The organism is Parvibaculum sp. MBR-TMA-1.3b-4.2, assembly GCF_053628815.1.
In genome coordinates, this window is sequence record NZ_JBRJHC010000001.1 from 723,196 (window position 1) to 838,538 (window position 115,343).

Sequence of the window (115,343 nt, forward strand, 5' to 3'; positions counted from 1 at the left end):
TGGGTGATCCCCGCGAGCGCGGGGGTCCACACCGCGCCCATCGGCCCTGAATAGACCGATCCATAAGCCTGCCCGCCCACCGAGGTGAAGACCGGACAGCCATTCAGGCAGGCCCCGCAGCGGATGCAGCGGAGCATGTCCTGGAACTCGCTCCCCAGCATGTCCGAGCGGCCATTGTCGACCAGCACGATATCGAAGGTTTCCGGCCCGTCCGGGTCGCTGTCGCGTTTCGGCCCGGTGTAGAGCGAGAGATAGTTCGCCGTGTCGAGGCCCAGCGCGGAACGCGGCAAAAGCCGCAGGAAAAGGCCGAGATCTTCAAGCGTCGGCACGATCTTCTCGATCCCCGTCACCGCGATGTGGTGCTTGGGCAGCGTGGCGGAGAGGTCTGCATTCCCCTCATTCGTGACGAGCGCGATGCTGCCCGTTTCCGCGACGAGGAAGTTCGCGCCGGTTATCCCCACATCGGCCTGCTTGAAACGCTCGCGCAGCACGATGCGCGCTTCGCGCACCAGCGCTTCCTTTTCCGTCACCTTTTCGGTGCGGCCATAGCGTTGATGCGCCTCGTAAAACGTGTCCGACACCTGTTCCTTGGTCAGGTGCAGGGCCGGGCCGACAATGTGGAACGGCTTTTCCTTGCGAAGCTGGATGATGTATTCGCCGAGATCGCTCTCGAACACTTCTATCCCCTGCTTTTCGAGATGGGGATTAAGTTCCAGCTCTTCGGTCACCATCGACTTCGATTTGACGACGGTTTTGGCGTTCACCTCCGCACAGAGGCGGCCAATGATCTCGTTGGCTTCCGATGCATTACGCGCCCAATGAACCCGGCCGCCATTGGCAACGACGCGTTCCTCGAACTGCTCGAGATAATCGCCGAGATTTTCCAGGACATGGTTTTTCACGTCCCGCGCCCGGTCGCGCATATCGCCGAATTCCGGCACTTGCGAGATGCCGATGTCGCGCAGCGCGGTGAACCCCTTGGCGAAGATGAAAAGCCCGCCCTGCAAAACCTTATCGTCGAGCGCATGCCGCGCATTCTCGGCAAAACGCTCGCTCGTCACATGCATTTCAGGCGCGTGTTGATCGTTTGGCGGCGTCATTTGGCGAGCCCTGCCAGCACTTCCGCCACATGCCAGACCTTGATATCGGAGCCTTTGCGGGCGAGCGCGCCTTCGATGTTCAGCATGCAACCCGCATCACCCATCGCGACGGCGCGCGCCTCCGTACCCTCGATATCGGCCAGCTTCTTGCGCACCATCTCGCCGGACACGTCCGGATATTTGACGCAGAAAAGCCCGCCGAACCCGCAACAAACCTCGGCATCGGGCAGATCCTTCAGCTCCAGCCCTTCCACGCTTTTCAGGAGCGTGCGCGGTTGCTGCTTCACCTTGAGTTCACGCAGGCCTGCGCAGCTATCGTGATAGGCAAGCGCGCCATCGAAACGCGCCTCGACTTCCTTCATGCCCGCCACATCGGTGAGGAAGGAGGTGAGTTCCCATGTCTTCGCCGCCAGCGCGCGTACAAGCTCCCCATCCGCGTCATTTTCATCGAAAAGGTCGGGATAATGCGTGCGGATCGTCCCCGCGCAGGACCCCGAGGGTACGACGACGTAATCATAGGGGGCATAAAGTTTTGCAAGACGCAGGGCGAAGTCCTTCGCGCCTGCCTTGTCGCCGCCATTCATGTTGGGCTGACCGCAGCAGGTCTGGTCGCGCGGGACCTCGGCCTCAAAGCCTGCCTGTTCCAGCAGTTTCAGACTCGCAAACCCGATTTCGGGCCGCATCGTATTGACGATGCAGGTGACGAAGAGCCCGACTTTTGCCATGGATGTTTCTCCCCTTGCCCGACACGCATGTCGAAGCGGTCTTTCGATCCAATCTAGACCCCGCCCCGGATGATTGCCAAATCGGCGTCCGAGTTTCCGGTCACGGTCAGTTCCTTGAAACGGCGGCGAACCGTCTCGCGGATGATCGCGGCGAGCTTGCGATAGGCGGTGGCCCGGCCGGCGCCCTTGCGCCAGGTCAGCGCCACGCGCCTTTCCAGCCTCTGCCCCTGCACCGGCAGGGCAACCACGTCGCTGCCCGACCTGATTTCGGAGAAGACATAAAGCGCAGGCAGAAAGCTCGCCCCCATGCCCATCCCGATCATCAGACGCAAGGCGTCGAGGCTGGTGCCTTCATAATCGGCCTGCATGCGGGCGCCGTAGCTCGCTGCCAGGCGCGAGACCTCGGCATGAAGCGGAAAGCGCATGCCGAGCGAGAGCATGGTTTCGTCCCTGATATCCTTCATCGTAACCCGGCCGCGCGCGGCAAGCGGATGATCCCGCGCCACCGCAAGATAAAGCGGCTCGTGAAAGAGCTCCTCATTGACGAAATCCTGCCCCGAAAAAGGAATTTGCGTGAGCAGCACGTCATGGCGCCCTTCGGACAACTCGCGCTTCTGCGCCTCAGGCTGACATTCGCGCACATAAAGGCTCAGCGAGGGATATTGCCTGTGCAGGCGCGCCACCACATGCGGCAGGAGATAGGGTCCGAGCGTGGAGAGCGAGCCGAGGCGGATCGTGCCCGCCAATCCGGTGCGCCCTTCGCGGGCAAAATCCAGTATCTCGCGCGCACCGGCCAGCACGGGACGGGCTTTCGCCACCACTTCTCTGCCGAGCGGCGTCAATGTGACGCCCGACCGGCTTCGTTCGACCAGATGCAGGCCCAGCGCCTCTTCCAGCACCTGAATCTGGGCGCTCAGGGTTGGCTGGCTGACCCCCAGCCGTTCCGCCGCCCGGCGGAAATGCGGCACCTCGTCCAGCGCGGCAAGATATTGGAGTTGCTTCAATGTCGGTTCGCTCGGATCCATCGCGAGACGCGCTCCTGATAGATTTTTTCTATCAAACTATCGCTTGAGTTTGCATTTTCTTCAACACCGCTTCGGCCTATTTGATTGATGTGTGTAATCAAACGGGAGAGCTTGAGAGTTGAGCGTCATCATCCAGCGTATCAGCGAGTTCCTGAAACTGGAGTCCGCCTCGGGGCTTATCCTCATGGGGGCGGCGCTTCTGGCGTTGCTGGCGAATAATTCGCCGCTAAGCCCTTGGTACGACACGCTTCTCTCTACTACCGTCGCCATTCAGATCGGCGAACTGGAAATCTCGAAAGCGCTGCTGCTCTGGATCAATGACGGCTTGATGGCCGTGTTCTTCTTTCTGGTCGGGCTGGAGATCAAGCGCGAGCTCATTCAGGGCGAGCTGTCGAGTTTCGACAAGGCCGCCCTTCCCGCCATCGCCGCGATCGGCGGCATGGCCGTCCCGGCCCTCATTTTCGTCGGTATCAACTGGGGATCGCCGGATACGCTCAATGGCTGGGCCATTCCCGCCGCCACCGACATCGCCTTCGCGCTCGGCATCCTTATGCTGCTCGGCAATCGCGTCCCCCTGGCGCTGAAGGTGATGTTGCTTGCCGTCGCCATTATCGACGACCTTGGCGCGATCCTCATTATCGCGCTCTTTTACACGAGCGACCTTTCTCTCGGTGTGCTGGGCCTTGCGGCCATCGGCTTCGCCGCGCTCGTTTCCCTCAACCTTTCAGGCGTCCGCCGCATCTCTCCCTATGTGCTTATCGGCATAGTGATCTGGGTGTGCGTCCTGAAATCCGGCATCCATGCCACGCTGGCCGGCGTGCTTATCGCACTCACCATCCCCCTCCGGACCGGCGATGGCGTGGATGCCGGAGTTGCGGGAGACCATCAGTCCCCGCTCCACAAGCTTGAGCATGACCTGCATCCGTGGATCGCCTATATGGTCCTGCCCCTCTTTGCCTTCGCCAATGCGGGTGTATCCTTCAGCGGCATGTCGCTTTCCGACATTACCGGCGTCTTGCCGCTCGGCATCGCCCTCGGCCTCATCATCGGCAAGCCGCTCGGCGTGTTCGGCTTCAGCTATCTCGCGGTGAAATCCGGGCTCGTGAAGCTCCCCGAGGGACTGAGCTGGGCGCATGTGGCGGGCCTGTCGGCGATCGCCGGTATCGGCTTCACCATGAGCCTCTTCATCGGCACGCTCGCCTTCAATTCCGGCGACCTTCTCAATGAGGTCCGTATCGGTGTGTTGCTCGGATCGACGGTCTCCGCGCTTGCAGGGTATTTCTTCCTGCGCGCGGTACTCGGGCAAGACAAGGGCGGCGAAACGGAAGACCGTCCGGTTTCCTCCTCCGGTCAGTCCGCTTCTGCGTCGCCGTCCTGATCCCGCGGAAAGAGGAGAATGTCTTCCGGCGCCACGCTCAACCAGACATCTGCGCCGGGTTCGACGTCCGACAAACGAGCAATATGGGCGGTCAGTGTCTGGCCGCCCATCTTCAGCTTCAGGTGAAGCCGGGTCGCGCGCCCCACAAAAACGCGAGACGTAACACCCGCCTCGGCGGCGTCCGTTCCTTCCGGCCTTTCGCGGGTCACTCTCACAGCCTCGGGCCGCATTAACGCCACGAGGTCGCCTGCAAGACCGCCTGACGGCACCGCGCCGAACGGCGTCACGGCCACCGTGCCGTCGCCGGCCACGGAAAAAGCGTTGGATTCGCCCAGAAACCGCATGGCGAAAGGCGTCTGCGGGCGCAGATAGAGCTCCTCAGGCGTTCCCTCCTGTTCGATCCGGCCTTCGCGCATGAGCGCGATGCGGTCGCCTAGGATCATCGCCTCTTCCGGATCATGCGTCACGACCACTGCGGCGACGCCGGTTTCACGCAGCACTTCACGCAATTCCTCATGCACGCGGCGGCGTAATACCGTGTCGAGCCCGGAGAAAGGTTCATCGAGCAGCAGGATGGAAGGATCCGGTGCCAGAGCGCGTGCCAGAGCGACCCGCTGCTGCTGACCGCCGGAGAGAACATGCGGATAGTCTCGCGCCTTCTCCGACAGGCCGAGCCTTTCAATCAGAGTGGCCGCCCGCTTTTCCGCATCGGCCGTCCCGCGCGGCATACCGAACAGGACGTTCTCCATCACCGTCAAATGAGGAAAAAGCGCAAAATCCTGAAAGACGAACCCGACATTGCGCCTTTCCGGCGGCAGGTGCAGCCCCTTCCCCTCGACCGCGCGTCCGTCCAGCTCGACCGTGCCGCTCCAGGGCGTTTCAAGACCCGAAACGATGCGCAGCAACGTCGTCTTGCCGCAGCCAGACGGCCCCAGCAGGCAGGTCACCCCCTGGCCGGCAACCGACAGCGACACGCCGTCGATCACGGCGCGCCCCTCATAGCCGTGCTTCACATCCTCGACCCGCAGCGCGGCCATAGCGTTCACATCAACACCTCTGTTTCAGGGCTCGCGCCGAAGTCCCGCGCTTTCGTGATCGCCCGGCTGATGATGAGGACAGGCAGTAGACCTGCCAGCGCAATGGCGAGCGAAGGAAGAGCGGCCTCGGCAAAACGCTCGTCGGCCGCCAGAGAATAAGCCGTCGTGGCCAGCGTGTCGAAGTTGAAAGGCCGAAGCACAAGCGTTGCAGGCAACTCCTTTATCACATCGACGAAGACCAGAAGGATCGCGGTCAACAGGCTGCCGCGAATGAGCGGCAGGTGGACATCGCGCAGCGTTCCCGTTGCGCCCCGCCCCAGCGTTCGCGCCGCCATGTCGAGCGACGGCCGCAAGCGGCTCAGCCCGCTTTCCACGGTGCCATGCGCCAGGGTCAGGAAACGCACCAGATAGGCAAAGAGAAGCGCCGCCACCGTGCCGGACAGGATAAGCCCGACCGACACGCCGAAAGCGCTCTCCATGAAACCGTTGACCGTACGGTCGAAAAAACCGAAGGGCACGAGAACGCCGATCGCCAGGACCGCACCGGGGACTGCATAGCCGAAACTCGCCGCGCGCGCGGCCAGCGCAGCGGGGCGGGAAACGCCGAGCCGTGTCGAATAGGCCAGCCCCACCGCAACCGCGACGCAGAGAAGCGCCGCTGCGCCGCCCAACGTCACGGAGCGCAACACCAGGGCCGCGAAATCCAGCGACAAGGCTGTTGAAAGCCTGGCACCCGACAGCCTTGCGAGGATGATCGCCGGTAACAGGAAACCGAAGAAGAAAGGCAGAAAACACAACAGGGATGCGCCCGCTCCGCGCCATCCGTACAGCCTTTGCCGTGGCGGCGACTTCATCCGGGATGTCTGAACGTAATAGGCGCGGCGTATGCGGCCCCTGCGCTCCAGCCAGACAAGGCCTGCAATGAAGACCAGCAGCACCAGCGCAATCTGCGCGCCGCCCGCCGCATCGCCCATCACCAGCCAGACGTTGAAAAGACCGGTTGTGAGCGTTTGAACCGAAAAAAGATCGACCACACCGAAATCACTCAGCGTTTCCATCAGACAGAGCATTATCCCCACCATGATGGAAGGCCAGGCAAGCGGGAGCGCCACGCGCCGGAACGCATCCCATTTCGTGCAGCCCAGCGTGCGCGACACTTCCAGCGCGCAAAGCGACTGCTCCAGGAACGCGGTGCGCGCCAGAAGGTAGACATAGGGAAAGAAGCTCATCGTCATCACGAAACCCGCTCCCTCGAGGGAGCGTATCTCGGGAAACCAATAGTCGCGGGGTGTCTGCCAGCCGAACAGATCGCGCAACGCCCCCTGAACGGGCCCTGCATATTCCAGAAGATCGGTATAGACGAAGGCAACCACATAGGCGGGCATGGCGAGCGGGAGAAGTAATGCCCATTCGAGAAATCGCGCGCCTGGAAAATCGTGCATGGTGACAAGCCATGCGCAGGCGGTACCGGCGAGGAAAACGCCGATCCCGACAAGCACCGCCAGCTTGATGGAGTTCAGAACATAGCCGGACAGCACTGTCTCCCAGAGATGCTGCCAATTGTCGCCGATGCCGCCGGTGAGCGCGATCCAGGCCACCGCCGCGACCGGAAACGCAACCAGAAGCGCCACAAGCAATGTGAGACCGGAGCGGGCACGCTCGGAAAAGAGAGGCGGACCGGCATCCATCCGCCCCGCTTTCCGCCCGGCACCCCGCCACCGAGGCGCCAGTTTCGCCATGTCAATCAAGCATCAGGACCCTGCGTTGAAGTCCACTTCGTTGACGAGCCTCAGCGCCTCGTCATGCAAGTCGGCGATCACGGCAAGGTCGACCGTATCGGCCTTGAACTCGCCCCAGCTCGCTACCGTATCGGACCATGGAACGCCTGGTTTCACCGGATATTCGTAGTTGGACTGCGCATAGATTTCCTGGGCCTTGTCCCCGGAGAGGAATTCCAGCAGCGCCACGGCCTCTTCACGGTTGTCGGCACCCTCAAGTACCGTCGCTCCGGAAATATTCACATGCGCGCCCGCGCCATTCTGGTCGGGAAAGATAATGTAGGCGGCTTCGGCCCATTTCCTCTGTTCGGGATCGGCCAGCATCTTGCCCATGTAGTAGGTGTTGCCGATCGCCAGATCGCACTGGCCTTCATAGATGGCTTTCACCTGGGCACGGTCATTGCCCTGGGGCTTGCGTGCGAGATTGGCCTTCACACCCCGCAGCCATTCTTTCGTCCGCTCCTCGCCATGTCGCGCAATCATGGCGGCGATCAGGCCCAGATTATAGGGATGATCGCCGGGACGGATGCAGATCCGTCCTTTCCATTTTTCGTCGGCAAGCCCCTGATAGGTCGTCAGCTCCCCCTCCGGCACACGATCCCTGGACGCATAAACGACACGAGCGCGCTGGGTAAGTCCCCACCATTTGCCGTCTTCCTGACGATACTGCGCCGGAATATTGGCCGCGAGCGTGTCCGTCATGACGGGGGCCGCAAATCCCGCTTCCTGCACCTCCACAAGGCGCGGCAGATCCGAGGTGAGGAACATGTCGGCGGGACCGGCCTCGCCTTCCGCCTTCAGCCGTTCGAGAAGCCCTGCCTTCGCGTAGACCATGTTGACCTCGATACCGGTCTGCTCGGTAAAGGCCTCGAAGAGAGGTTCCATCAAATAGGGTTGGCGGTAGGAATAGACATCGACCTGCCCGGCTTCCTCCGCGGAGACGGAGCGAATTTCGCCCAGGAGAAAGCCCGCAGCCATTGCGGCTGTTCCGATCAGCAGAACGGCGAGACGGCGTTTGCGGCGGTGACTTTTCATGTCGGCGTTCATGGCATCCTCGGAAGCTATGCAATTGCATCCTTTCTATTGCGGATCATTCTTAGTAACAAGAACAAAGGCAACATTCGGCCCGCTTCCGGGCCAGTTCCGACGGTGATACCCAAAAACAACAGTCAGATTTCTATTATCGGGTAATAACGCTGTTACCCTTTTCTGAGACATATATCGGACCTAAATAGGTCGCATATATCGAAACAATATACGTGACCGGCCATTCCACGGCCGGTTCCGCAAGGGAACAAGGCGATTTCTCCCCGATGCAGGTATCCACGCTTTGCCTGGGAGCGCTCATGCTGGGCGACTCCACCGGATATGAGATCAACAAGCTGTTCGAGGACGGCCTGTTCAGCCATTTCCTGGATGCGAGCTATGGCTCCATCTATCCGGCCCTTACGCGCCTGACCGAGCAAGGCATGCTCACCTGCACCGCCGAAGCCCAGGACGGCAGACCCGACAAAAAGGTCTATTCGCTCACCGACCGCGGGAAGGAAGCGCTTCGCGAGGCGCTGATGTCCCCTGTGTCCCCCGACAAGCACCGCTCCGAGTTCATCTTTGCCTCCATCTTTGCCGCGATGCTTCCCGGCCAACGCGTCACGGAACTGGTCGATGCGCAGCTTGCCAATTGCCGTGAAGACCTTGCCCGTATCGAAGACGCCCTCGCGTCCGATATCGATTGTTCATCCAAGCGCTTCGTCCTCGGCTACGGACAAGTCGTGATGAAGGCATCCATCGAATATCTCGAAAAACATCGACAAGACATCGAGGCAGCCGCCTCCCCCGAAACAGCGCCGGACGGTGCGGGCATTCCGGCCTGAACCGGATAAGACATTCAGAAATCGGTTGGTTACATGAAACGCTCATACCTTATCGCCCTCATCATCGGCGCCGTCTTCATCGTCTGGATCGGTCTCGGCCTGATTTTCGGCAATGACGACTCGCAGACTGCGCAAAAAGATGGCTCCGCGGGCGCACAGGAAGAACTGGTCGGTGTGCGCGTTATCAAACTGACGGCGCAACCCAAACGCACCTCGATCGTCATTCGCGGCCGGACGGAAGCAAAACGCGCCGTGAAGGTGCGCGCGGAAACGGCAGGCAACATTGCCGATCTGCCCGTTGAAAAAGGTCAGTTCGTGAAGAAAGGCGACACGCTCTGCAAAATCAGCGTGAACGCCCGTCAGGCCCGGCTCGATGAAGCCAGGGCGCTCGTGCAGCAGCGCCGCCTCGAATATGACGCCGCCCGCAAGCTCGCTGCCAAGGGCTATCGCTCGGAGACTCAGGCCGCAGGTACAAAGGCTGCCTATGACGCCTCCAAGGCACAGCTCAAACAGATGGAAGTCGAACTCGGCAATACCAATATCGTCGCGCCCTTCGACGGCATTTTCGACGACCGGGACGTGGAAATCGGCGACTTTCTCGCCGTCGGCCAGCCCTGCGGCCTTATGGTCCAGCTCGATCCCCTGAAAGTGACCGGACAGGTCGCGGAAGACAAGGTGAGCAATCTCCAGGTCGGAACGACGGGCATGGCGCGCCTTGTCACCGGTGAGAAGGTGGAAGGTAAGATCATCTTCGTCGCCAAGACGGCGGACGAGGCCACGCGTACCTTCCGGGTCGAAATGGAAGTGCCCAACCCCGACCGCAAGATGCGCTCCGGCGTAACGGCGGAGATCGTGGTTCCGAGCCAGCCCGTCATGGCGCATCTCGTTCCGAGTTCGGTGATTTCACTGAACGATCAGGGTGTCATCGGCGTGCGTACCGTGGATAACGACGACCGGGTGCAGTTCTACGAGGCCAAGCTGGTGGACGACACACCGGAAGGTCTGTGGGTTTCCGGCCTGCCGGAAACGGTGCGGCTCATCACCGTCGGGCAGGACTATGTCACCAAGGGTCAGAAGGTCCGGGTGGAACTCGATAGCAAGAGCGGAGCTTCATCGTGAACCAGTTCATCGACGCGGCGCTCAATCGCTCGCGCACCGTCATCACGACGCTTGTTCTGCTGATCCTCGCAGGCACGCTTGCCTATGTGACGATCCCCAAGGAAGCGGACCCGGATATTCCCATTCCGGTGTTCTTCGTTTCCATCATCCACCAAGGCATTTCACCGGAAGATTCCGAACGCCTGCTCGTCCGCCCCATGGAGACCGAGCTACGCTCGCTGGAGGGACTGGATGAAATGGTGTCGACGTCCGCCCAGGGATATGGCGGAATCCTGCTCAAGTTCGACGTGGACTTCGACAAGGAAGCCGCGTTGCAGGATGTGCGCGACAAGGTCGACCTCGCCAAGGCAAAGCTTCCCGACGACACGGAAGAGCCCGTCATCAACGAATTCAACACATCGTTGTTTCCGGTTCTGATCGTCACCCTGTCGGGCGATGTGCCCGAACGCACGCTCTACAATGCTGCGCGCAGCCTGAAAGATGAGATCGAAGGCGTGCCGACCGTGCTCTCCGCCGACCTGGTGGGCAACCGCGAGGAATTACTCGAGGTCGTTATCGACCCCGCAAAACTCGAGTCCTACAACATCTCGCAGCAAGAGCTCATCAATGCGGTGACTCTCAACAACCGACTCGTCGCGGCCGGTAACATCGATACCGGTCAGGGCCGTTTCTCTGTGAAGGTGCCCGGCCTCTTCGAAACACGTAAAGACGTGCTGAACCTGCCGATCAAGGTGTCGGGCGAGGGTGTGGTAACGCTGTCTGACGTGGCCGATATCAGGCGGACCTTCAAGGATCCGGACAGTTATGCCCGGTTCAACGGCAAGCAGGCTATCGCGCTACAGATTACCAAGCGCATCGGCACCAACATCATCGACAACAACCAGCAGGTGCGGGACGTTGTCGCCAAGTTCACGAAGAACTGGCCCGGCGCCATCAAGGTGAATTTCTCGCTCGATGCGTCGGACTGGATCAATCGGTCCATCAGTTCGCTGCAGGCCTCGATTCTGCTTGCCATCGTGCTGGTGATGATCGTGGTGGTGGCCGCGCTCGGCTTGCGTTCCGGCCTGCTGGTCGGCTTTGCCATCCCGACCTCTTTCATGATCGGTTTCTTTTTCCTGCAAACAGCCGGTTACACCGTCAACATGATGGTGATGTTCGGGCTGCTGCTGGCGGTGGGCATGCTGGTCGACGGCGCCATCGTGGTCGTCGAATATGCCGACCGTAAAATGGCCGAGGGTATGCACCGGCAGGAGGCCTATGGCCTGGCCGCCAAGCGCATGTTCTGGCCGATTGCTTCTTCCACCGCGACAACGCTCGCGGCTTTCCTTCCGCTTCTGCTCTGGCCGGGCGTCAGCGGCAAATTCATGTCCTACTTGCCGATTACGCTGATCGTCGTGTTGTCGGCCTCTCTTCTAACGGCCCTCATCTTTCTGCCCGTCGTCGGGTCGATTTTCGGCAAAGCCGATGATGCGGACAGCGATACGCTGAAGATGTTGGCGGGGGCGGAGACCGGCGATATCCGAGGCCTGCCCGGCCTTACCGGTAAATATGTCCGGCTTCTGGACCGGCTGCTGCCGCATCCCGGCAAGGTCCTGCTTGCCACGATGTGCGTGCTGGTGGGGACAATCGTGCTCTACAGCATCTTCAATCACGGCGTCGAGTTCTTCGTCGACACCGAGCCCGAACAGGCCACCGTGATGGTGAGCGCCCGCGGCAACCTCTCAGCGAAGGAAACGCTGCGGTTGTCGCAGGGGGTAGAAAAGATCGTTCGTGATACGGACGGTGTGGACACGGTATTCACGACCGCAGGCCCGGGGCTTGGCGCGGGTGGACGACGCCCGGGAAGCGGCGGCGGCGGCGAAACGCCGAAAGACCTCATTGCCCAGTTGTTCGTCGAGTTGAAGCCCTATGAGCAAAGGCGCAAGGGCGCGATCATTCTGCAGGAAATCCGCGACAAGACCGCGAAGCTTGCCGGCATCAAGGTCGAGGTCCGCAAGCAGGAAAACGGCCCGCCGACCGGCAAGGACGTTCAGGTTCAGCTGACCGGGTCGAATTATGCCGACCTTGTCGAGGCTGCCGGAAAGGTACGCAAGCTGCTCGAAAACGATGTCGAAGGGCTGATCGACTTCGAAGACAGCCGTCCGCTGCCCGGTATCGAATGGGTTATGTCGGTGGACCGCGAGATGGCTGGCCGCTTCGGCACGGATGTAACTTCGGTCGGTTCTGTCATTCAGCTTGTTACCAACGGCATCCTCGTCGGGAAATACCGCCCGGACGATGCGCAGGATGAAGTCGACATCCGCGCACGCTTCCCGGAGCAATACCGGGTGATCGACCAGCTCGACCAGCTTCGCGTGCAAACACCGCAAGGTCAGGTGCCGCTCTCCAACTTCGTGAATCGCGAGGCGGAACCGCAGGTGACGACGATCGAACGCGTGGACGCTATGCGCCGCATCATGGTGAAGGCGAACACCGCCACGAACCCTGAAACGGGCGAGAAGGTTAACGTCAACGCCAAGGTTCTGGAAATCAGCCAGAAACTGGAAGGGGTCGATTTGCCGCCCAGCGTACGTGTGGTTTTCCGCGGCGCAAACGAAGAGCAGCAGAAGTCGGCGGCGTTCCTTGGAAAGGCGATGATCGGTGCGCTGTTCCTGATGTTCATCATCCTGCTGACGCAGTTCAACAGCTTCTACCACTCATTCCTGACGCTCTCGACGGTTGTCCTGTCGACCGTGGGTGTGCTGCTCGGCATGCTTGTCACCGGGCAGCCCTTCTCCGTCATCATGACGGGCACGGGCATTCTCGCGCTGGCAGGTATCGTGGTGAACAATTCCATCGTGCTGATCGATACCTACCAGCGCTTGCTGCATGACGGCATGGAGCCCGTTGAAGCGACACTGCGCACGGCAGGACAGCGCCTTCGGCCGATCATGCTGACGACGATCACGACGATGTTCGGCCTGCTGCCCATGGCATTGCAGATCAACATCAACTTCTTCGGGGCCCATGGGTTGCCGGAAATCGAACTTGGCGGCCCGGTGGCAGCCTGGTGGGTGCAGCTTTCGACTGCCGTTATTTTCGGCCTCGGTTTTTCCACGCTCCTCACACTTGTGCTGATTCCGATCCTTCTGGTGGCGCCCGATCACTGGCGTCAGCACCCGATTTGGCTCTGGCGGAAGATGAAGGAGCTCATCCACAGGCTGATGGCGCGCATCCGGCCTGCAGGCGGGTCGCATCAGCCGGCGGATTAGGGAAGTCAGGCCAACACACACGAAAAGGCGGGTCTTGACCCGCCTTTTCTCGCTTTTAGGATCATATCGGAGCGGGTGGGCGCCGAAATAAGGACAGAGAAGCCCTTTTGACTTGCAAGACCGTCCTGGCAGCCGCGGCCGGCATTGTGACATGCGCCATTGCCGGGGCAGTCCATGCCAGTTCCATCCAGCCCTCCAGCGAAGGCGACAATCCGGGCATTTCACCGGAAGCGCGAGCGCCTGCTATGTCTCAGCCAGACAGCACGGAACCGGGCACCTCATTTCACCTTGGCGGCGCCATCAGGGTGAATGCCTTTCGCAAGAGCTGGGAGAGTGCGCAGAAGCGCCGAAAACTCTCCAGGAATGTGCGGCTGGACGCGGTCATGCTCGACCTCGACTTCCAGTCGGGGCGATGGGACGGCTCGGCGCAATATCGCGTCTATTACTATAGTGATACCGGCAGGACGACCCATTTCCCTCATCATGCATGGGTGGGATACTGGCTGGACGACCGACAGAAAATTCAGGCGGGTATCCAGAAAGTGCCTTTCGGCCTGCTTCCCTTCGCCTCCAACAACTTCTTTTTCTCCCTCGCCTTCTACGCAGGCCTTGAAGACGACTACGACGCGGGCATCAGCTACCGACGACGACAAGCCGGATGGGTTTTCGACGCCTCCTATTTTCCGGCCGACGAAGGAAGCTGGGGCGGCAACAGCAACGACAGTGCGCGCTATTCCTACGATATCGTCTCCGATGGTGTCCGAGAGAACCGCGAACGACATCAGATCAATCTGCGGCTCGCCCGAGAGTTCGCATTCGACAATGGCATCCATGGCGAAGCCGGTCTGTCGTTGCAATACGGCCTGTTGCCGAATGGTATTACCGGGCGGAACGGGCATCAGGACGCGGAAGCCGTTCACACCAATCTTCGCTATGGAAACTGGAACCTTAAAGCGGAGGCCATCCGCTACCGCTATGACGTAGAAAATCCGGCATACCAGGATGACAGATATGTCGTGATGGGCGCCTACGACTTCCCCTATCACGTCGCGGCAAGCGGCCAGATATATGTCGCCAGCCTCAGCCATAGCTGGGACATCCCGGGAAGTCTGCTCGACAGCATCACCGTCTATAGCGACTACAGCTATTTTCTGAAGACCGAAAGCGGCTATTCGGACAGCCAGCAACAGGTGTTCGGCGCCGGGTTCGACTTCGATGGCCCGCTCTATGTCACAACCGACATCGCGCTCGGTCAGAACAACGCCTATATCGGTCCCGATTTCACCAATGCCCTGGCCGCGGGCAATCGGGACAGCGGCTGGTCGAGCCGCCTCAATCTCAATGTTGCGCTTTACTTCTAAAACCCGCCGCCGGCCGGCCCCGGTGCATTCATCACGGTACGAAAGCCGAGATGGCTCGTGGGCAGATCCACTTCCTGAGGCTGACGTGCTGCGGCGCGGTAACGCATGCAATAGTTCGGCGCGCAAAGATAGGAGCCGCCCTTGATGACGTAACGCGCGACCGGCGCAGCGTCACCCCGTGCCCCGCCGCCGTTGAAATCGTCGGCAGGCGTATAGTCGTGGCGCGAGGCGTAGCGGCTCGACGTCCATTCCCAGGCATTGCCAATCATGTCGTACAGCCCCAATGCATTGGGCTTGTAGCAGCCCACAGGCGCCAACCCGACGAACCCGTCATCGGCCTTGTTGATGACGGGGAAGATGCCCTGCCATGTGTTCGCCTCGACGGGCTGGCGGGAGGGATGCTGGTCGGGATGGCTGTCGGGATCCGCGGCACGCGCAGCCCATTCCCATTGTTCTTCGGTGGGGAGGCTCCTCCCCTTCCAATCGGCATAGGCCAGAGCATCCTCATAAGCGAGATTCATGACCGGAAAGGAACCCCGCCCCTTAATATCGGTATCGGGGCCGCCCGGATGGCGCCAGTTCGCACCCGGCACGAATTGCCACCATTGGGAGATATCCCCCAGGCCATTCACATCGTTGGGCATGATGAAGACGACGGCGCCGGGCATGCGCATTTTCGGCGGCAGGTCGGGATGCATACGGGGGTCCGCGCCCCGCTCCGCCCTTGTGACATACCTCGTCGCGGCGACGAATTCGGCAAACTCGTCGTTTGTCACTTCGGTACGGTCCATCCAGAAGCCGGAAACGACGACGGATGTCGGCGGCCCTTCTTCCGGGTAAACCATTCCGCCCATGCGATACTCGCCTGCGGGCACATATGCAATCCCGGGATGAGAGCTGTCGGCGCCATTTTCATGCGGGCAGGACAAGGGACCGCGCGCCGCCATCTGCGCCGTGCTCCATGCGCTCCCGAACCAGAGCGCGGCCAGGAGAAGCAACACGAGAGCCGCTCCTCCCGCCAGCCAGCCAAGCATCGCTGTCCTTGTCATCTTCGCTCCGGAAATTTCAGTTCGACCAGTAGATATATTCATCCGTCGGCTTGTCCGGTTCTCCCAGAGGGTGATCGATGGGGATCGGTCCCTCCAGCAGCGACGGCCAGAGCGGCTTTGCCTGATTGCTGTCGATCTCCGCAAGCATCGCCTTCATTTCGGCGAGTTTTTCCGTCTCGCTACCGGCCATGTTGACCTGCTCCGTCGGATCGTTTCGCAGGTTGAAAAGCCAGTCCTTTTTCGGTTTCTCGGAAACTTGGAGTTTCCAGTCGCCGGACAGCAGAACCTTGTAGTCACCGGAGCGCCAGAAAAGCGATTTATGCGGATTACCCGCACTTTCTCCGTCGACATATTGCAGCAGGTTGCGGCCATCCATGACGCGGTCCTCGGGCTCGGCGGCCCCGGCGGCAGCTGCGGCGGTTCCGAAAATATCCACATGCGCCACCGGTTCGTCATAACGGGTACCGGCGGAGAGCTGCGCCGGCCAGCGCATGAAGAAGGGAACGCGGATGCCGCCCTGAAAGAAAGTCGCCTTCCAGCCGCGATAGGGTTTGTTGATATCATCGAGGCCGATGTAGTGGGCGCCGCCATTGTCGCTGGTGAAAATCACCAGCGTGTTTTCGTCCAGCCCGTCCTTCTTCAACTGCTCAAGCACTTTGCCGACACCACGGTCGAGCGCGCGGATCATTGCCGCATAGACACGCAGGCGATGGTTCTCGATCCCCGACAAGGCATCATAGTCCGACTTCAGGGCCTGAAGCGGCGTATGCGCCGCGTTAAACGAGAGATACATGAAAAAGGGCCGGTTCCGGTTTGCATGGATCGCTTTCGCGGCTTCGTCGGCCAGATAGTCGGTCATGTATTGCGCCGGCTTGAAGCGGGGCCCGGTATCCTTGCGGACCGCGAAAGGCAGGTTGGCCCAGAGGAACCGATCGATGGGGTCGAAATCCTGACGAGAATTGACGACGCGGGGGTCGTCCGGATCCAGAAACATCGAGGCGCCGGGGAGGAAGCCCAGAAACTCGTCGAAGCCTTGCGATTGCGGCCGCGATGTGGGCGTTCCGCCCAGATGCCATTTGCCGAGTAAAAGCGTGCGGTAGCCTCTTGTCTTGAGAAGCTCGGCAATTGTGATTTCTTCAGCCGGAACACCAAGCTTGTTGGGATCGTCCGGCCACTCGGCCACGCGTTCTTCGTGAAAGACCGGTTTCCTGATCTGCTGATCGTTGGAGAAGGTGCCGACAAGACGCTCGAACGCCACCGGCGCGGGCGTGAATTCGAAGCCGAAACGGGTGGCGTAACGCCCCGTCATGATCGCCGCGCGGGACGGCGCACAGGTGGCGTTACCCGCATAACCTTGCGTGAAATCCACGCCGTCACGTCCGATGGAATCGATATTCGGCGTGGGAACAGCCCCGCCTGCGACCCCGCCTCCATTGAAGGTGATGTCGTTATATCCGAGATCATCCGCGAGGATTACGACAATGTTCGGCGCGCGCTTTTGTGCCGGTACGCTCGCGGTCTCCGGCCCCTCTTCCCAGGCCACCGTCTGCGTCGGCCCGATGGGGTCGCGCCATTCAGCCAGGAGGCCCGGCACATAGATCCAGTATTTCGAGGCCACGACCCAGCCGACGATCAATATGGCGACCGTCGCACCAGTCCAGATAGCGACACGCTTGCTCATCCCTGCTCCTCCTCCAGCCGGCGTTTCCGCCAAATTAATGCATTACATTAATTTATGGATGCGGATAGGGCAACAGAAAAGCCCCGACCGTTTCCCGGCCGGGGCTTCACTTGTGAAAACCTGACGCTTTACGCGATCGTCAGAAGGAATAGGACGCAGACATGCTCACAAAATCCTTGTCATAGGAGGCATTGCGATAGTCGGCGCCGAAATTGGCGGTGTAGTCCATGCCAAGCTTGTAGGTGTCCTGATAGTTGGCCGTGACACCCGCCGTGACCGCCATCTTGCCCTGCACGAAGCCCGGACCGATGGGGCCCGCGGAATAGCCCTGCACATCATGGCTCCAGACGATCTGGGGAGAGAGCGTCCAGGCGCTCCCGAAGGCGGAGTTGTAGTCCAGCCGTGCCAACAGCCGATAGCCCCAGGAGAACTGGCTGGCATATTGCGGCGAAAGGGAGCAGGTGCCCTGGCGGTTGCAATCATCGCCGAAGGTTTTCGCTATGCCTGCGGCGGGATGGGATTCGCCGGAGCGGGGAATCGCGAAGCGGTTCCCCTCCGCATCGGGCAGCCACTGCACCCCCGCATTCGCGACAAGAATGAGGAGATCGGCGTTAGTGAACTTCACAACCGGATTGGACGGCGTCAACGTGCTGAGCGTATAGAGCTGAGCATGAAGCGCCTTGGTCCGGCGATAACCCTGGATCACGTCGCCGGGAGCGACGGGCGGCCCGGTATAGTAATCGGGCTGGCCGGGGCCTGCCGTGTAGCCGAAATTCTCGGCGTCGACACCCATCAACTCTGTCGTGTCCAGCTGGAACGGCATGTTGGGGTAAAAGGCGATATCACCCGAAAGAGCCGTACCGTTCAGAATGTTCATGGTGGTGTTGAAACTCGCCCCGAACATCTTGATGTCTTCGGGGTACTGCGCGAGCAGCTTCTTGTTGGCACCGGCGGCCTCGGCGAACATGGCCTGCGACACCGACACCGGACGGTTCGCATCATCCTGCACAGGACCGTTCGCCGTGCAGCCAGGACCGTTCAACGTCCCGGCGCCCGGCGGACATGCCACCTGAAAGACTGTCGTCGCGGTGGTCGGGGTCGACGCCGTGAAGGTGCCGATCGGCAGCTTCGAATGGAAATTGACGAAATAGCCGGCGAGTTCCGTGCCGTAGTTCAGCCAGTCAGCATAGTAGCGCAGCGCGAGACCGTACTGGCCCTGCTGGCGGGCTTCCTGCGAGGCAATCCTTTCGATGGTCGCCGTCGGCGAATAGGACGTGCCATCACCATTGTTGTAGACCTCGCCGCCACTCAATGCATAGGCACAGCCATCCGCCAGAGCATCGCTCGGCGAGAAGAAACTGCCGCAAGCGGGAAGCTTGCTCTTGTTCCACTGGAAGGCGTACCAGCCTTCGAAGGTGAAGCCGGCCGGCAACCCGATGCTGGTGAAAGCCGTCGCCTGAGGCAGGAAAATTTCCTTCAGCTCCACACCCGGCTTCACATACGCCGAAACATCCAGCGGCAGATAGGACGACACGCCACCCGGGATCAGCAGACTTTCGCCCCAGTTTGTCGCCTGACGACCGATGCGAACCGTGGCCGGCATGTCGAACAAATCGAAATTCGAATAGACGAACGCATCGAGCAATTTGAAGTCCGTGGCCTGGAGATTACGCGCATCGTCGCCCCGGAACTCATCTTCGAGCGGACGACGCTGGTTAGGCGACTTAACCGGACCGTATTTACCGCCGCCATTTCCAAGGACGTTGTCGCCGACATAATCGTAAGCAGCCTTGCCGCGCACGAAGGCACCGAAATTCCGCCATGTCACCTCCATCTCGGAAATGCCTTTGACCGGCGCCGAAATGAAGTCCCACTGCTCGACGTTCACATTGCCATCGTCGGAATTCACGTCATAGTCGGTATTACCCGAACCGTAGCAGCCACCATTGAAGACGGAGATATAGGCACAATTCTGCTTGCTCGTACGTATACTGGCACTAGCGGACAAGGTCGTGGAGAGGTTCACATTGAACTCTCCAAACTTGTATTGCAGTGCCTGGGCCGAGTTCGGTAAGGCCATCGCCAGCAACATCGGCAGCAGGCTGATTTTCCACATGTACTTCATTACCAAAATTCCTGTAATTCTGGAGTTTCGCTCAGGAGCCATGCTGCTCAGGGCAGGACCGCAAGGGATTTGCTGATGTCCTCGAGCGGCAGAGTGTTGCCGACCACGCCCAAGCCGGAACCCAATACGACGGGGAACACAATGTCGCCTGCCGTCTGACCACCCGGAAGGGGCGTATTTGTCAGCTGATTCACGAGCGAGACCGCCGGAACGAGGACCGGCTGAAGCTGATCGAGCGGCAGCGCATCCAGAGGCAGCGCAGAGAGCGGGCTGTCGCCGCTACCGCCCGCGCCAAGCGCTGTGAGAAGAAGCGGCTGGAGCAGCGGAGCGGTGTCGCTGAAATTGCCTGCGGTCGGATTGGTCTGCAGGCCGTCCACAACGCCTGCCAGCAGATCTCCCACCGGCTGCAACGGCGCATTGCCGTCCGGCAAGACACTACCCAATGGCGCGCTTTCGCCGCCGCCCAGAAGCGCAGGGACAACGCCGCCATCAGTGCCGACCAGGTCGCCCACGAGATCATACCCCAGCAGGTCCTGGCCAAGACCGCCGTCGCCCGACACGCCGAGCGGCGGAACGGATTCGGATACCTGCGTCAGAGCGCCGTCAAGAGCCGACAATCCTCCTGACGGCAATGGCGAGCTGCCTCCGCCTGCTCCGGCGACAGCGCTGCCTACGAGGCCATCTGACCCGCCGGCCAGTGTCGCCCCCAGCAGACCGCCCTCACCCAGAAGCGGCGAGACCACATCGGCACCGGCTGTGCTCAGCACACCGCCTTCGCCTGTCACGCCGAGCTGCGTACCGCCGGCAACACTTTGCGAAGCCGAGGATGATGCCCCGGATGTCGGCGACGTTGCAGTCGGCAATCCAGCGGACGAACACCCGGCGAGGCCGAGTGCAGCGAAAAGAGTGATGGTAGACAGATGTTTCAACATGATGACGTCCTCCCGTGTGACTTTAGCTATCAAACCCAACGGGTGGATGGTGTAGAGAAATGTGCCGATGTGTTTGGAATGCCCGCGATCCGTAAGGCCTTTGCCGAAGCACAATGAGCACCCCTCCTTGCACGGAGTTTTTCGCTCCGGCTGATGACACACGCCTCCCACCGACTGTAATTGTTTGTAAAACCCATGGACGCCCTGCCCTGTGGCGGGAGAATGCCGCCGTTGGGCAAAGGGCCGATCAGCACCGCTATGCTATTCGTAACGCCGACCTCCTCGGCCTCGATGCAGCATCCCTCACAAGCCGGTGCGTCGATTCTCCACCCAATGAGAGGCGCCCGCATATGGAAGCATGCGGACGCCTCATTCATTTGCAGACAACCATTTTCCTCAACGAAAAGGGGCGGCCCAAAGACCGCCCCTCATTCTCGTATCTTGCCGCCGGCTCAGAGGCCGAGCGCACCTGTGACAGGCGCAAGCGCGTCGGTGACCGGCGCCAGCGGAGTGCCGTCGAGCGCACCCGTTACAGGCGCAAGCGGGCTGTCGCCGCCGCCAGGCAGACCGCCACCGAGAAGGTCGGTCACCGGAGCGAGCGGATCGGAACCGCCGCCACCCGGAAGCGTACCGGCCGGAATGACGTTGCCGAGGACACCGCTATCTCCGCCACCGAGAAGATCGGCCACGGGGCCAAGCGGCTCCAGGTTGGAACCGAGCGGATCGGAACCTATAAGATCGGCAACCAGGCCATTCTCCCCCGTTACGCCGAGGGACGGTGTGCTGCCCAGATCTCCACCACCGAGAAGATCGGTTACCGGTGCGAGCGGATTGTCGCCACCGCCCGGCAGACCGCCGCCGAGAAGGTCAGTCACAGGGGCAAGCGGGTTGTCGCCGCCGCCGGGCAGGCCACCGCCGAGAAGATCGGTCACCGGCGCAAGCGGATTGTCGCCGCCACCGGGAAGACCGCCGCCAAGAAGATCGGTTATCGGCGCAAGCGGATTATCGCCGCCGCCCCCCGGAACGCCGGGAAGGCCGCCACCGGTCAGGTCACCAAGTGCACCATCATTACCGCCGCCGAGCAGCGCGACAACCGTACCATCATTGCCGAGAAGCGGACCGACGGGGTCCTGCCCCAGCACGTCGCTCAGCAAGCCGCCATCCTGCGTCACACCGAGTGCCGGAATCTGTCCGAGGACTTCATCGAGAGGCAGCGAGGACGCCAACGTATCGACTACAGGAGACAGACCCTCCGCGATCGGTGTCGTTACCTCCGCGGGGAGTAGCTGCCCGAGCGCACCACCTTCGCCGCCGCCCAGAAGGCCGGTCGTGCCCAGAAGCGGATCGGTCAGGGAAGCAAGCCCCAGATCGGTCGTCGTGCCGCCATCGCCGGTTGCCCCCAGCGAAACGGGCGACGTTGTGGTGGTGCTACCGCCGCCGCCACCGCCGCCGCCGCTCCCCAGAATCGGGGTGCTTGTATCGACGCAGGCCGCCAGCAGGGATACAGCCCCTGCAACCGCGGCGAGTCTCATTGCCTTCTTCATTTCGTCCTCCTCCTCAAATCAGAGAGTTTTCAGAACCCGGAAATTGGAGGACAGACTAGGCGGCAATTATGGTTTGGAGTGTTGAAGCATGTGCGATTGCGTGTGCGTGTGTTTACTTAGCCGCTCACACAGCCACATAGACACCAGGTTCACACGGTGGAGGACGCTGTCTCTCGATATTTCTGCGGCGCGAGGCCCGTCCAGCGCCGGAAAGCGCGGCGGAAATTGGCCACATCCTCAAATCCGAGAAGCGAAGCAATGTCGACAACGGTCAACGGTGTGTCACGCAAATATTCCCGCGCCAGGTGACTTCTGACCTCGTCCAGCAAGTCCCGATAGCTGGTTTCCTCCTCCGCAAGGCGCCTTCGAAGCGTTCTTTCGCTCATATTATGCGTGTTCGCCAGCTCTTCCATATCCGGGAAATGGCCTCGCGCGGAGAGAAGCTCCTTGCGTATTTCGGCGGCAAGCCCCTCCGCATGCGCCATGTCACGAAGCAGCGCCTCGCATTGCCGGCGGTATAGATTCGAAAGCGGGATCGACGCGGCCGGCAGGGGCTCATCCACCTCCCGCAGAGGACCGACAAAGCGATTTGCGCTATGTCCGAAAGAGACGGGCACCCCGAGATAGGTCTCATAAGTCATTTCCGGCATCGTCGGATGACCGGCAATCTCGACGGAACACTCAAACAGCGTACCGCCAACGACTTGCCGCAGCCCTGTCGTCAGACCGCCAAAGAACAGATCGGTCATGAAGCAAGGCGCGCCCTTGACCTCGAACGGCGGGACGAAGGTCAGAATCGCCTTGTCGCCTCCGAAAGACAGCCTGATATTGCCGCGCGCGCCGGCAATCGGATTGTACTGGGCCAGCAATTCCGCTGCCTGTCGCAGGTTCCGGCTACTCAAAATCGCATGACCGAGCAAGCCATGCGTGCCGATATGCATCTTCGTGCCGATGCGCAAGGCGAGCGTCGGCTCCTTTGTTTCCGCCACCAGAAATTCAGTCATCGACAGGAATTCCGGCTCCGACAATCTCCCATGTGTCTCCACGCCGAATGCTGCGGGATCGTGCCCCAAATCTCTCAGCACCTCGGAGACAATTTCGAGATAGCCGGGTTCAATGCGCATAGCCTGTCCTTTTCGAACCCCCATGTTGGCCGAAAACGACCTCCCGGTTGGCTCTCCATTTCCTATTTATGACGCAACACGGTGGCCTTGCCACATTCACCACGGCGGCATTTCGAGGAGAGTATTTCATGACGCATTCCAGCCTGTCGCGTACACCCGAGGACGTCGATATCGTCACTCGTAACCGTCAATTCGATATCGAGGAAGTCCTCGCCACAAATTGGCACAGTGACGACGTATTCAAGACCGCATTCTTCAATGCGCTGTCCATTCTGTTCCCGCTGGGCGAACAGTTTTTCATCGATAGTGTGAAAGCCTATCGCAGTGAAATCGATGACCCTGTCCTTCAGGAGCGCGTCAAAGGTTTCATGGGTCAGGAGTCGGTGCATCGTCGCGAGCATCAGAAATACAATGAAGCGCTCTGCGAAGCGCACGGGCTCGACCTGGAAGAACTCGAAGCGCTCGTCGCCAAGCGCAAGGCCTTTGCGCAGAAGCATCTTCCGGCGTTGCGGCAGCTGGCGGGCACCGTTGCCCTCGAGCACCTCACCGCGATCATGGCCGATGCGACTTTCCGCAACCCGGCGACTCTTGAGGGCGCACACCCGAAAATGAAAGAACTTTGGCACTGGCACGCGCTGGAAGAAACCGAGCACAAAGCCGTTGCGTTCGACGTCTTCGAAGCCGTAGGCGGCGGCACAGGCATGCGCCGCTCCGCCATGATCCTTACGACGATCGAGTTCACACATCACGTGATCCGCAACATGCGGCTTCTGCTGCGCGACTACAAAGGCTCGCGTATCAAGCTGTGGTTCGGCGGCATGAAGTTCCTGTTCGGCAAGAACGGGGCGCTCAGGGGCCTGTTGCGTCCCTATCTCGACTTCTACCGCAAGGACTTTCATCCCTGGGATCATGACAATCGCGAGCTTGTCGGTTCCGTTATGAAGGAATTCGGCGGCGGCACGGTTCAGCCGATCTGACTGCCACGCGCAGTCCACAAAAATATGGGAGGTGAGAATGTCGGCGGTCGAAGATTTCGGACCAGATGTTCCCGGGAGGACCGTCGTTCCAGCGAGACCGACCCCACCCCGCCATCAGGTGGGTCTCGCCAGGGCCTTGATCCAGCCTGCCATTCTCACCAACCTCATCGCCTCCTTCCCGGAAGCCTGGTACCGGGAGCGCTTCAGCCGGTTCCGCATCGGTGTTTCTGCTTCCGGTCGGGGCATCGTCATCAACGACGCCGACGCCATTCGGCACATCCTTGTGACGGCTGCGGACAATTTCCCCAAGGAGGACAATCAGCTCGCTGTGTTGCGCCCACTTCTCGGCAGAGGTTTGCTGACGGATGAGGGCGAGAGCTGGCGGCGCAAACGGCAGCTGGCCGCTCCCATTTTCCAGCATGCCGCGCTCAAGGAGTTCGCTCCGCTTTTCGTGCGAGCGGCGGAACGGTCGGCCCATCGGGCCCTGTCGCAAAAGAATGCCTTCCCCATCGACGCGGAAATGACCCGCGTGACGCTGGACATTATCGGAGAAGCCATACTGGGCTGCGATCTGGAATCCGATGTTGAAGACATTTCGAATACGGTGGGCGGCACGCTGGACAAGTTTCCGGGCATGTTTCTCGCGGGCGTTCTCCTTCCGCCCTATGGCCGGGATCGCGTCATCGAAGCGCTGGTCGCGCCGGGGCGGAGAAGCCTTACCAAGTTCGCCAGCAAGATCATCAAGCACGCGCGCGACAACCAGATCCGCTCCTCGCTGATCGGCAAGCTTATGGACGCCTCCAAGGCCGATAGCGGCGAGGACATGACCCTCGACAATGTCCGCGACGAAATCGCAACCTTCCTGCTGGCGGGGCACGAGACCACGGCAACCACGCTGAGCTGGGTATGGTACCTGCTCTCCCTCTACCCCGACGCGATGGTCCGCATTCAGGACGAAGTGGATCAGGTAGCGGAAGGGCGTGCTTTGACGGCGGACGATTTATCGTCACTGCCCTATACGCGGGCGGTTGTAGATGAAGCCCTGCGGCTCTATCCGCCGGTGGCCAATCTCCTGCGAAAAGCCAACGAGACGACGGAGGTGGCCCCCGGTATCACTGTAAAAGCGGGGGAAAGAGTGCTCATTTCGCCCTGGCTGCTGCACCGGCACGAAACCTATTGGAGCGAACCTGAGGAGTTCAGGCCGGAACGCTTTCTCGGCGAGGCCGGCAAAGAGCGCCCGCGCCACGCCTACCTGCCCTTTGGCGGCGGTCCTCGCATATGTATCGGGTCCAGCTTTTCCCTTATGGAGGCTGTGCTCATTCTGGGAACCTATGCCCAGAAGATGGGGGTTCAGGTGCTCAATACCGCAGAGGTAATGCCGCAGGCGCGCATCGTCATGCGGCCCTCCGTCAGGCTCAGGGCCGTAACGTTTCCCCGTGTACAGCCCGATGCGTGACCGGGCTTTCTATACAAAGATCACTCAGCTCGACACATACACACACAAATCAGACAGACTGGTTGAGTCAGCTTGATAGCATCCGGATCGAGATTGCGCGGCGACGCGTACCCCAAACGACTGACCGGGAGGAATGGAATGCGTATCAAATTGGCTATTTCGGCGGGACTTATGGCCGGGCTCATGATGGGCCTGGCACCGGGCGCGCACGCAGCAGCGGAGCTGAGTTCGCTTCAGACCGGAAGCGACGTGGCGGAGGCCTGTGCCAACCCCGCTGACGCAAAAGCCATGACCGATGGAGAGCGTCAGCGGCTCCAGGTCTGTGGCGCCTATATCAACGGTTTTCTTGCGCATTACAGTTTCGTGCGCCGTCAGATCGAAAAGCCGTCCTTTTGCCTGCCGGAAAGCGGCGTGAACGGCGAAAGGGTCCGGCGTGTCTATCTGGCCCTGTTGAAGCAAAAGCCGGAATTGCGCGATATGCCGGCGAGCCTCGACATGGCGACGAGCCTCGCATGGGCCTATCCCTGCAAGGGAAAGACGCCCAAACAGCAATAATGCATGGCGCCCCCGGTTAGCGACCTAGCTGTACCGGGGTGCCGCCTCCTCGCATCGGGCACGCCATTCCCGAAGCAAGGCATCGAGAAGCTCCCTCAGCTCTTGATCGCTCAGACTACTGACGGCACTTGAGAGATCTGCCAGCCCATCATCTATGGGGTGCAATGGCGGTTCACTCACCCGGGTTCTGCGTTCATGTTCCATATTTGCGCCCTGCTCTCGTCACCTGACAGTTTCAAATTGGGGCTAGCTTGAAATGATTTCGAGGCTTGAGGTGTAGAAATCTGTGGCGAAAGGTGAATCGGACCTACTATTCCCGATAACCTCGAATCCGTATGATCCAACTGACGAAAATTCGGCGCTTTCCTTTGCGTGAATCAGCACCAACGGGTTTCAAGCGGCCACAGTGTTTCGTAAACTTTTAGGGCGTTATGTTTGTCTGTGGAAGCCATCCTTGGGGGACGCTTCCAGAAGGCATCCGCACCGGTGGGAGGACTGCGAAATGACCAATGTGTCAATACGCGATGATGAATCGCAAGGGACTGCCATGTCGAAACCGTCCCTGCTGCTTGTCGACGACGATCCGGATATTCTGGAGGAACTCGGGAGCTATCTGTCCGCCAACGGAATGGCCGTATCTCAGGCGTCCGATGCGCGGACCGCGCTGCAGATGTTCCGCGACAATACATTCGACCTGATCGTCCTCGATCTCTGGCTCGGGAATGAGAACGGGTTCGACCTTCTCCGGGAAATCCGGCAGACCCATATGACCCCGTGCATCATGTGCACCGCCCAGGACGAAGCGACCGACAAGGTCGTAGGACTCGAACTCGGGGCCGATGATTATGTGGTGAAGCCCGTTAATCTGCGCGAGCTTCTGGCCCGTATTCGCGCCCTGCTCCGGCGGTCTCAGACCAGCGGCGGGGGCGGCGGTGCCCAAGAGGAACAGAGCGTATTGATGGACGAGGTTGGCAGCCGTTGGATTTTCGATCCGATGCGCAGAAAGCTCTCCTCCCCGGATGGTAATCTTGTACCTCTGACCACGGCCGAATGCGACTTGCTGATCGAGCTCGTAGCGCATGAAGGGCGGCCGCAGACACGCGAAGAGCTTTGCAGGCGTGTCTTCAACCGCCAATGGCAACCCTACGATCGCAGCCTAGACAGCATCGTGGTGAAACTTCGCCGCAAGCTGGAACCCAATCCCGACCATCCGATGGTGATCAAAACCATTCGAGGAAAAGGCTACCTGTTCACCGGGTTTCCAACGGAAAGCTGAGTGAAATAGCCCCGGTTCCGCGCTTCAATTGTGCGTGGGAAAGACAAGCGTTACGCGCCCGCCCCCGTTATCGCAATTTCCGATGTCGAGGCGGCCGCCATGCTCGCGCAGTATTGCGTCGCAGATGGCGAGCCCCAGCCCCGTTCCTTCATTCGACGGCTTGGTCGTGAAGAAGGGTTCTGCAGCCCGATCCAGGATCTTGTCGGGAAAACCGGGGCCTGTATCGAGAACGTCGAGACATATCTCACCGGGCTGACGACGCGACGAGATCGTAATTCTCTTCTCCCCGTCACGAGCATCCGCCCCGACGCCCGACATGGCATCGGTCGCGTTCTGCACGAGATTTGTAAGCACCTGTTCGATCTGCAACGGGTCGACGGAGACAGCTAGCGCCTCCGGCACATCGATCTCGATGCGCACGCCCTTCTGCATCAATACGTGCCCCATGATCGCGCTTACGTTTTCCGCCAGCGTGGCAAGCGCGATTTCTTCTTCCGATCCCGTTCCCTTGCGGCCGAAACGGCGAAGGCGGGTGACGACATCATTGGCGCGCTCCACCTGGGCAAGAATGCGCTGCGCTTTCTTGAGGATGAAATCCGGCGGCACGTCCGGCGATTCGAGCATGGCCTCCAGGTTCTGCGCCGACATGGAAATCGTGTTGAGGGGCTGACGCAGTTCATGCGCAATGCTCGCCGACATCTGGCCGAGCGCTGCCATTTTGGCGGTCTGCGCCAATTGCGACTGTTCCTCTCGCAACTGAAAGGCCTGCTGGAGGAGAAGGTTGAACCGCGCAGCGAAATCGAGATCGGCGCTGTCGAACCCGTTCGGGCTGCGCGCGGCGCAAACCAGATATGCGGTCTCCGAGCGAAGCGGCAAGGCGATGATCGCAACCTCCCGTTCAGGCAGGTTGAAAGCAGATTGCATATCCGCCGCTTCATCGACCTTCTCACCGAGGACACGCACCCCCTTGCCGGCAAGCCAGCCATCGAACTGCCGCACCAGACGCTCCGCCCGGGCCGGGAGCATCCCGTCGCGTGGCACCAACAGACGGATAGACCTGTCCACCGCCTGCTCCACCAGAACGGCCTTATCGGCGCGGAGTGAGTCTTTCAGCAGTGCAACCAGTTTTTCCAGCCGTTCTCGCGACGTCGCATTGCCGAGAAGCAACCGAAGCCCCTCCAGCATGATCTCCGCTTCGCGACGGTGTCGCTCCTCCCGCTTGCGGGCGCGGCTGACGTCGTTCATCAGGGAAGCCGCTTCGCTGAGCGACCGGCGCTCATCGGAGGCAACTTCCGCCATCAGCGTACCGAAGAAGCCCCCCTCGGGATTGCTCATTCCGCTAAACCGCACGATCCGTCCCGCCCCGCCCTCGGCGTCCGGAATGCGCACGGCAAGCTGTCGGATTGTTTCGCCGCTCGCGAGACGATCTTTTACATTCCCCGCGCCGTCCCGTGGCACGAAGCTGGAAAGCGACAGACCTTCCACCCGTGCGGCGAGATCCGCCTTCCCGTTCAGCACACGCCGGCAATGCAGGACGCCATTTGCAGAGGCCTCCCAGAGGATATCCGCATCCAGCGCGAGCGCATTGTTCACATAGCTGAGCTGCGTTTCGCTGGCACGCCGTCCGGCCTCCTGCATGGCCTGCGCCCGGAGGCGCTCGAGCGTTGCCGCCGCAAGCTTTGCCACATCGATCATCAGGCCGCGCGCCGGTTCGCTTTCGCCCGCAGGGCCAGCAATGACCGCAAGCAGCGACGTCCCGGATGGCACGACAAGCGCCAGCGACTTCCCGTCCGGCCCCTGCATCGCCGTATTCGGGCGGCGCTCCGCGCGCATGGCCCATTCGGAAAGGCGCGGCGTGTCCAGTAGAGACGGCCCGTCGGAGGGTGCCTGCCAGTTCAGCCGCCATCCGCCGGAAGCCGCGGGGGCAATCTCGACAAATACGAAATTTTCCAGCAAAGCGCCTTCTGCGATTTGCCCCGCCAGCTCTGCAAGCGCGCCCCGAAACTCGCTTTCGCTTCGGATCGGCGCCAGCCGAAGGGCAACGTCGGAGGGTGTGACACCGCTTGGGGCCAACCCATTTTCCTGAGGGCGGTCATTCGTCCAGGGACGATCGGAAGCGGTCATGATCCGCCTCAACCTGACGGGTCGGCGACGACGAATGTCGTTTCGACGGGCGGCAGGTCTCCCAGAGAGGGTACAAACGGCATGGACGTGAAACGATTGTCGCTATAGGCAATCGTGATCTTCATAACGGAATTATTTGTGCCGCTCGTGTCGAAGGTAATCGATGCCTTGGCAGGATCCACCAAGGGCGAATAGGCGTTGAGCGCATCATTTATCGCGGTCGTGGCAAGCGTCTCTCGTTCACCTGTATTGAGCCCTGCCATGGCGGCGCGGCCACCTTCGGCCACCGCATAGGAAAGAGCTATGCGTGTGCCGAACATGAAGCCGAATGTGATGATGCCGAAGAGAATGGCAAAGAACACAACGGACACAAACGCAAACTCGATCGCGACGGAACCGCTTTCGTTTCGCCGGAAGGAAGCACGGGGCCGCACCCGCCTAACGCGGATACGACCCCCGGAGCTTGCAAATTTACCCAACCAATTGCTGTTCATGGGAACTATCCAGCAACTGGTTCAGCTTCCTGCCGCCGTTGAAAGGTTGGTCCCGACTTTGGTGTAGATCGATTGAAGATCGGTCCCCACACCAGACGCCGCCGTGTAAACGACGAGGGCGATGCCTGCTGCCAGCAGGCCGTACTCGACAGCGGAAATACCGCTTTCGTCCTGCGCAAACCTCTCACTGAACGCTTTGATCTTGCCAATCATGGTCATAGCAAGTTCCTCCATATATGGCCTTATGGCCTTCCTCACCAAGTACCTGAACCACTCAGGCACTCCTTACCCGGATCTTAAAATGCTATCGCCTGTCTATTGACAGTGCGTTTACCAGCTCAACTATCCTGCCACTCCAGACACCGGGTGTGTGTCAATTTGAGTGGATTTGTGTGAGCCAGCAAAAACATTTCGGCTACTTCCCGGCTCCTGTGCCGGATGTCGAAGCCGGCTTTTCCAGCTTCTTGCCGATATTCTTCAAATACTCCTCGTGAATGCGCTCCGCTTCATCCGCCTGCATCGGAACAGGCCTGGATTTGGCTGCATACTGAGCCGCCATCACATCTTCGGCAGTGGAAGATTTTTGCTGTGCGGCAGCCGCGCCTGCTCCCAGCAGGAATGAAATTCCCGCCAGTGCAATTGTCATATGCTTCATCACGCGTCTCTCCTTTGCCGACGTCATATCAATTCACGGCCTGCTTCTTTTCCTGGTCTTTCACCCAGCTCCGCGCAAAATCGCGAACGGCCAAACGCTCCTTGCGCGTCGCAATCCCATCGATCAGCCGCTGCGCTTCTCTTTTTTCGCCTCGCATCATCAGAACAAGAACCAGATTGTTGCGGATCGATGTCGAAGCCGGGCTCAGTTCGTAGGCCTGCCGCAGATTGAACTCAGCCTGCTTCAATGCCTCGGGCCCGAGATGAAGGCGCGCATAGCCGAGATTGTTGAGATATTCGGCACTGGCCGGACGTGCTCCAACGGCATTACCGAAATGCTCTGCCGCCTCACTCCAATTGCCCCGGGCGGCGGCGACCCTCCCCAGCCCGGCATAGCCATCCGCGGCGCGGCCCGTCCCGGCAAGCTCGGTAAATGTGTCGACCGCGGCATCGTATTGACCAGTGCCGAGCAACGCCTCACCCCGCAGCGAAAGATATTCCGCACCGCCCTTTTCGCTGACAGCATATTGATCGAGATAGGCCAGAGCGGCTTTGTAGCGCTTCTGATCGATCAATCCGCGCACAGCGTTCAGATAGAGTTTCCGCGTGGAGGAGGCATCTATCGGCTTGGCCGCTTCCGTCATCTCCTGCGGCGCCGGATGTTCCGGCTCCATCATGGCGTCATAAGCACGGTCCATGGATGCGCACCCGCCAAGGACGGGAGCCAAAAGAAAAGTCGCAGCGACTAAAAAAACCGATCTCATCTCTCCGCTCCTCTTTCCTGCATGTCATGAGCCACCGAACTTATGCCGCTAGACAATTGCACGGCTGCCGGGCCTGCCAGAACGATCAACAGGACAGGCATGAAAAACAGGATCATCACGATCGTGAGATGCGTCGCCTTCTTGCCCACGCTTTCGCGTGCCTGTGACATGCGAATATCGGAAAGATCGGCAGAGAACCGGCGCAGGGTCGACCCCAGCTCGCCACCGGAAAGAAGCGCCTGTTTGATGATATTGGCGAAGTCCTGACCTTCATCGACACCCATCCGGTGTCCCATGCGGTCCAGAGCCACATCGTACGGCACGCCCGACTCCACATCGGCGATCAGGCGTTTCAGGACATACCCCGTGACCGGCGCGGTTTTGGGGGCGACAACAGACAGATGTCTCAATGCCTGATCGACACTCACGCCCGCATCGAGCACCATCAGCATAATATCGAGTACCGGCGGCATTTCCCGGCGCACTTTGGCTGCGCGACGCTCGGCCAAGACTTTCACGGCGATCAGCGCATAGCGATAAACGAGGTATCCGAAGAAGGCGCCGATGACGATCTGGATCGGGCCCAGCCCTCGGGTCGCCTGCAGCCAGAAGAACATCACAATCGTAAGCAGCACAGCGAACGCAAGACGCAGTGCCAGAAAGATGTAGGGCGCAGCACCGGCAAAGAAGCCCGCCTGAACGATGAGGTCCCGGACCTCAGAGCTTACGCTTTCGCCTGCTATGCGACGGCCCAATTGTTCCAGAGACAAAAGAAGACGGTCGATGCCTGACCCTGCAAAGCCTTCCGTCTCGAACATTTCGCCGAACCGCATCGACACGGTCCGCTGTCGCAGCAGGATAACGGCCGACAAGACAAGCGCCAGCCCGCCCGTCAGGGCCGCGGCTATCGCAATAATCCATGTCAGTCCGTCGAGCATCGCTTCCCTCAGTAGGACGTTTTCACAACAGTGCGCATCAGGATGCCACCGATGATCTGAGACGATACGCAGTAAATCAGGAGCAAGCGGCCGGTGGGATCGTGCAAGAACCAGCCGACATAATCCTCATTGTCGATCATCACCAATGATGCAACTGCCATCGGCAACAGGGCCAGCACCCATGCGCTGGAGCGGATCTGCGCGGTATTCACACGCACTTCCCGTTCCACCGCCGAGCGACGACGAATGTTTTCGATCAGATTGGCAATGATCTGTGTGATGGAACCGCCGAAACGAAGATTGGTTTCAATCGCCGTTGCAAAGAGACGTATCTCATAGACTTCCAATTCATCGGCAAGTTGAGACATGCTTTCACCAACGCCTGCGCCATTGGCGATACGCCTCATGGTCGGCGTGAATACTTCAGCCAGGACCGGCGAAGAAGATGCCGTCGCACGGTTGAGGGCAACCGGCAGACTGTTGCCGACGATCAGCAGCTGCCGAACCCGATCAAAATATCCGAGCATGGCACCACTGACGGCATTCATTCGCTTGCGTGCAAGGTGGTCGACGACAGCGAGAGCAACCAGTATCGCAGTGAGCGTGATCAGTACCGTTATCGCAAAGCCGAACCAGCTCACGAGACCAAGTAGAATGGCCAGGCTGAAAAAACCGAGCACGCCCGTATTTATCGGTTCGATCTCAATACCGGCCTGGAAGAGACGACGCCTCAGCCAAACGGGCAGCCACCGCTCTATCGTGTCATCCTGTTCCTCATCGCGCGATGCGGCCATGGCGGCGGCCCGCTCCGTGCTGAGGAGACCGGTAAGCTTCCTTTCCACGGCCATATCGTCGCGCTGCCTGTACACGGCAAGCGCCAGCAACGCAGCAATCCCGATACATATCAGTGCGAAGATGAAGCCGATAAACGCCATATGCTAGACCACCCTCTTCCTGCCCCGGTCGGCGCCATTTGTGAACACCTCCCTGAGCGAATAGGTCGGACCTTCCATGCCGACCACCTCGCAAATCGATGCGATTTCGCGAACGCCGTCTGTACGGCGGGAAATATGAACAACGATGTCGATAGCACCCGAGATGAAGCGGCGAACGGCCTGCAAATCCGACGAGAAGCCGTAAAGGCCCATCAGCATCTCGAGCCGTTCCAGCGCATCGCGCGGCGCATTGGCATGGAGGGTCGCCATAGATCCATCATGCCCGGTGCCCATAGCCTGCAGCATTTCGATAGCTTCGCTAGACCGGACCTCGCCGAGAATGATGCGGTCGGGGCGCATACGCAGCGCGTTGCGCAGAAGATCCCGCGAGCTGACCTCCGAGCCGCCATCCGGCGTGGAGGGTCGCGTTTCCAGCCGCACCACATGCGCCTGCTGGAGCTGAAGCTCCGCGGCGTCTTCGATGGTCACAAGTCGTTCCTTCAGCCCGATGTAAGAGCTCAGGACGTTCAGCAGCGTTGTCTTACCCGAACCCGTGCCGCCGCAAATGAGGATGTTCTGCTTGTTGCGAACGGCACTGGTGAGGAAATCGAGCATTTCCCGCGTCAGGCTTCCCCCGCGCACGAGGTCGTCGCCGGTCAGCGGTACGCGCTTGAACTTGCGGATCGACACCACAGGCCCGTCAAGTGCGACGGGGGGAATGATGACATTGACGCGCGAGCCATCAGGCAGGCGGCCGTCGACATAGGGCGAGCCTTCGTCCACGCGCCGGCCGATCGGGCTCACGATGCGCTGAATGACATTCATCAAATGCGTGGTATCGCGGAAGCGCGTATTCACCGGCTCCAGCTCGCCCTTGCGCTCCACATAGATGCGATTGGGACCGTTGACGATCACGTCGTCGACTTCCGGATCGTTCAGCAGGGGCTGCAATGGCCCGAAGCCGGTGATCTCGTTCTGCACATCCTCGATGAGTTGAGCGCGCTCGCGCATATTGAGAGCGATGCCGCGCGACATCAGGACAACGGAGATGGCACGGGCGATCTCATCCTGCAGAACTGCTGTGGGCAGTGCCTCGCCTTCAACACCCTGCTGCTCGAGATATTCGAGCGTCAGATCGAATACGCGGAACTTGATTTCCTGGTACCGGTCGGAAACACCGATATCGTTCGATGAAGCTTCAGGCCCACGCAGATATGGCTGCATCCCGTACTTCATGTCTTATCCCAACAACTTCGAGGCCCAGGCCAGCAAGGGCTGGCTGGCGGTTCTTGCGTCTTCCCGCCCTGAAATCAGGGAAAGGGATTCAAGATAATCTTCCAGTTCCTCTGTATAGGAAGAGCGACCGGACACGGAGAGCGGCACACCGCTGTTCAACGCTTCCGTCATGCTGTCCCAGCTTGTGCGCAGCCGGATCGCGCGCTGCGCATTGGTCGCCTGACGGATCGCCTCGAACTGCGGCACCATCGTTCCAGAGTATTCGTGAACGGCGAGCATGGGCTCGGTGCCCGACGGCCGAACGGATTTCAGCAAGGCGATAATCTCCGCTGCCGCCTTGACCGAAGAGAACCGCTGATTGCAGGGCACGATCATCTCGGCATCCTCGCCGGGCAGCCGCAAAACATCTTCCCGCCGCGAGAAGGGTCCGAAGGCAATCACCACGACCTTATAGAGCGACCGCAGCACTTCCAGCGCCGCACCGAGGTCCTGAGCATCGAGGAACCATTCTTCCGTATCGCCATGAACAGCAAGCGGCAGAACGTAAAGCCCTGTCCTCGGGCACCGCGCCAGCGCGGAGTCGAGAAGTGTGCGGTCAAGCCGGGACATTTCCCTCACCGCGTCCTTGATGAGGAAAGGCAAATCCATATTGAGGGCAATGCCAACATCGCTGGCCGGGAGCGACAGATCGACCAGCAGGACACCGTCCTGCGGCTGCCTTTCGGCGATCAGGGAAGCCAAATTGACGGCCAGATCCCGGTCCTCGTCGCCAGAGCCTCCCGACATGACCGCAACAAAGCGGGCACTGGTATCGCGGCGCGCGCGAACATTCGCTGCGATATGGCGCTGGACGACACTCAACACCTCGTCGTCAGGCGCATCGCGGTCGATAAAATCACTCGCGCCTGCCCGCATGGCCGTAAGGATAAGCTGAGCGCCCGCCTCGTTTCCGATCACCAGATAGGGAAGGTCGGGGAACCATTGCCGCACGAAGGAGAGACGCTCGTAGGCCGTGCTTGCGCCCATGCGAAAATCGCTGTCGGCGATCACACAATCAGGTGCGAACTGAGCCGCCACATCCTGGACCGCATCGGTAGACGGATCGCTGCGCATGACGGTCGCAATCGACGTCAACGCCCGTCTCAGCTGCTCGCCAAGCTCACCCTCACCCGAAATCAACAATACACGGTACGTCACCCACTCACCTCATCAGCCCGTGCTTCACAATATGGTCGTCAAGCGTCGTCGTATTGAGCAGCCGCTGCTCAAGAGAAGGATCGTAAGGCGGCACGCCTTCGCCCGGCAGCTTCGGCACGGTTCCCGCCTCCATGGGCGAAACAAGCCGCGGCGTGGCGACGATGATCAGTTCCTGCCGTTCGCGCGAATTCTGCGTGGTGCGGAAAAACTGGCCGATAATCGGCAAGTCGCCCAATCCCGGTACCTTGTCTTCCACATTCGTCGAAGAGCTGTACATCAGTCCCGCGAGCACGAAGCTCTGCCCGTCGCCCAGTTCGATCGTCGTGCGCGTGGAGCGCGACCGGAGAGCCGGGATACGAAACCCCTGGATCTCAACGCCGTTGGAATAGTCGAGCTCGCTCACTTCCGGCGCGACCTTGAGCACGATGCGGTCATTGTCGAGAACCGTCGCGTTGACGCCAAGCTGCACACCGAAGCGCTTGTATTCGATCGTGACGGTGTTGTTGCCGGATCCGGACTGGGGAACCGGTATCGGAATTTCACCGCCAGCAAGGAAATCGGCCTCCTCTCCGCTTCGCACGAGAAGCGTAGGCTCAGCCAGCATCTGCGCGAGATTGGCGCTGTCCAGTGCACTGATGACACCGAAAAGGTCGCCGTTGCTTCCGGAAAGAAAAAGGTTGAAAGCCTGCGACAGAGGGAGCCCCGCCGTCACCGAAACGCCCCGCGTACCCACTGAATATGATTCGACCGTGTTGGGTACGGTCGAGGCAAACTGGAAATCATTGCCCAATGTCTGGAAATTGATTCCCAAAGCCTTCAGCGTATTCACCGACACGGCTGCAAAACGGATCTGCACCGCGACCATCCGGCGATCGGCCACTTGAATCTGGTTGTCCGCGTCCTTTCCCAGATAGGTTTTTGCAAGGCTAGCGGCGCGCTGACGATCGTCGAGGCTGTAAACCTGACCTTTCAGCGCCACCCCCTCGCCGCCCTGCACGACGCGCACACCGGAGAGACGCTTGTCCTTTTTCAGGGCGCCCTGCAGATCGCCGGTATCGGCTCCTACGCGAATGCTGTAAGCGCCGCTCTTCCCAGAGTCAGAATACCAGACCGTCAGATCGGTTTTGCCCGGCGCCTTGCCGAGCACGCGAAGCTGTTTGGAGGACAGGACCTGAACCTGCGCCACTTTCGGATTGCCGAGAGCGACACGTTCGACGCTTTGCGCGAGGTTGAGTATCTTCTGACCGCCCAGCGGCACATTCACCGGCGTCGCCGCATCGGCGTTTCCCGCGCCGACGAGCGCGAAGACGACGAGTGTCACCAACACACGCAACGCCCTGACGCCTTTCATTTCCGCAATCGCCCAATGCCGCATAATGGCCAGCACTCCCGCCTCACTTCTCTGTATAGATCGTGGTCTGCGCCGAGCCGGACAGGACTTCCACCCTGTGGCCGCTCTGGCGCTTCGTGGAATCGTCCCCCGCCAAACCCTCTCCCGAGGACGGCTGCATATCGCTCAGATCGATCAACCGGGCTTCCGCGACCTTGTCGTCGCCAGGTTTCCGGATAGCGAGCGACAGTTCGCCCAGGCGCTGCGCAAGCGCCAAGCGGGCGACCTGATCCGGACTTGCCGCAAGCGCTATGGTGCGCGCGCCAAGTTCCGCTTCTGCACCGGATGTACTGAGCTTCTGCCCAACGGCAAGCACCTGGATATTCTGAAGAAGAAGAGCCGCACGGCTCCTGTCTGCGGATTTCTCGCCGGCGACCTGCTGCTGCGCAAAGATATTGCCCGGCAAGGTGACATAGATGTCCGCCCGATCGCCGACTTTCAGAAAGCCGCCAAGAATGTCGTCCTCGGTCACGTTGATCGAATAGGCGCGAAAACCATCCGGCACGAGCGCAGCAAGCCCCGCGGCTGCAAGATCGTTCCCGAGCGCCTTGGACATCAAAATTTGTCCGGCGGCGATATCCGCCTGCGCGACATGACCGACAACATCTACATCGGCTGCAATCGCTCCCTCCGGCGCGGGTGCCTCGACACGCGTCGTCGATACATCTTCCGCAGCAAGCTTGTGCCCACGCCGAATATCACGGGCCGCGGTCTGAATTTCGACTGTCTTGATCTGTTCGGATTGCTGGGCGGGCTGCAAGGGCACACGCGCCGCCTGTTGCGCGTCGCGGCCGGTCAGGCTGATCCAGATGAGGACCAGCGCCGCGACAAGAAGTGCCGCGCCAACACCGAGCAACACAACCGGATTACGCAATACCCGCTGATCCAGCGCCATCGAACTCCCCTTCTGCAGTCCTTGCTGCAGCTCCCGTAACTACCGCCCGAAAAGCACGGATATTCCACCCTCCGCGCTCCGAACCCACCTGGCCGACTTTCTCCGTAACGCCCTGCAAGATCTTGCTGAGACAGTTCCGGTGAATCGATTTAACAACATCATTCGTTAATTCTAACTTGTATTCATCAACTAATTTTTCCCACACTAGTATTGCGGGTATTCCCTCCGGCAGAGGAACAACTGCACAGACCCTTTCGGCGTCATGGTTATTCTTCATATCTCCCCGAAAACAGGGTTCTTTTGCTCTGCACAAAGAGTAGTGTTTCAAGAACTCTACATTTCTGACTTTTTGTCGGCTCGACATAACCCTTACGCCGACATGGAGAACTTCTCCAGCAGTTGGACAAAGCGTATCACTTCACCGACATTTTTCGACGCTGCGAGAATCATTTCTACTAAGTACGCACACACGCTCGCGCAAAGGGGCGATCGCGCACATTACTCTTCTTAAACGGAAATCAGGTTCGACTACGGTTGTGGTACTCGTCGTCAATCGGACAAGTATCACGCCGGCACAGGACGGCAATATGGGGTGGAGGGACATGACAAATCGCAGTCGGGCTTTACTTATCGCGACATCGACGGTCGCACTGATTTCACATCCTGTTCTGGCTGCGGCCCCGAATGTCCAGACCGCTCCTTCTCCTGGAACGGTGCTGACACCGCCGGAGCCTGCCCCTGACCTTCCGAAGCGGGAAGTTCCCAAACTGCAGGAACAACTCAATCTTCCCGACGGGTCTTCCCGGGTGCTCAATTTCCGGTTCTCGGCCGTTCGTATCGCAGGCAACAAGGTCATCGACGCCAAGGAGATCGCCGCGAAATTCGACGGCCTGCTCGACAAGCAGATCACCTCCGCCGATCTGCGCGCCTCGCTCGATGCTGTCAACAAGCTCTATGCCGACAACGGGTATGCTCTCGGCCGCGCCTATATTCCTGTCCAGGTTGTGCGCGGCGGAACGCTCATCGTGCGTGTCGTCGAAGGCTATATCGGCAAGGTTTCGATCGACACGGACAATGACCGATTGCGCCACACCATCGAACGATTCAGCAACCGGATCACGGCGGAACGGCCTCTCACGGTCGATACGCTGCAGCGCTACCTTCTTCTCATAAGCGAAATACCGGGCCTGAAAATCGGCGGACGCCTGACGGCCATGAATGTCTATACCGGTTCGGCGACGCTGACGCTGACCACCGATTACGAACTCGTTTCGGCTTCCACCGCGCTCGACAATCGTTCCAATCTCGAAGACCTGCCTTTTGCGACCTATGTCACAGGCATGGTCAACAACGCGTTCGGCTCTGGCGATCAGCTGTCGGTGACGACGCTCGTTTCACCCGAGCTCGACAAACAGCAATATTATCGCGCCGCAGCGTCCACCTTTATCGGTACCGACGGGTTGCGCGCCACGCTCGGCGCGTCCTACGCGCGTTCGCTGTCTCCCGACATACCTGCGCCGAACAAACTCGTCAGCAAAAGCAACCAGTTTGACTTCCAGCTGAGCTACCCGCTGATCCGCGCGGTCAATCAAACGCTCAGGCTGGAGACCGGCGGTTACTACACGACGTCGAAGAATATCCTGAACGGCATTTCTTTCAGTGAGGATGCGATCCGCGCCGTCTATGCAGGCGCGCAATATACGGGACGCGTCGGTGAGAGCGTCACGGTCGGAGGTTCGTTCCGCATGACGCAAGGCCTGTCCATATTCGGCGCAGGCCCCGACAACAAGCTGCATTCGCGCCTGGGCGCCGTGCCGAACTTCACCAAATTCTATGGCAATGCGACGCTCATCTATGCTGCCACCGAAAAACTACTTCTTACGCTGAAGGCCGCGGGGCAATACAGTCCGGATTCACTCTACAGTTCCGAAGAGATCAGCTTCGGCGGCGCGCAGTTCGGCCGCGGCTATGACACATCCGAAGTCAGCGGCGACAGCGGCTACGGTCTTTCCGCCCAGGCGGGGTATCGTTTCGACGTCGACATGCTGGGCGGCTGGTCGCTGACGCCCTACACCTTCATCGACCATTCCCGCGTCTTCAACCAGAAGGTGGATCTGCAGGGCGACGCGAAGCTGCTCTCGACCGGCGTGGGGCTGAATGCCTCCAACAGGAAGTGGCTGTCTCTCGGCGTCGAAATGGACAAGCCCATCAACCGGAATGTCACATCCAAGGGCAACAAGGACCCGCGCCTCTTCGTGTCGGCCGAAGTCAGGTTCTGACCTCGACACTTAAGGTGCAGGGTTACGGTACCCGGAAAAAAAAGGGCCCCGGTATGCGGGGCCCTTTTCTTTTGGATCGTTGTTGCTGCCGTTCTCGACCGGGGCTTTTGCGACGGCGACTAGCCGCCGGTCCCCAATATACCGTTCAGCAGTCCCCCCACCGGCTCGCCCACCACGGGGAGCGAGGAGACCGCGTCGGTGACCGGAGAGAGCGCCCCCGTTACCGGCGACAGCGCGTTTGTCCCGGAGGTCGAGCCGCCGGTTACCGGCGAAAGCACATTGTTGATTGCGGATACCGGGTCACCCGATACGGGGAGCCCCGTACCGCCTTGCCCCGTGAGGCCGCCCAGAACATCGCCGATCACAGGCACGCTGCCCAGCGCATCGGACACCGGCGTCAGAACCGTGTTCAGACCATCGCCGACAGGGCTGGAGTTCCCGGCCACAGCGCCCAGAACGCCAGAGACGGTGTTCCCTACCGCGCCAAGCGGTGCCTGGCCTTCAGGCAACGCATTGCCAAGAACCCCGGCATCGCCACCGCCCAGAAGGCCGCCCACGACGCCGCCCGAGGGCAGAACGCCCGCCGTCAGATCGGACCCGAGAAGATCAGCGACCAAGCCGGACTGTCCGGTGATGCCAAGCGATGCCTGCCCGGCAAGGGCTGTCGTAAGCTGACCGAGCGGCAGGTTATCCGTCGCCGGAGCCAGAAGCCCCTTGGTCGGATTGTCCCCGAGGACGCTGCTGAGCAGCCCGTCATTGCCGCCCGCGATATTCGACGCGATCAGCCCCTGGCCGCCGAGAAGATCGCCCCCTACATCGCTACCGAGAAGATCGGCGACGACACCGCCTTCACCGGTGAGCCCGAGGCCGCCGGGCAGGATAACGCCGTCGCCCGTCCCGGCCAGCGCACCCGCGATTTCCGGCACGATGCCATCCGTCTCCGCACCAGGTTTCGTTCCCAGAATATCCGCAAGCTGGGGAAGCGTTTGCTCGATCACGCCACCTATGGGGTCCGATCCCGTCAGACCGTCAAGGACGCCGCCATCGCCTGTCACGCCGAGGCCATCGACGGGAACGCTACCCTCCGAAAGAGAACCTGTGGAAGCCGGCGTTACCGACCCACCGCTCTGATTGGTCGCATATCCGCTTCGCGCGGCGCCGCCGCCGCCGACCTCGGAGGACATCGAAATGCTGTCCGTACCGCAGGCCGCCAGCCCCGCGCAAAGAAGCGTCAGAGCCATTGTTCTGGTAAATTTCGGTGTCAACATAACGCCCTCCCTAAGCCCGTCGGCGAAATTCTTCCGCCTGCTGTCTGCTGACTTCCTTGATAGGACGGGAAAGCGCTCTTGCGTGTTGCGATCTGTGGCTTTGTGTGAGCGAAGTGACCATCTGCCATGCTCCGGCTACAGAGGATCACCTTTAAAGACAAAACACACGGCTCGCAGCCGGGCAGGATGCCTTAATCTGGCGCCTGGGCCATTCACCTTATGTCAATCATGGTTTATGAAACTGGCTTCAGGAGGAGTTCAGCATGAAGCGGTCGCTCATTTCGCTATGGGGCCGGTTCGCCGCCGATGAAAGGGGAGCCATCTCCATTCTTGCGGTCGGCGTGATCGTGGCGGCCATCGGGGTTTCGGTGATCGTGGTCGATGCCGGCTCCCTGCTCTATGCCAAACGCCAGCTTCAGGCGGCCACAGACGCCGCCGCCATGTCCGCGGTGCGTGACATCGGCAAAGCCGGCGGAAACCCGACGGTACGCGCCGAGGAAGCGCTGTCTGCCAATGGTTTCGATAGCCCCAAAAGCCTTCAGGTCGTGTCAGGCGGCTACGATGCGGATGAAAGCACCGCCGCGGCCGACCGCTTCGATGCGACGGCCGGCACGGACAACGCCGTGAAGGTCATGACGAGCATCGACTCGCCCACCTATTTCGCTCAATTTTTCGGCGTTCCCGGCACCTCGGAAGTCTATGCGGAATCGACCGCCGCAATGGTGAACCAGGCATCGATATCGGCTGGGACGGGTCTTGCGTCGCTCAATGATGGCATTGCGAACAATCTCCTGACCGCGCTGCTCGGGACAGCCATCAACCTCTCCGCCGCGAATTACCAGGGTTTGGTCGACACGAAAATCGATGCCCTCGCCTTTCTCGATGCGCTGGCGACGCAAATCGGTGTCAGCGGCACATATGGCGACCTGCTGAGCGCCGATGCGTCTGTCGGCGACATCGTGAATGCCGCGCTCGATGTGCTGACGTCCGGAGATACCAGCCAGTCCTCCGGCAATCCGGTGGCCGCGCAACAGGCCCTCAACGCGCTCCCGGAAAGCGCTCTCAATGCATTGAACCTTTCGGTCAGTGCCGTCGTCGATGCTTCGGAATTGCAGAACCGGAAGATCGGCAACATCATCAAGACAGGGACAAACGACCTCAAGGTGAATGTCTACGACCTGCTCATCGCGGCCGTTATGGGACAAGCAAACGGGCAAACGATCGATCTGGGGCCAACCGTCAGTGTCCCAATTACGGGGACTAGCATCAGCACGCGTATCGCCATAGGCGAACCGCAAGCCTCTTCGAAAGTCGGTCCGGTCGGCATTCAAGTCAAAACCGCGCAAGTTCGAATTGCTTTGGACGCCACTATTGCATCAGTCGACATCGGACTGATTTCTACAAATATTTCTCTCCCGATATATCTGGAATCCGCTTCGGGTACCGCAACGATCTCCGCAATTCCATGCAGCCGCAATGGCACGATGGTGAGCGTCACTGGCACGACAGGTGTAGCCAAAGCGAAGGTCGGCGCGATTGACGACGCAACCCTAAATGATTTCGGTAGCTCGCCCACCCTCAGCGATCCGGAAATTGCTCGATTGAAGGCAATCGGAATTACGTTAGCTGCTATCTCCGCATTGGCTGACGCCCAACTCGGCCAGGGGGGACCTTCGACTAAAGACTTCACTCAAAACGAAATCGACAATGGTACGTTGAAGACCGTCAGTTCAAGCGTCGGCCTTTCTACTTTGCTCTCCAGTCTGGTTAGCAATCTCAATCTGAGTGTGAATGTACTAAATTCAGGTCTGTTGAGTTCGCTCGTTGGCTTGTCTGCCAATGCGATTAAAACGACTGTCTCTCTTGCCGTAGTCCCTCTCATCAGCGCCCTAGAAAACCCTATCGACCAACTCCTCGCCACCCTCGGCGTACAGATCGGCACACTTGATATGGGTGTAAACGGGACGAGCTGCGGGGTGCCCAGGCTGGTGGGCTGACAGTGCATATTCACGCGCACTCATATGCAATAAGCTTCGAGACTGACTGTCTCGGTTAGGGCCGGAGTTCCCCATGGGCGACAAAACGGAAAATACGAATATGCAGGATGAAGTCGCCCTTAAGCGCATCATGATCTGCGACGACGATCTCGATTTCGCCGAAGAGTGCTCCGATGCACTGCGGGCACGCGGCTACGATGTCGTTCTTCGGACACCAAAGTCGGATTTCGAGGAAATCGTCAAGGCCTACAGGCCACAAATACTGCTTCTCGATCTCTATATGCCAGGGCTCGACGGATATGAAATCCTCAAGATAATTGCCGACCGCCCTTCCCTTCACGACATAAGCATCGTTGTGACCTCGGGCGCTGAAGAGCCGCTCATGCGCGGCATCGAAGCTCAATGCCAGGCTTACGGATTGCGGCTTCTGGGCATCTGCCCCAAACCTGTCGACCTGTCGGTACTCGACGGCATTCTGGCGCGAGACGATGCGCATGTCCGGAACTGAAGCTCTTCGTCCAGGCGCCTGTTTGTCTCAGATGTGTCAATTCCGAGCGAAACGATTCAGGCCCTTTTAACGACCTCTATGCCTAAATGGTGTGAAGCGTCCCCGGCTATCCACACAACAACTGTGACGCGGAACCGGGCCTTCAACCAGAACGGCATGACGAACAATGCAGTCTCCCATTCTCATCGCGGATGACGACCCTGAACAGCTTCAGGAGATCAGCGAATTCCTCGCGCGGCGTGGTTTCGATACCCTCACCGCGGGCGATGGTCATGAAGCTGTGGAGATGATCGTGCGGGAGCAGCCGCGCGTGCTGATCCTCGATGTGAATATGCCGGGATGGGATGGTGTGCGCGTGGCGCAGGCTGCGCGCGGGCTCGACCACCGGATCATCGTCATCCTGATGACGGGCGACAATGATGCGCATTTCCGCGCGAGCCTGGCCGATTGCGGGGCGGTGGAAGTATTCCACAAACCCGTCCAGATCCAGCATCTCGTGAAATTTCTGGAAGACTCGTTGGGTCAGCGCGCCTGCGCATAGCCACGCAGACGCGCTTCGATTTCATTCAATCCGCAGGACCGAAAGTTCAGCTCTCCGCGCCACGGCGAAGAATCGAATAGAGCTGATCATAGAGACGACGAGCCATATCGGGCTGTTCGTTCTCCATCGCGTCGAGACGCTCCAGCATGCTGCGCGCCGTGAGATATGCGACGGAGAGTTTGCGGCTGACCTGCGAATTGCTCAGCTGCTGGCCGCGAATACGCGTCAGATAATACAGCCGCACCCAGGCCGACACCGGCAGACGCGAGCGGTGAAGCTGCGTTCCCGACGTCACGCTGTACTGGCTCGCCCGGCAAGCCTTGCACGTCCAAAGCCCCGGCCGGGTTGTCAGGCGGGACGCCGCCTGCTCCGCACCGCAATTCGGACAAACCGGCCCGCCTGGCCAACGGGCCGCTTCAAGGATCGCGCGGCAATCCTCCTCCGACTCGAGAATGTCGCCAATCGTGCGATGGCGTTCCGTGTACCCATTGCCCGTCATGCCAGTGGAATTCGGCTGGTGGGGCACCTGAAAAGGCATGTAATCACTCTGCATTCGTCATCCGTCCCGGTTTGGCGAATTCAGGTCCCGGGGCCGTCACGCAACGGGTGAGAGATCGCTGCGATGACGGACCCCGGGCACAAGCTGTCTCAAATTCCTTGACCGGGGACCGTTCCCGCTTGCCGGATGCATCCGACGAACCGCGCTTGGTGAGTGGGGGGCTCTACTGGTTCGCCTCACCGGCCGGCAACAGGTGGTCCTGATCCGGTTTTGATGTGACAGCTTGTTCGAATTCCTTTCGACCTAAAGGTTCTCTATCCGCGATTGAGTTTGTTCACGGACCATGGACAGGTCATTGGGAATTCCGTCGAGTTATGTGACCCGCGTTGAGGCGGTCGACACACACGAATTCGTACAGTTTGCCCGGAAACCGCCATATGGGTTTCCGCCGAGAAACAGCCCGGGAAGCGCCTATCTACGCCCTGCGTGAGTTGTTGTAGGATGCGATTCCAAAGGATCAGACGAGGTCGCCTCACGGCATGCTCAAAACAAGTCACACACTCAAGGCGCGGCTCGAAACGCTCTATCTCGGGAATAGCCGGCAAGCCGTCGCCTTTCGCTATGCCCTGCTTGCGTTCGACGTGGTGACAATCGGATTTTTCGTCGTCTCTTCCTTCATGGAATACAACACATGGATGATCGCGGCGGACCTTCTGATCGGCGCGGTGCTGGCGGTCGACTTCGCCGCGCGCCTGGTCGTTGCACGCAACAAATGGCAATACCTAGTCGAACTGGAAACGCTGGCCGACATCATCGTGATCTTCAGCCTTCTCAGTGTTGCCATCGCCGGGAATTTCGCATTTCTCCGCGTATTGCGCGCGCTAAGGCTTCTGCGCTCCTATCACGTCTTGTCGGAGGTGAGGCAGCGCTATGCCGTGTTCGTACGCCACGAAGCCGTCATTCAGGCCATCATCAATCTTCTGGTCTTCATCTTCGTCGTGACGGCTGTGGTCTATGTCATCCAGAAACCCATCAACCCGGCCATCGGCAACTATATCGACGCGCTCTATTTCACCGTGACGACACTGACGACCACCGGGTTCGGCGACATCACCCTGACGGGAACGTCGGGGCGCCTGCTTGCCGTCATCATCATGGTTTTCGGCGTGGCCCTGTTCCTGCGGCTCGCACAAACCATATTCCGCCCCCAGAAGGTCAAATACACCTGTCCGGATTGCGGACTGAACCGCCACGACCCGGACGCCGTTCATTGTAAACATTGCGGCCGCGTTATCATGATCGAGACCGAAGGCGAGTAATCGCCGCCGCCCCTCTTTCGACACTGCCAGAAAGCATTCATGCCCGACAATCTCGACACCGGCCTTGTCATCGCCCTCATCGTCGCCATCGGCATCGCCGCCCAGTGGTTTTCCTGGTGGGTGAAACAACCGGCCATCCTCGTGCTCCTGCTGGCAGGCTTGCTGGCCGGGCCGGTACTCGGTCTTTTCGATCCCGATGCGCTTTTCGGCGATCTCCTCTTTCCCGCCGTTTCGCTGGGTGTCGCCGTCATCCTTTTCGAAGGGAGCCTGACACTCAAATTCAGGGAGATCCGGGGACACGGTCAGGTCGTTACACGGCTTGTCACGGTCGGCGCCCTTGTGTCGATGCTGCTGATTGCACTGGCCGCCTGGGCGCTCGGCATTTTCTCTTGGGAGGTCGCACTTCTTTTCGGCGCGCTCGCCTCCGTTACCGGACCGACCGTTATCGTTCCTATCCTCCGGACCGTTCGGCCCACCAGATCGCTCGCCAATATTCTGCGCTGGGAGGGCATCCTGATCGACCCGCTCGGTGCGCTGGCCGCGGTGGTCATCTTCCAGCTCGTTGCGCTCGGGACCAGACAGGTGGAGGACCTGTTGCTCGCGGTAGAGATTTTCGGTGCCGGAATCGGGCTTGGTGTGGCCGCCGCCTTCGGCCTCTCCTTCATCATGCGGCGTCATGTCCTGCCGGACTATCTGCACAATGTGACGACCCTGGCTGTGGTGCTACTGACCTTTTCCCTCGCCAACGCGCTGGCCCACGAGTCCGGACTGCTGGCCGTCACCGTGATGGGGGTTATCCTCGCCAATACGAAAGACGTAAATACGGACGATATTCTCGACTTCAAGGAAAGCCTGACCGTCCTGCTTACATCGGTTCTGTTTATCGTGCTGGCGGCGCGCGTTCCGGCTTCGGCCTTCGAGATGAACTGGACCACCACCGGTGCCCTTCTCGGCTTCATCATCTTCATTGCGCGTCCGGTGGCCGTGATGATTTCAACGATTGGAAGCGATCTGCCCTGGCCGGAACGGATCGTACTGTCATGGATCGCACCGCGCGGCATCGTGGCCGCCGCCGTGTCGGCCCTCTTCGCTATCGAACTGGAACGGGCCGGGGTCGAGGGGGCCGACATTCTCGTTCCCGTCACCTTCGCAGTGATCGTCGTCACCGTTTTCGTACAGGGTCTGACGGCCCGGCCCTTCGCCCGGTTGATGAAGGTCGCGGATCCGGAAGCCCGTGGCGTGTTGATCCTCGGCGGCAATCCGCTGGCCCAGGCTGTCGCCCTCAGCCTGAAGAAGCTCGACATCGACGTCATTCTTTCCGACACCTCATGGGATCAGATCAGGAAGGCCCGTATGGCCGGGCTTCGCACCTATTTCGGTACCGTCGTATCCGACGATGCCGACCGGCGTCTCGACCTCGTCGGCATTGGCGAGTTGCTTGCGCTGTCCCACCGGGCACCGCTCAACGCGCTGGCCTGCATGCGCTATGCGGGCGAATTCGGATCCGGCAATGTGTTCAATATTCGTCTGGCCGACCAGGCTGAAAGCGCCACCACGCCCGCGGGACGCGTTCTCTTCAAGGATGACGTGACGCTCGAAAGACTGGAGGGGCTGATCGTCAAGGAAGGCTTCGAAATACGGCACACAAAACTGACGGAGGAGTTCGGCTTCCAGCAAATGCTGGACTCTCAATCAGAAGACAGTGTGCTGCTCTATGGCGTCTCGAATGAAGGTGTCGTCTATCCCTTCGCCGAAGACCGGACCTTCCGCGCGACTGCCGGATGGCGCATCGCCTATCTGGGACATCCCGATCATTCGACCAGGGAAGACACGGAAAAGTCTGCCGCCGAGCGGGCGCGAGCGCATCTCGGCGAGGAACTCCCCAAGCCTCTTCCGGATTGAGCACCAATGGCCCGAGACGACGGACCGCATCTTCATGGTTAATTTCACGTTAATTTGCCGTTTTGCCGACACGCTTTCAGGGATATAAGGGTCACAGGGGTACGTCATTCGACGCGAAAGCGGCGGTTCGCCGGGTATGACCGGTAGAACAAACTGAGGCGTGAAATGACGAGACTTCCATTTCTGTTTTTTGCGGTCCTTCTGACAGGCCTGACCATGGCTACCGCCCCTTCCGAAGCGCGGCCTGCCTATCCGGATTCCTACGCGGACGCCGCATATTTCCATGACGAACTTTCTCCCTACGGCCGCTGGCACGAGCTGGGTGCCTATGGCCGTGTCTGGCAGCCCCGCAACATGCATAGCGGATGGCGGCCCTATACGCGCGGGCGATGGGTCTGGGACGACGACTACGGATGGACATGGACGTCTGACTTCAACTGGGGTTGGGCCGCCTTCCACTACGGCCGTTGGATATACGATTCCCATTATGGCTGGCTCTGGGTGCCGGGCCGTGTCTGGTCTCCGGCATGGGTCACATGGCGGTTCAGCAACGGCTATGTCGGTTGGTCGCCCATCGGCATTTTCATCAACTGGTCGAGCTGGGATCCCGGTTGGGACTATCCCGGATGGAACTATGTCTACCGGGACGATTTCGTCCGTAACGACGTCTATATTCACGTCATCGTACGGAGCAACTATCGAAACTATTATCGCCAAACGAAATGGCACCGGCACAAGCTGAGTCAGGGCCGGATCGTCAACCGTCCCTTCAACCGCCAATGGTACGTGTCGCGCAGTCGCCGCGATCCGGTTCGCGTCCGGGTTCAGCGCGACGCAGATTTGCGAAACCGAAGCCATCAATTCGACGGCAACCGTCTGCGAATAAGAGATTTCCGGGCCGACCGGCGCCCCTCCGTACAAAGGCCCCTGCGGGAGGAACGCAACCGCATGCGCCCGCAGGACAGGGATGAACAACGCCGGATCGAACAACAGCGCCAGAGGCAGCGCGACGAGCAATCGGTGCGACAGCGCCAACTACAGCAGCAGCGCGAACAGCAACAGCGTGACCGCCAATTGCAGCAGCAAAGGCAGCGCCAACAGGATGCCGAGCGTGAACGTGCCCGTCAGCAGCAGCTCGACCGGCAACGCCAGCTCCAGCAGCAGCAACAAAAGCGTGACCGTCAATTACAACAGCAAAGGCAGCGTCAGCAAGATGTCGAGCGCGAACGAGCCCGTCAGCAGCGGCTCGACCGGCAACGCCAGCTTCAGCAGCAGCAACAGCGCGACCGCCAGTTGCAGCAGCAAAGGCAGCGCCAGCAGGAAGACAATTGGCAACGGCAGCTCCAGCGCCAAAGGCAACAGCAGCAAGACGCAGACCGCATGCGTGCCCGCCAGCATGAGGTGGACAGGCAACGCCAGCAACGTCTCCAGCAGCAACGCCAACGCGATGCCGAACAACGCCAACGGCAGATGGAGCGGCAGCGGCAGATGCGCGAGCAGAGGGAACGCCAGGGCGCGGCCAGTCAGCGCTTCCGCGACACGCGCAATCCGGACCGGCGTGACGAGCGGCGTCGTCCCGACAACAGGTAGCTAGCCTTCCTTCAAGGCCCTTCTCAGACGGCGGATGATCACTTTTCGCGCCCGATCGTCCGCCGCCTGATCCAACTGGTCGGCGACATCCAGCCAGAGTTCCGACATTTCATTGTGCCAGTCGGGCTTGCCGACATCCTCCGGTTCCAGGCGCCGCGGCACCGGCCGCGTCCGGGGGCCCGGCGCTTCCGTGGTCAGATCGTACATATCGTCAAGCATCGGCTCGACGATACGCTCACCGTCCAGCCCCAATTCAGACAGGCGTTCATGCAGGCCGTTTATGGATTCTTCCTCACCATGCGTCAGGAAGATACCTCGCTTGATCGGCGCCCTTTCCTCCACCCAGCGCGCCAGCGCCGAGCCATCTGCGTGACCGGAATAGACGTCGAGTTGCCGGATGCTCGCGCGCACCTTCACCTCTTCGCCCTGGATGCGTACAGCCTTCACCCCGTCGAGCAGAATCTGCCCCAATGTGCCGCGCGCCTGGTAGCCGATGATGAGAACCGTCGAGTTTCGCCGCCAGAGATGATTTTTCAGGTGATGGCGAATGCGCCCTGCGTCGCACATGCCGCTTGCAGCCACGACAATATGGCTTCCCTTGAAGCGTTCAATCCCCATGCTCTCCTGCACGGTCTCCGTCGTGCGCAGGATCTCGGAATTCATGTACTTCCTGAAGGCGTGTCCGTCTTCCAGTTCGTCAGCATGATCGACGAAAACCTTCGTCGCCCGGATGGCAAGTGGCGAGTCGAGAAATATCGGGACATGCGGCACCTTCCCGCTACTGATGAGTTCGAACAGATCCGCGAGGAATTCCTGCGTCCGTTCCACCGCGAAGGCCGGCACGACCAGAACACCATCATCCGACAAGGCATCGTTGACTTCCTTGGCGAGCATTTCGCGCCGGTCATGCAATGAGACATCAGGCCGGTCCCGATTGCCGTAGGTCGACTCGCAAATGAGGAAGTCGAGATTCTCCGGCGCTTCCGGTTCGGTGTAGAAACTTTTTACCTCCGGTCCGATATCGCCGGAAAACAGCATGCGCAGCTGGCGCATTTCTTCATTGCCGGTGGCGATTTCCACCTCGATGGAAGCCGAGCCCAGAATATGCCCTGCATTCCAGAAGCGGGCACGAATGCCGGCGCAAGGGCTCACCCAGTCATCGTAGGAGACCGGGCTGAAACTTTTCATCGCCTCTTCGGCATCCTCCACGGTGTACATCGGCGTGACAGGCGGCCGCCCACGATGGGCATTGCGCCGATTGAGCTGCTGGACCTCGAATTCCTGGATATGTCCGGAGTCGGGCAGCATGCACGACAAAAGATCGATGGTGCCGTGCGTCGCAAAGATGGGGCCGGAAAAGCCGTGCTTGACGAGTTTCGGGATGAGCCCCGAATGGTCGATATGCGCATGTGTCAGCAGAACGAAATCGATGCTTTCCGGATCGAACGGAAAAGCCTCGTAGTTCAGCTGCTTTACGGTCTTTGCGCCCTGGAACATGCCGCAATCGACAAGAAAGCGCGTCTCGCCGGTATCGAGCAGATAGCACGACCCCGTCACCGTTTGCGCAGCGCCATGCACGCTCATCGTGATAGTCATGCCCGATCCTTCCCGTTCCTATTCACATTCACTCCTCAGACCGGCCGCCAGAAGCGGCGCCAGCGCGATGCAACTTGCCTCATGTCGCACGCTGTCGGTGGCCCAGATTTCATCAACACCGGCCTCGCTCAGGGCACCGCCCGTATCGTGCGTGAAGAGTGCATGGGTCACCGCCAGCGTGATATGCCCCGCACCTTTCGATTTCAGCTTCTGCGCCGCCTTGATGATGGTTCCACCGCTGGAAACGATATCGTCGACCAGAAGCACCTTTCGACCAGACAAATCGTCCACCGGAAACTCGATTTCCACCCGACGGTCGGAAAAGCGCGTCTTCTCGCCCACGAGAATGTCACCGCCAAGTCGGTCGGCCACACGCGCCACCCATTGGCGCGATTCCCGGTCGGGACCGACAACCAGAGCATCCCGGTCAAAGCCTTTCATGGCGGCATAATCGGCAATAAGCTCGGCAGCGATGAGGTTTTCCGCCTCGGCACCGGGAAACACATCCGATATTTCCGGCGTGCGGTGCAGATGCGCATCGACCGTCAGTATACGGTCGAACAGCCCAGAAAGAAATTTTCCAACCGCCTGCTGGCTCACCGCCTGACCTACCTCAAAGGCAATATCTTGCCGCATATAGCTCATATAAGGCGCCACAAGAACGATACGTGACGCGCCTGCGCGACGCAGTGCATCCGCGGCAAGCATCAAGGCGATCAACTTCTCGTTCGGCTCGAAAAGCGAGCAATAAAGAATGACCGCCGGAGGGGCGCTTTCCGGTCCGGTCACCAGTATCTCGCCGTCCGGATATCGATGAAGGTCAAATGGCCGATGCTCCAGATCCAGTTCGTTCGCCAGCCTTTGCGGCGCATCGCCATCCCAGGGAAATGACAGGATCAAGGGTTTCATGGCGCCGTGTGCGCTTTCTGTTCGAAGGGATGGGAGCCAACGGCAAAGCCGTTATCTTCTTCCGCAGCTGCCACGGCGAGATCGAAATGGGCACTCCCCGCCGAATAGATCCGGAACAGCGGATCGCCCTTGCGAACTTCGTCTCCCACGCGTTTCAAAATGTCGAGGCCCGCGCCCCGGTCGAGCGGCGCGCCGGAGATGCGCGCCAGCTGCGCAATTCTCAAACAATCGATCGATGCGACAAAACCATCCGCTTCCGCGCAAATGTCGACCTGCTTCGGTCCCGGCTCGGGCGGATTGTCGTTTCGACCTTGAGTCTCGATGATCTCTTCCATCACCTTCAGCGCGGCACCACTCTCCAGCAATTCGCGAGCCCGTTCTTCGCCCGTGCCACCACGCAGGTTCGGATCGAAATCCAGAATACGGCCGGACAACATGACCGACTTATCCCGAAGATCCTCAGGCGCCCCCGCTTCGTTCCTCAGCACCGCCATCACGTCACGCGCTTCCAGAACAGGGCCAACGCCTCTGCCAATAGGCTGGCTGCCATCCGTGATCACGACATCGATGACGAGACCGACCTGGTCGCCGACATATTCGAAGAGTTTGCGCAGCCTCATCGCTTCATTCGCATCACGCACTTTCGCACTCGGCCCGATGGGGATGTCGATCACAAGATGGGTGGATCCCGCGGCTATCTTCTTGGAAAGGATCGACGCGACCATCTGTTCGCGCGTGTCGAGATTGAGAGGCCGTTCCACGCTAATGAGAATATCGTCGGCGGGCGACAGATTTACGTGGCCGCCCCAGACGAGACAGCCATTGGTCTTTCCCACCACTTCACGCATTTCCGACATGGAGAGATCGACTGTGGCGAGTATCTCCATCGTATCCGCCGTTCCCGCCGGCGATGTGATCGCGCGGGACGATGTCTTGGGAATGGTCAGGCCATGGGCCGCCACGATGGGAACGACGATCATGGACGTCCGGTTGCCGGGAATACCGCCTATGCAATGCTTGTCCACGACCATGGGGGCAGGCCAGTCGAGCGTCGTGCCCGCTCCGGCCATGGCCCGCGTCATATCGAGGAGTTCCTGCGTGCTCATGAACCCCGCGCAGCCGACGAGGAAAGCGGCGATCTCCATATCGGAGTAGCGATAACCCACAATATCGTGGATCACTTCTTCGATCTGGTGCTGCGTCAGTGTCTGCCCATCGATCTTTTCACGGACATAGTTCAGGGAATGCGGGCTCGGCGCAGGTGCGATGTTCACGACCGTGCCTTCGGGCAGCCCCAGACGACTGAAGGCCGGTTCGGCCAACCCCAGTTCATCGGCCTTCACCATGTCGCCATCATGACAGACATCGAGCGTCGCGATGATGGACCGGTTCCCATCGATCACCTGCAAACGCTTGAATGCTTGAAAGGCTTCGGGACGAAGCGCCACGCAGTCATGCGCCAGAACAGCCACGTTCTCGCGCAGCGTATCGAGAGGAACCTTGCGGATCTTGAGCATGGCTTTGTCTTCATTCTTATTGCTCTACCCGGAGGTTATCAGAAATCCGGGTGCTGCGCGGCGCGTCCTATCGTCTCCCGCTACCGCTAGCGTCCGGTAAACTTGGGACTGCGCTTCTCGAGAAAGGCGGACACGGCCTCCCGGTGATCTTCGCTCGTCGAGGCCAGAGCGAACTGGTCGGCATCCATGAAAGTGGTCGCTGCGTTGAGCGCGGTGGCCGCCGCCGTGATGCCGCGCTTTGCCATACGCACAGCGACCGGCGGTAGAGCAGCCGCTTTCTCCGCCCATTTCCGTGCCATGGAAAAGGCCTCCCCATCATCGGCCAGGTCATCGGCGAGGCCCCAATCCAGCGCCTGCTCCGCGGAAACCTTTTCGCCGAAAATAGTGAGCTGCTTGGCGGGCGAAGGGCCGATCAGATTGACTAGGCGAGGCTGGGTGTGCCAGCTCATATTCATACCGAGCGGTATTTCGGGCAGCCGGAAATGAGCGCCCCGCCCTGCAATGCGAAAATCGCAGGCCGTTGCCAGCGCGACACCGCCGCCAATGCAGAACCCCTCTATGGCGGCCACCGTCACCTGGTCGATCGCCTCCCAGGCATCGCACATATCGGGTCCCGCACGGAGCATTTCCCGCCGTTCCAGCAGGCCCGCCTCCTGCCGCTCGCGGACCGCCGGGTCGGCAAGGTCGGCCCCCGCCGTGAAGACCTTCGGCCCGTGCAGTACCACCGCACTTGTCACCGTATCCTGCCGAAGCGCCCGGGCCGCGGCCGTGAGTTCATGCAGAAGCTGGACAGAGAGAGCGTTTATGCGGTCGCCCCTGTCGAAAGTGACGATTGCGAGTCTGCCCTCGCGCTCTATATTGACGAATTCGCCTATCCGCTGCGTTTCGCTCATCCCCTCGCCTTTCATTATCCGCTCTTCTTGATTCACGGAGAATGATGACGGCTGGAGGCATATTCGCCAAGGCCTGCCAATGAGATAGAGCACCTACCGGCGGGACGGAAACAGAACGGGCGACGGACCGAAAACAGGGTCCGCCGCCCGCCCCTTGCCGAATGTCCGAACTCAACCTGAAGTACAATGTGTCCGGCGCCCGGCAGTTGCGGCAGAGGCGCGGGGGTTGTCCCCTACCGCAAAGCCAGACTGGCGGTTTGCTGCTGAACGGAGCCGGAAGGACGCATTCACCCTCTATTCAAACTTTCAGGTTTCGATCGCACGACGCCGTGTCGCGCTCTTTCCGCTGTTGCCCTGCCCGCCAAATTCCATTCCAATCCGGCAAACAGAAATCGATAGCGGCGACGGTCCGGTTGGCCCGCAAAAACCGCACAGAGGAAACGGAACGAAAATGCCCAGCAAGACCAAGGCCCTAAGCACTTTCACAGAGGCTTTGGCTGCCGCGAGCGAACGACTCGGCTATAGCGACAGCATCCACAAGCTACTGACGCTCTCTGCCAGAGAGATTAAGGTCGCGATACCGATCGTTCGCGACAATGGAGAGCTTGCCGTTTTTTCGGGCTATCGCGTGCAGCATCACAATGCCCGCGGACCTTATAAGGGGGGCCTCCGCTACCACCCGGAGGTGAACCTGGGGGAGGTGCGCGATCTTGCCTCCCTCATGACCCTCAAAACGGCCCTGATGGACATTCCGCTGGGCGGCGCGAAAGGCGGCATCGACTGCGACCCGCATAGCCTGACGAGCCGCGAACTCGAAATGCTGACCCGCAAATTCGTCAAGCGGATGCACAGGCATATCGGGCCCGAGATGGACATCATGGCACCGGATATCGGCACAGATGCCAGCATTATGGGCTGGATCCACTCCGAATATTCCGCAATTTACGGCCATTCTCCTGCCGTGGTGACAGGCAAGCCCATCAATCTGGGCGGCTCGCAAGGACGAGAGAAAGCGACCGGATATGGCGTCTCCATCGTGGTGGACGCGGTCGCGCGCACGCGGGGCGGGCCCCTTTCAGGCGCCTCCGCTGTCATTCAGGGCTTCGGCAATGTGGGTATGCATGCTGCCTTCTGCCTGCGCGATCTCGGCGTCAAGGTCATCGCGGTTTCGGATTCCCGCACCGCTGTCTATGGAAAAGACGGCCTCGACCTCGACGGATTAGTCAAACACAAGCAGGAGCGCGGGACCCTCGAAGATGTGGATGGGCACCAAAACATTTCCCATGAGGAGTTGCTGGCGCTCGAATGCGACTATCTCATTCCGGCAGCCCTTGGCGGTGCGATTACCCGCAAGAACGTCGATACGCTCAATTGCCGCCATCTGGTGGAAGCCGCCAATGCACCGGTGACGCCGGAAGCCGAGAAAGTCCTTTTGAAACGGAATGTCGAAATCGTTCCCGATATTCTCGCCAATGCCGGCGGTGTCGTTGTGAGCTATTTCGAATGGGTTCAGAATCTACAGCGCCGGGCCTGGCCGCTCTTCAAGGTGGACAAGGAATTGAACCGTATCCTGCACAATGCCGCGCATGACGTTATGTCCCGTTCGCATGATGAGGGCATTACGCTACGTGCCGCAGCCTATGAAATCGCATCCATGCGGGTGAAGGATGCACTCGACGCCACAGGCTTCTAACCGGTAGGACCTGCTTTCCGTTTCACCGCCCGCTCCTTGTTGCTAGGCTGACCTCACCGAATTCTTGGCAGCCCTCCCATCCGAGTAATCTTCATGTTCGACCATACTTTCTGGCAGGCCATCATCCTTGGAATTGTGGAGGGGGTGACGGAGTTTCTGCCCGTTTCCTCGACAGGCCACCTGATCGTCGCAGGCGAACTTCTCGGCTTCGACGGCTCCCTCTCCAAGGTGTTCGAGGTCGTCATACAGCTCGGCGCAATCCTGGCGATCTGCGTTCTTTATTTTCGAAGGCTGTTAAACGTCCTTCTGGGGCTGACAGGCGATCCTGCCGCGCAGCGTTTCGCCATGGCGGTGATCGTCGCGTTTCTTCCCGCGGCCTTTATCGGGCTCGCGCTTCACGACTTCATCAAGCAGGTCCTGTTTTCGCCCTATGTCGTCTGCACGTCCCTGATACTCGGCGGTATCGCGATCATCTTGATCGAGCGCTACGACTATGATGGGCACATCAAATCGGTCGAAGAGCTGACCTTCAAGAAATCCCTCCAGATCGGGTTTTTCCAGTGCCTTGCGATGATCCCGGGCGTGTCGCGCTCGGGCGCGACCATTCTCGGCGCCCTGTTGATCGGCGTGGATCGCAAAACGGCAGCGGAGTTTTCCTTCTTTCTGGCCATCCCCACCATGCTCGGCGCCACGACGGTCGACCTTTGGAAGGTACGCGACAGCCTGAGCGCCGATCAGGCGTCCATCATCGCAGTCGGGTTCGTCGCTGCCTTCATTTCCGCCATCTTCGTGGTGAAGTGGCTCGTCTCCTTCATCAGCCGTCACGATTTCACCGTGTTCGGCTGGTATCGGATCGTCTTCGGCAGCCTGCTGCTGGTCTATTTCCTTACCGTCTGACGCTTACCCGAAGCGGCCCATGATGTAATCCTGGGTGCGCGGATCCGAGGGGTGGGTAAATATCTGCTCGGACGGCGCTACTTCCGCCAGTTCGCCCAGATACATGAAGGCCGTGTAATCCGCCGCGCGGGCCGCCTGCTGCATGTTGTGGGTCACGATGGCGATGCAATAGTCATCCCGAAGCTCGGCGATGAGCTGTTCGAGCTTGGCCGTCGAAATCGGGTCGAGTGCCGAAGCGGGCTCGTCCATCAGCAGGATTTCCGGCTTCACCGCCACAGCACGGGCAACGCAAAGACGTTGCTGCTGACCGCCCGAAAGCCCGGTGCCTTCCGCATTCAGCTTGTCCTTCACTTCGTCCCACAACGCTGCGCGAGAAAGCGCCCAATAGACACGTTCCTCAATTTCCGCTTTGGGCAGATTCTCGTAGAGGCGGATACCGAAGGCGACATTCTCATAGATCGACATCGGAAACGGCGTCGGCTTCTGAAAAACCATGCCCACCTTGGCGCGCAACTGCGTCAGGTCCCGCGCGGCAAGAATGTTTGTGCCGTCGATATTGACCTCTCCCTCGGCACGCTGCCCCGGATACATTTCATAAATCCGGTTGAGTGCACGCAGAAGCGTCGACTTTCCGCAACCGGACGGGCCGATAAACGCCGTCACGCGACGGTCCGGAATCGTCAGGTTGACATTTTTCAGAGCCTTGTAGTCGCCGTAGTAGAAATCGAGATTCTTGACCTCGATCTTCGTATCCATCACGCCGTCCATCTTCTCAGAAGACGTTTTCCGGGCTTCTTTGACTGTGCCGTCCATGTGCTCTGCCTTGTTCATACCAATCACGCCCTGCCCTTGTTACGCGTCAAAATGACCCTCGCGAAGATATTGAGGAGCAACACAGCCGTCGTAATCAAAAGCGCCCCGCCCCAAGCCAGGCGCTGCCAATCCTCGTAAGGGCTCATCGCGAACTGAAAGATGACAACAGGAAGATTTGCCATCGGGTCGTTGAGATTGGTGCTCCAGAACTGGTTGTTGAGCGCCGTAAAGAGAAGCGGCGCGGTTTCACCGCTGATCCGCGCTATCGCCAGCAGCACGCCTGTTAGCATGCCCGAAAAAGCAGCACGGTAACTGATCTGCGTGATGACCATCCAGCGCGGGGCACCGATCGCCGCGCCGGCCTCGCGCAGCGAGTCCGGAATCAGCGTCAGCATGTCCTCGGTTGTGCGCACGACGATGGGAAGAGCGATCACGGCGAGCGCTGCCGCGCCGGCCCAGCCGGAGAAATGCCCCATGGTGGTAACCACCACGCCGTAAATGAAAAGCCCCACAATGATGGACGGCGCACTCAACAGCACATCGTTGATGAAACGAACGATGCTCGCCACCCTCCCCTCTTTGCCGTATTCGGCAAGGTAGGTGCCCGCCATAATGCCGATCGGCGTTGCGATGAGGATCGCAATCACCGTCATCATCATACTGCCGACGATCGCGTTGGCCAAACCGCCTTCATTGCCAGGGGCGGGGGTACTCTCGGTAAACATGGCGGGTTCGATAGCGGAGATACCATTCCACAGAAGCGCCCAGAGAATGGCGCCCAATATGAACAAGACGATACCTGTCATGGCATAGGAGACCACCGCCATCAGGAAATCCCAGCGTTGGCGCTGGCGGACCCTTCTGTTCATGCCAACACCTCCCCTTCAGCGCCCTCTGCGCGGACGCCAAGCAGCAACTTCTTACCAAGAGCCAGAACAAGGAATGTCAGCACGAAGAGGACGAGCCCTAGCGCGACGAGTGCCGATGTGTAGATATCCCCGACCGCCTCGGTGAATTCATTGGCGAGCGTCGCGGAAATTGTCGTGCCCGGCGCGAGAAGAGACAGGCTTAGGCGATGCGCATTGCCGATGACGAAGGTCACCGCCATGGTTTCGCCCAGCGCGCGGCCCAGACCGAGCATCACAGCGCCGGCCACGCCGTTGCGACAATAAGGGAGCACCACACGCCAGACCACTTCCCAGCGCGTCGCGCCGAGGCCATAGGCCGACTCTCTCAGCACCGGCGGCACGCTCGCAAACACTTCGCGCATGACGGAGGTGATGAAGGGCAGCACCATCAGGCCCAGAATAAGGCCGGCCAGCAGAACGCCAATACCGATGGGCGGACCGGAAAACAGATTGCCGAGAAGAGGAATATTGCCAAGGGTGGTCTTCAGCGCCGGTTCAACATGGTGCTGGAAAAGCGGCACTACAATGAAGAGCCCCCACATGCCGTAGATAATACTCGGTATCGCTGCAAGGAGTTCAATTGCTATCGCAATTGGCTGCTGGAGCCTGTGAGGACAAAGCTCGGTTAGAAAGATCGCCATGCCGAAACTGAACGGCACGCCGATCAACATGGCAATGACAGAAGTTTCAATAGTACCGATCAGCGGAACGACGGCACCATATGTGTCGGTAACCGGGTTCCAGTGCGCAGTCCACAAAAACGCAATGCCTGAATGAGCGAGAGCGGGCCAGCCGCCAACGAGGAGTACGGCGATAACGCCGCACAAAAGAGCAAAAAGAACAAGCGTGAAAAACAGAGTGGCGCCCCAGAAAATCGGGTCGCCCCAACGCATGGCAAAACGCGATTTGCGAGTGCCGACACCCTGCAAGGCCGGCGCGACGGACTCTACCATGATAAGCACTCCAGGAATGGCCGGGAGGGAGATCAGTCCCCCTCCCGGTTTCTCACAAGGACAGCAACTTACTGCGTAATATTACTGAAGAACGGGCTTGCCGCTCTCGTCCTTGATATCCATCCAACTCTTCTTCACGAGAGCGACGACATTGTCGGGCATCGGGATGTAGTCGAGATCCTTCGCCATCTTGTCGCCGTTCGCATAGGCCCAGTTGAAGAAGTTGAGCACTTCCTTGGCCTTCTGCGGATGCGCCTGCGTCGTGTGCATCAGGATGAAGGTCGCAGCCGTCATCGGCCAGCTGTCGGCACCCGGCTGGTTGGCCAGGATCAGGTAGTAACCCGCAGCGTGCTCCCAATCCGCGTTCGACGCAGCGGCCTGGAAGGATTCATACTTCGGAGCGACAACCTTACCGTCCTTGTTGACCATGTTCGTGTAGGTCAGGTGGTTCTGCAGAGCATAGGCATACTCGACGTAACCGATGGAGCCGTCCGTCTGACCGACGAGTGCGGCGACACCGGCGTTGCCCTTGCCACCGATACCGGCAGGCCACTCAACCGATGCGTCGACGCCGACCTTGGACCAGGCCGGAGAAACGTCGTTCAGGTAGTAAGTGAAGTTGAACGTCGTGCCCGAGCCGTCGGAACGGTGCACCACGGCGATGTCCTGATCCGGAAGCGACACGCCCTTGTTCAGCGCGGCGATTTCCGGGTCGTTCCATTTGGTGACCTTGCCGAGATAGATGTCGGCGAGGGTCTTGCCGTCGATCTTCATTTCGCCCGACTTGATGCCCTTCAGGTTCACGACCGGCACGATGCCGCCCATGACCATCGGGAACTGCATCAGGCCGTCCTTCTTGAGCGTGGCCGGCTTGAGCGGCTTGTCGGACGCGCCGAAGTCAACGGTCTTGGCATTGATCTGCTTGATACCGCCACCGGAGCCGATGGCCTGGTAGTTCATGCCGATATCCGTCTTGTCCTTATAGGCATCGGCCCACTTGGAATACACCGGATACGGGAAAGTGGCGCCGGCACCGGAAATGGTGTCGCCGGCATGAGCGGCCGAAACCGCGAAGAGCGCACCGGCAGCGACAGTCGCAGCGCGGGCAAAGGTTTTGAAGCTAAACATCTAGGTCTTGTTCCCTGTTAGTTGGCTTAATCGAATCAACTTGCCTGAAGGTTCGATTTGCCGATTGCTATCGGGCCTGGAGAGTCGGAAAGGGACAGGCGTGCGTTCTTGCCATGCGTGGCGCATGACAGCGGATACGCTGTCTTATCTCTCCCGGCTCGGAGGGCCGTTGGCTAAGGGAACAATGAAAGCTGCCGGTTTGGGTGCGAGGGCAGCGGAACGCGGAAATACGATGGAGAGGCTCCAGCAGCCGAAAAGACTGACCGGAAAGCCGAACGCCGGCAGGATCGCCAGCTGGGCGCCACCGTCACCGGAACCAGAATCTGTATCGTCGGCGGCAATATCCTTGGCGATCGAGATATCGCTGGTCGGTTCGCCGAACGGGTTGGATTTGTGATAGTCGAGCCAGGACGACGCCCCGAGCGACGTCAGAAGCGCTGCCAGCGCGACCAGAAAGCCCGTATTACGCCAGAGCATTGCCAAGACGGCATTTCCGGAAGGACGCTGCCGGAAAAGACGGTCTCCGGCGCCAAGGCATGCGGCAATCATGGATTCTGTCCGGCTTACAAGGGCTGGCGAGAAAGAAGAGCGGCATCAGTCCGCAGGCCACCCCGCTGCGGTCGATGCGCGTTTCCTCCTGCCTAGCAGCGTCGCTTGATGGTTTGATGACGGTTCGGCGGCAAAATCACCGCCCCGCAGCAACTCCGCCATACGAGCGCACAACACCGCCCCGCTACCCGGCTTTCCCCTTGCGGAATGCGGCTGAAGCCATTGGCTCATAATGAAAAAACCAAGCAAAAATCGTCACTTAACCAAGTGTTATCAGTTTCAACCTAAGCTCACTCACTAATCTGTCGGGTGTCGTCCAGCGATCGGGAATATGGCAAAAGCTCACCACCAAGCCGATTCAGGGAGCTTTCTTGACGGAGCGGGCGACGCCACTGCGCGTTCCGGCTCCGAGGACGAGTCTGGCCTGCCTTCCCGCAACCGAGACTTCTCGCTCGACCTTTTGTCGCTGCATTTCCGCGATCCGGAGATAGAGCATAAATACAGCTCGGCGAATTTTGCCGACCAGATCGGCCTCATTCGCCTCTCTATCGTCATGGGCGCAGTGATTTTCGCTCTCTACGCCCTGCTCGACCCCTTCGTCATTCCCGACATCACCTATGAAGCGTGGACTATTCGCTTCGCCGTCGCCTGCCCGCTGCTGCTGGGACTGGTGGCCATTTCGTATATTCCGGGCTTCAACCATCGCCACCAGATCGTGCTGGCGCTTGCGATGGTCGTTCCCGGTCTTGCCGTCGTCGGCATGATTGCCCTGGCTGCGCCGCCGGGGTCCTTCTTCTACTATGCGGGTGTGCTGATCATTCTGAGCTACGTCAATTCGCTTTGGCGGATGCACTATTACTATTCGGCGCTTATGACCGGGCTCACATTCCTCGCCTATGAGTTCGTCGTGCTCTTCATCAATCCAATGCCGACGACCGTCTTCATCAACAACAATGCCTTCCTCATGTTTGGCATTGGCACCAGCATTTTTGTGAACTATGTGCAGGAGCATCACCTTCGCCGCAATTTTGTAGAACATGAGCGCCTTCGCATCGAGCAGACGCGCTCGGAAGTCCTGCTAGAGCGCTCCGAAGCTGCGAACCGTGCAAAGAACGACTTCCTCGCCATCATGAGCCATGAGCTCAGGACGCCGCTTAATGCGATCATCGGGTTTTCGGAGATCATCACGAACCAGATGTTCGGCCCGGTCGGCCAGCAGAAATATGCCGACTACGCGGCCGATATCCGCAGCAGCGGTACGCATCTGCTGAGCATCATCAACGACATTCTGGATATTTCAAAAGCGGAGTCCGGAAAGCTGGAACTAGCCGAAGAGCCGATCGACCCTGTGGAAACGCTCAATCGAACCATGCGCATGTTCCGCCATCGCGCGAGCGAAATAGGCGTCAACCTCAGCTTTCGCGTTCGCGATGAAATTTCCTGGCTGATCGCCGACCCGCGACTTTTCAAGCAGGTGGTGATCAATCTCACCTCGAATGCCCTGAAATTCACGCCGGAAGGCGGTACCGTAAAAGTCGAACTCGGGGTCGACAGTGCGGGCGATCTTTCGCTGACGGTGGCCGATACGGGTATCGGCATCAGCGCTTCCGATATCCGCCGCGTGTTCGAGCCCTTCGTACAGGTGGAAGGCGCCATGTCGCGCAGCCACCAGGGCACGGGCCTCGGCCTGCCTCTTGTCCGCAAGATCATGGCTCTGCATGGCGGCAGCGTCGATCTTGTCAGCACGGTCGGGGAAGGCACCGTGGTGACGGCAACCTTCCCCAGAAGCCGGTTCGTCGCGCCCGGATCCGACTCAGAGATGCGCTGGCGCGCCAGCTAACTCCTTGTCGTCCGTCAGCGCGGTGCTGTCGGCGGGCTTGTCTACGACAAGCAGATAGACGCACATGGTTTCGTCGATGGAAATCGACACATCGGCGACGTCCAGGCCTTCGATAAGGCCCATCATGTCTTCCTCGGTGCGATAGATCAGGCTCCAGTCGGTCACGAACTCCAGCGGCCATTCGCAGGATTCGCGTCCCTTTCGAACATTGGCCAGGACCAAGCGCCCGCCGGGGGCAAGCTGCTCGTAAAGGTCCCGTGTGAGGGCTTTTGCCCGGCGCTGGGACAGATAGTCGTAAAGGCCGAGACTGTAGATCATGTCCTGCGGCTGGAGCGTCTTGAAGAGTGCGCCGGCCTTCAGAAGCTGGGCGAAGGACGCATTGAGGCACTGCACTTTCGCGCGGCCTCGATGACGCACAACCTCGGGATAGGCATGCTCATAGGCATGGCTGAGCGCCTTGTCGTCCTGGTCGATCAACGTCACATTGACCGGGCGCGGCAGCTGCTCGATCGAGAGATAATCATACATCTCATAGGCGGAGCCGCAGCCCAGATTGGCGATATGCATGGGTTTGTCGCCCGCCGTCTTCGCGGTCTCGGCGACGCGCGCTCTGATAATCTCCTGCGTCATGCTGAGGCGTGTTCCCACGCAGCCGCCCGTCTCCACGCCGATACGGTGAAGCAGCATTTCGTAGAGGGTATCGCCGGCGCGCTTTCCTTTACGCTGCCACTCATAGACGTAGTTCATGATAATGAAATCGCCGGGATACCCGAACGGCTTCTCGTAGCATCGGCGCATCACCGGTCCGGGCATGAAGTCCGGCGTGAGAACGCGTTCGGCGAACCGCTTGTGCTTTGCCAGAACGCGCGGATCCGACCACACAGGCTCGAGAATATCGCTACCCCGATACCAAAGCTCCTTCCACTGAGGAACGATCCGCTCTTCGCATTCGGCGAGGGCTTTCAGCATACGCTCTTCACGCTCACGACCGGTCGCCGTGAGATGTTCTTCAAACTCCTCGAGAAGTTCCTTGTAGGAACGGAAGAGATTGACGATCTCTGTCGAAAGTTGCTGAAACTCCGGCAGGATGCCCTCGGCGGTACCGAAATCCGGATCCGCAAGTTTCTGCGTGAGAAGCAAATCGTCATGCTCGGTGACGATCTTCTGAATATCGAGATATCCGCTCTTGAATTCCAGAGCGACGGTCGTCCGGCTGCCCTCGGGTTCGACGCGGCGAATGGTACCGTTGCCCTCATAAAGGCAATCATCGCCCACACGCAGCTCGAAAGCGGCTTCCGAGCCGATCCGATCCTGCCAGCTGTCCGTCGTCGGGGACTGCACGGCAATCCCCGTCATGCTGAGGTTCTTCAGATATGTCTTTTCGCGGTCCAGATAGACTTTGGGAATGACCCCGTGAAAAAGCTGATCGGGACGGAAACGCTCCGCCCGATAGAACATTTTCCGTCCTTCTGCACCCTTAAGCTGTTCATAGGTCCGCATCACTAAAACTGCCCCACTGTCAGAACCAGGAACTGACCCAATAAGGGAATCACAACCCCGGGGCAATTACAAATATTAACCTATGGTTAACCCTCTTTTTCTTCTATTCCATAATTCTGCAGACTGCGGATGAAACTGGCTTTCCGCTTATCAGCTAGGCCGTTGTTTTTTTTCGCCTGTCGTCGAGCAACCGCATCAGGGGCGGCAGCATTAACCAATCGATGAAAAGATTGGAGAGGATGACGATGGCAGTCATTCCGCCAAGCGGACGATTGATCTCGAAGCCCGAGAAAACCAGCGTTCCGAATCCGAGCGCGAGCGAAGCGGTGATGACAAGCATCGCCACGCCAACGGTCGCGAACACATCATTGATGGCCTCCTCCGCGTTCAAGCCTCTCTTTCGCGCGGCCTGATACATCAGCAGGAAGTAGATCGTGTCATCCACCACGAGGCCGATGGTCATCGCGGTGACCACCGATGCGGCCAGCCCGATCGTTCCGACCAGCAACCCCCATATGCCGAAGCCGACAAGCGACGGCAGGACATTCAGAAAGATGCTCAAAACCCCGTAGCGGGGACTCCGCAGGGCAAAGCCCACGACGAAAGCAATGATCACGATAGAAATGATCGTACTCCCGATCATCGACCGGATATTGACGCCCGACAGATTGGCAAACAGCACATTGAGGCTGATGCCCCTGGTATGCATCTCCGGCGGGGTATTTGCGTTCAACCAGTTTTCCGCAGCCGAATTCAACCCGCGGATTTCGCTGGAGGTCGCCTTTCGCAGCAAGACGGTTACCCGGCTGGCATCGCGGCCGATTGGAATGAAGTCGTTGAGCGACGTCCCATACGGCAATGACAGCTCATAGAGCAGAAAATACTGCGCGATCAGATCGGGATTGTCGGGGATTGTCTCATAGTTTCCCGGCCGGCCGGCATTCATCGCCTTGTTGATGCGCTTCGTCAGGTCGGACACCGCGAAGACGCTCACGACCTTGGGTTGGGAACGAAGCCATTCGGCGAAGGCTGCGACATGACGCTGATAGGCCGGATCGTAAACGCCGCCATCGCCCGAGGCGATTTTCGGTGCAGCGAGATCGAACTCGACGATGTTGAGGCCGGTCAGATGGTCCTCGGCGAAATCCGATGCCCGCCGATAGTCGAAGCGGCTATCGAAATTCCGCACGAAATCATCGTCCAGTCGGATATCGGCAACCCATGTTCCACACGCAATGACAACGATGCTGCAGAAAACGAACAGCGGCTTGTAGTGGGCGTTCACGAAATGACCGAGCTTGATCATCATTTTTTCGGAACGCTGCACAGCAGGCTTGAGCGGTAATAGAGAGAGCGCCGCGGGCAGCCATGTGAAAGTGAACACATAGGCGATCAGGATACCGAGCGCGACGAGATTGCCCTCCTGACGCAGTGTGGGCGCATCGGCGAAATTCATGGCAAGGAAGCCAACCAGCGTGGTGGAGTTGGTCAGCGAGACCGCCCTGAAGTTCAGCCTCACCGCCTCGCGGATTGCCTCTATTCTGGTATCGCCCTTGCCCAACCGGCCCAAAGCCGTCGTCACGATGCGCACGGCAGCGGCCATATTGACCGTCATGATGATAATAGGCACCGCGACGGTGGCGGTATTCACGACATGCCCCGCCCATCCGGCAAGACCCATCGTCGCCATGCTGCTGAGCCCGAGAAGCGAGAGAATGACGAGGCTCGGCGCAACCGACCTCACGAACAGCATCATGACGGCGGCCGTGACGAGGAGGCTGATCGGGATGAGGAACCGGGCGTCCGACATCGCCGCTTCGGAGAAGGTCCCCATCAACATGATGTTGCCGGTCAACTGGACCGTCATCCCCGGATGTGTCTTCTCGAAGTCCGCGGCGAGCTTGCGGCTAGCGGCGATGATTTCGCGGACTTCCTTCGACGCCTTTTTCGGCAGATTGAAGCTCACCACAAGGCCCGCCGCCTTGCCATCGGGCCCGATCAAGCGATCGCGGATCAGCGGATCGCCAAGCGCGATCTTCCTGATCTCCTTTGCTTCCTCAGGTGTGACATGCGCAGGATCGGGCACCAGATCGCGCACGGCAATGCTGTCTTCGTCGGAAACGATCCGGGCGAAATTGGTCAGGGATTCAACCCGTGTCGAGTGGGGAAGTTGCCAGGCGCGATCCGTCAGATCTCCGATACCTGCCAGCACGTCCGGCTCGGTGACCTGGCGCCCATCGGCCCATACGACCATCAGAACGGTATTGTTCTGACCGTATTTGGCCTCGAACGCTTCCAGCTTGTGGATAGGTGCGCCATCGGGATTGAAATGCACCCGCGTGTCGGACGAGACCGACAGACGCAGAACACCCACCCCTGCGAAAACGAAAAACGCAACGCACACAAGCATAACCAGCTTGGGCGCCCTCAACACCACCTTGTCGAGCAGCCACATAACAGTTCCGGTGTCCCAATTCCCCTGGCCCGCCGCGACTCAAGTTCCACCCAAGCGGCAGGCAGCGACACTCTAATGTGCTATACGCAAAAGAAAAGTCGGCATTTTACGGAACAGAAGCGTCAAATTCGGCCTGATGCGCCTGGGCTGTGCGGCGCTTGTGATGCCGGTAGCGGGCCGCGGCGACCGGAACGGATGCGAGGTAAATGACGCAGAGGCCGGCAAAGGAATACCACGGATAGCTGAGGACGACCGCCGCCGACAGGCCGATGGCCAGCAGCACCGGCAGCACCATGTCGCGACGAATACGCAAGCCCATTCGCTTGCCCGAGAATGTCGGGAGCTGGCTGACCATGAGGAAAGCTACCCCCAGCACATAAATAGCTATCAGGGGCGAAAGGCTGGAAACGCCCGGTATACCGATGAAATGGAGGTAGAGCGGCAGCATGGCGAGGCCTGCCCCCGCGGGCGCAGGAACGCCTGTGAAGTAGTTCCCTGTCCAGACCGGCTTGTCCGGGTCCTCCAGCGCGACATTGAATCGGGCGAGCCGCAACGCGCAGCACACGGCATAGCCGAGAACCGCGATCCAGCCGAGACCGCCAATATCCTGCAGCGACCAGAGATAAAGCAGAACGACCGGCGCCACGCCGAAATTCACGAAGTCGGTCAGCGAGTCCAGTTCCGCTCCGAATTTGCTGGTGCCCTGCAACATACGCGCGATGCGCCCATCCAGCGCATCGAAGACCGACGCGATGATGACCGCGGCCACCGCCGCCTCGAACTTTCCCTCTAGACCGAAGCGGATTGAGGTCAGCCCTGCGCAAAGTGCCAGAATGGTGAGCGCATTGGGGATCAGCGTGCGCACGGGCAAAGGCCCGAAGCGCCTGAGGCGTCGGCGTTTCTGCCCGATGCGAGCACCCGGTTCCGGCTCGAAGGGAGGTATGGCATTCGGCATCTGCGTCAGCCGCCTTTCCTAAACATGATGCGGCTCTGTCAGCAGCTGATCGGCCAGCACCGTTTCTCCTGCTATCGCCATCTGTCCTATCGCGACCAGCGGCACGGCGCCTTCTGGCAGATATACATCAAGGCGGCTGCCGAAGCGGATAATGCCGTAGCGTTCGCCCGCCGCCAGCATATCCCCCTCTTTGGCATCGCAGACGATGCGGCGCGCGACGAGACCGGCAATCTGCACCACAACGACTTTCTCTCCGTCCTCGCGTTCGATCACCATCGAGTTTCGTTCATTCGCGTCGCTCGCCTTGTCGAGGCTCGCATCCACGAACTTTCCAGGCCGGTACGCCACGCGCTCGACACGGCCTGCCACAGGGGCCCGGTTCACGTGACAGTTGAAGACGTTCATGAAAATGGACACGCGGGTGCGGGTCATTTCGCCCAACCCCAGTTCCTCGGGCGGCGAAGCCTCGGTGATCATGTTCACCACACCGTCTGCAGGACTGATGACGAGGCCCTGCCGCGTCGGCGTCACGCGATCGGGATCGCGGAAGAAGTAAAGACACCATAATGTCAGGACCACGCCCAGCCAGCCCAGCGGTTCCCACAGCAGGAACAGGACCACTGTTACCGCGGCAAAGATGATCGTGAATTTATGCCCTTCTCGATGGATCGGGGCGAAAACGGAGGTGATACTGGACATGCTTTCCTTTCGGCCTGCTCTTTCAGGAGCATACTAGACCGATAGAGGCAGTGGGTTAAGCGTGGCTAAATTCTTCGCTGTCCTCTTCGGCGGTGCCGTCAGCCGGGATTTCCGCCTGAGGCTCCTTGGACGCCACTTCCTCAAGCTGCTCCAGCGCCACCGCCTCGACAGCTTGCCGGTTCCACATAGCCGCATAAACACCGCCCCGAGCCAGCAGATCGTCGTGGCTACCCCTCTCCGCGATCTCGCCGCGTTCCAGCACGATAATCTCGTCGGCATCGACGACTGTGGACAACCGATGGGCGATGATGACGCTTGTCCGGTCCTGAGAAACGGCCTTGAGCGCAGACTGGATCTCTCGTTCGGTGTGGGTGTCCAGCGCAGAGGTCGCCTCGTCGAGAATGAGGATTGGCGGATTCTTCAGAATGGTTCGGGCGATCGCGACGCGCTGCTTCTCGCCGCCCGACAGCTTCAGCCCGCGTTCACCCACCATGGTGTCGTACCCCTTGGGCAGTGCCGCGATGAAATCGGCGATCTGCGCGTGGGCGGCAGCTGCCTCTATGTCTTCGGCGGCCGCTTCAGGGCGTCCATACCGGATATTGTAACGAATGGTGTCGTTGAACAGGACCGTATCCTGCGGAACCATTCCGATAGCCGCGCGCAGCGAATCCTGTCGTACATCGCGGATATCCTGACCGTCGATCAGCACACGGCCTTTCTGGATATCGTAGAAGCGATAGAGAATGCGCGAGATGGTGGACTTGCCCGCCCCGGAATGTCCGACAATGGCCAATGTGCCGCCCGCGGGAACGCGGAACGAAATGCCGCGTAGAATTTCACGATCCGGGTCATAGGCGAAGTGAACGTCTTCAAAGACAATCTCCCCGCCCCCGACTTTAAGCTCGGTCGCATCCTCACTGTCGGATATCTCGGGCGGCACGGACATCAGGTCGAACATGGTTTCCATGTCGATCAGCGCCTGGCGAATTTCCCGATAGACGGTGCCCAGCATATTCAGCGGCTGGTAGAGCTGGATCAGATAGGCATTCACCATCACGAAATCGCCAACCGTCATGGTGCCGTTCGCAATCCCCTGCCCGGCCATCAGCATCAGCACAGTGAGACCGCTGGAAAAGATCAGGGCCTGCCCAGCATTCAGCATGGAAAGCGAAGTGGTGGTCTTTACCGCCGCGCGCTCATAGCCCGCCATCGCCTTGTCGAAGCGGCGGGCCTCATGATCCTCATTACCGAAATATTTGACCGTCTCGAAATTGAGGAGGCTATCGACTGCCTTGGTATTGGCTTCGGTATCGAGATCGTTCATCTCCCGGCGAAAACGGGTCCGCCATTCGGTCACGGCGAATGTAAAGACAATATACACCGCAACGGTGATGGCGGTCACGATTGCGAACCAGATGTCGAAGGCCCAGGCGAGAATACCGCAGACCAGGAACAGTTCGACAATGGTCGGTACGATGTTGAAGAGCGTGAAGCGCAGCAGAAAGTCTATACCCTTGGTGCCGCGCTCGATGACACGCGACAGGCCGCCCGTGCGCCGCTCTAGATGGAAACGCAACGAGAGCGCATGCAGATGGCGGAAGGTCTCCACCGCCAGTTCGCGCACGGCGTTCTGCCCCACCTGCGCAAAGATTCCGTCTCGAAGCTGGGCCAGTGCCACCATCATGATCCGGCCCACGCCATAGGCGACGATCAGCATGACGGGCACCGCCACGGCGACGGCCGCCGTCCCTTCCGGCGAGAGCGTATCCACGGCCATTTTGTAGAGAACCGGCACATAGACCGTGATGGCCTTGGCGGCGAAAAGAGCCAGCAGGGCAAATGCGATGCGCAGGCGGAAATCCGGGCGGTGCTTCGGCCAAAGACGCGGCAGCAGGGAGAGCAAGGTCTCCAGGGGGCGCCGGTCCCGGTTCCCGGGTTTCCCCGTCACCGGGTTCACTTCGGTGCCGTCGGCAACTCTGGAATGGTGTGGCGACATGGCGTGACAATCCTTGCTTTCAGCCTCTCGCGCAAGCCTGCAGCGCGAAGACAGCGGAAAGCGTTAAACAAATGCGCCCCGCCCGGCCACCGGCATAGCCGGGCCGTTCGGGGCTCATCAGTCCCTTAGATAAGGGTTATCAGGGCGTAGGCAAGTCCGCGTTTGAGGGCGCGGCTCCCGGCGTATCGAATATCTGGCCGGGGTAGATCAGGTTGGGGTCCCGGATCTGCCCCTTATTGGCCTTGTAGATCAGCGTGTAGCGGAAGCCGGAGCCATAAAGCTTGCGGGCGATGCTCCACAGATTGTTGCCGGGCTGGATGACGACCTGTCCCGCCTTGAGAGCCGCGACCACATCTTCCGGTCGGCCGCGCTGGAACGGCACCTCCACACGGGCGAACACATTTCCGTCTGCGCCGATCTGGTCCACACGCAAGGCGTATTTACCCGGTGCAAGCTCGACGGAGGGACGCAATTCCCAGCGTCCATCGTCGCCGGCCACCGCCTCGCCCAGCGCGTAAGCCCCTGCATAGATGCGCAAGGTGGCGCCGGGTTTCGCACGGCCGGAAATGATGAGATTGCCGTTCTCGTCATAGTCCACGGTTTCGAGCACAAGCTCGCCCGACGCGGACGCCACACCGGGTCCCTGCAGCACCTTGCTCGCCTCGCCGGGCTCGCTCATGACGACCAGCGCCTGTTCGTCGGCGGATTCCGGCACGGAAACGGAGACCACCTGAACGGAATTCTTTTCGCTGCCATCGGGATTGCGCGCAGTCAGCGTGATCTGGATATCGCCGGACTTGAGCGGCTGGTCGAGAATGGCGACCCAATCGCCATTGTCGTCCGCCTTGGCCGTGGCGACCACTTCGCCATTGGCCTTCACCTCTACGTTCGCCCCCGGCAGGGCGCGGCCCGCCGCAACGGTCGATCCGTCCTTATCCACGCGCACGACCGAGAAGGTCGGCACGGAGGGATCTTCCGCCTTTTCCGTGGACGCCGTCGTCTCCTGCTCCGCCGTCGCGGGTTCCGTCACCGCAGTGGCCTCGGCCGGCTTTTCCACCTCGCCTTCATAGAAGAAGAAATAGTATCCGCCTGCCAAAAGCAGCACGGCGAGGATCACCCCGCCCGCTATTACCCCCAAACGCATGAGACACCCTCTTTTCGATTCGATACCCAGCCGTCCCCCGGCGAGCTTCCGCGGAAGCCGGAACGAACCCTAGCCCATTGAAAGCGCGCCCGCTATTCCGCCCCCACTATGCGGACATATTTCATTAGCTTGCAATCACGGCACCAATATGAATTCTGCATTGCAGCACTGTGCCCGAACGTGCACAGATTCAGTAGGTTAATGCCCCGCTTTTCCTGTCCCGAGGACCGTCATGAAGGTGTCCAATGTCTGCGTCTATTGCGGTTCTTCCATCGGGAATGAGCCGGCTTTCGAAGAAGCTGCGGACCGGTTCGGCCAGATCCTCGCCCGCTCCGGCGTCGGACTGGTATATGGTGGAGGAGGTATCGGGCTCATGGGGGTTATCGCACGCGCGGTTCTGCGCGACGGGGGGCATGTCACAGGTATCATCCCCGAATTCCTCCAGAAGCGTGAAATCCGGTTCGACGAGGTCAGCCAATTGATCGTCACCGAGACCATGCATGAACGAAAGCAAAGGATGTTCGAGATGTCGGACGCTTTTGTCGCGCTGCCGGGGGGCATCGGCACGCTGGAAGAAACGGTGGAAATGATGACCTGGGCGCAGCTCGAACGCCACACCCATCCGATCGTTCTGGCCAATCTGCAGGGGTTCTGGGATCCACTGGTGGAACTGTTCGATCATTTCATCGACCGCAAGTTTACCGGTTCCAATCTCCGCTCGCTCTATTCGGTCGTGGACAAGGTAGAAGACGTTCTTCCGCGCATAGAGGCCGCCCTGTGATGCGAGGCGGGCGGACCGCATTCTTTACCGGGGACGGCAGGCTCGGGAACCAGATGTTCCAGGCGGCCTTTCTCGATCACGTTCTGTCCGACGGCGATACCATTATTTGCCGGGGCATGGAGGATTTTCTCGAGGGGTTCGACTGGCCGCGCTTTCGCGTCAGGAATACGCGCGACCGCGAAGAAACCAGAATGGCGAAGCGACTGCTCAGATCGCTTGGGCAAACGCTGGTTTCCTTGCGGCTCTTCGACGGATACGAGCAACGGCGCGAAGTCTTTACCGTCGAGACCGGCTCGTTCAGGCTGCGCGGATCGGAAATCACGCTCAGCCACGGATTGCTCGACAAGTATATGTATGTCGGCAAGGGTTATTTTCAGGCGGCCCAACTGGCCGCCGATGCGAGCTTCCGGCTCAAGCCCGAACACCGGAAAACCGCCGCTGAATTTCTGGCCCGGTTGCCGGACGGCCCCAAGGCCTTCATTCACATCCGCCGCGGTGATTACCGGCGTTGGAAGATCTTCGGCCGGTCACCGCTTCTGGATCTCGACTATTTCCGCCGGGGAAAACGGGAGATCGAAACCGCCGCCGCCGGTACGCAATTCATCGTGTTGAGCGACGAGCCGGACGCCGTGACGGATATATTGTCCGAACCCGATACGCATCTCTTTACCGGACAAAATGTCTATGAAGATTTCGGCCTGATGACGCTTTGCGATGGCGGAGTGGTTTCCAATAGTACGCTCAGCTGGTGGGGCGGTTTCTTCTCCGACCGCAGCCTGCCCGTGATCGCCCCGCAAGGATGGCTCGGCTTCACGGTGGGCATCGAGTATCCCGTCGGCATCGTCGCGCCGTGGATGACCCCTATCGAAGCGCAGCCGCAGCCATGATCGTTCTTTCTCCATCAGTCGTTCTTGCATGGTTGAAGACGCGCCTTGGTGGCGCGCCGCAGTCCCTCGCCTTCGCACGCCTCATGCAAGACGGCGTCGCCACTTCGCCCAAGGGGCTTACCTGCCGGGGCAAGGACGATGGCGGCGGCGCTCAGGTTCACGCCGTTATTTCCGCTCTGGCACTCGCGCGGGCGACAGGGCTTACCTATTACCATTCCCCGTTCCGCTCCATTGCTCATGCCGAGGGGAACGAAGCCGAATGGGCGGAAAGTTGGGAGACCTTCTTCAATCTCGGTCACGGAGAGAAGCGGCTGAGATCGGAGCAAGACGCAAAGTGTGTGCCGATCAAGCGCTTTCTCAAATCGCCCTCGCTCTGGCGTGGCGGCGACCTGATCGCGGAGGCCGAACATTTCACCGGCTTCACCGATGCCGATGTCGAGGCCCTTGCCGCCGTCCTTCCCGATGTCCGACGGAAATATGCCCTGTCGGATAAATCCGCACTTACGCTCCATCGCGACCCCGGCACACTCACCATGAATGTCCACGTCCGGCGCGGCGACGTTTCAGCCGACCATCCGCATCACAGCAACCGTTTTACCGGCGATGAGGCGATCCTGGAGACCGTTCGCAGCGCGCGACAGGCCGCTGAAACTCAAGGCCTCGTCCTTTCGGTGAACGTCTGGTCGCAAGGCGACCGCGCCGACTTCCTCGCATATGAGGAGGCTGGTTGCCGCCTCTTTCTGGATACGGACATTTTCGAGACCATCCATAATCTCGCGCAGTCGGATATCCTTCTCATGGCAAAGAGTTCACTCAGCTTCGTCGCCGCGCTGCTGAATGACGGCATTTGCCTCTACGAAGGGTTCTGGCACCCGCCATTGCCGCACTGGATCCAGCTTCAGGACCCGGCAAGCAGCAGCACGGCATTGCGCGACGCGCTTGCCGTCAGCACCCGATCCAAACCGGCAGGCTAAGGTCAGCTCCGCACTTTTTCCTTGCGGCTGTGCTGGGTCGGCAGAGGCGCACCGTCGCGGAGCAGCTTGTAGGTGATGCTGTCGCTAAGTGCCTGGAAAGAGGCGTCGACGATATTGGGCGAGACGCCCACCGTGAACCAACGCAGCCCGTCGCCATCCACGCTTTCGATCATCACACGGGTCACGGCTTCCGTGCCGCTCGTCAGGATACGGACCTTGAAGTCGGCGAGACGCAAATCCTCGATAAAGGGCTGGTATTTGCCGAGATCCTTGCGCAGTGCCTGATCGAGCGCATTGACCGGGCCGTTGCCTTCACCGGCAGAGAAGAGCACTTCGCCATCCACATGCATCTTCACCGTGGCTTCCGAGATGGTCACAAGATCGCCTACCGCATTGTAGCGGCGTTCCACCATCACGCGGAAAGACTCCACATTGAAGAACTCAGGCACCTGACCGAGGATGCGCCGCGCCAGCAGCTCGAAAGAGGCTTCCGCGCCATCATAGGAATAGCCGAGGAATTCGCGTTCCTTCACCTCGTCCAGAAGGCGCTGGATCTTCGTGTCCTTGGGGTCGACCTCGATCCCCGCTTCTTCCAGGCGCGCCAGGATGTTCGACCGGCCAGCCTGATCGGACACAGCGATCTTGCGCTTGTTGCCGACGGATTCCGGCGGCACATGCTCATAGGTGCGCGGGTCCTTCAGCAGCGCGGATACATGGATGCCCGCCTTGGAGGCAAAGGCGCTTTCGCCGACATAGGGTGCATAGCGATCCGGGGCGCGGTTCAGTATTTCGTCAAGCGTGCGCGAGACGTGGGTGATCTGCTTCAACTGGTCGAGCGTCACACCGATTTCGAAACGGCCGGCAAACTCCGGCTTCAGCAGAAGCGTCGGGATCAGCGACACCATATTCGCATTGCCGCAGCGCTCGCCGAGCCCGTTCAGCGTCCCCTGCACCTGACGTACACCTGCCCGGATCGCAGCCAGCGAGTTGGCCACCGCGTTTTCCGTATCGTTATGTGCATGGATACCGAGCCGGTCGCCCGGCACGCCCGCGGCAATCAGCGCGGTCACGATGGCTTCGACCTCTGAGGGCAATGTACCGCCATTGGTGTCGCAAAGAACAGCCCAGCGCGCGCCGGCATCCAGCGCCGTCTTCACGCAGGCCGTTGCATAGTCGGGATTGGCCTTGTAGCCGTCGAAGAAATGCTCGCAATCGATCATCGCCTCGCGATCATGCGCGATGATCGCTTCCACGCTCTCGCGAACGCTGTCGAGGTTCTCCTCGTTGGAAATGCCAAGTGCGACTTCCACATGGAAATCCCAACTCTTGGCGACGAGGCAGACGGCGTCGGCCGTGGAATCGAGGATGGCGGCAAGCCCGGGATCGTTGGAGGCGCTGCGCCCTGCCCGCTTGGTCATGCCGAAGGCGGTGAAGGTGGCACGCTTCAACGCCGGCTTGTCGCCCAAAAAAGCCGTGTCGGTGGGATTGGCGCCGGGATAGCCGCCTTCCACGTAGTCGATGCCCAGCTCGTCCAGCAGGGTCGCAATCAGCCGCTTGTCCTCGACGGAGAAATCCACGCCCGTGGTCTGCGCGCCATCGCGCAGCGTGGTGTCGAAGAGGTAGAGCCGTTCTTTCGTCGTCACGTTCATCTTTTCGCTTCCGCTCGCGGCGCCTCCCGAAAGGAGACGCAGAGAAAATACCGATGCCACCGCCGCGGCCGGACCATTTACAGCAAAGGAAGATTAAGACGTGCTTGTACGGCGGCGGCGGAGCTATGTCAGCCGCTAATAATGAGACCCTGAATAATGCGGAACTCGGCCATTGCCGGTCCTCTCATCTGCCGTTACACCCGGCCCGAAAATCAGGCCTTTTTACCGCGAAGCCGGGCCTCGGCCCGCTCGCGCCCGATCAGAGGTAGCAGGTTTTTCAGCTCGGGTCCATGGTCCAGGCCCGTAAGTGCCTGACGAAGCGGCATGAATAGCGCCTTGCCCTTGGCCCCCGTCTCCGCCTTCACGATGTCCGTCCATGCCTTCCATGTGGTTTCGTCCCATGGCCCGTCCGGCAGGAGGTCCGCCGCCCTGGAGGCGAAAATGGGGTCCTCTATCGCCGGGGCCACCGGCCCTTCGGCGATACGGGCCCAGTCCGCCGCCTCGGCAAAGCGGGTGAGATTGGGCCGGACAGCCGCCCAGAAGTCGGGCCCGAGGTCGCAATCGAGCGCCAGAAGGCGCTCCTTCACCTCGTCATATTCCAGCATGTGGAGCGTACCGGCATTCGCCTTGTCCAGTTCGGTCAGGTCGAAGCGGATATCGGACCGCCCAAGCCGGGCGACATCGAAGCTCTTGGCCAAATGGTCGAGCGAGAGCGTCGCCTCCACGGGGTCGGGCGTGCCGAGGCGCGCCAGCAACGCATTGAGCGCCATGGGCTCGACGCCATGCTCGCGCAGTGCCATCAGCGAAAAATCCGCCGCATCGTCACGCTTGGACAGCGGCTTGCCTTCCGGGCCCTGCAGCATGGAATGATGCGCGAAGACCGGCACCTTTCCGCCCAGCGCGCGAAAGAGCTGCACCTGCACGCCGGTATTCGTCACATGGTCGGCGCCACGAATGATGTGGGTGATGCCGAAGTCGATATCGTCCACGATCGAGGGCAGCGTGTAGAGATAGCGCCCGTCGCCGCGGATCAGCACAGGATCGGATACCGAGGCGCAATCCACTTTCGTCTCGCCGAAAATGAGGTCCGCGAAGGTCGTGACTTCCTGCTTTAGCCTGAAGCGCCAATGGGGCTTGCGCCCTTCCGCTTCCAGTTTTGCCTTCTCCTCGTCACTGAGAGAGAGCGCCGCCCTGTCATAAACAGGCGGCAGGCCGCGCCGGGCCTGCAGCTTGCGCTTCATCTCCAGCTCTTCGGGTGTTTCGTAGCAGGGATAAAGCAGCCCTTCCGCCTTCAGCCTCTCCGCCGCCTTGTCGTACTCAGCCATGCGGTTCGACTGACGGTCGAGGATATCGTGCACAAGGCCGAGCCAGCCGAGGTCCTCGACGATGCCATGCGCATATTCTTCGGTAGACCGCTCGTCGTCGGTGTCGTCGAGGCGGAGCATGAACTTGCCCCCGGCCTTCCTCGCGAAAAGCCAGTTGAAGAGCGCCGTGCGCGCATTGCCCACATGAAGGCGGCCTGTGGGGCTCGGTGCGAAGCGAACGATGACTTCAGTCGACATCGCGGAACCCGTTGGTGATCGGATAGCGGCGGTCGCGGCCGAAATTGCGAGAGGAAAGTTTCACGCCCGGTGCGGCCTGACGGCGCTTGTATTCCGAAACGAAAACCAGATTTTCCACCCGGTGCACGAGCGCACGGTCATGCCCTCGCGCGACAATGTCGTGCACCGGCATCTCATGCTCGACCAGACATTCGAGAATGTCGTCCAGCACCTCATAGGGTGGCAGGCTGTCCTCGTCCTTCTGGTCGGGACGCAGCTCCGCGCTTGGCGGCTTGGTGATGATCCGCTCGGGGATCACCTCGCCTTCCGGCCCGAGCACACCCTTGGGCATGTGTTCGTTGCGCCATGCGGCGAGTTTGAAGACACGGCTCTTGTAGAGATCCTTGATCGGATTGAAGCCGCCATTCATGTCGCCATAGAGCGTGGCGTAACCGGCGGAGACTTCCGACTTGTTGCCCGTGGTCAGCAGCATGGAGCCGAATTTGTTCGAGATCGCCATCAGGATGAGGCCGCGCGAGCGCGACTGGATATTCTCTTCCGTCGTGTCGGACTGCGTGTTCTCGAACATCTTTTCCAGCGCATTGGTGAAGCCGACCACCGGCTCCTCGATGGGCACGATGTCGTAGCGCACGCCCAGCGCCTTGGCGCAGGCTTCCGCATCTTCGAGGCTTTCGGACGAGGTGTAGCGATAAGGCAGCATGACGCAGTGGACGTTTTCCGCGCCCAGCGCATCGACGGCCAGCGCGGCCACGAGCGCACTGTCGATACCGCCGGACAGCCCCAGCACCACACCGGGGAAATGGTTCTTCTTCACATAGTCGCGAAGCCCGCGCACGGTGGCGAGATAGATAGCCTCGTCGCCTTCCGGCACCTCCGCGCACTCTCCCTTCGCACAGACCCAGCCATGCGGCTCGCGCGTCCAGTCGGTGACGAGGATTTCCTGTTCCCACGCCCGCATCTGGACGGCAAGCGAGAGATCCGCATTCAGCACGAAGGAACCGCCATCGAATACAAGCTCGTCCTGCCCGCCGATCTGGTTCAGATAGGCCATCGGCAGGCCGCTTTCCTGAATGCGCCGGACGGCAAGCTGCATGCGGGCGTCGAATTTGTCGAAATCATAGGGAGAGCCGTTCGGCACGAGCAGCATCTCCGCGCCCGTCTCCTCCAGACACTCCACGACGTCCGGGTACCAGATGTCTTCGCAGACCGGCACCCCCACACGCACACCGCGAATGTCGATCGGTCCCGGCAGCGGGCCCTCGTCGAAGACGCGGGGCTCGTCGAACACGCCGTAATTGGGCAGTCGCACCTTGTAGCGATGAGCCTGAACCTCCCCCTTATCGAGATAGAGGACGGCATTGTAGAGCTTGTCTTCTTCCTTCCATGGCGCGCCGATCAGCACGGCCGGGCCTCCGTCCGCCGTCTGCTCGGCAAGCTGGATGACGGCCTCCCGCGCCCGGCGCTGGAAAGCGGGACGCAGCACCAGATCCTCGGGCGGATAGCCGGCAATGAAGAGCTCCGGAAAGACGACCAGATCCGCTCCCGCCAGTTCAGCTTCGCGGCGGGCCTCGATCGCCTTTTCCAGATTGCCCTTTATGTCGCCCACCGTGGGGTTGAGCTGGGCGAGCGCAATACGCAACCGGTCGGTCATGGAGTTATTTTCCGGGAGATATGTTCCAATTGAGCATTAGTGCTGTTCTAGCGCCGGATGCGCCTGCGGACAATAGGGCCCTTGCCCCGATTCTGACATTCGAATGTGCAGGCTTTTTCAACCTCGCGCATGGGCGGGGGCTTTCATCTTGTCTAAGCTCCCGCATCGAAAATCTTCAGGGAGGACAAGAACATGCCCAATACGTCCCAAGCCAACCGACAAATCCTGCTGGCCGAGACGCCGGAGGGAAAGCTTGCCGAGAGCAATTTTCAGCTTCGCGAAGGCAGCATGCCCGAGGCAGGCGAAGGAGAACTTCTGCTGAAAACGCGGATCGTCTCGCTCGACGCCGCCAACCGGGCCTGGATGCAGGGTGCCACCTATCGCTCGGCGGTGGATGCCGGCACGGTGATGGCGGGCGGCGCCATCGCTGAAGTCGTTCAGTCGGGCACGGTGGATTTCAAGCCCGGCGATCTGGTTTTCGCCGACACAGGCTGGCAGGAATATTCGGCCGTACCGGCCAAGACCGCTCAGAAACTCGAACCGCGCGAGCCGCTCTCCTATCTCCTCAGCGTTTACGGCATTGCCGGCCTCACCGCCTATTTCGGCCTTTTGAAAATCGGCGACCCGAAGCCGGGCGAAACGGTGGCCGTTTCCGCCGCCGCCGGGTCGGTCGGGTCGATTGTGGGGCAGATCGCCAAGATCAAGGGCTGCAAGGTCATCGGCATCGCGGGCGGCAAGGAGAAGTGCAAGCTGTTGACCGACGAACTCGGTTTCGACGCGGCCGTGGACTACAAATCCGAACCCGTTCACAAGGCGCTGAAGGCGGTGGCGCCGGACGGCATCGATGTCTATTTCGACAATGTCGGCGGAGACATTCTGGAAGCGGCCCTTTTCCGCATGAACCAGAATGGTCGCATCGCCTGCTGCGGGGCAGTCTCGCAGTATGACGGGACCCCGCCCGCGCATGGACCGCGTGGCGTGCCGGGGCTCATCGTCACCAAACGGCTGAAAGTCCAGGGTTTCATCGTCTCCGACTTCTATGCGGAGCGTGAAAAGGCGCTGAAAGACCTTGAAGGCTGGGTCCAGGACGGCTCGCTCAAGGTGAAAGAGGACATTCTTGAGGGCCTCGAAACGCTGCCCAAGGCCCTGATCGGGCTGCTGGCCGGCGAAAATGTGGGCAAACGCATGGTCCGCGTCGCCTGAGATTACAAATTTTTTATCCGCCTGCGCCCTGCGACGGAGAATCGTGAGCTATGCGTATTATATGGAAACGGGGTACTCGCGCTTTTAGTACGGTCAGGCAGATATGGGCTATGAAGGCGACGGCGGCAGGCCGTCCTCATCCGGGGAAACGAGCGAGCGCTCGTTCCCCGGACGTATTTTTTCGATGCTTCCGTCATGGTTGAAAGCTGGATGGGTCAAGGTTGCATCCTTGACGGCCATCCTCCTTCTGGCCCTCTGGTTCGGTTATCAGAGCCTTTTCGGCAGCAGCGATACGGCGAGCTATCAGACCGTCACCGTTACGCGCGGCAATATCGAACAGACCGTCACGGCGCTGGGGTCGATCCAGCCCAAGGACTATGTGGATGTCGGCGCGCAGGTCTCCGGCCAGTTGCAGAAGGTCTATGTCGAGATCGGCGACACGGTGAAGAAAGGTCAGCTCCTCGCCGAGATCGACCCTTCGGTCTATGAATCCCAGGTGGAAGCCGCCCAGGCCGGGCTTGCCAAACTGCAGGCCCAGCTTCAGGGCGAAGAAGCCACGTATGAGTTCAAGAAGATCCAGTATCGCCGCTACCTGAACCTGCGGAAGCAGAATGCGGTATCGCAGGACACGCTGGATCAGGCGCGCGCGGAGATGAAGCAAAGCGCGGCGCAGATCGCATCCTACAAGGCGCAGATCGACCAGCAGAAATCGACCCTCAAAGGGGACGAGGCCAATCTGGGCTACACGAAAATTTTTGCCCCGATGAGCGGCACCGTGGTGTCGCAGACGACACTGGAAGGCCAGACCGTCGTGTCTTCCCAGTCTGCGACGGAAATCATGACCATCTCGAACCTCGACACGATGACGGTCGAGGCCGAGGTCGCGGAAGCCGATGTGAACAAGCTCAAAGTGGGCATGCCGGTCTATTTCACTACGCTGGGCATGAGCGGCACGAGGTGGCGCTCCACCGTGCGCCAGATCAAGCCGACGCCCACGACGGAAAACGATGTGGTGCTCTATACGGTGCTCATCGACATTCCGAACCCCGAACGCAAGCTGATGATCGACATGACCGCGCAGGTCTTCTTCCTGCTCGGCGAGGCAAAAGACACGCTCATGGTCCCGGTAAATGCCGTAAAGACCGACGCAAACGGCAATACCTATGTGATGGTCATGCGGAACGGACAGCCGGAAAAACAGGCGGTCGAAGCCGGCCTCAAGAACCGCATCAACATCCAGATCAAGAGCGGGCTGACGGAAGGCGACAAGGTCGTGACCGGAACCCTCGGTGCGACATCGGGCAATGGGTCGGGCCGACGCCGGCCCGGCTTCCTGTGAGGGGGCCATCATGACCCAGCACACCCCCCGGCCCCTCATCGAACTGGACGAGGTCTCCAAGGTCTATCAGACCGGCGGCGCGGAAGTGCGCGCACTGGACGCCATCTCGCTTACCATCCATGAAGGCGAATATGTCGCCATCATGGGCCAGTCCGGCTCCGGCAAATCGACGCTGATGAATATTCTCGGCTGTCTCGACCGGCCGAGCGAGGGCATTTACAGCGTGCGCGGCACGAATATCGCCGACCTCACATCCGACGAACTCGCCAATCTGCGACGCAACGAATTCGGGTTCGTCTTTCAACGCTATAATCTGCTCGCCACCATGACAGCGGCGGAGAATGTGGAGCTGCCGGCCATCTATGCCGGGCTTTCGCAGGAAGCCCGCCGCAGCCGCTCCATGGAGCTGCTGGACCGGCTCGGCATGGGCAATCGCGCAAAGCACCGTCCGACCGAGCTTTCGGGCGGCCAGCAGCAGCGCGTCTCCATCGCACGGGCGCTGATGAACGATGCCAATGTGGTGCTGGCCGACGAGCCGACCGGCGCGCTGGATACCAAAAGCGGCGCGGAGGTGCTCCAGGTCCTCGACCAGCTCAATCGCGACGGGCGCACGGTAATCCTCATCACCCATGAAGCGGAAGTGGCAGCGCACGCGCACCGCCAGATCGTCATCAGCGACGGCCGGATCGTCTCCGACAGCGGCACGGCGGACAGGACGGGCCCCGAACAGGCAGGTGTCGTGCGCGATCACGGGCATCTGGCCCTCGGGGCGGAAGTCAGCGAAGCGGTGAAAATGGCCATCCGCTCGCTGCGCGCCAATATCTTCCGCACCGCGCTCACCCTGCTCGGCGTGGTGATCGGCGTGGCGGCGGTCGTCACCATGCTCGCCATCGGCGACGGCAGCAAAGCCAATATCCTGCAAAGCATGCAGTCGATGGGCACCAATCTTCTGCTGGTCAGGCCCGGCGCACCGGGTATGAGATCGTCCGGCGATGTCGCAACGCTGGTACCCGCCGACGCGGAGGCCATAGAGCAGCGTATCTCCAATGTCGTCGCGGTGGCGCCTGAGCGCAGCGGCAGCCAGACCGTCCGCTTCGGCAATGTGGATTATCGCACGCAGATACTGGGCACCTGGCCATCCTATACCCGGGTGCGCGACTGGACCGCCTCGCAAGGCGCTTATTTCAGCGAGGCCGACCTCAACAGCTATGCGCCCGTTGCAGTTCTCGGGCGGACGGTTGTCGACAATCTTTTCCCCCATGGCGAGAACCCGGTCGGCAAATATGTGCTGATCGGCAATATCCCCTTCGAGGTGATCGGCGTGATGGAGGCCAAGGGCGCTTCGTCCTTCGGACGCGATCAGGATGACGTTGTCTTCGTCCCGATCACTACTGGCTTCATGCGCCTCTTCGGCCAGCAATATGCAAACTCGATCAATGTGAAGGTGTCCGACGCCAAGCTGGTCGACCAGACGGAAGCGAACATCAAGCAGCTTCTTCTCGCCCGCCATCAGACGGAGGATTTCCAGATCCGCAATACCGCCTCCATGCTGGAAACGATGGAGAGCATGACGACCACGCTGACGATCCTTCTGGGATCGGTGGCGGGCATCTCCCTTCTCGTAGGCGGTATCGGCGTGATGAACATCATGCTCGTCAATGTGACCGAGCGGACGCGCGAAATCGGCCTGCGCATGGCGACCGGCGCACGGATGAGCAACATCCTGCTGCAATTCAACACCGAGGCGCTGGTGGTATGCGGCGTGGGCGGGCTGATCGGTGTGATGCTGGGCATCGGCACGGGGCTCGGCCTCGGGTCTCTTGGCCTGAATATCGCCATCAACCCGACGCCCTCCCTCCTCGCGTTCAGCTGCGCGTTCATGACAGGGCTCATCTTCGGCTACCTGCCCGCCCGCAAGGCCGCGCTTCTCGACCCCGTCGTCGCGCTGTCATCGGAATAGGAGCGACAGATATGAGATCCGCAAAACGTATCGTGACACTCACTGCCGCCGCTGCGCTGCTGGCCGGCTGTTCCATGGTGCCGGACTACGAACGCCCCGCCACCGCCATTCCGGCCGGCTGGGACGGCGCCGGGCAGACGGACGCCAAAGCCGTTGCCGACTATGCGCAATGGTGGTCGCGTTTTTCGAGCCCCGAACTCGATACGCTGATGGCCGAAGCGCTTGCCAACAATCAGGACGTGGCCGCCGCTCTTGCCACCATCGAACAGGCGCGCGGTACATTGCGCTCCACCAATTCGAGCCTTTTCCCGCAGCTCAACGGTAGCGGCAGTGCGAGCCAGACGCAGAGCGACCCTGGCAGCCTGTCGCGCAGTGCCAGCGGCAAACTGACCATCAGCTATGCACTCGACCTCTGGGGCGAATACCGGGCGAAGAGCCAGAGCGCGGAGGAGAGCTTCAACGCCTCCGTCTTCGACACCGAGGCGACGCGGCTTCTCGTCCAGTCGAATGTGGCGAGTACCTATTTCACGGTGCTGAGCCTGAAAGACCGCATCGCCTATGCGAAGGAATCGCTGAAGCTTGCACGCGAAACGCTGCAGCTCGTCGAGCTGCGCAACAAGGAAGGGCTCGATTCCGGCATCACACTCGCCCAGCAGCGCAATAATCTCGCCACTGTGGAAGCGAGCCTGCCCAGCCTCGAACAGAGCCTCGTTGCAGCCAAGACCTCGCTTGCCATTCTGCTCGGCCGGGCGCCTGAAGGCTTCGACGTGGCCGCCAAGGGACTGGAAGATGTCGCCCTGCCGGAGATCGCCCCCGCCCAGCCGTCGACATTGCTGGAGCGCCGTCCTGACATCCGCAGAGCCGAAGCAAACCTGAAAGCAGCCAATGCCGATATCGGCGCGGCGCGGGCGGCCTTCTTCCCGAGCCTCGACCTGTCCGCCTCGCTGAGCCGGACCGCTACCTATGGCCTGACGCCGGTGGATGCCGGGTCGATTGCCGGGTCGCTGCTGGCGCCGATTTTCTCGGCGGGCAATCTGGAAGGGAGCCTTCAGACCGCCGAGGCGCGGAAAGTCCAGCTCGTCGCCACCTATCGCGGCACGGTGCTGACCTCGCTCAAGGAGGTGGAAGACGCCCTTTCCCTGACCGACACCAGCGCAAGGCGCCAGACCGCTCTTGCGACGGCTTCGTCCGAAGCGCTGCGGGCCTATGAATTGTCCAATGCGAGCTACAAGGCGGGCGGTGCCAGCTTTATCGACGTGCTGGATGCGCAGCGCTCGCTGCTTTCCAGCCGGGACAATGTGGTCCAGGCCCAGCTCGACCGCTACACCGCGGCGGTGGACCTGTTCGTTGCCATGGGAGGCGGTTGGCAGAGCTGAACAAGGCAAATCCAGCCCCCTCCTTCCTAAGTCCCCGTTCGGCAGCTAGTCTCCCTTCACCAAGAAACACGAAAGGGAGACAGAGATGTCCAATCACAGCTCCAAGGAAATCCGCCTGAAGGCTCGCCCCGTCGGCATGCCGAAGGACAGCGACTTCGAACTGGCCACCGCCGACGTGCCCGGCCCGAAGGACGGCGAAGTACTGGTCCGCAATATCTGGATGTCGGTCGACCCCTATATGCGCGGCCGCATGATGGACCGTGAAAGCTATGTACCGCCCTTCCAGATCGGCAGCCCGCTCGAAGGCGGCGCCATCGGCCAGGTGGTCGAGTCCAGGAGCGACAAGCTGAAGGTCGGCGATTTCGTGAACCATATGCTGGGCTGGCGCGAATTCGCGGTCGGCGATGCCGCGGGCTTCACCAAGGTCGACCCGTCCGTCGGTCCCATCGAGGCCTATCTGGGCGTGCTGGGTATGCCGGGCATGACAGCCTATGCCGGACTGATGCGCATCGGCGAGCTGAAAGACGGTGAAACCGTTTTCGTTTCCGCCGCTTCCGGCGCGGTCGGCTCCGTCGTCTGCCAGCTTGCCAAGGCGCATGGCTGCTATGTGGTCGGCAGCGCAGGCTCAGACGAGAAGTGCAAATGGCTGACGGATGTAGCCGGCATCGACAAGGCCATCAACTACAAGACCTGCGGCGATCTCACCAAAGCGGTCGGCGATGCCTTCCCGAAGGGGATCGACGTCTATTTCGAGAATGTCGGCGGCAAGCATCTGGAAGCTGCGATCGAAAACATGCGGCCCTTCGGGCGTCTCGCACTTTGCGGCATGATCGAGCAGTACAACGCCACAGAGCCGACGCCGGGCCCGTCCAACATCATCATGGCGGTCGGCAAGAGCCTGAAGCTGCAGGGCTTCATCGTCTCAAACCATTTCGACCTGCTGCCGAAATTCATGGAAGAGATGGGTCCGCTCATCAAATCGGGAAAGATGCAGTGGCAGGAAACCGTGGAACAAGGCATCGAGAACGCGCCCAAGGCGTTCCTCAAGCTCTTCACCGGCGGCAATACCGGCAAGATGCTGGTGAAGATCGGGCCTGACAGCGCGGTCTGATTATGTGCGTGACCCTCATGGCCCGGCACTGCCGGGCCATGAGATTCTGAGGGAGGAGAAAACATGCCGACATCCGCGCGGCGGTGGGTGCTTGCATCGCGTCCGGACGGGAAACCCGTCCGGGATAATTTCCGGCTGGAGGAAGTCGACCTTCCCGATCCCGGCGAGAACGAGATTCTGATCCGGACCGAATATCATTCCGTCGATCCGGGCATGCGCTCTCGCCTCTCCGGCGACAGCTATGCCGCGGCACTCCCCCTGGGCGCCACCATCGACAGCGCGATGGTCGGCGTGGTGGAAAAATCCAACAATGAGAAATTCGCGCCCGGCAATCTGGTGACAGGCGGGTTTGGCTGGGTGAGCCATGCGATCTCCAATGGACGCGGCGTCCAGAAGCTCGACCCTTCGCTCTTTCACGGTGCCCTTCGCCCGACCGCGGCCATCGGCGTGCTCGGCATACCGGGGCTCACCTCCTATTTCGGCCTGCTCGACCTCGGCGAACCCAAAGAGGGCCAGACCGTTCTCATTTCGTCGGCGGCCGGCCCCGTCGGTGCGACGGCGGGACAGATCGCCAAGATGAAGGGGTGCCGCGTGGTCGGCATCGCGGGCTCCGAACGCAAATGCGATTATGTGCGCGGGCTCGGCTTCGACGATGCCTTCGATTATCACGAGGACAGTCTGGCCGACGCGATCAAGGCGCATTGCCCGGATGGCGTGGACATCTATTTCGACAATGTGGGTGCGGAGATGCTGGATGCGGCCCTTCTCAACATGAAGGAGCATGGCCGTATCGTCGTTTCGGGCCAGGTCGCGGAGTACAACGCGACGAACCCCATCGGTATCCGCCATGTGACGCGCTTCATCACGCATCGGTTGCGCATGGAAGGGCTCGTCGTCTTCGACTATTTCAAGCAGTTCCCCCAGGCGCAGGCCGAGATGGCGCGCTGGATCCACGAGGGCAAGCTTCAGTACACCGAGGATATTTCCGAGGGGCTGGAAGGCAGCGCCGATGCCTTTATCGGGCTCTTCGAGGGAGAGAACCTCGGACGGCGGCTCGTGAAGGTCAGCTAAACAAAAAGCCCGGCGTTTCCGCCGGGCTTTTCAATTCGTATCGCGCGTCGATCAGAAAGCGGCAGTCATCGCCACATTGCTCATCGCGGTGCCGGAACGTTCCTTCTTCAGCCCTTCGGCAATGAGGAAGGCCAGTTCCAGCGCCTGACTGGCATTGAGGCGCGGATCGCAATGGGTGTGGTAGCGGTCGCCGAGTTCGGTTTCGGTGATCGCCTGCGCACCGCCAAGGCACTCCGTCACGTTCTGGCCGGTCATCTCGAAATGGACGCCGCCCGCATGGGTGCCCTGATCGCGATGCACGGCCATGAAGGCCTGCACCTCGGCCAGCACGCGGTCCACGGGACGCGTCTTGTAACCGGTCGAGCTCTTGATCGTGTTGCCATGCATGGGATCGCAGGACCACACCACCTTCTTGCCCTCGCGCTTGATCGCCTCGATCAGCGCCGGCAGATGCTTTTCGACATTCTCCGCGCCGAAACGGCAGATCAGCGTCAGGCGGCCCGGCTCATTATCCGGGTTCAGAATGTCGGTGAGCTTCACCAGCTCTTCCGGATCGAGCGAAGGGCCGCATTTCATGGCGATCGGGTTCTTCACGCCGCTCAGGAACTCCACATGCGCATGGTCCGGCTGGCGCGTACGGTCGCCGATCCAGAGCATATGGGCCGAGGTGTCGTAGAAATCGCCGGACGTGCTGTCCACGCGCGTCATCGCTTCCTCATAGCCCAGAAGCAGCGCCTCATGACTGGTGAAGAAGTCGGTCTGGCGAAGCTGCGGCGCCGTCTCGCCATTGATGCCGCAGGCCTTCATGAAGTCCAGCGTCTCGGAAATACGGTTCGCCAGTTCCTCATAGCGTGCACTTTCCGGCGTCTCGGCCAGGAAGCCGAGATTCCAGCGATGCACGAAATCGAGATCGGCATAACCGCCCGTCGCGAAAGCGCGCAGCAGGTTCAGCGTCGAAGCCGACTGGCTGTAGGCGCGCAGCAGACGATCCGGATCGGGGATACGCGACTTCTCGTTGAAGTCGATCCCGTTGATGTTGTCGCCCAGATAGCTCGGCAGCGTCACATCGCCCTGCGTCTCGGTGGGCGAGGAACGCGGCTTGGCGAACTGGCCCGCAATGCGGCCCACCTTCACCACCGGCGAGGCGGCGGCATAGGTCAGCACCACCGCCATCTGCAGCAGCACACGGAAGGTGTCGCGAATATTGTCGGCTGAAAATTCGGCGAAGCTCTCCGCGCAATCGCCGCCCTGCAGCAGAAAAGCACGTCCTTCGCACACTTCGGCCAGCTCGGCCTTCAGCTTGCGCGCCTCACCTGCAAACACGAGCGGCGGATAGGAGCGCAGACGCTGCTCCACGGCATTGAGTTCCATTTTATCCGGATAGTCCGGAATATGCTTCGCCGGCTTCGCGCGCCAGCTATGCGGTGTCCAATGATCCGCCATCGATCCAATCTCCAAAACGCGAAAATGCGCGGCTTCCCGGCCCTTTTGCGGGGAAAGCGCCCAACTTTCATATGGAAGGCGGATATATAGTCCACAAGGGCTCTAAAAGGAACCCCAAGCCCTTGATATGACTGGCGCGAAATAGCCTATTTAAAGCAGAGAGTTAACTCCGGGGCCCTGGCGGGCGCGTCACTCCGCCGCCTCACTCCGCTGCCTGGGCCGGCGGGACCCATTTCTGCTTCATCGTCACAAGCTCCTCCGCCGCGGTGGGATGGACCGCGATGGTCGCATCGAACTGGGCCTTGGTCGCGCCCATCGAAACGGCGATGCCGAGCGCCTGGATCATTTCGCCCGAGGCCGGGCCGACGATGTGAACGCCCAGCACCTTGTCCGTTTCCGGATGCACGATGAGCTTCATGAAGGTCTTTTCCTCGCTGCCCGACAGCGTGCCCTTCATGGGGCGGAAGCTCGTCTTGTAGATATCGACCTCGCCATGGGCCTTGCGGGCTTCGGTCTCGGTCAGGCCGACCGTGCCAAGCTCCGGCTGGGAGAAAACGGCGGTCGGGATGATCGAGTGGTCGACCGTGAGCGGCTTGTCCGCATAGACGGTTTCGGCAAAGGCTTGGCCTTCGCGTATCGCAACCGGCGTCAGTGCCGCCCGGTCCGTCACATCGCCCACTGCGTAGATGCTATCGACATTGGTCTGCGAATATTCGTCGACCAGAATCTCGCCATTATCGCCGAGCTGCACCCCTGCCCGGTCGAGGCCCAGCCCGTCGGTCTTCGGCACGCGGCCGGTTGCATACATCACCGCATCGGTGTGGATCGTGTCGCCATTGGAGAGCTTCAGGTGAAGCTCGCCATTGTCCTGCTTCTCGATCGCCGTGATGTCGCAATCCATGCGCAGGTCGACGCCCTTCTTGCGCATTTCCTCGGCCAGCGTGTCGCGCAAATCGTCGTCGAAACCGCGCATGAAGAGCGGCCCGCGATAGAGCTGCGTCACTTCCACACCAAGCCCGTTGAATATGCCCGCGAACTCGACAGCGATATATCCGCCGCCTGCGACGACGATGCGTTTGGGCAGTTCTTCAAGATGGAAGGCTTCGTTGGAGCTGATCGCATATTCGATGCCGGGAATATCCGGCAGGTAGGGCGTGGCACCGACGGCGATCAGAATACGCTCCGCCGTCACGTCGCGATCTTCGCCCGCGAGATAAACGGTGTGCGCATCCTTCAGCACGGCGCGGCTTTCGATGATTTCCACGCCCGAATTGTTCAGGTTGCGGATGTAGATGCCGTTCAGCCGGTCGATCTCCCGGTCCTTGTTGGCAAGCAGCGTCTTCCAGTCGAAACGAGCCTCGCCGACCTGCCAGCCGAAGCCCGCCGCCTCCTCGAACTCCTCAGCAAAGTGGCTGGCATAGACGAAAAGCTTCTTCGGTACGCAGCCGCGAATGACGCAGGTGCCGCCGACGCGATATTCCTCGGCCACCGCCACTTTCGCACCATGGCTCGACGCCACGCGGCTCGCGCGCACGCCGCCGGAACCGGCTCCAATCACAAAGAGGTCATAGTCATACTGCGTCATCAGCCGCTCCCGGTCGCCTAGGTCTTTTTGGGTGAGCGGCATACATGCGAGGCCGCCCCATGTGAGAGAACCTGCCCTGTCCGGCGGGTTACTGACCGATTATGTCGGAACCCTGGTCCGTTCCGACAATGGCGAAGGAACAAATTCCGATAAACAATCCGTTATCGACGACGCCTGCGATCTTGTTCAGCTCCGCTGCGAGGCTGTCCGGATCGGGAATGCTGCCAAAATGGCAGTCGAAGATGAAATTCTCGGAATCGGTGAAGAACGGCTCGCCGAACTCGTCGGCCCGCAGGCGAATCTCACCCTCGCAACCACAAGCCGTCGCCACATCCGCCATCCGGCCCACCGTCGCAGTGGACCCGAAGGGGATCACTTCCACCGGCAACGGGAAGGCGCCCAGCGTCCCGACCACTTTCGAGACATCCGCAATCACGATCATGCGATCCGAAGCCGTCGCCACGATCTTTTCGCGCAGGAGCGCGCCGCCGCCGCCCTTGATGAGGCGCAGCTTGCTGTCGAGCTCATCCGCCCCGTCGATGGTGATATCGAGATGCGGCGTGTCGTCGAGATTGGTGAGCGGGATGCCCAGCGTCTCGGCCATGGCGCGGGTGCGCTCGGAGGTCGGCACGCCGACAATGTCGAGCCCTTCAGCCACGCGCGCGCCCAGCGCCTGGACGAAATATTCCGCCGTGGAGCCCGTGCCGAGGCCGAGCTTCATGCCGTTTTCGATAAAGCTCGCTGCCTTCAGCGCCGCATTCTTCTTCTGCTCATTCGAACTCATCGCTCAAAGCCCCGCCATTGCGACATATTTCGTTTCCAGGAATTCCTCGATGCCCCAAGGCCCACCTTCACGGCCGAGCCCGGACTCCTTGTAGCCTCCGAAGGGCGCCACCTCGGTTGAAATGAGGCCCGCATTGACGCCCACAAGGCCGTATTCCAGCGCCTCCGCCACACGCCAGCACCGCGCGACATCGCGGCTGTAGAAATAGGAGGCAAGGCCGAAGGGGGTGTCGTTCGCCATCTTGATTGCCTCTTCTTCCGTCTTGAAACGGAAGACCGGCGCGAGAGGTCCGAAGGTTTCTTCCTGCGCGACAAGCATGTCCGGCGTCGCATCGGCAATCACGGTGGGCTGGAAGAAGGTGCCGCCCAACTCATGCCGCTTGCCGCCGGTGACGATACGCGCGCCCTTGGAGGTGGCATCGGCCAGATGTTCCTCGACCTTTTCCACGCCAGCCTCGTCAATCAGCGGGCCCTGGGCCACGCCGTCCTCGAAGCCGGAACCGACTTTCAGTTCCGAAACCTTCTGCCCGAGTTTCTCGACGAAGCTGTCATAAACCTTGTCATGCACGAGGAAGCGATTGGTGCAGATGCAGGTCTGGCCGGTATTGCGATATTTGGAGGCAAGCGCCCCCTCCACCGCCGCGTCGACATCGGCGTCGTCGAACACGATGAAAGGCGCATTGCCGCCAAGCTCCAGCGCGACCTTCTTCACCGTGGATGCGGACTGTTCCATCAGCTTCTTGCCGATTTCCGTCGAGCCGGTGAAGGTCACCTTGCCGATCTTGGCATTGGTGGTCATTTCCGTGCCGAGTTCGCCGGCCTTGCCGGTGATGACGGAGAGCAGGCCTTTGGGCAGCCCGGCGCGGTCGGCAAGCTCCGCCAGGGCGAAGGCGGAAAGCGGCGTCGCGCTGGCAGGCTTCACCACCATGGCGCAGCCAGCCGCGAGCGCGGGGCCCGCCTTTCGCGTAATCATCGCCGCCGGGAAGTTCCAGGGCGTGATGGCCGCGCACACCCCGATGGGCTGTTTCAGCACCACGATGCGGCGGTCGGTCGTCGGCGCGGGCACGATGGAGCCATAAATGCGTTTGGCCTCTTCGGAATAATACTCGATGAAGGACGCCGCATAGGCGACCTCGCCCTTGGCTTCCGTCAGCGGCTTGCCCTGCTCGGCCGTCATGATGGCGCCCAGATCGTCCTGGTTGGCCATGATGAGATCGAACCATTTGCGCAGGATCGCGGCGCGCTCCTTGGCCGGGCGGGCAGCCCAGTCCTTCTGCGCCTTCTCCGCAGCATCGACCGCCCGGCGGACATCGTTCACGCCGAGCGAGGGAACTTTGGCGATCAGATCGCCTGTCGCAGGGTTCGTCACGTCGATCGTCGCGCCATCCGCTCCAATCCACTCGCCATCGATGAAACAACGGTCCTTCAGTAACGCCCGGTCATTCAGGCAATCGGGAAGGGACTTGGAGGCTGTCATGGGGGATTTCTCCAATTGGGCGGGCCCGACAGGGCCACTTTCTATCGTTTCCGCCGTGATGCGCGTCAGATAAGATTAAAACTCGTTCGAAATCTGCGCCGCAGCGATGCGGACAGAGCATTGTTAACACTCCCGCGGCGAAAGCGGAAAGGGGCGGCATCGAGGTGAGGATTACCCCCGAAAGCTGTTTTTCCGAAACCTATCTTCAGGCCCGGCGCCGTTTTCTTGCCGCGGCGGAGGAAGCGGGCGCGCGGATTGCCAGTTATGAAAATCCATTGGCCCGCGGTCCTTTGGGCCATGAGCTTCATCTGGACAGTGCCTGGTTCGGCCCGGCGGATGCCTCGACGGTACTTCTCAACACCTGCGGCACGCATGGCGCGGAGGGATTCGGCGGCTCGGCCGCGCAGATCGCCTGGATCCGCGAAGGGGGCGCCGCCTCGTTACCGCCCGGCGTCGCCATGCTCATGCTGCATGCGGTCAACCCGTTCGGCTTCGCCTGGGGGCTTCGCTGTACCGAGAACAATGTCGATCTGAACCGCAATTTTCTCGACCACAGCCAACCCCATCCGGAAAATCCACTCTACGCGGAACTGCACCCTTCGCTTTGCCCGAAGCGAATTGACGAGAACGCGATCCACAAGATGCTCATGGCCGGCGCGCGCTTCATCGACCGGCACGGGCAATGGGCGCTTGAAGATGCGTTGAGCCGGGGGCAGTACACCCATGCCGACGGCTATCATTTCGGCGGCACCGCGCCCGAATGGTCCAATCTCGTCATCCGGAAGATCGTCGCCCGCGAGCTGGCCCATGCGCCGCGCATCGGGTTCATCGACTGGCATTCCGGCCCGGCGGGTGACGGAGATCTTATCCATCTGTGCTTTTCGCGTCCCGGCAGCGCGGCGCTTAATCGCGCCAAACGCTGGTGGGGACCGAACTCGCTCGACCCGAAAACGATCGAGCGCATGTGGGGTTCGAAACGCCCGACAAGGCGGGGCATTCTTTTCTGGGGCCTTGAGGAGATGGTGGCCCCGCATGCGAGCGTCACGGGCGCCGTGATCGAATTCCGCTCCGCCCGCCTCAAGAACGATCCGGCGAAAGCGATGCGCGTTTCCATGCTGGAGCGCTGGCTGCGCTTCGAGGGCAGCTTCGATGCGCCGGAGGCCGAAGGCTATTTCGAGGAAATCCGCGACGATTATGCGCCGCGCCGCCGAAGCTGGCAGGAGAATGTCCTGACCAACGCGCTCAGCTGTTACGAGCAGACATTGCGGGGGCTCGGCGAGTGGACGCAGGAAGGCCTCAACAAGGCCGCCGATTAGCAGCTATCCGCCAATATCGAAATTGTAGCGGACTTCCATGATGTCGGGATAATTCGCGAATCCGACCGGGCGGCGCGCATCTGCGGTGCCGCCCATTCGCGCATAGAAGCGGCGCGCCTTGTGGTTTTCCGCCAATACCCAGAGATGCGCCTTGCGATGGCCGAAGCAGGCGATCTCCTCGAAAAGGTTCAGCAGCAATTCGCAGCCAAGGCCGTGGCCCTGATCGCTCGCCAGCACATAAAGCATCGTTATTTCATCGCCGCGCATATGGCCGAAACCGACGGGCGAGCCACCCTGCTCGGCGATCCAGGCGATGCCATGCTGCAATGAATGCCGCCATGTCGCGCGGGTGCGCTCAAGGCTCATACCCTTCAGAATGTCGGCGGGGAGAAGCTGGTCGTAGGATTCCTGCCAGCACGCGATCTTCAGACGGGCGAGAATGTCCTCGTCCCGCCCCGGCTCGGCCATACGGGCCTGATATCGCGAGGCGATCAACATGGGTAAAGTGTCGCCGCCCGACGCGCCCAAGGGAAGGAAAAAATGCACCGGTTTCATGGGCAGCTTGCCCGCCGGGCCTTCCCGTGCGACAGAGCGGCACGCAAAATTCGAGAGAGACGATGCCCGAACGCCCTGCCCTTCTTTTCGATCTGGACGGTACGCTGGCCGATACCGCCGCTGATTTGTGCGAAACAATGAATGTGGTGCTGACGCGCCATGGCCGCGACCGCATTCCGGATACGCGGGTGCGCCATCTGGTTGGCGGCGGCGCACGGCTCCTTATGGACCGTGGCTTTCGCGAGACCGGCGAGCCCGCCTCCGAGGCGCTGCTGGACCAGCTTTTCGAGGAGTTTCTCGACTATTACGCTGACCATATCGCCGATCACACGCAGCTCTGGCCGGGCGTGCGGGAGCTGCTGGAAGAACTTTCCGACCAAGGGGCCGGGCTTGCCGTCTGCACCAACAAGGTGGAGCACCTGTCGCGGGAATTGCTGCGGGTTCTCGAAATCGACCGGTTTTTTCCGGTCGTGATCGGCGGCGACACGCTGCCGGTCAAAAAACCGGATCCCGAGCATCTCTTCGAGGCACTGCGCCAGCTCAAGGTGGAGCCAATTCACGCCGTGATGGTGGGAGATAGCGAGACGGACACGGCTGCGGCGAAGAATGCGGAAATCCCATGCATTTGCGTGGATTTCGGTTATCGCCGGGTTCCTCTGGAAGAATTGGGCGCCGATTATCTCATCGGCCATTTCGACGAGTTTCCGAAGGCGCTGGAGGCGATCCTTCCGCGCCATTTCGGCGAGACATCGTGAAAAGCCACGGGAACGCTTGACTTGAAGCTGGCTGAGACTCTATAGACGGGCTCCCGGCGCGGGGGGAGACCTCCGCAGCCCGCGTGGGCGGTTAGCTCAGTTGGTAGAGCACAGTGTTCACATCGCTGGGGTCACTGGTTCGAATCCAGTACCGCCCACCATTTTTCTGAAAAACTGAAACACCCCATCCGCTGGAAATCCGGCCGGTCACTTCGTGATGGCCGGAGTGGAGCACCCTCGTCTAAACTTCCTAAAATAGTGCCGCCTGAGCGGCCGACCTTTGGGGGGAGACTAATGGTCGACAGCGTTTCTATTCATCGTAAGCCGCGAGTGAATTCTGCCCGGTTATTTTTTGAGGCAATTTCAGTCGCATTCTCTCAGTCGACATCGAAACAAGGTGCGCTCCCCCTCCTCTGCCTGATTTTCGGGATCGCCATCGCCGGATGCAAACCAGAGTATCCCGGACCAAAGCCCCAGCTCGATGTTCAGATCAGATCTGCATCACTTTCGCCGTCGGGCGACCGAGTAGCGTTTTCCTACGAGGACAAGCGCAGCGAGAAATCGCTAAAAGGCATCGCGCTCTATCATATCAACAGCGACCGGGTAGAGTTTCTCAAACTGCCTGAATATCTCCGCGTCGGAGCGCCATCATTCTCTCCCGACGGCAAGCGTCTGTCGGTGACAGCCTTCTGCTACTTGACCTGTTCAAAATCCGAGTTCGGCTATCACATCGGCTTGTTCGATCTGGAAACCGGCAAATACACGCAGCTGACCGAAAACGGCGGCTCCGAGATCCGGCTGTCACCAGAATTCTCCCCCGACGGGCAGACCATCTATTTTTCATGGGCAAAGGCAGAGTGGAACAAGGAGGGCGGCTCCCGCCCCGCTGGCTTTTTCGGCATAGCGTCCGTAAAGCTGGACGATCCGCAGGAGACGATCCTGCTGCCGAACACAATCACACCGTCCACTTTTCAGTTGGTCGGAAAAATGACGCCAACAGCAAACGGCGATCTCATCTTTACTTGTAAAGCGCCGTCTAGAGGACCGGCCCAGGCCGCCATGGAGGCTGCGGGAAAGTCATTGGTCTACCCCTTTCCATGCAGCCTAAAGCCGGATGGCGAGTTGGACTATTTCCTGCCGCTCACCAAACTGGGCTACAGCCAACTTTCTGCATCTGCAGACGGGAAGAAAGTATTCTTTACCTCGCGCGCGGACTCCACCAAGGGTCAACGCGGATATGTATATGACCTGTATCTTTTCGAAGGCACTCAGACCAGCCGACTGACCACACTCGAAACATACACCTCCGAGACAGACGCATCAGCAGACGGTTCTATCGTGCTCCTTCGCGCCGATGAGGATCGCGGCCACAATTGGTCCATCTGGCTGCACGATATGGAGACAGGCAACACAAGAGAGATCGTGCCCCTTGAGCGACTGCTGGAGCTTCTGCCTCAAACGGATATGCCGGTGAAAGCGAAGCCGACTAACTCTTGATTTCTTTGAACACGGGGAGCGAGGAATGGCCGAAGGGGGTTTTGCCTTCCGGGTCGTAGCCGCTCCGCACATCGGGAAGCCTCAGAAGCGGCTCCACGCAACCCTGTTCTTCCAGCACCTTGGACAGGCCAGAGCGGGCGTTCTCGCCCAGCGCCTTGTAGCGCTTCTGGAGCATCTCCAGACACCAGACGCGATAATGCGAGACCGGCAGATCGGTATAGGGCGTGCCCTGAATATCGACCTCATAGCGCTCCTGCCCCTTCGCAAAGGCTTCGGCATTGGCGCATAGGGCTTCCAGATGCGTCTCGCCGATTTCTTTCAGGAGCGGCAGGAGATCGTCGGGGATACCGGAGACCAGTTCTCCATGCTCTCGCGAGGCGCGCGCATTCCATACGCGATAGACCCAGGCCATCACGCCGGGCGCTGTTTCGCGCATGATGATGGCGGGCGTCGGATCCATTGAGAAATGCCGGAAGAGCGGCCCCATAAGCCCAATATCGGCAAGCGTGGGCCGGTCGCCCAACACATAGCGCCTCGTCTCGAAGATATTGTTGAGAACCTTCAACAGGGTCTTATAGCCCTGCTCCACATTGGTGCGGGTGCGGTCGTTCACGCCGTCGCCAAGAACGAAATTATTGAATTGCCGCTTTTCCGTCCGGTTCCGCTTGAGCCAGCCCGGAAGGCGCACATCCGTCGTCAACTCATCGGCGATCTGACGCGCCAGCAATTTCGCGCTCTCAGGGTAGCTCCATCGGTAATGCATGGCCGAGCGCCACATCCACTCATCCGCATAATCCTCGACGAGACGGCAAATGAATGCCTGCGCCGGGTCCTCGGGCAGGATCGGATGCGCTGGATATTGCGTCTCGAACCAGTCGATGATCGGACTCGTATCCGTCATCCAGCGCCCGTCATCGAGTTCAACCGCCGGCATCTGCATTGCGCCGGTTTTGGCCGGAATGGTCTTCGTGAATTCCCGCACGGTCATGGCGCGGAACTCGTAAGGGATCTCCTTGTAGCGCAGATAGCTTTCGAGCTTGCCCGTGAAGTAAGAGCATTTGAGACCGTAGACTTTCATCAGGCCGCCCTCTCCGCGCGCCGACGTGCGGCAATGCTTCGTATACCCCATATCGATCCGGCCAAGACCAACAGGACTAAAATGACGCCGATGATGCGTATCCAGGGGTGCAGGGCCAGAACACGCTCGCGGGTGTTCCTGTCAAGCTGAGTGGTCGAGCTATACCCCTTCGGCATCTCCAGCACGCCCATCTTCTTCGCGTAAGCCGCATAGGCCATGAGGAGCTTCTGCTTCGTCTCGGGCCGGGCGGCGGAGAGGTCCGTCGTTTCGCCGGGATCCGCCCCGATGTCATAGAGGCGCCATTTGCCATCGCCCATGGGGGCCATGTTGCGCGTGATCTTGTAGCCGTCGAGATAGAAGCCCGTATTACCCGACACCTCGATCCCCGCCGGATCGTCCGGTCCGTAGGTGTGCGGTGCATCGCCTTCCAGCACCGGCACGAGACTGCGCCCCGTCATGGGCCGCCTGCCCGTCGCATCGGGCGCGATGCCTGCCAGCTCCAGCAGGGTCGGCGCGACATCGGTCACCATGGCGAAGGACTGCACGCGTTCATGCGGAATGCCGGGTCCGGCCATCACGAAGGGGACGCGTACACCACCGCTCGCCGCATAGAACTTGAAAAGATCGCTCGGCGATGCCGCGGCACTCGCCCATTCCGGCCCGATGAAACCCCAGCTTCCCTTTTCACCGATATTTTTCATGCCGGTGTGATAGCCGTTGAACTTCATCCAGAGCGCAAGCTGCCAGTTATCGTCGCCGCGGCTGGGTTCGGGACCATTGTCCGATGTCACGACGAAGATCGTATTGTCATAGACGCCCCTCGCCTTGAGGTGCTCGATCAGACGCCCGACATGGAAGTCCATCGCCTCCAGCATGCCCGCATTGACCTGCATACGCGCGGCATAGAGCTTCTGCTCGTCCTTGCTCAGCGCGCTCCAGGGCCTCGACCCTTTCGGCATGGGCGCGAGCTTCGCCCCTTTCGGCACGAGACCTTCTGCAATGGCCTTTTCATGGCGGGCCTTGCGCAGGGCTTCCCAGCCCTCGTCATAGACGCCATCGTAATTCCCGGTGAATTCCGCCGGGGCCTGAACGGGAATGTGGATCGCCTGAAAAGCGACATAGGCAAAGAACGGCGCGGCGGTGTCGTCCTCGTCGATATAGCTGATCGCCTTGTCGACGATGAATTTCGACGAGTAGAAATCCTCGGGAAGCGCGACAGGCTTCCCATCCTCGAACCAGGGGGCCTCTGCGTAGAAGGGCATGTAGGATTTGTCTTCCCAATTGTCCGCCCCCGACGCATCGAGCGCGAAAGAACGGTCGAAACCGTGCGACACCGGCAGATCACCCTCGCCGCTGCCCAGATGCCATTTTCCCGTCATGTAGGTGCGATAGCCGGCCTCCTTCAGATAGTCGGCCAGCGTCGCAACGCCCGGTTCCAGCGAGAGCGTGTAGCCCGGCTTACCCTCCTGCTCGGGCGGAATGACTTCGGGAATGGTCGCGACGCCATTGCGGTGATTGTCCATGCCGGTGAGCAGCATGGCACGCGAGGGCGCGCAGAGCGGCGACGAACGGTACTGGGTGAACAAGGCCCCTCGTCCCGCCAGCGCATCGATGTTCGGTGTGTGCGCCTCACCGCCATAAACGCCGAAATCCATCAGCGCGGCATCGTCGACCAGCAGAACGACGATATTGGGCTTGCCTGGTTCGGCGTCGGCCAGTGCCGGCGCGCTATGGACCAATCCGGCCAACAGGGCCGAGAAAATCAGCATCCGCACGCGCCATCGAGCATGGCGCCCGTTATTAATGATTTCCATTAATTCCTCCCCGACCAGCTCTACACACCGATATTGCCAACATAAATGTCAGCGGAGCGTACCAAAGTCAATGGAGGCCATTAATTTCAGAATGGGACAGCCCGACTGCCGGAGGCGTCTTCGCGCAGTATCAGAGAAGAGCGGCGACCCCTTGTCCGGTGACATAGAGCCCGACCACGATCACGAAGACGGCAAAGATCTTCGACAGAAGCTGCTTCTCGCCGGAGAGCCGCCCGGCAAGGCGCTGGCCCAGAAACGCCCCCACCGCCCCGCCGCCGATGAGGAAGGCGGCGACCCGCCAATCCACGAGGCCGGACAACGCATAGCTGGTGGAGGTGGTGAGGCCGAACACCGTCACCGAGACCAGCGAGGAACCGACCGCATTCAGGATCGGCATGGCGGTGACCGTGATGAGGCCCGGCACGATGAGAAAGCCGCCCCCTATGCCGAAAAAGCCGGACAGCGCGCCGACACTCAGGCCTGCCCCCGCCAGAGGCGGCAGCAGGCGGGGCGCGGAGGCCGTATCGAGATGCACATCGGGATTGCCGCCATCGGACCGGCGCAGGAACATCGACGCGCCGATGCCGATCATCAACAGGCCGAACAATGCCAGCAACGTCTCTCCATCAACCATCTTGCCCACCCAGGCGCCCAGCGCCGCGCCTGCGATGCCCGACCCGGCAAAAACGCTTGCACAGGGCCATTTGACGGTGTGCGCCCGCGCATGCATCGCAAGGCCGAAGGCGGCATTGACCGCGACGGCGAACGCACTCGTGCCGATTGCCAGATGCGTGGAGCCGACCCCGACCACATAGACAAGGAGCGGCACGGCCAGAATCGACCCGCCGCCGCCGATCAGGCCCAGGGTGAGACCGATCAGAACGCCGGAAAAGACGGCCAGTATGTCCGGGGTGAGAAGTTCCATTGTCGAGTGCCTGCCCGAGAGTGATTTGCCCTACATATTAGATATTTCTAATCTTTATTCAAGGCAGAGACTCCCCGGCCTTAGTTCACCTTTTGGCTCTCGGGCCTGTGACGATTAGAGTGGGCCGCAAATCGGCGCGAAAAAAGGGGCGACTCGGGGCCATGAAGGAAAAAGAACTCAGGCTGGCGCTGGTCTGTTATGGCGGCGTATCGCTGGCGGTCTACATGCATGGCGTCACCAAGGAGGTACAAAAGCTCCTGCGTGCCTCGGCCATGTTCCATAGCGAGCCGGACCACGCGAAGCGCCAGACGCTGAGCTATCAGGACATCAACACCGATACGGCGCGCGAAACCGATACAGAGCCGCTCTATTTCGAATTGCTGCAGGCCATCGGCCAGTCTCTCGATCTGCGCGTTTTCGTCGATACGATCGCGGGAGCGTCGGCGGGCGGCATCAATGGCGTCTTGCTGGCACGCGCCATTGCACATGACCTGCCGATGGACAGCCACCGCAAGATGTGGCTGGAAATGGCCGACATTACCGCGCTGATGGACGAGGAGCATATAGCGGGGCCATGGAGCAAGCTCTTCATGAAGCCCTTCTTCTGGCGCTTCACGGACAAATGGCTAACCCGGTATGCCCCCGAATTCGAGATGCGGGAGAAACTGCAGCTCTTCACCCGGTCGCGCTGGTTCGAACCGCCCTTCTCCGGCAAACTTCTCACCGGCATGCTGCTGGACGCCTGCGAGGCGATGGGCGAACCGGCTTCGCCGGACGCCTCGCTCATTCCCACCGGGCACAGGCTCGACCTCATCGTTTCCGTCACCGACTTTCATGGCTACAGCCAGTATATCCCGCTGCATGATCCGGTTTCGATCAAGGAGCGCGAACACCGCCATGCGCTCAAATATTCCTATATCCACTACCCGACCGGCGGCATGCGCAGCGATTTCGACATGGCTCACGTACCCGGGCTGATTTTCGGCGCGCGGGCGACCTCGTGCTTTCCCGGCGCCTTCCCCCCGGCGCGTATCGTCGAAATCGACGAGCTGATGGTCGAACGCGAACAGCAATGGCCTGCCCGCGAGGCCTTCATCCAGAGCAATTTCCAGCCACTGATCGCAGCCGGTGTCGATCCGGTGAGCGCGTCTTTCATCGATGGCAGCGTCCTCAACAACAAGCCCTTCGCGGAGGCGATCTCATCGGTACGCGGACGCCCCGCCTATCGCGAGGTGGACCGGCGCATGGTCTATATCGACCCCGACCCCAAGGGCGGCAAAGTGGAACGCGGCGGCGCACCGCCCGGGTTCTTCCAGTCGATCATCGGCGCGGCATCCGAAATTCCGCGCAACCAGCCCGTGCGCGACGAACTGGCCTCGCTCCACGAACTCTCCGAACGGGTACGCCGCTACCGCCAGATCGTTGCCGCCGCCAGGCCGCATGTAACCCGCCGCGTGAAGGCGCTCTTCGGCAGCGCAACCGAAGCGGAAGGGCTGACCAAGGATCAACTAGTGGAAATGCGCGAGCGCGCGAATGTCGCCGCAGCGGTGGAGGCCGGCTATTCCTATGACGGCTATATCCAGCTGAAGGTGGCATCCGTTCTCGACCAGATCACCGATGCCGTGGCGGAGATGAGCGGCGCGGTGCATCACCCCAATGAAAGGCTCGCGCTGGCGCGCACGGTGGAACAATGGGCCGGCAATGAGGAAATCTTCCCCGTTGAGTGGACCGCCATCCCCGGCGAGAACAGCGCGCCCTCCAAGCGCGACGCCTGGGTCCGCTTCCTGCGCGATTTCGACATCAATTTCCGCATTCGCCGGTTGCGCTTCGTCATCCGCCGGCTCAACGAACTTTACGAACAGCACAGCGAGGATGACGGGCCGGGCATCGAAGCCCTCGATAACTTCAAGACCTCGCTTTATGGCTGTCTGGAGGAGTACCAGTCCGTCGCCGCGTCACGCATGCGGATGCCGGAGCTGCAACGCATCTGCCGCGCCATTTATGACGACGGCATTGCCGAGACGCATGAAATCGAAACGCTGATGGCAAGGCTCGGACCGGCGCTCAAGCTGATCGAGATCGATACGGATGTCGACGAGGTCTTCGCGCGAGACGCCGCACGGCTGGAGCCTGCCTGCCGCTACGAACTCGTCGAATCCTATGTCGGCTTCTCCTTTTTCGACGTGCTCACCCTGCCCCTCAACAAATGGCAGAACCTCGACGATGTCGACACGATCCTGGTGGACCGTATCAGCCCGGAGGATGCGACCGCGCTTCGCCAGGGCGGCGCGCAGGCGACGCTGATGGGCCGCGAGCTGGGATATTTCGCGGCCTTTTTCAGCCGCAAGGCGCGAGAGAACGATTATCTGTGGGGACGGCTCCACTCGGTCGAAAGGCTTGTCGACATCGTGGCGAGCGCCGCGCCCCATGCGATCGAGCAATCCGGGATCGATCTCACGCAGCTCAAAGCGCGGTTGCTTCGGGCCGTCCTGGAGGCTGAAAAGCCGCATCTGCCCCGCGTCGAGGGGCTGATCTTCGAATTGAAGCGCGATCTCAATATGCGCTATCGCGACGACGAGGCGCCGCCCGCCGGAACGCAGGAAAATCCCTTCCGGCGGACGACACGAAAAGATGAAAGCGCGTCTGACTGATCAGCCTTTACCGATCTCGACGTGGCGCCCCCTGGGCTTGCCGTCTTTGCCTTTCGGCATCGTTATTTTCAACACACCTTTATCGAAGGTGGCGCTGATTTTTTCTTCATCCACTGAAGATGGCAGTGTGAAGCTTCGCTCGAAGCTGCCATAGCGACGCTCCACGACGCGGGCATTGTCTTCTTCGCTTTGCTTTTCGTATTTCTTCTCGCCCTTGAGGATCATCATCCCGTTGTCGACGATGAGTTCGACATCCTGCTCGTCCATCCCCGGCAGTTCGGCGGAGAGCGTGAACTCCTTTTCCGATTCATGGATGTCGATCTGAGGGGTAATCCTGCCCGCGCCGAAATGCCCGAGCGACGGCGTGTCGAAAAGGCTGAGCGGGCGGCCGAAAGCACGGTCCAGCATGGAACTCATCTCTTCGCGGAAGGCCGAGAACGGATCGCTGGGGAACTGGGAGGCAGGGCTTTTGCCCGACTTCTTGCTGACTTCCTTCGCCATTTTTCTTCTCCTGTCATTCGCCCTGAATGCAAGAAAACGGCAGCCGAAACGTCGCACCGGCTGCGCGTTTCAAAGATAATATCTGTCCGAAACGCTACAAGAGACCACAGCTCTTGCGCATCGCCTCATTCGAGGAGACCGCGCGTTCCGGCGCCTTGATCCAGCTCAATATGTCGCTCCAAACGACCTCGCGTTCCTTGTCGCGCAGCAGCATATGCCAGCCGCGCTCGAAGCAGAGGAAGGAAAAGGCCGGATCGTCCGCCGCGAGCGCCCCCACCGCATGCGCCGTGGGCGGACGAGGTACCAGCTCGTCTTTCGCGCCATAGAGGTAAAGGACCGGCACGGATATTTTCGGCGCCGCCTCATAGGCACCGTCCATCAGCCCCACAAGGCCATAGACCGTCGCAATGCGCGTTTCCTTGATGACGAGCGGGTCGCGTCCCAGCCCGCGCAACATCTCGATATTGTCGGACGGCATGATGCCGAGCCCCTGCCCCGTCAGACGCCGGTCCGGGGCGACATGCGCCGCCGTCCAGAGCACCGACCGGTAGAGAAGGTTCATGGAGTGCCAGCCCCATACCGCGGGCGCGGCAAGGATGAGCCCGTCGATTTTCGGCGCATCGGGGCTTGCTGCGAGGTTCATCGCCACCGCGCCCCCCATGGAGGCCCCCATCACATAAAGCGGCAGGCCGGGATGGCGGCTCCGCAACAGCCGAACCATGGTGGCCGCGTCGCGCACCATCGTCTCCTTGCCGGCCCAGTAGCCATGCCCCGGCGCGCGCCCGAAGCCCCGCTGGTCATAGGCATAAAGCGTGATGCCGTGCCCAGCGAACCAGGCCCCCGGTCCGGGGGGCGCAAAAGCGTTCGAATAATCGTTGAAGCCGTGCAGTGCGAGGATGACAGCATGGGGCCTGTCGGCCTTGAACGCCCGCACCGGCAGCCAGGCACCGTCCGCCATGCGCGCGGCGAGCCCGGCTCCCGTTTGCGTCAGGACGGGCGTCATCGCCGACGGGCCGACCGTCATGCGGGTCGGCGCACAGGCTGCGAGAAGAGCGGCGGCGATCAGAAAAAGAAGCGGTCGGAGGCGGTGCATATCCGCACTCTACCCCCGACCGCCAGCTCGTTTAAGGGCTCAGAACGTGAGAGCCGCCTGAATGTAGAAGCTCCGGCCCGGCTCGTTCACCTGCACCACCGCCGGGTCGAACCCGTTGGAGCGGCTCAGATAGCTCGCATAGGTCTGGTCGAGCAGGTTGGACACACCGCCCTTGAGTTCCAGACCGGTGACGGGCTTCCAGCTTGCAAAGAGATCCAGCACCACATGGCCGGGCGTCTCCTGCGCGTCGAGGCCGGAACCCGTCAGCGGATTCGTGTCGGCCCGGGTCTGGTTTGCCGCCCAGCGCAGGCGCGTGCCTGCCTGCCAGACCGGCTGCTCATAGACGACTTCCAGCGAGCCGCTAAGCGGGGCGATCTGATAGAGCGGGCGACTGTCCGTCAGGTTGGCGCCATAGGTGTAGGACGCCGTGGCATTCGTCTTCCAGTTCTCGGAGAAGCGATAGCTGCCGGACAGATCGACGCCCGCCAGTTCGGCATCCACATTGCGATAGATGCTGGCGCCGTTGGACATCAGGATGCCCGCCTGGCCACGCGCCGTGTCGCGGCTGATGAAATCGTCCACCCGGTCATACCAGATGCCGCCGGTGACGCCCCATGGGCCATTGCCCGCCGAGAGGCCTGTATCGATCTGGTAGTGCTTTTCCGGCTTGATACCGGGATTGCCGACCCAGCTATTCGCCCCGCCGTTGCGGACGATACCGCGTTCGGTCGCATCCGCCGTGCGGACGGCACGGGCCGCCCCGATCCAGCCGGAGATGCTGTCGTTGAAGTCATGTGTGACACGGGCCAGCGCACTCACATTGGTTTCTTCCCGGTCCGTGTCGGTGACGCCGTAGTAGGTGGCGTAGAGCTGCCGCGCAGTTATCGCGCCCATGCCGCCGGGCAGCCAGTCCGCCCGCTTCGCCTCCACCGAAACGAAATCAGCGCGAAGGCCCAGCTTCAGCGAGGTGCCTGCGTCCACCGGCGCCTCGTATTCGCCAAACAGACCGGTATCGCGGATGAACATATCCGGCCATGTGTAATTGGTGATGGTCACCGGCGCGCCGCCCATCATGTTGGATCGGCTTTCGGCGTTGCGGTTATTGGTGCGGTGATCCACTCCCAATGTCAGCACACCGCCCATGACATCAAGCCCGGCGGCAAGACGGCCGCCATAGGTGTCGGAATTGGCATCGGTCCGCATACGCATCATGCCCGGTGTGCGCAGCGAATAGTTGTCCATCAGATGTTCGACGAAGCTGCCATAGGCGGAGACTTCCAGCGTCGTGACAAGACTGCCTTCGTCGAAATTGTGATCGAGCGATGCCTTCACCGTCCGCGCCGCCGTCCAGGGGCTATCCATGCCGGCGCCCGCGAAGAGCGCATCCTCCACAATGTCCACATCGCTCGACAGCGAGAGGACGGAGTGGTTGCCATAGCGCCAGCCGGCTTCCAGCCCGCCGCCATACTGCTTGAAGGCGGAACGAACCTTGCGCCCGTCGCCATCTTCGTAGTTCTCGGCCTTTTTGGCATTTGCAAAGCCGCGCACATAGGCGCCGCCGAGACCGGCGCGTGCCTGCGCCGAGACATAGCGGGTCTCACCATTGCTCTCGATGCCGCCCTCGATACCGCCGCTCAGGCCGTCCGCGATGTCATAGGGGTCTGCTCGGTCGATGGTCACCGTGCCGCCCGGCGCAGGCGGGCCGTCCGTCACGCTCTGATAGCCGCGGGCCACCGTGACGACATCGTCAGGCAGCAATGCGGAAAGCGACGAGGGCGGATCCATGCGGTTGGGGCAGCCGCCGAACACATAGGCCCCGTCGGAAATGACGGCGATATTGTCCTGCGTCAGGCCGCGCATGGAAATTTCATTGCCGTGACCGCCGAGACGGCCCGACGTGACGCCTTCAAGGCGGGAGAGAAACTCACCGGCATCGCGCGGCGCCGGGCCGTTGGTGTCGGCGGGCGTCATCCTTTCGAGCGGACCGGGAAGCGCCTGATCGCCCTCGATGACGATGGGGCTGCTTGCCGGCTCCTCAGCCCGGGCATGGGTGGCGGGAACGGCAAAGGCGATGGCCAGCGCCGCGGGCGCAGCGGCGGCGCGCAACGCTGCGCGGCGCCCTGCACTGAAATGTGCGAGAGACATGATCTTTTTCCTGATGTGACTGAAGCGATAGGGGAAACAGCTTCAGGCAGCAGGAGGCCCCCTGGGCGGCAGCGGAGGCGAGGCTGTCTGCTCATGCAGGATGGCAATGTCGTTGCGGAGGTCGAGCGGTTCTCCCCCGCCGAAAATCGCATCCGCCACAGGCAGAGACGGCGACAGGAAAAGCGAGGCCGTGACCATCGGCGCGCAGACCGGCGACAGATGGTCCGCATTGTCCGTCTGATCGTCGAGCGGCTTTCCCGTGGCCGGGTCGAGCTTGATAATCTTGAGGCCCGCGCCCGTGCAAAGCACGATCCGGTCCTTGTAGAAGCCGGGGGCGAGGATTTCCGCGTCGTCGCCGGAGGCGTGGATCGCGGCAAAGCTCGGCAGAATGAAGGTGACAAGAAGGAGGGCGAGCAGAATACGCTGGGCGGGGAAGCCGTGGCTTCCCTTCCCTCCTGCGCGCACAGTCTTTCTGCCAGCGGATAAACGCATGCCGTCCCCCATCGGATTGTCTACTAGGGAATGGCAGGGAGTTTGTCAAAGCGGTCGCCGGTGGCGCGTCGTCGCACCCGGCGTCAAAGATGGGCTCAAAGCCGGGCGCGGACCTCGGATTTGAGCACCGGCAGCAATTCCGACTCAAACCACGGGTTTTTCCGAATCCAGGCATTGTTCCGCCAGGAGGGATGCGGCAGCGGGATGGCTCCGGGCCCGTATTCGCGCCAGTTCATGACGGTTTCCGTCAGGCTTTTGCGCTTTGCCGATCCCAGATGCCAGCCTTGCGCATATTGACCGACCAGCAGGAACAGATCGATCTGCGGCAGATGGTCGAAAAGCCGTGCCCGCCACTGCTCCGCGCATTCCGGCCGGGGCGGCAGATCGCCGCCTTTTGCGTCCTGCCCCGGAAAGCAGAACCCCATGGGCACGATGGCGATGCGGGAAGTGTCGTAGAACTCCTCCTCGCTGACGCCCATCCAGTCCCTGAGCCGGTCGCCGCTGGGATCGGTGAACGGTACGCCGGACGCGTGAACCCGCGTACCCGGCGCCTGCCCCGCAACACAGATGCGCGCCGTGGCGGAGACGCGCAGCACCGGACGCGGCTCATGCGGCAGCGGGACCTTGCGCGGATTTTCAACGCAGACGCGGCAGGCCCTGATTTCGTCCGTCAGCCTGTCCAGCGCACCGGGCATGGAGGTCAGCTCGCATCCTTGATGAGGTTGCGGCCGATGATGACCTGCTGCACCTGGCTGGTGCCCTCATAGATGCGGAAGATGCGCACGTCGCGGTAGAAGCGCTCGATGCCGTAATCGGCCACATAGCCCGCCCCGCCAAAGACCTGCACTGCGCGGTCGGCCACGCGGCCCACCATTTCCGAACAGAAGAGCTTGCAGCAGGAGGCGAGCGTGCCGACATCCTCGCCCGCATCGCGGCGGCGGGCGGCGTCCATCACCATGCAGCGGCCTGCATAGGATTCGGTCTTGCTGTCGGCGAGCAATGCCTGCACGAGCTGGAGGTTGCCGATGGGCGCACCGAACTGCTTGCGCTCGGCGGCATAAGCGACCGATTCCTCGACCAGCCGGTCGGAGACGCCGACGCAGACGGCAGAAATATGCAGGCGGCCGCGCTCCAACACCTGCATGGCGGTGACGAAGCCCTTGCCTTCTTCATCGCCCAGCAGGCACTCGGCCGGGATGCGCGCGTCGTCGAACACCACGTCGCAAATATGCGCGCCCTGCTGGCCCATCTTCTTTTCCGGCTTGCCGATATGGATGCCGGGGCAGTCGGCCGGCACGATGAAGGCGGAAACACCCTTGGCGCCCGGCGTGGAGGGATCGGTGCGCGCCATCAGGGTGAAGAGACCCGCCTTGTTCGCATTGGTGATGTAGCGCTTGGTGCCGTTGACGATGTAGTGGTCGCCGTCGCGGATCGCCGTCGTCTTGAGCGAGGCGGCGTCGGAGCCCGCCTCGGGCTCGGTCAGCGCGAAGGAAGCGATCACCTCGCCGCTGGCGATCTTCGGGAGCCAGTATTCCTTCTGCTCCTGACGGCCATGCATCACGATGCCCTGGCTGCCGATACCGACATTGGTGCCGATGACCGAGCGGAAGGCGGGAGAGGTCCGGCCCAGCTCGAACATGAGCAGGCACTCTTCCTCCATGGTGAGACCGAGGCCGCCATATTCGGTCGGCACGGAAATGCCGAAAAGGCCCAGTTCCGCCATCTCTGCGACGATTTCCGCCGGTACTTCGTCGTTTTCGGACACCTGGGCCTCGATCGGGCGCAGGCGCTCCTCAACGAAGCGGCGGACGGATGAGATGAGCTGTTCGCGGGTTTCGGCGTCGAGGGCCATGGCGTTCCTGCTTCCCTGAAATCTGTTGTCTGGCGGGTTGGGCAGGAATTTAGGTCAAGGCCTCGACAGGGTCAAAGCAAGGGTCGTGAAGGGCGCCGGGGCCAGCGGCCTCCGGCTCAGAAAGAGAGGGGGTCGTCGTCCAGGAAGTCGCACCTGTCCACGTCGTATTTCATCGAGCAGCCCAGGATGCGATTCGTCCGATAGCCGTCATAGGACAGCGGCATATAGACGCCTTCCGTCCTGACCACCTTGTCGCCGGCCACCTGCATGGTGCCCGCCGCGGCAAACGGACGGCGCTCCGCAGCGATATAGCTGTAGAAGCTGAACAGTTCCTGATTGAGATTCGGATTGTCGGGATAAGCCTCGAGCACACGCCTGCCGCCGCTGTTCACGCCGAAACTGATGGCTACGTTTTCGCCGAAAAGACGGTAAGTGAGATCGAAGGGATCGTGATCGACCTGCAGAACCAGCAGGTAGGGCATGAGGCGGGCGAACTCGGCAGGCCTCAGATCGTCAGGGCTCGGCATGAGACGGTCGCCGCGTTTGGCTTTCCAATAGGAGAGCATCTTGAGACAGATCGGCTCATTCAGCTCACGGAGCCGAATGAACGAGACGCCGTGAACCCGTTCGAGTTCGCTTTGTCCGATTTCGCGCTGTTCAGTTGCCGCCGCCATTTTAGCCCGCCAGACCTCGGTGCATTTCGACCGGATGCCGCAGGGAAATTCTTCCCCAAATGCGCTAAGAAAGTGTTGAGAGCTGCGTGCGGAATATGGATTCAGTTGCCGGAAAAGATACTCCGTTCGGTCAGGGCATAGGATGAGCAGCAGAATATGCGGTTCGTCCTTGTATCGTCATAGGACAGCGGCATGTAGAGCCCCTCAAAAGGGACTTTTGCACCCGACCGGCTGTTCAGCACACCGCCCGCCGCATAGGGGCGTTTGTGTTCCGCCACGGCACGAAAAAGCTCGAACATCATCGATCCCAGGCCCGGATTCGTCTCGTTCAGCGCGCGCACCTTCAGCCCTCGAAAGGGACCGCCATGCACCTCGGCGATATCCTCGCCCAGGATGCGATAGGTGAGATCGAATTCCGGCTCCCAATGAACTTCGACGATCTGGAGGTGAGGCAGGAAACGCGCGAACTCGGACGGTCGCAGATCGTCGGGGCTCGGCATCGACCGGTCTCCCCGCTTCTCTTTCCAATAGTCGAAGACCGACAGCACGACAGGATCCTTCAACGACTTGAGACCGATTAGCCTCGCGCCGTCCTGTCCCGCTTCTTTCGTGAATTTGTCAGGATCGTAGTCAGCCATACTCAAATTACCCGGATACCGCTCTTCCGCCTCGAGGACTTCTGGAAGGCTATACTTCCTGCTAAAAGCCCCTCCATCGATATCACAAACTCCGGACAATTGTTCATCTCATGAATGTAAATTCAAACCGGCTTGCCGGATACCAGACATGGGACGGCCATGATCCGTTCGAGGATCATGCAGGGCCCTTCTATTTCCGCAAGACCGAAGACGGCGAGGTCGCTTGCGCTTTCGAGGCGACGGAAAAGCACTGCAATGGCGGCGGCTTCCTGCATGGCGGTCTGCTGATGACTTTCGCCGATTTCTCGCTTTTCGCGATCGGCGAAGCGGCACTGAACGGTCCCGCCGTTACCGTCTCCTTCAATGCGGAATTCACCGCCGCCGCCACGGCCGGCGACTTCATCGAGGCGCGCGGCGACATCGTGCAGAATACCGGCAGCATGGTGTTCCTGCGGGGACAGGTTTTCACGCGCAAGGAAATCGACGGCGATTTGCGGGAACTGCCCCTGCTTAATTTCAGCGGGATCGTGAAAAAGCTCAGAAAGAAACCTATATGAAGGGTCGCTACGACCCGGTGGAGGAAACATGGTCAGCCTGAGCGTTCTCGATCAATCCCCGATCCGCAAAGGCGGCAACGCTGCGGAAGCTCTCGCCAATACGATCGAACTGGCGAAACATGCCGACAAGCTCGGCTATGCGCGCTACTGGATGGCCGAACACCACAACACGAAATCCTTCGCCGGCTCCGCGCCGGAAGTGCTGATCGCGCGTATCGCGGCGGAAACGTCCCGCATCCGTGTCGGGTCCGCGGGCGTGATGCTGCCGCATTACAGCCCACTGAAAGTCGCCGAGTGCTTCCGCCTTCTGGAAACGCTCTATCCCGGGCGCATCGACCTTGGCATGGGCCGCGCACCGGGCGGGGACATGCGCACCACACGCGCCTTGCAGCCGGGTCCGCAGGCCTATGACATCAGCGTCTTTCCGCAGCAGGTGGAACTGCTGATCCAGTTCCTGGAGGATTCCAACGGGCTGGCGGGCGAGAATGGCGGTTTTCCCTCCGAGCACCCCTATCTCGGCATTCATGCCTCTCCGCGCGGCCCCGGCATGCCCGAACTCTGGATGCTCGGCTCGGGCGGCGACGGCGCGGCCATCGCGGCGCAGTTCGGCATGGCCTATAGTTTCGCCCATTTCATCAATCAGGATGCAGGTCCGGGACCGATCGACCTCTACCGGAAGGCGTTTCGTCCGTCGCGTCACCTTTCTTCCCCGCATGCCTCTATCGGCGTCTCCATCACGGTGGCCGATACGGAAGAGGAAGCCCAGCGCATCGCCTCTTCGCGCAATCTCTGGGTGATGCATCTGCTGCAGAACCGGGCGGGCGCTTTTCCCTCCGTCGAGGAAGCGCTTTCCTATCCGTATACGGAAGATGACAAGCTGATGCTGGAAGGCATCAAGCAGCGCGGCATCACCGGATCGCCGGAACAGGTCCGCGCAAAGCTACTGCAGATGGGCGAGGAATATGGCGTGGACGATTTCGTGATCCTCACCATCACCTATGACCAGAAGGATCGTTTGCGCTCATACGAGCTTCTGTCGGAGGCGTTTGCCCTTCAGGACGCGGGCTGAGCTCCTGCGCCCTACCCCTTCGCAGCCTGTCTTGCGAGCTTCTTTTCCAGCGCGGTCCTCAACCGGACCTGCCGTTCCTTGGTAATCGGATAGCGTGAGATTACCAGGATCGAGGCAAGCCAAAGCACAAGCGGCACCAGGCAATACATGGCCAGCAGCGCAAAAAGGGCCGTTGATGAATTGTGGTCGGATTGCGGATTGAACCCCGCCCATGAAATGACCGGCAATGCGATCCCCACGCCCACGGCCTCGAAGATTTTCCGTACCATCGACATGAAGGAAAAGAGAAAGGCCGTGCGCTGCTCGCCATTGCGCAACGTGTCGAGATCGACGACATCGGCCATGATCGAGGCGCCCATGATCGGTGCTGCGCCGATCGTGATCCCTTGCAGCAGCGTGATACCGAGCAGGCACCAGAAAACAAGCTCCGGCGCTTGCGGCTTCACCCAGTAGATGACGACGGGCACACAGGCGAAGGCGGCCATGGAGATGACCCCTGCCACGACGATGGCCATGTGCTTGCCGATGCGCCCGCCCAGCGTCACCCAGAAGGGGGACCCCACGACGCCCGCGGCGAAAAGCGCAAAAATGAGGATGGTTCCGGCTTTACCGATCCCGGCCAGATGTTCGTAGAACAGGATCGCGACACCGGCATTGATGGAACCGGCCAGCGCGCCGAGGCTCGAGGTCACCAGGATCAGGCGGAAGGGGCCGTTCTTGAGGGCCTTGCGCACACCGCTGGCGAAGGGCACGTGTTTGTATTCATGCGGTGTCGGTTCCGGCACGTAACGAAAAAGCACGAAGGTGCAGACCGGAAGCAGCAGCACGGTGAACCATGCGAGCGGAGCCATGGCGGCTTTCGACGCCGCGCCATCCTGCTCGCCCGCCATGAAAGCGCCGATGATCGGCAGCGTGATCGCGATCAGGAGCCCCGCCAGCAGAAAGATTTCCCGGCTGCCGGTGATGCGGTTGCGCGCGTGGTACTCCGTCGCGAGTTCTGCGCCCCAAGCCCCATAGGGAATCGTGATGAGGGTGAAGCCGAAATAGATCGCGCAGATCCACAAGAGGAGATAGCCCGACGAGACGGCGCCCATGGGAGCGAACAGCATGACCGCGGAGACCATCATCACCGGCACCCCGGCAAGGATCCATGGGCGGCGGCGGCCCCAGCGCGTGCGCGTCCTGTCGGAAAGGCGGCCGATCAACGGGTCCGTCACCACATCGCTCAGCCGCGCCAGCATGAGGATGAATCCGACCAGGGCGAGATCGATCCCCAATGTCTGCGAATAGAAAGGCGGAATATAAATGGCGACCGGCAAGCCGATCACAGCCAGAGGAACGACGATCTGCCCATAGGCGATCAGCCGGCCCCTGCTCGGCCCGGTTTCTTCTTCCGGCGTCATATCTCCTCCCTCTTCGTACCGCTCTCCCAAGCGGTTTAGTAAGTAACTATTACTAATTTAACAGCCTACTGCAAGCAGCGGAAACTGAACGACGGCTCTCCATCCGGTTCAGCTTGCGTTCAGGTGACGGATCCTAAGGTGCCTACATCCAACGGGTCACAGCCCCCCAGCCAGTGACCCAGGGTCAGGGTTCCCGCCGGGAAGCGCTCGCTACCGGCAGGAGCACTCAGGGCGGCGTCCATTCCGTACCCCGTGGGCGCCGTCCTTTGTGCACCTGTCCTCCTCCCGGCGGCCTTATGCGGCCGCGCTCGGGCGCGCAGAAACCCGCTTGTGCCAGCCGCGCAGGTTTTCAGCCTCTTCCGGCATTTCCAGCCCCGTAAACCCTGCGAAATCGACTGTGCAGAGCGCTGCGACATCGGCCATGCTGTAGCTGTCGCCGCTAATGAATTCCCGGGAGCCGATTTCGCCGTCCAGCCAGTTGAAGGCCTTCGCGGCGGCTTCCCTGTTCGACTCGCCGAAATCATTGAACTGCTTCACCACCCTGGCGGTAAACGGATGCGCGTGGCGCCAGAAATTTCCCACCGGCCCCATCACGATGAATTCCACGCGCCGAAGCCACATATCGACCGCGGCCTTTTCCAGCGCATTTCGGCCGAAGAGCGGATTTTCGGGATTAAGTTCTTCCAGATACCGGCAGATGGAGATGCTCTCGCAGATGGTCGTCCCGTCATCCAGTTCGAGAACCGGCGTCTGGCCCAGCGAATTCTTCTGCAAAAAGGCGTCGGACTTGTGCTCGCGTTTTGGAATCGAGACCTCTTCCAGCGGCAGGTCGATGCCCTTTTCGGCGGCAAAAATGCGCACGCGGCGCGGATTGGGCGCCGGCATGGCGGAATTATAGAGCTTCAAGACAGTTCTCCCTGTTGATCGCCTGGCGCGGCCTCCTCCTGCCGGTCAGGTCACGATGCCGATAATGGCGCCTGTCATGGATGTCGCGAGCGTGCCCGAAACGAGCGAGCGCAAGGCCAAGGACACGATTTCCGCACGCCTTTCCGGCACCATGGCCGTCATGCCGCCGATCATGATTCCCACCGACCCGAAATTGGCGAAGCCGCACATGGCGTAGACCATGATGAGGGT

The 115,343-nt window shown here is 60.6% G+C and carries 95 protein-coding genes, 1 tRNA gene and 1 pseudogene (2 of these 97 only partly in view); 35 read left to right on the forward strand and 62 right to left on the reverse strand.

The window, feature by feature from the left end; translation table 11 throughout:
* The 3 genes in view from ACSSVQ_RS03685 to ACSSVQ_RS03695 are tightly spaced (at most 53 nt apart) and all read right to left on the reverse strand, a layout consistent with a single transcriptional unit that may run on beyond the window.
* Positions 1 to 1,100 carry the 5' portion of a LutB/LldF family L-lactate oxidation iron-sulfur protein gene (locus tag ACSSVQ_RS03685; RefSeq protein WP_454180880.1) on the reverse strand. The gene continues 352 nt to the left of window position 1, outside the view, so 1,100 of the gene's 1,452 nt are visible here — the first part of the coding sequence; the start codon lies at positions 1,098 to 1,100; its stop codon lies beyond the left edge, outside the window.
* Positions 1,097 to 1,825, reverse strand: a complete 729-nt coding sequence (locus tag ACSSVQ_RS03690) for a (Fe-S)-binding protein (protein ID WP_454180881.1) — start codon at positions 1,823 to 1,825, stop codon at positions 1,097 to 1,099. The genes ACSSVQ_RS03685 and ACSSVQ_RS03690 overlap by 4 nt, the downstream gene beginning before the upstream one ends.
* 53 nt (positions 1,826 to 1,878) lie before the next feature.
* Positions 1,879 to 2,850 (reverse strand): hydrogen peroxide-inducible genes activator, encoded by a 972-nt coding sequence (locus ACSSVQ_RS03695; RefSeq protein WP_454180882.1) that lies wholly within the window; start codon positions 2,848 to 2,850, stop codon positions 1,879 to 1,881.
* A gap of 118 nt (positions 2,851 to 2,968) precedes the next feature.
* On the opposite strand from ACSSVQ_RS03695, the gene nhaA reads away from it, so the two are divergent.
* Complete coding sequence (nhaA, locus tag ACSSVQ_RS03700; protein WP_454180883.1) at positions 2,969 to 4,228, forward strand: Na+/H+ antiporter NhaA; 1,260 nt, start codon at positions 2,969 to 2,971, stop codon at positions 4,226 to 4,228.
* Here the strand turns inward: nhaA and ACSSVQ_RS03705 are convergent.
* The 3 genes from ACSSVQ_RS03705 to ACSSVQ_RS03715 all read right to left on the reverse strand — a co-directional run bounded on the left by ACSSVQ_RS03705 (position 4,201) and on the right by ACSSVQ_RS03715 (position 8,090).
* Positions 4,201 to 5,265: an ABC transporter ATP-binding protein gene (locus ACSSVQ_RS03705; protein WP_454184643.1), complete on the reverse strand. Its 1,065-nt coding sequence runs from the start codon at positions 5,263 to 5,265 to the stop codon at positions 4,201 to 4,203. The genes nhaA and ACSSVQ_RS03705 overlap by 28 nt on opposite strands.
* A 5-nt stretch (positions 5,266 to 5,270) precedes the next feature.
* Positions 5,271 to 6,953 (reverse strand): ABC transporter permease, encoded by a 1,683-nt coding sequence (locus ACSSVQ_RS03710; RefSeq protein WP_454180884.1) that lies wholly within the window; start codon positions 6,951 to 6,953, stop codon positions 5,271 to 5,273.
* A 63-nt stretch (positions 6,954 to 7,016) separates the two neighbouring features.
* Positions 7,017 to 8,090, reverse strand: coding sequence for a Fe(3+) ABC transporter substrate-binding protein (locus ACSSVQ_RS03715; RefSeq protein WP_454180885.1), 1,074 nt, complete (start codon positions 8,088 to 8,090; stop codon positions 7,017 to 7,019).
* Positions 8,091 to 8,389: 299 nt separating this feature from the next.
* Between ACSSVQ_RS03715 and ACSSVQ_RS03720 the strand changes: the two genes are divergently transcribed.
* From ACSSVQ_RS03720 to ACSSVQ_RS03735, 4 genes are all read left to right on the forward strand, one after another.
* Positions 8,390 to 8,914 carry a PadR family transcriptional regulator gene (locus tag ACSSVQ_RS03720; RefSeq protein ID WP_454180886.1) on the forward strand — a complete coding sequence of 175 codons (525 nt, stop codon included), beginning with the start codon at positions 8,390 to 8,392 and terminating at the stop codon, positions 8,912 to 8,914.
* A 33-nt stretch (positions 8,915 to 8,947) separates the two neighbouring features.
* Positions 8,948 to 10,033, forward strand: coding sequence for an efflux RND transporter periplasmic adaptor subunit (locus ACSSVQ_RS03725; protein ID WP_454180887.1), 1,086 nt, complete (start codon positions 8,948 to 8,950; stop codon positions 10,031 to 10,033).
* On the forward strand, positions 10,030 to 13,284 hold the full coding sequence (locus ACSSVQ_RS03730; RefSeq protein ID WP_293323909.1) for an efflux RND transporter permease subunit: 3,255 nt from the start codon (positions 10,030 to 10,032) through the stop codon (positions 13,282 to 13,284). The genes ACSSVQ_RS03725 and ACSSVQ_RS03730 overlap by 4 nt, the downstream gene beginning before the upstream one ends.
* 245 nt (positions 13,285 to 13,529) lie before the next feature.
* Positions 13,530 to 14,645, forward strand: coding sequence for a porin (locus ACSSVQ_RS03735; RefSeq protein ID WP_454180888.1), 1,116 nt, complete (start codon positions 13,530 to 13,532; stop codon positions 14,643 to 14,645).
* Here the strand turns inward: ACSSVQ_RS03735 and ACSSVQ_RS03740 are convergent.
* The 6 genes from ACSSVQ_RS03740 to ACSSVQ_RS03765 all read right to left on the reverse strand — a co-directional run bounded on the left by ACSSVQ_RS03740 (position 14,642) and on the right by ACSSVQ_RS03765 (position 23,100).
* A complete protein-coding gene (locus ACSSVQ_RS03740; protein WP_454180889.1) occupies positions 14,642 to 15,694 on the reverse strand; it encodes an SUMF1/EgtB/PvdO family nonheme iron enzyme in 1,053 nt (350 codons plus the stop codon). The genes ACSSVQ_RS03735 and ACSSVQ_RS03740 overlap by 4 nt on opposite strands.
* Before the next feature lie 16 nt (positions 15,695 to 15,710).
* Positions 15,711 to 17,375, reverse strand: coding sequence for a sulfatase-like hydrolase/transferase (locus ACSSVQ_RS03745; RefSeq protein ID WP_454180890.1), 1,665 nt, complete (start codon positions 17,373 to 17,375; stop codon positions 15,711 to 15,713).
* Positions 17,376 to 17,514: 139 nt separating this feature from the next.
* Positions 17,515 to 19,500 (reverse strand): DUF1302 domain-containing protein, encoded by a 1,986-nt coding sequence (locus ACSSVQ_RS03750; RefSeq protein ID WP_454180891.1) that lies wholly within the window; start codon positions 19,498 to 19,500, stop codon positions 17,515 to 17,517.
* Between the two features lie 47 nt (positions 19,501 to 19,547).
* Positions 19,548 to 20,432, reverse strand: a complete 885-nt coding sequence (locus ACSSVQ_RS03755) for a hypothetical protein (protein ID WP_454180892.1) — start codon at positions 20,430 to 20,432, stop codon at positions 19,548 to 19,550.
* Between the two features lie 452 nt (positions 20,433 to 20,884).
* Positions 20,885 to 21,976: a hypothetical protein gene (locus ACSSVQ_RS03760; RefSeq protein WP_454180893.1), complete on the reverse strand. Its 1,092-nt coding sequence runs from the start codon at positions 21,974 to 21,976 to the stop codon at positions 20,885 to 20,887.
* Positions 21,977 to 22,125: 149 nt separating this feature from the next.
* Positions 22,126 to 23,100 carry an AraC family transcriptional regulator ligand-binding domain-containing protein gene (locus ACSSVQ_RS03765; protein ID WP_454180894.1) on the reverse strand — a complete coding sequence of 325 codons (975 nt, stop codon included), beginning with the start codon at positions 23,098 to 23,100 and terminating at the stop codon, positions 22,126 to 22,128.
* A gap of 128 nt (positions 23,101 to 23,228) precedes the next feature.
* Here ACSSVQ_RS03765 and ACSSVQ_RS03770 point away from each other — a divergent pair, with 128 nt between their 5' ends.
* From ACSSVQ_RS03770 to ACSSVQ_RS03785, 4 genes are all read left to right on the forward strand, one after another.
* Positions 23,229 to 24,077 (forward strand): metal-dependent hydrolase, encoded by an 849-nt coding sequence (locus ACSSVQ_RS03770; protein WP_454180895.1) that lies wholly within the window; start codon positions 23,229 to 23,231, stop codon positions 24,075 to 24,077.
* A gap of 37 nt (positions 24,078 to 24,114) precedes the next feature.
* Positions 24,115 to 25,533, forward strand: coding sequence for a cytochrome P450 (locus tag ACSSVQ_RS03775; RefSeq protein WP_454180896.1), 1,419 nt, complete (start codon positions 24,115 to 24,117; stop codon positions 25,531 to 25,533).
* A gap of 138 nt (positions 25,534 to 25,671) precedes the next feature.
* Positions 25,672 to 26,088, forward strand: a complete 417-nt coding sequence (locus ACSSVQ_RS03780; protein ID WP_293326479.1) for a Rap1a/Tai family immunity protein — start codon at positions 25,672 to 25,674, stop codon at positions 26,086 to 26,088.
* 547 nt (positions 26,089 to 26,635) lie between these two features.
* Positions 26,636 to 27,364 (forward strand): response regulator transcription factor, encoded by a 729-nt coding sequence (locus ACSSVQ_RS03785; RefSeq protein ID WP_293326481.1) that lies wholly within the window; start codon positions 26,636 to 26,638, stop codon positions 27,362 to 27,364.
* Positions 27,365 to 27,388: 24 nt separating this feature from the next.
* Here ACSSVQ_RS03785 and ACSSVQ_RS03790 read toward each other — a convergent pair whose 3' ends face one another.
* The 11 genes from ACSSVQ_RS03790 to cpaB all read right to left on the reverse strand — a co-directional run bounded on the left by ACSSVQ_RS03790 (position 27,389) and on the right by cpaB (position 37,991).
* Complete coding sequence (locus tag ACSSVQ_RS03790; protein ID WP_454180897.1) at positions 27,389 to 29,488, reverse strand: sensor histidine kinase; 2,100 nt, start codon at positions 29,486 to 29,488, stop codon at positions 27,389 to 27,391.
* 8 nt (positions 29,489 to 29,496) lie between these two features.
* Positions 29,497 to 29,982, reverse strand: a complete 486-nt coding sequence (locus ACSSVQ_RS03795) for a TadE/TadG family type IV pilus assembly protein (RefSeq protein ID WP_293326486.1) — start codon at positions 29,980 to 29,982, stop codon at positions 29,497 to 29,499.
* 21 nt (positions 29,983 to 30,003) lie between these two features.
* Positions 30,004 to 30,201: a Flp family type IVb pilin gene (locus ACSSVQ_RS03800; RefSeq protein WP_293326488.1), complete on the reverse strand. Its 198-nt coding sequence runs from the start codon at positions 30,199 to 30,201 to the stop codon at positions 30,004 to 30,006.
* 196 nt (positions 30,202 to 30,397) lie between these two features.
* Positions 30,398 to 30,637, reverse strand: coding sequence for a hypothetical protein (locus ACSSVQ_RS03805; RefSeq protein WP_454180898.1), 240 nt, complete (start codon positions 30,635 to 30,637; stop codon positions 30,398 to 30,400).
* Between the two features lie 28 nt (positions 30,638 to 30,665).
* A complete protein-coding gene (locus ACSSVQ_RS03810; RefSeq protein ID WP_454180899.1) occupies positions 30,666 to 31,334 on the reverse strand; it encodes a tetratricopeptide repeat protein in 669 nt (222 codons plus the stop codon).
* 62 nt (positions 31,335 to 31,396) lie between these two features.
* A complete protein-coding gene (locus ACSSVQ_RS03815) occupies positions 31,397 to 32,218 on the reverse strand; it encodes a type II secretion system F family protein (protein WP_454180900.1) in 822 nt (273 codons plus the stop codon).
* Positions 32,219 to 32,346: 128 nt separating this feature from the next.
* On the reverse strand, positions 32,347 to 33,273 hold the full coding sequence (locus tag ACSSVQ_RS03820; protein ID WP_454180901.1) for a type II secretion system F family protein: 927 nt from the start codon (positions 33,271 to 33,273) through the stop codon (positions 32,347 to 32,349).
* A gap of 3 nt (positions 33,274 to 33,276) precedes the next feature.
* Positions 33,277 to 34,509, reverse strand: a complete 1,233-nt coding sequence (locus tag ACSSVQ_RS03825) for a CpaF family protein (protein ID WP_293326501.1) — start codon at positions 34,507 to 34,509, stop codon at positions 33,277 to 33,279.
* Positions 34,510 to 34,512: 3 nt separating this feature from the next.
* Complete coding sequence (locus ACSSVQ_RS03830; RefSeq protein ID WP_454180902.1) at positions 34,513 to 35,706, reverse strand: hypothetical protein; 1,194 nt, start codon at positions 35,704 to 35,706, stop codon at positions 34,513 to 34,515.
* A 4-nt stretch (positions 35,707 to 35,710) separates the two neighbouring features.
* Complete coding sequence (locus ACSSVQ_RS03835) at positions 35,711 to 37,093, reverse strand: type II and III secretion system protein family protein (RefSeq protein WP_454180903.1); 1,383 nt, start codon at positions 37,091 to 37,093, stop codon at positions 35,711 to 35,713.
* Positions 37,094 to 37,100: 7 nt separating this feature from the next.
* Positions 37,101 to 37,991, reverse strand: a complete 891-nt coding sequence (gene cpaB, locus ACSSVQ_RS03840; protein WP_454180904.1) for a Flp pilus assembly protein CpaB — start codon at positions 37,989 to 37,991, stop codon at positions 37,101 to 37,103.
* Between the two features lie 602 nt (positions 37,992 to 38,593).
* Between cpaB and ACSSVQ_RS03845 the strand changes: the two genes are divergently transcribed.
* A complete protein-coding gene (locus tag ACSSVQ_RS03845) occupies positions 38,594 to 40,270 on the forward strand; it encodes a ShlB/FhaC/HecB family hemolysin secretion/activation protein (RefSeq protein ID WP_454180905.1) in 1,677 nt (558 codons plus the stop codon).
* Positions 40,271 to 40,389: 119 nt separating this feature from the next.
* Here ACSSVQ_RS03845 and ACSSVQ_RS03850 read toward each other — a convergent pair whose 3' ends face one another.
* Entirely contained in the window at positions 40,390 to 41,538 is a 1,149-nt protein-coding gene (locus tag ACSSVQ_RS03850; protein ID WP_454180906.1) for a hypothetical protein, read from the reverse strand.
* A 263-nt stretch (positions 41,539 to 41,801) separates the two neighbouring features.
* On the opposite strand from ACSSVQ_RS03850, the gene ACSSVQ_RS03855 reads away from it, so the two are divergent.
* The 3 genes from ACSSVQ_RS03855 (at position 41,802) to ACSSVQ_RS03865 (ending at position 44,584) form a co-directional block, all read left to right on the forward strand.
* Positions 41,802 to 43,535 carry a TadG family pilus assembly protein gene (locus ACSSVQ_RS03855; RefSeq protein WP_454180907.1) on the forward strand — a complete coding sequence of 578 codons (1,734 nt, stop codon included), beginning with the start codon at positions 41,802 to 41,804 and terminating at the stop codon, positions 43,533 to 43,535.
* A 73-nt stretch (positions 43,536 to 43,608) separates the two neighbouring features.
* On the forward strand, positions 43,609 to 44,043 hold the full coding sequence (locus tag ACSSVQ_RS03860) for a response regulator (protein WP_293326518.1): 435 nt from the start codon (positions 43,609 to 43,611) through the stop codon (positions 44,041 to 44,043).
* Between the two features lie 166 nt (positions 44,044 to 44,209).
* A complete protein-coding gene (locus tag ACSSVQ_RS03865) occupies positions 44,210 to 44,584 on the forward strand; it encodes a response regulator (protein ID WP_293326521.1) in 375 nt (124 codons plus the stop codon).
* Positions 44,585 to 44,630: 46 nt separating this feature from the next.
* Here ACSSVQ_RS03865 and ACSSVQ_RS03870 read toward each other — a convergent pair whose 3' ends face one another.
* Positions 44,631 to 45,137 carry a transposase gene (locus ACSSVQ_RS03870; protein ID WP_293326524.1) on the reverse strand — a complete coding sequence of 169 codons (507 nt, stop codon included), beginning with the start codon at positions 45,135 to 45,137 and terminating at the stop codon, positions 44,631 to 44,633.
* 485 nt (positions 45,138 to 45,622) lie between these two features.
* Here ACSSVQ_RS03870 and ACSSVQ_RS03875 point away from each other — a divergent pair, with 485 nt between their 5' ends.
* The 3 genes from ACSSVQ_RS03875 to ACSSVQ_RS03885 all read left to right on the forward strand — a co-directional run bounded on the left by ACSSVQ_RS03875 (position 45,623) and on the right by ACSSVQ_RS03885 (position 49,894).
* Entirely contained in the window at positions 45,623 to 46,402 is a 780-nt protein-coding gene (locus ACSSVQ_RS03875) for an ion channel (RefSeq protein ID WP_454180908.1), read from the forward strand.
* A 39-nt stretch (positions 46,403 to 46,441) separates the two neighbouring features.
* Positions 46,442 to 48,304 carry a cation:proton antiporter gene (locus tag ACSSVQ_RS03880; RefSeq protein ID WP_454180909.1) on the forward strand — a complete coding sequence of 621 codons (1,863 nt, stop codon included), beginning with the start codon at positions 46,442 to 46,444 and terminating at the stop codon, positions 48,302 to 48,304.
* A gap of 216 nt (positions 48,305 to 48,520) precedes the next feature.
* Positions 48,521 to 49,894 carry a DUF6600 domain-containing protein gene (locus ACSSVQ_RS03885; RefSeq protein WP_454180910.1) on the forward strand — a complete coding sequence of 458 codons (1,374 nt, stop codon included), beginning with the start codon at positions 48,521 to 48,523 and terminating at the stop codon, positions 49,892 to 49,894.
* Here the strand turns inward: ACSSVQ_RS03885 and ACSSVQ_RS03890 are convergent, their stop codons facing one another.
* From ACSSVQ_RS03890 to ACSSVQ_RS03905, 4 genes are all read right to left on the reverse strand, one after another.
* Entirely contained in the window at positions 49,895 to 51,490 is a 1,596-nt protein-coding gene (locus ACSSVQ_RS03890) for an MBL fold metallo-hydrolase (RefSeq protein ID WP_293326536.1), read from the reverse strand.
* Between the two features lie 18 nt (positions 51,491 to 51,508).
* Positions 51,509 to 52,399 (reverse strand): ribose-phosphate diphosphokinase, encoded by an 891-nt coding sequence (locus ACSSVQ_RS03895; protein ID WP_454180911.1) that lies wholly within the window; start codon positions 52,397 to 52,399, stop codon positions 51,509 to 51,511.
* Positions 52,396 to 53,916 carry a thymidine phosphorylase family protein gene (locus ACSSVQ_RS03900; protein ID WP_454180912.1) on the reverse strand — a complete coding sequence of 507 codons (1,521 nt, stop codon included), beginning with the start codon at positions 53,914 to 53,916 and terminating at the stop codon, positions 52,396 to 52,398. Before ACSSVQ_RS03900 ends, ACSSVQ_RS03895 begins: the two co-directional genes overlap by 4 nt.
* 86 nt (positions 53,917 to 54,002) lie before the next feature.
* Positions 54,003 to 54,809 carry an enoyl-CoA hydratase/isomerase family protein gene (locus ACSSVQ_RS03905; RefSeq protein ID WP_454180913.1) on the reverse strand — a complete coding sequence of 269 codons (807 nt, stop codon included), beginning with the start codon at positions 54,807 to 54,809 and terminating at the stop codon, positions 54,003 to 54,005.
* 451 nt (positions 54,810 to 55,260) lie between these two features.
* On the opposite strand from ACSSVQ_RS03905, the gene ACSSVQ_RS03910 reads away from it, so the two are divergent.
* Positions 55,261 to 56,502 (forward strand): Glu/Leu/Phe/Val family dehydrogenase, encoded by a 1,242-nt coding sequence (locus ACSSVQ_RS03910; RefSeq protein ID WP_454180914.1) that lies wholly within the window; start codon positions 55,261 to 55,263, stop codon positions 56,500 to 56,502.
* A gap of 93 nt (positions 56,503 to 56,595) precedes the next feature.
* Complete coding sequence (locus ACSSVQ_RS03915; protein ID WP_293326551.1) at positions 56,596 to 57,399, forward strand: undecaprenyl-diphosphate phosphatase; 804 nt, start codon at positions 56,596 to 56,598, stop codon at positions 57,397 to 57,399.
* Between the two features lie 3 nt (positions 57,400 to 57,402).
* Here ACSSVQ_RS03915 and pstB read toward each other — a convergent pair whose 3' ends face one another.
* From pstB to ACSSVQ_RS03940, 5 genes are all read right to left on the reverse strand, one after another.
* Complete coding sequence (gene pstB, locus ACSSVQ_RS03920; RefSeq protein ID WP_293326568.1) at positions 57,403 to 58,167, reverse strand: phosphate ABC transporter ATP-binding protein PstB; 765 nt, start codon at positions 58,165 to 58,167, stop codon at positions 57,403 to 57,405.
* A gap of 68 nt (positions 58,168 to 58,235) precedes the next feature.
* Positions 58,236 to 59,081 (reverse strand): phosphate ABC transporter permease PstA, encoded by an 846-nt coding sequence (gene pstA / locus ACSSVQ_RS03925; RefSeq protein ID WP_454180915.1) that lies wholly within the window; start codon positions 59,079 to 59,081, stop codon positions 58,236 to 58,238.
* Complete coding sequence (gene pstC / locus ACSSVQ_RS03930) at positions 59,078 to 60,073, reverse strand: phosphate ABC transporter permease subunit PstC (protein ID WP_454180916.1); 996 nt, start codon at positions 60,071 to 60,073, stop codon at positions 59,078 to 59,080. Before pstC ends, pstA begins: the two co-directional genes overlap by 4 nt.
* An 81-nt stretch (positions 60,074 to 60,154) precedes the next feature.
* A complete protein-coding gene (pstS, locus tag ACSSVQ_RS03935; RefSeq protein WP_293326554.1) occupies positions 60,155 to 61,201 on the reverse strand; it encodes a phosphate ABC transporter substrate-binding protein PstS in 1,047 nt (348 codons plus the stop codon).
* 144 nt (positions 61,202 to 61,345) lie between these two features.
* Positions 61,346 to 61,750, reverse strand: coding sequence for a hypothetical protein (locus tag ACSSVQ_RS03940; RefSeq protein WP_454180917.1), 405 nt, complete (start codon positions 61,748 to 61,750; stop codon positions 61,346 to 61,348).
* 331 nt (positions 61,751 to 62,081) lie between these two features.
* Between ACSSVQ_RS03940 and ACSSVQ_RS03945 the strand changes: the two genes are divergently transcribed.
* Entirely contained in the window at positions 62,082 to 63,590 is a 1,509-nt protein-coding gene (locus ACSSVQ_RS03945; protein WP_454180918.1) for a sensor histidine kinase, read from the forward strand.
* On the opposite strand, the gene ACSSVQ_RS03950 is transcribed toward ACSSVQ_RS03945, so the two are convergent.
* From ACSSVQ_RS03950 to ACSSVQ_RS03975, 6 genes and pseudogenes are all read right to left on the reverse strand, one after another.
* Positions 63,564 to 65,048 carry a hypothetical protein gene (locus ACSSVQ_RS03950; RefSeq protein ID WP_454180919.1) on the reverse strand — a complete coding sequence of 495 codons (1,485 nt, stop codon included), beginning with the start codon at positions 65,046 to 65,048 and terminating at the stop codon, positions 63,564 to 63,566. The genes ACSSVQ_RS03945 and ACSSVQ_RS03950 overlap by 27 nt on opposite strands.
* A gap of 196 nt (positions 65,049 to 65,244) precedes the next feature.
* Positions 65,245 to 67,545 (reverse strand): efflux RND transporter permease subunit, encoded by a 2,301-nt coding sequence (locus ACSSVQ_RS03955; RefSeq protein ID WP_454180920.1) that lies wholly within the window; start codon positions 67,543 to 67,545, stop codon positions 65,245 to 65,247.
* A 106-nt stretch (positions 67,546 to 67,651) separates the two neighbouring features.
* The gene (locus ACSSVQ_RS03960) at positions 67,652 to 68,500 is read right to left on the reverse strand and encodes a CDP-alcohol phosphatidyltransferase family protein (protein WP_454180921.1); all 849 of its coding nucleotides are present in this window, start codon (positions 68,498 to 68,500) and stop codon (positions 67,652 to 67,654) included.
* An 18-nt stretch (positions 68,501 to 68,518) separates the two neighbouring features.
* Positions 68,519 to 69,205 (reverse strand): annotated as a pseudogene (locus ACSSVQ_RS03965) (phosphatidylserine decarboxylase); the annotation flags it as partial.
* Positions 69,206 to 69,254: 49 nt separating this feature from the next.
* Positions 69,255 to 71,195, reverse strand: a complete 1,941-nt coding sequence (locus ACSSVQ_RS03970; protein ID WP_454180922.1) for an ABCB family ABC transporter ATP-binding protein/permease — start codon at positions 71,193 to 71,195, stop codon at positions 69,255 to 69,257.
* Between the two features lie 139 nt (positions 71,196 to 71,334).
* Positions 71,335 to 72,339, reverse strand: a complete 1,005-nt coding sequence (locus tag ACSSVQ_RS03975; protein WP_454180923.1) for an Ig-like domain-containing protein — start codon at positions 72,337 to 72,339, stop codon at positions 71,335 to 71,337.
* 232 nt (positions 72,340 to 72,571) lie between these two features.
* On the opposite strand from ACSSVQ_RS03975, the gene ACSSVQ_RS03980 reads away from it, so the two are divergent.
* Genes ACSSVQ_RS03980 through ACSSVQ_RS03990 form a run of 3 tightly spaced genes read left to right on the forward strand, consistent with a single transcriptional unit; the run spans position 72,572 to position 74,981 of the window.
* A complete protein-coding gene (locus ACSSVQ_RS03980) occupies positions 72,572 to 73,120 on the forward strand; it encodes an LOG family protein (protein ID WP_339614331.1) in 549 nt (182 codons plus the stop codon).
* Between the two features lie 53 nt (positions 73,121 to 73,173).
* Positions 73,174 to 74,007, forward strand: a complete 834-nt coding sequence (locus ACSSVQ_RS03985) for an alpha-1,2-fucosyltransferase (RefSeq protein ID WP_454180924.1) — start codon at positions 73,174 to 73,176, stop codon at positions 74,005 to 74,007.
* Positions 74,004 to 74,981 carry a hypothetical protein gene (locus ACSSVQ_RS03990; protein ID WP_454180925.1) on the forward strand — a complete coding sequence of 326 codons (978 nt, stop codon included), beginning with the start codon at positions 74,004 to 74,006 and terminating at the stop codon, positions 74,979 to 74,981. Before ACSSVQ_RS03985 ends, ACSSVQ_RS03990 begins: the two co-directional genes overlap by 4 nt.
* Before the next feature lie 2 nt (positions 74,982 to 74,983).
* Here the strand turns inward: ACSSVQ_RS03990 and cimA are convergent, their stop codons facing one another.
* From cimA to ACSSVQ_RS04005, 3 genes are all read right to left on the reverse strand, one after another.
* Complete coding sequence (gene cimA, locus ACSSVQ_RS03995; RefSeq protein ID WP_454180926.1) at positions 74,984 to 76,630, reverse strand: citramalate synthase; 1,647 nt, start codon at positions 76,628 to 76,630, stop codon at positions 74,984 to 74,986.
* A 212-nt stretch (positions 76,631 to 76,842) separates the two neighbouring features.
* Entirely contained in the window at positions 76,843 to 78,192 is a 1,350-nt protein-coding gene (gene gltX, locus ACSSVQ_RS04000) for a glutamate--tRNA ligase (RefSeq protein WP_454180927.1), read from the reverse strand.
* On the reverse strand, positions 78,182 to 79,843 hold the full coding sequence (locus ACSSVQ_RS04005) for an NAD+ synthase (RefSeq protein WP_454180928.1): 1,662 nt from the start codon (positions 79,841 to 79,843) through the stop codon (positions 78,182 to 78,184). Before ACSSVQ_RS04005 ends, gltX begins: the two co-directional genes overlap by 11 nt.
* A gap of 192 nt (positions 79,844 to 80,035) precedes the next feature.
* On the opposite strand from ACSSVQ_RS04005, the gene ACSSVQ_RS04010 reads away from it, so the two are divergent.
* From ACSSVQ_RS04010 to ACSSVQ_RS04035, 6 genes are all read left to right on the forward strand, one after another.
* On the forward strand, positions 80,036 to 81,046 hold the full coding sequence (locus tag ACSSVQ_RS04010) for an NADP-dependent oxidoreductase (protein WP_454180929.1): 1,011 nt from the start codon (positions 80,036 to 80,038) through the stop codon (positions 81,044 to 81,046).
* 229 nt (positions 81,047 to 81,275) lie between these two features.
* Positions 81,276 to 82,385 (forward strand): efflux RND transporter periplasmic adaptor subunit, encoded by a 1,110-nt coding sequence (locus ACSSVQ_RS04015; protein WP_454180930.1) that lies wholly within the window; start codon positions 81,276 to 81,278, stop codon positions 82,383 to 82,385.
* A 10-nt stretch (positions 82,386 to 82,395) separates the two neighbouring features.
* Complete coding sequence (locus ACSSVQ_RS04020) at positions 82,396 to 84,345, forward strand: MacB family efflux pump subunit (protein WP_454180931.1); 1,950 nt, start codon at positions 82,396 to 82,398, stop codon at positions 84,343 to 84,345.
* Between the two features lie 11 nt (positions 84,346 to 84,356).
* A complete protein-coding gene (locus tag ACSSVQ_RS04025) occupies positions 84,357 to 85,721 on the forward strand; it encodes an efflux transporter outer membrane subunit (protein ID WP_454180932.1) in 1,365 nt (454 codons plus the stop codon).
* An 85-nt stretch (positions 85,722 to 85,806) separates the two neighbouring features.
* On the forward strand, positions 85,807 to 86,832 hold the full coding sequence (locus ACSSVQ_RS04030) for an NADP-dependent oxidoreductase (protein ID WP_454180933.1): 1,026 nt from the start codon (positions 85,807 to 85,809) through the stop codon (positions 86,830 to 86,832).
* A gap of 63 nt (positions 86,833 to 86,895) precedes the next feature.
* Complete coding sequence (locus tag ACSSVQ_RS04035; RefSeq protein WP_454180934.1) at positions 86,896 to 87,903, forward strand: NADP-dependent oxidoreductase; 1,008 nt, start codon at positions 86,896 to 86,898, stop codon at positions 87,901 to 87,903.
* Between the two features lie 51 nt (positions 87,904 to 87,954).
* Here ACSSVQ_RS04035 and ACSSVQ_RS04040 read toward each other — a convergent pair whose 3' ends face one another.
* From ACSSVQ_RS04040 to ACSSVQ_RS04055, 4 genes are all read right to left on the reverse strand, one after another.
* Positions 87,955 to 89,346: a class II 3-deoxy-7-phosphoheptulonate synthase gene (locus ACSSVQ_RS04040; RefSeq protein WP_454180935.1), complete on the reverse strand. Its 1,392-nt coding sequence runs from the start codon at positions 89,344 to 89,346 to the stop codon at positions 87,955 to 87,957.
* A gap of 202 nt (positions 89,347 to 89,548) precedes the next feature.
* The gene (gene gor, locus ACSSVQ_RS04045; RefSeq protein WP_454180936.1) at positions 89,549 to 90,931 is read right to left on the reverse strand and encodes a glutathione-disulfide reductase; all 1,383 of its coding nucleotides are present in this window, start codon (positions 90,929 to 90,931) and stop codon (positions 89,549 to 89,551) included.
* Positions 90,932 to 91,019: 88 nt separating this feature from the next.
* Entirely contained in the window at positions 91,020 to 91,715 is a 696-nt protein-coding gene (gene rpiA / locus ACSSVQ_RS04050) for a ribose-5-phosphate isomerase RpiA (protein WP_454180937.1), read from the reverse strand.
* A 3-nt stretch (positions 91,716 to 91,718) separates the two neighbouring features.
* Positions 91,719 to 93,191 (reverse strand): NAD-dependent succinate-semialdehyde dehydrogenase, encoded by a 1,473-nt coding sequence (locus tag ACSSVQ_RS04055; protein WP_454180938.1) that lies wholly within the window; start codon positions 93,189 to 93,191, stop codon positions 91,719 to 91,721.
* Between the two features lie 164 nt (positions 93,192 to 93,355).
* On the opposite strand from ACSSVQ_RS04055, the gene ACSSVQ_RS04060 reads away from it, so the two are divergent.
* The gene (locus ACSSVQ_RS04060; protein WP_454180939.1) at positions 93,356 to 94,507 is read left to right on the forward strand and encodes a M14 family metallopeptidase; all 1,152 of its coding nucleotides are present in this window, start codon (positions 93,356 to 93,358) and stop codon (positions 94,505 to 94,507) included.
* Positions 94,508 to 94,510: 3 nt separating this feature from the next.
* Here the strand turns inward: ACSSVQ_RS04060 and ACSSVQ_RS04065 are convergent, their stop codons facing one another.
* On the reverse strand, positions 94,511 to 95,062 hold the full coding sequence (locus tag ACSSVQ_RS04065; RefSeq protein ID WP_454180940.1) for an N-acetyltransferase family protein: 552 nt from the start codon (positions 95,060 to 95,062) through the stop codon (positions 94,511 to 94,513).
* Between the two features lie 62 nt (positions 95,063 to 95,124).
* Here ACSSVQ_RS04065 and ACSSVQ_RS04070 point away from each other — a divergent pair, with 62 nt between their 5' ends.
* The 3 genes from ACSSVQ_RS04070 (at position 95,125) to ACSSVQ_RS04080 (ending at position 97,314) form a co-directional block, all read left to right on the forward strand.
* On the forward strand, positions 95,125 to 95,817 hold the full coding sequence (locus ACSSVQ_RS04070; RefSeq protein WP_454180941.1) for an HAD family hydrolase: 693 nt from the start codon (positions 95,125 to 95,127) through the stop codon (positions 95,815 to 95,817).
* Positions 95,818 to 95,902: 85 nt separating this feature from the next.
* Positions 95,903 to 95,978 (forward strand) — tRNA-Val (locus ACSSVQ_RS04075).
* A gap of 133 nt (positions 95,979 to 96,111) precedes the next feature.
* Positions 96,112 to 97,314 carry a TolB family protein gene (locus ACSSVQ_RS04080; protein ID WP_454180942.1) on the forward strand — a complete coding sequence of 401 codons (1,203 nt, stop codon included), beginning with the start codon at positions 96,112 to 96,114 and terminating at the stop codon, positions 97,312 to 97,314.
* Here ACSSVQ_RS04080 and ACSSVQ_RS04085 read toward each other — a convergent pair.
* The 3 genes from ACSSVQ_RS04085 to ACSSVQ_RS04095 all read right to left on the reverse strand — a co-directional run bounded on the left by ACSSVQ_RS04085 (position 97,304) and on the right by ACSSVQ_RS04095 (position 101,131).
* A complete protein-coding gene (locus tag ACSSVQ_RS04085) occupies positions 97,304 to 98,392 on the reverse strand; it encodes a glutathione S-transferase family protein (RefSeq protein ID WP_454180943.1) in 1,089 nt (362 codons plus the stop codon). The genes ACSSVQ_RS04080 and ACSSVQ_RS04085 overlap by 11 nt on opposite strands.
* A complete protein-coding gene (locus ACSSVQ_RS04090; protein ID WP_454180944.1) occupies positions 98,392 to 100,206 on the reverse strand; it encodes an arylsulfatase in 1,815 nt (604 codons plus the stop codon). Before ACSSVQ_RS04090 ends, ACSSVQ_RS04085 begins: the two co-directional genes overlap by 1 nt.
* A 130-nt stretch (positions 100,207 to 100,336) precedes the next feature.
* On the reverse strand, positions 100,337 to 101,131 hold the full coding sequence (locus ACSSVQ_RS04095; protein ID WP_454180945.1) for a sulfite exporter TauE/SafE family protein: 795 nt from the start codon (positions 101,129 to 101,131) through the stop codon (positions 100,337 to 100,339).
* Between the two features lie 161 nt (positions 101,132 to 101,292).
* On the opposite strand from ACSSVQ_RS04095, the gene ACSSVQ_RS04100 reads away from it, so the two are divergent.
* Complete coding sequence (locus tag ACSSVQ_RS04100) at positions 101,293 to 103,782, forward strand: patatin-like protein (RefSeq protein WP_454180946.1); 2,490 nt, start codon at positions 101,293 to 101,295, stop codon at positions 103,780 to 103,782.
* On the opposite strand, the gene ACSSVQ_RS04105 is transcribed toward ACSSVQ_RS04100, so the two are convergent.
* From ACSSVQ_RS04105 to ACSSVQ_RS04140, 8 genes are all read right to left on the reverse strand, one after another.
* On the reverse strand, positions 103,783 to 104,283 hold the full coding sequence (locus tag ACSSVQ_RS04105; RefSeq protein ID WP_454180947.1) for an Hsp20/alpha crystallin family protein: 501 nt from the start codon (positions 104,281 to 104,283) through the stop codon (positions 103,783 to 103,785). It lies immediately after the preceding gene.
* Between the two features lie 94 nt (positions 104,284 to 104,377).
* Entirely contained in the window at positions 104,378 to 105,376 is a 999-nt protein-coding gene (locus ACSSVQ_RS04110) for an alpha/beta hydrolase (RefSeq protein ID WP_454180948.1), read from the reverse strand.
* A gap of 39 nt (positions 105,377 to 105,415) precedes the next feature.
* Entirely contained in the window at positions 105,416 to 107,521 is a 2,106-nt protein-coding gene (locus ACSSVQ_RS04115) for a TonB-dependent receptor domain-containing protein (RefSeq protein WP_454180949.1), read from the reverse strand.
* A gap of 42 nt (positions 107,522 to 107,563) precedes the next feature.
* Complete coding sequence (locus ACSSVQ_RS04120; RefSeq protein WP_454180950.1) at positions 107,564 to 107,986, reverse strand: hypothetical protein; 423 nt, start codon at positions 107,984 to 107,986, stop codon at positions 107,564 to 107,566.
* Positions 107,987 to 108,108: 122 nt separating this feature from the next.
* Positions 108,109 to 108,708, reverse strand: coding sequence for a uracil-DNA glycosylase family protein (locus ACSSVQ_RS04125; RefSeq protein ID WP_454180951.1), 600 nt, complete (start codon positions 108,706 to 108,708; stop codon positions 108,109 to 108,111).
* A gap of 5 nt (positions 108,709 to 108,713) precedes the next feature.
* The gene (locus tag ACSSVQ_RS04130; RefSeq protein ID WP_293323932.1) at positions 108,714 to 109,865 is read right to left on the reverse strand and encodes an acyl-CoA dehydrogenase family protein; all 1,152 of its coding nucleotides are present in this window, start codon (positions 109,863 to 109,865) and stop codon (positions 108,714 to 108,716) included.
* Positions 109,866 to 109,981: 116 nt separating this feature from the next.
* Positions 109,982 to 110,539, reverse strand: coding sequence for a PAS domain-containing protein (locus tag ACSSVQ_RS04135; protein ID WP_454180952.1), 558 nt, complete (start codon positions 110,537 to 110,539; stop codon positions 109,982 to 109,984).
* 101 nt (positions 110,540 to 110,640) lie between these two features.
* Positions 110,641 to 111,177, reverse strand: a complete 537-nt coding sequence (locus ACSSVQ_RS04140; protein ID WP_454180953.1) for a PAS domain-containing protein — start codon at positions 111,175 to 111,177, stop codon at positions 110,641 to 110,643.
* 110 nt (positions 111,178 to 111,287) lie between these two features.
* On the opposite strand from ACSSVQ_RS04140, the gene ACSSVQ_RS04145 reads away from it, so the two are divergent.
* Both ACSSVQ_RS04145 and ACSSVQ_RS04150 read left to right on the forward strand, forming a co-directional pair.
* Positions 111,288 to 111,734, forward strand: coding sequence for a PaaI family thioesterase (locus ACSSVQ_RS04145; RefSeq protein WP_454180954.1), 447 nt, complete (start codon positions 111,288 to 111,290; stop codon positions 111,732 to 111,734).
* 28 nt (positions 111,735 to 111,762) lie between these two features.
* On the forward strand, positions 111,763 to 112,803 hold the full coding sequence (locus ACSSVQ_RS04150) for an LLM class flavin-dependent oxidoreductase (RefSeq protein ID WP_293323941.1): 1,041 nt from the start codon (positions 111,763 to 111,765) through the stop codon (positions 112,801 to 112,803).
* Between the two features lie 11 nt (positions 112,804 to 112,814).
* On the opposite strand, the gene ACSSVQ_RS04155 is transcribed toward ACSSVQ_RS04150, so the two are convergent.
* From ACSSVQ_RS04155 to ACSSVQ_RS04165, 3 genes are all read right to left on the reverse strand, one after another.
* Entirely contained in the window at positions 112,815 to 114,206 is a 1,392-nt protein-coding gene (locus ACSSVQ_RS04155) for an MFS transporter (protein WP_454180955.1), read from the reverse strand.
* A 294-nt stretch (positions 114,207 to 114,500) separates the two neighbouring features.
* Positions 114,501 to 115,112, reverse strand: coding sequence for a glutathione S-transferase family protein (locus ACSSVQ_RS04160; RefSeq protein ID WP_454180956.1), 612 nt, complete (start codon positions 115,110 to 115,112; stop codon positions 114,501 to 114,503).
* Positions 115,113 to 115,157: 45 nt separating this feature from the next.
* Positions 115,158 to 115,343, reverse strand: the 3' portion of a protein-coding gene (locus tag ACSSVQ_RS04165; RefSeq protein WP_454180957.1) for a NupC/NupG family nucleoside CNT transporter. It continues 1,074 nt past the right edge of the window; the window shows 186 of its 1,260 coding nt (coding positions 1,075-1,260); its start codon lies off the right edge, out of view; the stop codon is at positions 115,158 to 115,160.

Coding starts and splice junctions, on each gene's coding strand:
- ACSSVQ_RS03690 (WP_454180881.1), bottom strand. CDS start 1,825: ATGGCAAAAGTCGGGCTCTTCGTCACCTGCATCGTCAATACGATGCGG.
- ACSSVQ_RS03695 (WP_454180882.1), bottom strand. CDS start 2,850: ATGGATCCGAGCGAACCGACATTGAAGCAACTCCAATATCTTGCCGCG.
- ACSSVQ_RS03705 (WP_454184643.1), bottom strand. CDS start 5,265: ATGGCCGCGCTGCGGGTCGAGGATGTGAAGCACGGCTATGAGGGGCGC.
- ACSSVQ_RS03710 (WP_454180884.1), bottom strand. CDS start 6,953: ATGGATGCCGGTCCGCCTCTCTTTTCCGAGCGTGCCCGCTCCGGTCTC.
- ACSSVQ_RS03715 (WP_454180885.1), bottom strand. CDS start 8,090: ATGAACGCCGACATGAAAAGTCACCGCCGCAAACGCCGTCTCGCCGTT.
- ACSSVQ_RS03720 (WP_454180886.1), top strand. CDS start 8,390: ATGCTGGGCGACTCCACCGGATATGAGATCAACAAGCTGTTCGAGGAC.
- ACSSVQ_RS03725 (WP_454180887.1), top strand. CDS start 8,948: ATGAAACGCTCATACCTTATCGCCCTCATCATCGGCGCCGTCTTCATC.
- ACSSVQ_RS03735 (WP_454180888.1), top strand. CDS start 13,530: ATGTCTCAGCCAGACAGCACGGAACCGGGCACCTCATTTCACCTTGGC.
- ACSSVQ_RS03740 (WP_454180889.1), bottom strand. CDS start 15,694: ATGACAAGGACAGCGATGCTTGGCTGGCTGGCGGGAGGAGCGGCTCTC.
- ACSSVQ_RS03745 (WP_454180890.1), bottom strand. CDS start 17,375: ATGAGCAAGCGTGTCGCTATCTGGACTGGTGCGACGGTCGCCATATTG.
- ACSSVQ_RS03750 (WP_454180891.1), bottom strand. CDS start 19,500: ATGAAGTACATGTGGAAAATCAGCCTGCTGCCGATGTTGCTGGCGATG.
- ACSSVQ_RS03755 (WP_454180892.1), bottom strand. CDS start 20,432: ATGTTGAAACATCTGTCTACCATCACTCTTTTCGCTGCACTCGGCCTC.
- ACSSVQ_RS03760 (WP_454180893.1), bottom strand. CDS start 21,976: ATGAAGAAGGCAATGAGACTCGCCGCGGTTGCAGGGGCTGTATCCCTG.
- ACSSVQ_RS03765 (WP_454180894.1), bottom strand. CDS start 23,100: ATGCGCATTGAACCCGGCTATCTCGAAATTGTCTCCGAGGTGCTGAGA.
- ACSSVQ_RS03770 (WP_454180895.1), top strand. CDS start 23,229: ATGACGCATTCCAGCCTGTCGCGTACACCCGAGGACGTCGATATCGTC.
- ACSSVQ_RS03775 (WP_454180896.1), top strand. CDS start 24,115: ATGTCGGCGGTCGAAGATTTCGGACCAGATGTTCCCGGGAGGACCGTC.
- ACSSVQ_RS03780 (WP_293326479.1), top strand. CDS start 25,672: ATGCGTATCAAATTGGCTATTTCGGCGGGACTTATGGCCGGGCTCATG.
- ACSSVQ_RS03785 (WP_293326481.1), top strand. CDS start 26,636: ATGTCGAAACCGTCCCTGCTGCTTGTCGACGACGATCCGGATATTCTG.
- ACSSVQ_RS03790 (WP_454180897.1), bottom strand. CDS start 29,488: ATGACCGCTTCCGATCGTCCCTGGACGAATGACCGCCCTCAGGAAAAT.
- ACSSVQ_RS03795 (WP_293326486.1), bottom strand. CDS start 29,982: ATGAACAGCAATTGGTTGGGTAAATTTGCAAGCTCCGGGGGTCGTATC.
- ACSSVQ_RS03800 (WP_293326488.1), bottom strand. CDS start 30,201: ATGACCATGATTGGCAAGATCAAAGCGTTCAGTGAGAGGTTTGCGCAG.
- ACSSVQ_RS03805 (WP_454180898.1), bottom strand. CDS start 30,637: ATGAAGCATATGACAATTGCACTGGCGGGAATTTCATTCCTGCTGGGA.
- ACSSVQ_RS03810 (WP_454180899.1), bottom strand. CDS start 31,334: ATGGACCGTGCTTATGACGCCATGATGGAGCCGGAACATCCGGCGCCG.
- ACSSVQ_RS03815 (WP_454180900.1), bottom strand. CDS start 32,218: ATGTTCGAGACGGAAGGCTTTGCAGGGTCAGGCATCGACCGTCTTCTT.
- ACSSVQ_RS03820 (WP_454180901.1), bottom strand. CDS start 33,273: ATGGCGTTTATCGGCTTCATCTTCGCACTGATATGTATCGGGATTGCT.
- ACSSVQ_RS03825 (WP_293326501.1), bottom strand. CDS start 34,509: ATGAAGTACGGGATGCAGCCATATCTGCGTGGGCCTGAAGCTTCATCG.
- cpaB (WP_454180904.1), bottom strand. CDS start 37,991: ATGGCGCTGGATCAGCGGGTATTGCGTAATCCGGTTGTGTTGCTCGGT.
- ACSSVQ_RS03845 (WP_454180905.1), top strand. CDS start 38,594: ATGACAAATCGCAGTCGGGCTTTACTTATCGCGACATCGACGGTCGCA.
- ACSSVQ_RS03850 (WP_454180906.1), bottom strand. CDS start 41,538: ATGTTGACACCGAAATTTACCAGAACAATGGCTCTGACGCTTCTTTGC.
- ACSSVQ_RS03855 (WP_454180907.1), top strand. CDS start 41,802: ATGAAGCGGTCGCTCATTTCGCTATGGGGCCGGTTCGCCGCCGATGAA.
- ACSSVQ_RS03860 (WP_293326518.1), top strand. CDS start 43,609: ATGGGCGACAAAACGGAAAATACGAATATGCAGGATGAAGTCGCCCTT.
- ACSSVQ_RS03865 (WP_293326521.1), top strand. CDS start 44,210: ATGCAGTCTCCCATTCTCATCGCGGATGACGACCCTGAACAGCTTCAG.
- ACSSVQ_RS03870 (WP_293326524.1), bottom strand. CDS start 45,137: ATGCAGAGTGATTACATGCCTTTTCAGGTGCCCCACCAGCCGAATTCC.
- ACSSVQ_RS03875 (WP_454180908.1), top strand. CDS start 45,623: ATGCTCAAAACAAGTCACACACTCAAGGCGCGGCTCGAAACGCTCTAT.
- ACSSVQ_RS03880 (WP_454180909.1), top strand. CDS start 46,442: ATGCCCGACAATCTCGACACCGGCCTTGTCATCGCCCTCATCGTCGCC.
- ACSSVQ_RS03885 (WP_454180910.1), top strand. CDS start 48,521: ATGGCTACCGCCCCTTCCGAAGCGCGGCCTGCCTATCCGGATTCCTAC.
- ACSSVQ_RS03890 (WP_293326536.1), bottom strand. CDS start 51,490: ATGACTATCACGATGAGCGTGCATGGCGCTGCGCAAACGGTGACGGGG.
- ACSSVQ_RS03895 (WP_454180911.1), bottom strand. CDS start 52,399: ATGAAACCCTTGATCCTGTCATTTCCCTGGGATGGCGATGCGCCGCAA.
- ACSSVQ_RS03900 (WP_454180912.1), bottom strand. CDS start 53,916: ATGCTCAAGATCCGCAAGGTTCCTCTCGATACGCTGCGCGAGAACGTG.
- ACSSVQ_RS03905 (WP_454180913.1), bottom strand. CDS start 54,809: ATGAGCGAAACGCAGCGGATAGGCGAATTCGTCAATATAGAGCGCGAG.
- ACSSVQ_RS03910 (WP_454180914.1), top strand. CDS start 55,261: ATGCCCAGCAAGACCAAGGCCCTAAGCACTTTCACAGAGGCTTTGGCT.
- ACSSVQ_RS03915 (WP_293326551.1), top strand. CDS start 56,596: ATGTTCGACCATACTTTCTGGCAGGCCATCATCCTTGGAATTGTGGAG.
- pstB (WP_293326568.1), bottom strand. CDS start 58,167: ATGGACGGCGTGATGGATACGAAGATCGAGGTCAAGAATCTCGATTTC.
- pstA (WP_454180915.1), bottom strand. CDS start 59,081: ATGAACAGAAGGGTCCGCCAGCGCCAACGCTGGGATTTCCTGATGGCG.
- pstC (WP_454180916.1), bottom strand. CDS start 60,073: ATGGTAGAGTCCGTCGCGCCGGCCTTGCAGGGTGTCGGCACTCGCAAA.
- pstS (WP_293326554.1), bottom strand. CDS start 61,201: ATGTTTAGCTTCAAAACCTTTGCCCGCGCTGCGACTGTCGCTGCCGGT.
- ACSSVQ_RS03940 (WP_454180917.1), bottom strand. CDS start 61,750: ATGATTGCCGCATGCCTTGGCGCCGGAGACCGTCTTTTCCGGCAGCGT.
- ACSSVQ_RS03945 (WP_454180918.1), top strand. CDS start 62,082: ATGGCAAAAGCTCACCACCAAGCCGATTCAGGGAGCTTTCTTGACGGA.
- ACSSVQ_RS03950 (WP_454180919.1), bottom strand. CDS start 65,048: ATGTTCTATCGGGCGGAGCGTTTCCGTCCCGATCAGCTTTTTCACGGG.
- ACSSVQ_RS03955 (WP_454180920.1), bottom strand. CDS start 67,545: ATGTGGCTGCTCGACAAGGTGGTGTTGAGGGCGCCCAAGCTGGTTATG.
- ACSSVQ_RS03960 (WP_454180921.1), bottom strand. CDS start 68,500: ATGCCGAATGCCATACCTCCCTTCGAGCCGGAACCGGGTGCTCGCATC.
- ACSSVQ_RS03970 (WP_454180922.1), bottom strand. CDS start 71,195: ATGTCGCCACACCATTCCAGAGTTGCCGACGGCACCGAAGTGAACCCG.
- ACSSVQ_RS03975 (WP_454180923.1), bottom strand. CDS start 72,339: ATGCGTTTGGGGGTAATAGCGGGCGGGGTGATCCTCGCCGTGCTGCTT.
- ACSSVQ_RS03980 (WP_339614331.1), top strand. CDS start 72,572: ATGAAGGTGTCCAATGTCTGCGTCTATTGCGGTTCTTCCATCGGGAAT.
- ACSSVQ_RS03985 (WP_454180924.1), top strand. CDS start 73,174: ATGTTCCAGGCGGCCTTTCTCGATCACGTTCTGTCCGACGGCGATACC.
- ACSSVQ_RS03990 (WP_454180925.1), top strand. CDS start 74,004: ATGATCGTTCTTTCTCCATCAGTCGTTCTTGCATGGTTGAAGACGCGC.
- cimA (WP_454180926.1), bottom strand. CDS start 76,630: ATGAACGTGACGACGAAAGAACGGCTCTACCTCTTCGACACCACGCTG.
- gltX (WP_454180927.1), bottom strand. CDS start 78,192: ATGTCGACTGAAGTCATCGTTCGCTTCGCACCGAGCCCCACAGGCCGC.
- ACSSVQ_RS04005 (WP_454180928.1), bottom strand. CDS start 79,843: ATGACCGACCGGTTGCGTATTGCGCTCGCCCAGCTCAACCCCACGGTG.
- ACSSVQ_RS04010 (WP_454180929.1), top strand. CDS start 80,036: ATGCCCAATACGTCCCAAGCCAACCGACAAATCCTGCTGGCCGAGACG.
- ACSSVQ_RS04020 (WP_454180931.1), top strand. CDS start 82,396: ATGACCCAGCACACCCCCCGGCCCCTCATCGAACTGGACGAGGTCTCC.
- ACSSVQ_RS04025 (WP_454180932.1), top strand. CDS start 84,357: ATGAGATCCGCAAAACGTATCGTGACACTCACTGCCGCCGCTGCGCTG.
- ACSSVQ_RS04030 (WP_454180933.1), top strand. CDS start 85,807: ATGTCCAATCACAGCTCCAAGGAAATCCGCCTGAAGGCTCGCCCCGTC.
- ACSSVQ_RS04035 (WP_454180934.1), top strand. CDS start 86,896: ATGCCGACATCCGCGCGGCGGTGGGTGCTTGCATCGCGTCCGGACGGG.
- ACSSVQ_RS04040 (WP_454180935.1), bottom strand. CDS start 89,346: ATGGCGGATCATTGGACACCGCATAGCTGGCGCGCGAAGCCGGCGAAG.
- gor (WP_454180936.1), bottom strand. CDS start 90,931: ATGACGCAGTATGACTATGACCTCTTTGTGATTGGAGCCGGTTCCGGC.
- rpiA (WP_454180937.1), bottom strand. CDS start 91,715: ATGAGTTCGAATGAGCAGAAGAAGAATGCGGCGCTGAAGGCAGCGAGC.
- ACSSVQ_RS04055 (WP_454180938.1), bottom strand. CDS start 93,191: ATGACAGCCTCCAAGTCCCTTCCCGATTGCCTGAATGACCGGGCGTTA.
- ACSSVQ_RS04065 (WP_454180940.1), bottom strand. CDS start 95,062: ATGAAACCGGTGCATTTTTTCCTTCCCTTGGGCGCGTCGGGCGGCGAC.
- ACSSVQ_RS04070 (WP_454180941.1), top strand. CDS start 95,125: ATGCCCGAACGCCCTGCCCTTCTTTTCGATCTGGACGGTACGCTGGCC.
- ACSSVQ_RS04080 (WP_454180942.1), top strand. CDS start 96,112: ATGGTCGACAGCGTTTCTATTCATCGTAAGCCGCGAGTGAATTCTGCC.
- ACSSVQ_RS04085 (WP_454180943.1), bottom strand. CDS start 98,392: ATGAAAGTCTACGGTCTCAAATGCTCTTACTTCACGGGCAAGCTCGAA.
- ACSSVQ_RS04090 (WP_454180944.1), bottom strand. CDS start 100,206: ATGGAAATCATTAATAACGGGCGCCATGCTCGATGGCGCGTGCGGATG.
- ACSSVQ_RS04095 (WP_454180945.1), bottom strand. CDS start 101,131: ATGGAACTTCTCACCCCGGACATACTGGCCGTCTTTTCCGGCGTTCTG.
- ACSSVQ_RS04100 (WP_454180946.1), top strand. CDS start 101,293: ATGAAGGAAAAAGAACTCAGGCTGGCGCTGGTCTGTTATGGCGGCGTA.
- ACSSVQ_RS04105 (WP_454180947.1), bottom strand. CDS start 104,283: ATGGCGAAGGAAGTCAGCAAGAAGTCGGGCAAAAGCCCTGCCTCCCAG.
- ACSSVQ_RS04110 (WP_454180948.1), bottom strand. CDS start 105,376: ATGCACCGCCTCCGACCGCTTCTTTTTCTGATCGCCGCCGCTCTTCTC.
- ACSSVQ_RS04115 (WP_454180949.1), bottom strand. CDS start 107,521: ATGTCTCTCGCACATTTCAGTGCAGGGCGCCGCGCAGCGTTGCGCGCC.
- ACSSVQ_RS04125 (WP_454180951.1), bottom strand. CDS start 108,708: ATGCCCGGTGCGCTGGACAGGCTGACGGACGAAATCAGGGCCTGCCGC.
- ACSSVQ_RS04130 (WP_293323932.1), bottom strand. CDS start 109,865: ATGGCCCTCGACGCCGAAACCCGCGAACAGCTCATCTCATCCGTCCGC.
- ACSSVQ_RS04135 (WP_454180952.1), bottom strand. CDS start 110,539: ATGGCGGCGGCAACTGAACAGCGCGAAATCGGACAAAGCGAACTCGAA.
- ACSSVQ_RS04140 (WP_454180953.1), bottom strand. CDS start 111,177: ATGGCTGACTACGATCCTGACAAATTCACGAAAGAAGCGGGACAGGAC.
- ACSSVQ_RS04145 (WP_454180954.1), top strand. CDS start 111,288: ATGAATGTAAATTCAAACCGGCTTGCCGGATACCAGACATGGGACGGC.
- ACSSVQ_RS04150 (WP_293323941.1), top strand. CDS start 111,763: ATGGTCAGCCTGAGCGTTCTCGATCAATCCCCGATCCGCAAAGGCGGC.
- ACSSVQ_RS04155 (WP_454180955.1), bottom strand. CDS start 114,206: ATGACGCCGGAAGAAGAAACCGGGCCGAGCAGGGGCCGGCTGATCGCC.